102 protein-coding genes, 2 tRNA genes and 1 pseudogene (1 of these 105 running past the window's edge) are annotated in these 115,343 nt (G+C 36.8%); 63 read left to right on the top strand and 42 right to left on the bottom strand.

The window, feature by feature from the left end; all coding sequences use genetic code 11:
* Positions 1-1,332, bottom strand: partial view of a peptidylprolyl isomerase gene (locus ACFO3O_RS17845; RefSeq protein WP_379981338.1) — the 5' portion only. The gene continues 624 nt to the left of window position 1, outside the view; the window shows 1,332 of its 1,956 coding nt (coding positions 1-1,332); the start codon lies at positions 1,330-1,332; the stop codon falls past the left edge of the window.
* A 135-nt stretch (positions 1,333-1,467) separates the two neighbouring features.
* Between ACFO3O_RS17845 and ACFO3O_RS17840 the strand changes: the two genes are divergently transcribed.
* On the top strand, positions 1,468-3,714 hold the full coding sequence (locus ACFO3O_RS17840; protein WP_379981336.1) for a hybrid sensor histidine kinase/response regulator: 2,247 nt from the start codon (positions 1,468-1,470) through the stop codon (positions 3,712-3,714).
* Positions 3,715-3,743: 29 nt separating this feature from the next.
* Here ACFO3O_RS17840 and ACFO3O_RS17835 read toward each other — a convergent pair whose 3' ends face one another.
* The 3 genes from ACFO3O_RS17835 to ACFO3O_RS17825 form a co-directional block, all read right to left on the bottom strand.
* Positions 3,744-4,400, bottom strand: a complete 657-nt coding sequence (locus ACFO3O_RS17835) for a hypothetical protein (protein WP_379981334.1) — start codon at positions 4,398-4,400, stop codon at positions 3,744-3,746.
* Between the two features lie 407 nt (positions 4,401-4,807).
* A complete protein-coding gene (locus ACFO3O_RS17830) occupies positions 4,808-8,224 on the bottom strand; it encodes a methylmalonyl-CoA mutase family protein (RefSeq protein WP_379981332.1) in 3,417 nt (1,138 codons plus the stop codon).
* Between the two features lie 106 nt (positions 8,225-8,330).
* Complete coding sequence (locus tag ACFO3O_RS17825) at positions 8,331-9,284, bottom strand: MBL fold metallo-hydrolase (RefSeq protein ID WP_379981330.1); 954 nt, start codon at positions 9,282-9,284, stop codon at positions 8,331-8,333.
* A gap of 32 nt (positions 9,285-9,316) precedes the next feature.
* Here ACFO3O_RS17825 and ACFO3O_RS17820 point away from each other — a divergent pair, with 32 nt between their 5' ends.
* Both ACFO3O_RS17820 and ACFO3O_RS17815 read left to right on the top strand, forming a co-directional pair.
* Complete coding sequence (locus tag ACFO3O_RS17820; protein WP_379981328.1) at positions 9,317-10,021, top strand: DUF4197 domain-containing protein; 705 nt, start codon at positions 9,317-9,319, stop codon at positions 10,019-10,021.
* A gap of 358 nt (positions 10,022-10,379) precedes the next feature.
* Positions 10,380-10,547, top strand: a complete 168-nt coding sequence (locus tag ACFO3O_RS17815; protein WP_379981326.1) for a Lacal_2735 family protein — start codon at positions 10,380-10,382, stop codon at positions 10,545-10,547.
* Here the strand turns inward: ACFO3O_RS17815 and ACFO3O_RS17810 are convergent.
* Genes ACFO3O_RS17810 through prfA form a run of 3 tightly spaced genes read right to left on the bottom strand, consistent with a single transcriptional unit; the run spans position 10,536 to position 13,239 of the window.
* Positions 10,536-11,327, bottom strand: coding sequence for an ABC transporter substrate-binding protein (locus ACFO3O_RS17810; RefSeq protein WP_379981324.1), 792 nt, complete (start codon positions 11,325-11,327; stop codon positions 10,536-10,538). The two genes, ACFO3O_RS17815 and ACFO3O_RS17810, sit on opposite strands and share 12 nt — an antisense overlap.
* Positions 11,328-11,338: 11 nt before the next feature.
* The gene (pyrF, locus tag ACFO3O_RS17805; protein ID WP_379981322.1) at positions 11,339-12,160 is read right to left on the bottom strand and encodes an orotidine-5'-phosphate decarboxylase; all 822 of its coding nucleotides are present in this window, start codon (positions 12,158-12,160) and stop codon (positions 11,339-11,341) included.
* Positions 12,160-13,239 (bottom strand): peptide chain release factor 1, encoded by a 1,080-nt coding sequence (gene prfA / locus ACFO3O_RS17800; protein WP_379981320.1) that lies wholly within the window; start codon positions 13,237-13,239, stop codon positions 12,160-12,162. Before prfA ends, pyrF begins: the two co-directional genes overlap by 1 nt.
* A 1,038-nt stretch (positions 13,240-14,277) precedes the next feature.
* Between prfA and ACFO3O_RS17795 the strand changes: the two genes are divergently transcribed.
* Positions 14,278-14,784 (top strand): peptide-methionine (S)-S-oxide reductase, encoded by a 507-nt coding sequence (locus ACFO3O_RS17795; RefSeq protein ID WP_379981318.1) that lies wholly within the window; start codon positions 14,278-14,280, stop codon positions 14,782-14,784.
* A gap of 36 nt (positions 14,785-14,820) precedes the next feature.
* Here ACFO3O_RS17795 and ACFO3O_RS17790 read toward each other — a convergent pair whose 3' ends face one another.
* The 4 genes from ACFO3O_RS17790 to ACFO3O_RS17775 all read right to left on the bottom strand — a co-directional run bounded on the left by ACFO3O_RS17790 (position 14,821) and on the right by ACFO3O_RS17775 (position 18,867).
* Positions 14,821-15,645, bottom strand: coding sequence for a hypothetical protein (locus ACFO3O_RS17790; RefSeq protein ID WP_379981316.1), 825 nt, complete (start codon positions 15,643-15,645; stop codon positions 14,821-14,823).
* A gap of 162 nt (positions 15,646-15,807) precedes the next feature.
* Positions 15,808-16,929, bottom strand: coding sequence for an aspartyl protease family protein (locus ACFO3O_RS17785; RefSeq protein ID WP_379981314.1), 1,122 nt, complete (start codon positions 16,927-16,929; stop codon positions 15,808-15,810).
* 7 nt (positions 16,930-16,936) lie between these two features.
* Positions 16,937-17,668 carry a hypothetical protein gene (locus tag ACFO3O_RS17780; protein WP_379981312.1) on the bottom strand — a complete coding sequence of 244 codons (732 nt, stop codon included), beginning with the start codon at positions 17,666-17,668 and terminating at the stop codon, positions 16,937-16,939.
* Positions 17,669-17,685: 17 nt separating this feature from the next.
* Positions 17,686-18,867, bottom strand: a complete 1,182-nt coding sequence (locus ACFO3O_RS17775) for an AIR synthase related protein (protein WP_379981310.1) — start codon at positions 18,865-18,867, stop codon at positions 17,686-17,688.
* 310 nt (positions 18,868-19,177) lie between these two features.
* On the opposite strand from ACFO3O_RS17775, the gene ACFO3O_RS17770 reads away from it, so the two are divergent.
* The gene (locus ACFO3O_RS17770) at positions 19,178-22,525 is read left to right on the top strand and encodes an ankyrin repeat domain-containing protein (protein ID WP_379981308.1); all 3,348 of its coding nucleotides are present in this window, start codon (positions 19,178-19,180) and stop codon (positions 22,523-22,525) included.
* 245 nt (positions 22,526-22,770) lie between these two features.
* On the opposite strand, the gene ACFO3O_RS17765 is transcribed toward ACFO3O_RS17770, so the two are convergent.
* From ACFO3O_RS17765 to ACFO3O_RS17715, 11 genes are all read right to left on the bottom strand, one after another.
* Positions 22,771-24,297, bottom strand: coding sequence for a carboxypeptidase regulatory-like domain-containing protein (locus ACFO3O_RS17765; protein ID WP_379981306.1), 1,527 nt, complete (start codon positions 24,295-24,297; stop codon positions 22,771-22,773).
* Positions 24,287-25,714, bottom strand: coding sequence for a CsgG/HfaB family protein (locus tag ACFO3O_RS17760; RefSeq protein WP_379981304.1), 1,428 nt, complete (start codon positions 25,712-25,714; stop codon positions 24,287-24,289). Before ACFO3O_RS17760 ends, ACFO3O_RS17765 begins: the two co-directional genes overlap by 11 nt.
* A gap of 22 nt (positions 25,715-25,736) precedes the next feature.
* Complete coding sequence (locus ACFO3O_RS17755; protein ID WP_379981302.1) at positions 25,737-26,144, bottom strand: curli assembly protein CsgF; 408 nt, start codon at positions 26,142-26,144, stop codon at positions 25,737-25,739.
* Positions 26,145-26,148: 4 nt separating this feature from the next.
* Positions 26,149-26,943 (bottom strand): CsgE family curli-type amyloid fiber assembly protein, encoded by a 795-nt coding sequence (locus ACFO3O_RS17750; protein WP_379981300.1) that lies wholly within the window; start codon positions 26,941-26,943, stop codon positions 26,149-26,151.
* 31 nt (positions 26,944-26,974) lie between these two features.
* Positions 26,975-27,520 (bottom strand): hypothetical protein, encoded by a 546-nt coding sequence (locus ACFO3O_RS17745; RefSeq protein ID WP_379981298.1) that lies wholly within the window; start codon positions 27,518-27,520, stop codon positions 26,975-26,977.
* A 131-nt stretch (positions 27,521-27,651) separates the two neighbouring features.
* Complete coding sequence (locus ACFO3O_RS17740; RefSeq protein ID WP_379981296.1) at positions 27,652-29,097, bottom strand: curlin; 1,446 nt, start codon at positions 29,095-29,097, stop codon at positions 27,652-27,654.
* A gap of 112 nt (positions 29,098-29,209) precedes the next feature.
* Positions 29,210-30,652: a hypothetical protein gene (locus tag ACFO3O_RS17735; RefSeq protein ID WP_379981294.1), complete on the bottom strand. Its 1,443-nt coding sequence runs from the start codon at positions 30,650-30,652 to the stop codon at positions 29,210-29,212.
* A gap of 109 nt (positions 30,653-30,761) precedes the next feature.
* Complete coding sequence (locus ACFO3O_RS17730) at positions 30,762-32,201, bottom strand: hypothetical protein (protein WP_379981292.1); 1,440 nt, start codon at positions 32,199-32,201, stop codon at positions 30,762-30,764.
* A gap of 100 nt (positions 32,202-32,301) precedes the next feature.
* A complete protein-coding gene (locus ACFO3O_RS17725) occupies positions 32,302-33,753 on the bottom strand; it encodes a curlin (RefSeq protein WP_379981290.1) in 1,452 nt (483 codons plus the stop codon).
* Positions 33,754-34,039: 286 nt separating this feature from the next.
* Positions 34,040-35,485 (bottom strand): curlin, encoded by a 1,446-nt coding sequence (locus ACFO3O_RS17720; protein ID WP_379981288.1) that lies wholly within the window; start codon positions 35,483-35,485, stop codon positions 34,040-34,042.
* A gap of 465 nt (positions 35,486-35,950) precedes the next feature.
* On the bottom strand, positions 35,951-38,134 hold the full coding sequence (locus ACFO3O_RS17715; protein ID WP_379981286.1) for a glutamine synthetase III family protein: 2,184 nt from the start codon (positions 38,132-38,134) through the stop codon (positions 35,951-35,953).
* A 209-nt stretch (positions 38,135-38,343) separates the two neighbouring features.
* Between ACFO3O_RS17715 and ACFO3O_RS17710 the strand changes: the two genes are divergently transcribed.
* A complete protein-coding gene (locus ACFO3O_RS17710) occupies positions 38,344-39,354 on the top strand; it encodes a glutamine synthetase beta-grasp domain-containing protein (protein ID WP_379981284.1) in 1,011 nt (336 codons plus the stop codon).
* Positions 39,355-39,533: 179 nt separating this feature from the next.
* Here ACFO3O_RS17710 and ACFO3O_RS17705 read toward each other — a convergent pair whose 3' ends face one another.
* The gene (locus ACFO3O_RS17705; RefSeq protein WP_379981282.1) at positions 39,534-40,478 is read right to left on the bottom strand and encodes a calcium/sodium antiporter; all 945 of its coding nucleotides are present in this window, start codon (positions 40,476-40,478) and stop codon (positions 39,534-39,536) included.
* Between the two features lie 150 nt (positions 40,479-40,628).
* On the opposite strand from ACFO3O_RS17705, the gene ACFO3O_RS17700 reads away from it, so the two are divergent.
* The 5 genes from ACFO3O_RS17700 (at position 40,629) to ACFO3O_RS17680 (ending at position 47,739) form a co-directional block, all read left to right on the top strand.
* Positions 40,629-42,839 carry a RelA/SpoT family protein gene (locus ACFO3O_RS17700; protein WP_379981280.1) on the top strand — a complete coding sequence of 737 codons (2,211 nt, stop codon included), beginning with the start codon at positions 40,629-40,631 and terminating at the stop codon, positions 42,837-42,839.
* A gap of 29 nt (positions 42,840-42,868) precedes the next feature.
* Positions 42,869-43,321: a Fur family transcriptional regulator gene (locus tag ACFO3O_RS17695; RefSeq protein WP_299208691.1), complete on the top strand. Its 453-nt coding sequence runs from the start codon at positions 42,869-42,871 to the stop codon at positions 43,319-43,321.
* Positions 43,322-43,328: 7 nt separating this feature from the next.
* Positions 43,329-44,603: an adenylosuccinate synthase gene (locus tag ACFO3O_RS17690; protein ID WP_379981278.1), complete on the top strand. Its 1,275-nt coding sequence runs from the start codon at positions 43,329-43,331 to the stop codon at positions 44,601-44,603.
* A gap of 123 nt (positions 44,604-44,726) precedes the next feature.
* Positions 44,727-46,544: an OstA-like protein gene (locus ACFO3O_RS17685; protein WP_379981276.1), complete on the top strand. Its 1,818-nt coding sequence runs from the start codon at positions 44,727-44,729 to the stop codon at positions 46,542-46,544.
* A 13-nt stretch (positions 46,545-46,557) separates the two neighbouring features.
* Positions 46,558-47,739, top strand: coding sequence for an aspartate aminotransferase family protein (locus tag ACFO3O_RS17680; protein ID WP_379981274.1), 1,182 nt, complete (start codon positions 46,558-46,560; stop codon positions 47,737-47,739).
* Between the two features lie 224 nt (positions 47,740-47,963).
* On the opposite strand, the gene ACFO3O_RS17675 is transcribed toward ACFO3O_RS17680, so the two are convergent.
* The 4 genes from ACFO3O_RS17675 to ACFO3O_RS17660 all read right to left on the bottom strand — a co-directional run bounded on the left by ACFO3O_RS17675 (position 47,964) and on the right by ACFO3O_RS17660 (position 53,795).
* Positions 47,964-48,812 (bottom strand): hypothetical protein, encoded by an 849-nt coding sequence (locus ACFO3O_RS17675; protein WP_379981272.1) that lies wholly within the window; start codon positions 48,810-48,812, stop codon positions 47,964-47,966.
* Between the two features lie 231 nt (positions 48,813-49,043).
* On the bottom strand, positions 49,044-50,150 hold the full coding sequence (locus ACFO3O_RS17670; protein ID WP_379981270.1) for an OmpA family protein: 1,107 nt from the start codon (positions 50,148-50,150) through the stop codon (positions 49,044-49,046).
* A gap of 172 nt (positions 50,151-50,322) precedes the next feature.
* Positions 50,323-51,345: a threonine aldolase family protein gene (locus ACFO3O_RS17665; protein ID WP_379981268.1), complete on the bottom strand. Its 1,023-nt coding sequence runs from the start codon at positions 51,343-51,345 to the stop codon at positions 50,323-50,325.
* 50 nt (positions 51,346-51,395) lie between these two features.
* Positions 51,396-53,795 (bottom strand): zinc-dependent metalloprotease, encoded by a 2,400-nt coding sequence (locus ACFO3O_RS17660; protein ID WP_379981266.1) that lies wholly within the window; start codon positions 53,793-53,795, stop codon positions 51,396-51,398.
* Between the two features lie 248 nt (positions 53,796-54,043).
* Between ACFO3O_RS17660 and prfB the strand changes: the two genes are divergently transcribed.
* The 13 genes from prfB to ACFO3O_RS17595 all read left to right on the top strand — a co-directional run bounded on the left by prfB (position 54,044) and on the right by ACFO3O_RS17595 (position 66,354).
* Positions 54,044-55,148 (top strand): peptide chain release factor 2 gene (gene prfB / locus ACFO3O_RS17655; RefSeq protein ID WP_379981264.1). Its coding sequence is split into 2 segments (ribosomal slippage): positions 54,044-54,106 and positions 54,108-55,148, totalling 1,104 coding nucleotides; the frame shifts between segments, so codons are not numbered across the junction.
* Between the two features lie 81 nt (positions 55,149-55,229).
* On the top strand, positions 55,230-55,847 hold the full coding sequence (locus ACFO3O_RS17650) for an HAD family hydrolase (protein WP_379981262.1): 618 nt from the start codon (positions 55,230-55,232) through the stop codon (positions 55,845-55,847).
* 48 nt (positions 55,848-55,895) lie between these two features.
* Complete coding sequence (gene arsC / locus ACFO3O_RS17645; protein WP_379981260.1) at positions 55,896-56,237, top strand: arsenate reductase (glutaredoxin); 342 nt, start codon at positions 55,896-55,898, stop codon at positions 56,235-56,237.
* 49 nt (positions 56,238-56,286) lie between these two features.
* Positions 56,287-56,640, top strand: coding sequence for a hypothetical protein (locus ACFO3O_RS17640; RefSeq protein WP_379981259.1), 354 nt, complete (start codon positions 56,287-56,289; stop codon positions 56,638-56,640).
* A 96-nt stretch (positions 56,641-56,736) separates the two neighbouring features.
* The gene (locus tag ACFO3O_RS17635; protein WP_379981257.1) at positions 56,737-59,151 is read left to right on the top strand and encodes a TonB-dependent receptor; all 2,415 of its coding nucleotides are present in this window, start codon (positions 56,737-56,739) and stop codon (positions 59,149-59,151) included.
* 202 nt (positions 59,152-59,353) lie between these two features.
* Positions 59,354-60,067 (top strand): gliding motility-associated ABC transporter permease subunit GldF, encoded by a 714-nt coding sequence (gene gldF / locus ACFO3O_RS17630; RefSeq protein ID WP_379981255.1) that lies wholly within the window; start codon positions 59,354-59,356, stop codon positions 60,065-60,067.
* A gap of 9 nt (positions 60,068-60,076) precedes the next feature.
* Complete coding sequence (gldG, locus tag ACFO3O_RS17625) at positions 60,077-61,771, top strand: gliding motility-associated ABC transporter substrate-binding protein GldG (protein ID WP_379981253.1); 1,695 nt, start codon at positions 60,077-60,079, stop codon at positions 61,769-61,771.
* A 121-nt stretch (positions 61,772-61,892) separates the two neighbouring features.
* Positions 61,893-63,011, top strand: coding sequence for a DNA polymerase III subunit beta (gene dnaN, locus ACFO3O_RS17620; RefSeq protein WP_379981251.1), 1,119 nt, complete (start codon positions 61,893-61,895; stop codon positions 63,009-63,011).
* A 123-nt stretch (positions 63,012-63,134) separates the two neighbouring features.
* Complete coding sequence (locus tag ACFO3O_RS17615; protein WP_379981249.1) at positions 63,135-64,208, top strand: M28 family metallopeptidase; 1,074 nt, start codon at positions 63,135-63,137, stop codon at positions 64,206-64,208.
* Between the two features lie 109 nt (positions 64,209-64,317).
* A tRNA-His gene (locus ACFO3O_RS17610) sits at positions 64,318-64,393 on the top strand.
* Positions 64,394-65,190: 797 nt separating this feature from the next.
* Positions 65,191-65,574, top strand: a complete 384-nt coding sequence (locus ACFO3O_RS17605) for an alkyl hydroperoxide reductase (RefSeq protein WP_379981247.1) — start codon at positions 65,191-65,193, stop codon at positions 65,572-65,574.
* Between the two features lie 98 nt (positions 65,575-65,672).
* Positions 65,673-65,942, top strand: a complete 270-nt coding sequence (locus ACFO3O_RS17600) for a hypothetical protein (RefSeq protein ID WP_379981245.1) — start codon at positions 65,673-65,675, stop codon at positions 65,940-65,942.
* Between the two features lies 1 nt (position 65,943).
* Positions 65,944-66,354: a hypothetical protein gene (locus ACFO3O_RS17595; protein ID WP_379981243.1), complete on the top strand. Its 411-nt coding sequence runs from the start codon at positions 65,944-65,946 to the stop codon at positions 66,352-66,354.
* A 20-nt stretch (positions 66,355-66,374) separates the two neighbouring features.
* Here ACFO3O_RS17595 and ACFO3O_RS17590 read toward each other — a convergent pair whose 3' ends face one another.
* The gene (locus tag ACFO3O_RS17590) at positions 66,375-67,478 is read right to left on the bottom strand and encodes a ligand-gated ion channel (RefSeq protein ID WP_379981241.1); all 1,104 of its coding nucleotides are present in this window, start codon (positions 67,476-67,478) and stop codon (positions 66,375-66,377) included.
* A gap of 446 nt (positions 67,479-67,924) precedes the next feature.
* On the opposite strand from ACFO3O_RS17590, the gene ACFO3O_RS17585 reads away from it, so the two are divergent.
* Together ACFO3O_RS17585 and ACFO3O_RS17580 are read left to right on the top strand one after the other, a co-directional pair.
* Positions 67,925-68,392, top strand: a complete 468-nt coding sequence (locus ACFO3O_RS17585; RefSeq protein WP_379981239.1) for a hypothetical protein — start codon at positions 67,925-67,927, stop codon at positions 68,390-68,392.
* 94 nt (positions 68,393-68,486) lie between these two features.
* On the top strand, positions 68,487-69,146 hold the full coding sequence (locus ACFO3O_RS17580) for an FMN-binding protein (RefSeq protein WP_379981237.1): 660 nt from the start codon (positions 68,487-68,489) through the stop codon (positions 69,144-69,146).
* 107 nt (positions 69,147-69,253) lie between these two features.
* On the opposite strand, the gene ACFO3O_RS17575 is transcribed toward ACFO3O_RS17580, so the two are convergent.
* Positions 69,254-70,696 carry a CotH kinase family protein gene (locus ACFO3O_RS17575; RefSeq protein ID WP_379981235.1) on the bottom strand — a complete coding sequence of 481 codons (1,443 nt, stop codon included), beginning with the start codon at positions 70,694-70,696 and terminating at the stop codon, positions 69,254-69,256.
* A 231-nt stretch (positions 70,697-70,927) separates the two neighbouring features.
* On the opposite strand from ACFO3O_RS17575, the gene ACFO3O_RS17570 reads away from it, so the two are divergent.
* From ACFO3O_RS17570 to ACFO3O_RS17560, 3 genes are all read left to right on the top strand, one after another.
* Positions 70,928-72,025: an acyloxyacyl hydrolase gene (locus ACFO3O_RS17570; protein ID WP_379981233.1), complete on the top strand. Its 1,098-nt coding sequence runs from the start codon at positions 70,928-70,930 to the stop codon at positions 72,023-72,025.
* On the top strand, positions 72,022-72,825 hold the full coding sequence (locus ACFO3O_RS17565) for a head GIN domain-containing protein (protein ID WP_379981231.1): 804 nt from the start codon (positions 72,022-72,024) through the stop codon (positions 72,823-72,825). The genes ACFO3O_RS17570 and ACFO3O_RS17565 overlap by 4 nt, the downstream gene beginning before the upstream one ends.
* A 179-nt stretch (positions 72,826-73,004) precedes the next feature.
* A complete protein-coding gene (locus ACFO3O_RS17560) occupies positions 73,005-73,388 on the top strand; it encodes a LysM peptidoglycan-binding domain-containing protein (RefSeq protein WP_379981229.1) in 384 nt (127 codons plus the stop codon).
* A gap of 126 nt (positions 73,389-73,514) precedes the next feature.
* On the opposite strand, the gene ACFO3O_RS17555 is transcribed toward ACFO3O_RS17560, so the two are convergent.
* From ACFO3O_RS17555 to ACFO3O_RS17535, 5 genes are all read right to left on the bottom strand, one after another.
* The gene (locus ACFO3O_RS17555; RefSeq protein ID WP_379981227.1) at positions 73,515-75,623 is read right to left on the bottom strand and encodes a DUF349 domain-containing protein; all 2,109 of its coding nucleotides are present in this window, start codon (positions 75,621-75,623) and stop codon (positions 73,515-73,517) included.
* Positions 75,624-75,735: 112 nt separating this feature from the next.
* Complete coding sequence (locus ACFO3O_RS17550) at positions 75,736-76,485, bottom strand: shikimate dehydrogenase family protein (protein WP_379981225.1); 750 nt, start codon at positions 76,483-76,485, stop codon at positions 75,736-75,738.
* Positions 76,478-77,497 (bottom strand): DUF368 domain-containing protein, encoded by a 1,020-nt coding sequence (locus ACFO3O_RS17545; protein WP_379981223.1) that lies wholly within the window; start codon positions 77,495-77,497, stop codon positions 76,478-76,480. Before ACFO3O_RS17545 ends, ACFO3O_RS17550 begins: the two co-directional genes overlap by 8 nt.
* Positions 77,487-78,461 (bottom strand): DUF368 domain-containing protein, encoded by a 975-nt coding sequence (locus tag ACFO3O_RS17540; RefSeq protein WP_379981221.1) that lies wholly within the window; start codon positions 78,459-78,461, stop codon positions 77,487-77,489. The genes ACFO3O_RS17545 and ACFO3O_RS17540 overlap by 11 nt, the downstream gene beginning before the upstream one ends.
* Positions 78,462-78,758: 297 nt before the next feature.
* Positions 78,759-80,150: a tetratricopeptide repeat protein gene (locus ACFO3O_RS17535; protein WP_379981219.1), complete on the bottom strand. Its 1,392-nt coding sequence runs from the start codon at positions 80,148-80,150 to the stop codon at positions 78,759-78,761.
* A 279-nt stretch (positions 80,151-80,429) separates the two neighbouring features.
* Here ACFO3O_RS17535 and ACFO3O_RS17530 point away from each other — a divergent pair, with 279 nt between their 5' ends.
* Both ACFO3O_RS17530 and ACFO3O_RS17525 read left to right on the top strand, forming a co-directional pair.
* A complete protein-coding gene (locus tag ACFO3O_RS17530; protein WP_379981217.1) occupies positions 80,430-80,846 on the top strand; it encodes a DUF2141 domain-containing protein in 417 nt (138 codons plus the stop codon).
* 167 nt (positions 80,847-81,013) lie between these two features.
* Entirely contained in the window at positions 81,014-81,955 is a 942-nt protein-coding gene (locus ACFO3O_RS17525; protein WP_379981215.1) for a LysR family transcriptional regulator, read from the top strand.
* 49 nt (positions 81,956-82,004) lie between these two features.
* Here the strand turns inward: ACFO3O_RS17525 and ACFO3O_RS17520 are convergent, their stop codons facing one another.
* Positions 82,005-82,202 carry a hypothetical protein gene (locus ACFO3O_RS17520; RefSeq protein ID WP_348166456.1) on the bottom strand — a complete coding sequence of 66 codons (198 nt, stop codon included), beginning with the start codon at positions 82,200-82,202 and terminating at the stop codon, positions 82,005-82,007.
* A 172-nt stretch (positions 82,203-82,374) separates the two neighbouring features.
* Positions 82,375-83,175: a TIGR00266 family protein gene (locus ACFO3O_RS17515; protein WP_379981213.1), complete on the bottom strand. Its 801-nt coding sequence runs from the start codon at positions 83,173-83,175 to the stop codon at positions 82,375-82,377.
* Positions 83,176-83,570: 395 nt separating this feature from the next.
* On the opposite strand from ACFO3O_RS17515, the gene ACFO3O_RS17510 reads away from it, so the two are divergent.
* Entirely contained in the window at positions 83,571-84,134 is a 564-nt protein-coding gene (locus ACFO3O_RS17510) for a YqgE/AlgH family protein (protein ID WP_379981490.1), read from the top strand.
* Here the strand turns inward: ACFO3O_RS17510 and ACFO3O_RS17505 are convergent.
* Both ACFO3O_RS17505 and ACFO3O_RS17500 read right to left on the bottom strand, forming a co-directional pair.
* The gene (locus ACFO3O_RS17505) at positions 84,131-84,976 is read right to left on the bottom strand and encodes an aminotransferase class IV (protein WP_379981211.1); all 846 of its coding nucleotides are present in this window, start codon (positions 84,974-84,976) and stop codon (positions 84,131-84,133) included. The genes ACFO3O_RS17510 and ACFO3O_RS17505 overlap by 4 nt on opposite strands.
* Positions 84,977-85,031: 55 nt before the next feature.
* Positions 85,032-85,424, bottom strand: coding sequence for an START-like domain-containing protein (locus ACFO3O_RS17500; RefSeq protein WP_379981209.1), 393 nt, complete (start codon positions 85,422-85,424; stop codon positions 85,032-85,034).
* 162 nt (positions 85,425-85,586) lie between these two features.
* On the opposite strand from ACFO3O_RS17500, the gene ACFO3O_RS17495 reads away from it, so the two are divergent.
* Positions 85,587-85,660 (top strand) — tRNA-Met (locus tag ACFO3O_RS17495).
* A 164-nt stretch (positions 85,661-85,824) separates the two neighbouring features.
* On the opposite strand, the gene ACFO3O_RS17490 is transcribed toward ACFO3O_RS17495, so the two are convergent.
* The 3 genes from ACFO3O_RS17490 to ACFO3O_RS17480 all read right to left on the bottom strand — a co-directional run bounded on the left by ACFO3O_RS17490 (position 85,825) and on the right by ACFO3O_RS17480 (position 88,258).
* Positions 85,825-87,195: a tyrosine-type recombinase/integrase gene (locus ACFO3O_RS17490; protein WP_379981207.1), complete on the bottom strand. Its 1,371-nt coding sequence runs from the start codon at positions 87,193-87,195 to the stop codon at positions 85,825-85,827.
* Between the two features lie 5 nt (positions 87,196-87,200).
* Positions 87,201-87,560, bottom strand: a complete 360-nt coding sequence (locus ACFO3O_RS17485; RefSeq protein WP_379981205.1) for a hypothetical protein — start codon at positions 87,558-87,560, stop codon at positions 87,201-87,203.
* A gap of 236 nt (positions 87,561-87,796) precedes the next feature.
* Positions 87,797-88,258, bottom strand: a complete 462-nt coding sequence (locus ACFO3O_RS17480) for a hypothetical protein (protein WP_379981203.1) — start codon at positions 88,256-88,258, stop codon at positions 87,797-87,799.
* A gap of 326 nt (positions 88,259-88,584) precedes the next feature.
* Here ACFO3O_RS17480 and ACFO3O_RS17475 point away from each other — a divergent pair, with 326 nt between their 5' ends.
* The 3 genes from ACFO3O_RS17475 (at position 88,585) to ACFO3O_RS17465 (ending at position 91,197) form a co-directional block, all read left to right on the top strand.
* Entirely contained in the window at positions 88,585-88,839 is a 255-nt protein-coding gene (locus tag ACFO3O_RS17475; protein WP_299210790.1) for a hypothetical protein, read from the top strand.
* Positions 88,840-89,306: 467 nt separating this feature from the next.
* Positions 89,307-89,762, top strand: a complete 456-nt coding sequence (locus ACFO3O_RS17470) for a hypothetical protein (RefSeq protein WP_379981201.1) — start codon at positions 89,307-89,309, stop codon at positions 89,760-89,762.
* Between the two features lie 292 nt (positions 89,763-90,054).
* Positions 90,055-91,197 (top strand): glycosyltransferase, encoded by a 1,143-nt coding sequence (locus ACFO3O_RS17465; protein ID WP_379981199.1) that lies wholly within the window; start codon positions 90,055-90,057, stop codon positions 91,195-91,197.
* Positions 91,198-91,319: 122 nt separating this feature from the next.
* Here ACFO3O_RS17465 and ACFO3O_RS17460 read toward each other — a convergent pair whose 3' ends face one another.
* Positions 91,320-91,571 carry a hypothetical protein gene (locus ACFO3O_RS17460; protein WP_379981197.1) on the bottom strand — a complete coding sequence of 84 codons (252 nt, stop codon included), beginning with the start codon at positions 91,569-91,571 and terminating at the stop codon, positions 91,320-91,322.
* Positions 91,572-92,316: 745 nt separating this feature from the next.
* Here ACFO3O_RS17460 and ACFO3O_RS17455 point away from each other — a divergent pair.
* The 27 genes and pseudogenes from ACFO3O_RS17455 to ACFO3O_RS17325 form a co-directional block, all read left to right on the top strand.
* Positions 92,317-95,415, top strand: coding sequence for an Eco57I restriction-modification methylase domain-containing protein (locus tag ACFO3O_RS17455; protein ID WP_379981195.1), 3,099 nt, complete (start codon positions 92,317-92,319; stop codon positions 95,413-95,415).
* Positions 95,412-95,837, top strand: a complete 426-nt coding sequence (locus ACFO3O_RS17450) for a hypothetical protein (RefSeq protein WP_379981193.1) — start codon at positions 95,412-95,414, stop codon at positions 95,835-95,837. Before ACFO3O_RS17455 ends, ACFO3O_RS17450 begins: the two co-directional genes overlap by 4 nt.
* Before the next feature lies 1 nt (position 95,838).
* Positions 95,839-100,095, top strand: coding sequence for a strawberry notch C-terminal domain-containing protein (locus ACFO3O_RS17445; RefSeq protein ID WP_379981488.1), 4,257 nt, complete (start codon positions 95,839-95,841; stop codon positions 100,093-100,095).
* On the top strand, positions 100,092-101,057 hold the full coding sequence (locus ACFO3O_RS17440; protein WP_379981191.1) for an AAA family ATPase: 966 nt from the start codon (positions 100,092-100,094) through the stop codon (positions 101,055-101,057). Before ACFO3O_RS17445 ends, ACFO3O_RS17440 begins: the two co-directional genes overlap by 4 nt.
* On the top strand, positions 101,041-102,057 hold the full coding sequence (locus tag ACFO3O_RS17435) for a hypothetical protein (RefSeq protein WP_379981189.1): 1,017 nt from the start codon (positions 101,041-101,043) through the stop codon (positions 102,055-102,057). The genes ACFO3O_RS17440 and ACFO3O_RS17435 overlap by 17 nt, the downstream gene beginning before the upstream one ends.
* Complete coding sequence (locus ACFO3O_RS17430; RefSeq protein WP_379981187.1) at positions 102,054-102,380, top strand: hypothetical protein; 327 nt, start codon at positions 102,054-102,056, stop codon at positions 102,378-102,380. The genes ACFO3O_RS17435 and ACFO3O_RS17430 overlap by 4 nt, the downstream gene beginning before the upstream one ends.
* Positions 102,373-102,732 carry a hypothetical protein gene (locus ACFO3O_RS17425; protein WP_379981185.1) on the top strand — a complete coding sequence of 120 codons (360 nt, stop codon included), beginning with the start codon at positions 102,373-102,375 and terminating at the stop codon, positions 102,730-102,732. The genes ACFO3O_RS17430 and ACFO3O_RS17425 overlap by 8 nt, the downstream gene beginning before the upstream one ends.
* Before the next feature lie 2 nt (positions 102,733-102,734).
* A complete protein-coding gene (locus ACFO3O_RS17420) occupies positions 102,735-103,490 on the top strand; it encodes a hypothetical protein (RefSeq protein WP_379981183.1) in 756 nt (251 codons plus the stop codon).
* Complete coding sequence (locus tag ACFO3O_RS17415; RefSeq protein ID WP_379981181.1) at positions 103,477-103,722, top strand: hypothetical protein; 246 nt, start codon at positions 103,477-103,479, stop codon at positions 103,720-103,722. Before ACFO3O_RS17420 ends, ACFO3O_RS17415 begins: the two co-directional genes overlap by 14 nt.
* A gap of 10 nt (positions 103,723-103,732) precedes the next feature.
* Complete coding sequence (locus tag ACFO3O_RS17410; protein WP_379981179.1) at positions 103,733-104,197, top strand: hypothetical protein; 465 nt, start codon at positions 103,733-103,735, stop codon at positions 104,195-104,197.
* A 130-nt stretch (positions 104,198-104,327) separates the two neighbouring features.
* Positions 104,328-104,804, top strand: coding sequence for a hypothetical protein (locus ACFO3O_RS17405; protein WP_379981177.1), 477 nt, complete (start codon positions 104,328-104,330; stop codon positions 104,802-104,804).
* Entirely contained in the window at positions 104,804-105,811 is a 1,008-nt protein-coding gene (locus tag ACFO3O_RS17400; RefSeq protein WP_379981175.1) for a hypothetical protein, read from the top strand. The genes ACFO3O_RS17405 and ACFO3O_RS17400 overlap by 1 nt, the downstream gene beginning before the upstream one ends.
* Before the next feature lie 187 nt (positions 105,812-105,998).
* Positions 105,999-106,868 carry a hypothetical protein gene (locus ACFO3O_RS17395; protein WP_379981173.1) on the top strand — a complete coding sequence of 290 codons (870 nt, stop codon included), beginning with the start codon at positions 105,999-106,001 and terminating at the stop codon, positions 106,866-106,868.
* Positions 106,869-107,088: 220 nt separating this feature from the next.
* Positions 107,089-107,253 (top strand): hypothetical protein, encoded by a 165-nt coding sequence (locus ACFO3O_RS17390; RefSeq protein WP_379981171.1) that lies wholly within the window; start codon positions 107,089-107,091, stop codon positions 107,251-107,253.
* Between the two features lie 66 nt (positions 107,254-107,319).
* Positions 107,320-108,240: a hypothetical protein gene (locus ACFO3O_RS17385; protein WP_379981169.1), complete on the top strand. Its 921-nt coding sequence runs from the start codon at positions 107,320-107,322 to the stop codon at positions 108,238-108,240.
* Between the two features lie 82 nt (positions 108,241-108,322).
* Complete coding sequence (locus ACFO3O_RS17380) at positions 108,323-108,928, top strand: hypothetical protein (protein WP_379981167.1); 606 nt, start codon at positions 108,323-108,325, stop codon at positions 108,926-108,928.
* 2 nt (positions 108,929-108,930) lie between these two features.
* Entirely contained in the window at positions 108,931-109,548 is a 618-nt protein-coding gene (locus ACFO3O_RS17375; protein WP_379981165.1) for a hypothetical protein, read from the top strand.
* A 21-nt stretch (positions 109,549-109,569) separates the two neighbouring features.
* Complete coding sequence (locus ACFO3O_RS17370) at positions 109,570-110,121, top strand: hypothetical protein (RefSeq protein WP_379981163.1); 552 nt, start codon at positions 109,570-109,572, stop codon at positions 110,119-110,121.
* The gene (locus tag ACFO3O_RS17365; protein ID WP_379981161.1) at positions 110,118-110,345 is read left to right on the top strand and encodes a hypothetical protein; all 228 of its coding nucleotides are present in this window, start codon (positions 110,118-110,120) and stop codon (positions 110,343-110,345) included. The genes ACFO3O_RS17370 and ACFO3O_RS17365 overlap by 4 nt, the downstream gene beginning before the upstream one ends.
* A gap of 3 nt (positions 110,346-110,348) precedes the next feature.
* Positions 110,349-110,765 carry a hypothetical protein gene (locus ACFO3O_RS17360; RefSeq protein ID WP_379981159.1) on the top strand — a complete coding sequence of 139 codons (417 nt, stop codon included), beginning with the start codon at positions 110,349-110,351 and terminating at the stop codon, positions 110,763-110,765.
* A 4-nt stretch (positions 110,766-110,769) separates the two neighbouring features.
* Complete coding sequence (locus ACFO3O_RS17355; RefSeq protein WP_379981157.1) at positions 110,770-111,546, top strand: hypothetical protein; 777 nt, start codon at positions 110,770-110,772, stop codon at positions 111,544-111,546.
* A 13-nt stretch (positions 111,547-111,559) separates the two neighbouring features.
* A complete protein-coding gene (locus ACFO3O_RS17350; protein WP_379981155.1) occupies positions 111,560-112,993 on the top strand; it encodes a YncE family protein in 1,434 nt (477 codons plus the stop codon).
* A 43-nt stretch (positions 112,994-113,036) separates the two neighbouring features.
* Positions 113,037-113,459, top strand: a complete 423-nt coding sequence (locus ACFO3O_RS17345) for a TIGR02594 family protein (protein ID WP_379981153.1) — start codon at positions 113,037-113,039, stop codon at positions 113,457-113,459.
* Positions 113,460-113,508: 49 nt separating this feature from the next.
* Positions 113,509-114,021 carry an N-acetylmuramoyl-L-alanine amidase gene (locus ACFO3O_RS17340; RefSeq protein WP_379981151.1) on the top strand — a complete coding sequence of 171 codons (513 nt, stop codon included), beginning with the start codon at positions 113,509-113,511 and terminating at the stop codon, positions 114,019-114,021.
* A 22-nt stretch (positions 114,022-114,043) separates the two neighbouring features.
* Positions 114,044-114,490, top strand: a complete 447-nt coding sequence (locus ACFO3O_RS17335) for a hypothetical protein (protein WP_379981149.1) — start codon at positions 114,044-114,046, stop codon at positions 114,488-114,490.
* Positions 114,487-114,981 (top strand): hypothetical protein, encoded by a 495-nt coding sequence (locus tag ACFO3O_RS17330; protein WP_379981147.1) that lies wholly within the window; start codon positions 114,487-114,489, stop codon positions 114,979-114,981. The genes ACFO3O_RS17335 and ACFO3O_RS17330 overlap by 4 nt, the downstream gene beginning before the upstream one ends.
* 10 nt (positions 114,982-114,991) lie before the next feature.
* A pseudogene (locus ACFO3O_RS17325) lies at positions 114,992-115,343 on the top strand (hypothetical protein); the annotation flags it as partial.

Below are 115,343 nucleotides of genomic sequence, written 5' to 3'. Positions count from 1 at the left end.
AAACGCTTGTGTTTGTACAAGATCTTGTTTAGTGCGATAATTACCTCCACGCTGAAATTGCTCAAGGTGCTTTCCAAAAGTATCATAGGTAAACGAGGTATCTCTGAGGGTAAATGCGACTGCTTTAGTGTCTGCTTCACTCGGAGTGTACTTCCATTTTCTGGTTACAAAATCAGTATCTGATAGAAGTGACACAAAATAATCGTGAAGTTCTTTGTTTTCTTTTACGTTATAGCGTGCGCGTAATTTTGAATCTAACGAATCTGAGATTTGCTTTGCTCTGATATCTCTTTTCAACTTTTCTTCTATCGCAAACCGCTCTTCTTCCAAAGTGCCAATAGGATATCGTTTTATCAATTTTGCAATATGCCAACCATACTCAGACTTAAAAGGGGCTGTGTAAGCGCCTTCTTCTTTGATATTGAATACTTGCTCTTCAAAAACCTTACTTGTCAATTGCCCTGATTCAAAACGAGCTAATACCCCACCTTTTACAGAAGATCGTTTATCATCACTATGTGTTTTAGCTAGTTTTTCAAAAGATTCTCCTTGTTCTAATAACGCATAAATTTCTTTAATGCGCTTTTCGGGTTGTAATGCGGTGTCTTTTTGCTTTAGCGAAAGCATAATATGCGCCACTTCAATCCCACCACGGGCTGGACGTCTGTCAGTCGGCTGCACGATGTGATAGCCAAATCGTGTCTTAAAAGGTTCAGATACTTTTCCTACTTCTGTATTGTAGGCAGCAGACTCAAAGGGATACACCATTTTAAATGCTTTGAACCAACCTAAATCGCCACCATTTGATTTTGCAGAAGGGTCTTCACTGTATTCCTTTGCAATTTTTGAAAAATCTTCTCCATTCAGTATTCTAGAACGAGCTTCTGTTATTTTAGTATATGCTTTTAGTGTGTCTTCTGGAGAGGCGCCTGGTGCTTTTTTAACAAGAATATGGCGCGCATTCACCTCTGTTGCAATACGATCATATGCTTCTTTTACTAAGGTTTCTGTTACCTCTACATCTGTTAGATAATTTTTAAGAAGCTGCTCTCTGTAGCCTTTAAGCTCTTTTTTATACGTAGGATTTTCATCTAATCCTTGAGCATAGGCATCTTGCACTTTAAGCTTGTATTCTTTAAATAATTCAAGATATGCCCTAGGATCTTTCTGAGTGTCATCTTGAACAAGACTAATGTTCTTGAGATACACCGCTTTGAATTCTTCTACAGTAATATCTTCTCCGTTTATTATTAAAAGTGTCGCGTCATTATCTTGCGCATAAAATGTAGATACACTTAAAAAAACTAAAAAAGTATGTAGGTGCTTTTTCATAACATATATAAGGTGTGCAAAAATAACAAATCTATAGCGCTAAACAAGCCACATCTTTATAATGAAAATAGTTTCTTCTTTTTAAAAAAGAACACACTGCTCTTTTTTCTGTATTTTAACAAAAATTATGCAGTAATGTCCTACGCTCAATTTATAAAAAAACTACGCCTTAGCTCCTTTAGATCCAAAGCTATTTTATCTTTTTTAGCGCTTCTAGCATCGCTTATTGTTTGGGTTGCTTCCTATTTTTACATTCATAGAAAAGATGCCATTTCAGAGAACTTATCTATTGAAATCCTAGATGTATCCAAACAATTTAATGCCAATATAGACAACTACAACACTTTCTTTTACACAGGATATAGAGATGCCGCTTTTTATAACAAATCAGAAGCCAGCTCTTTATATACGTATCTTGCTAATCTACGTTCCATTCCAGATCAATTAGAAATCATAGAGCAGGACGCCTTAGAAATTCAAATCCCAATTGATATACAAAAAGTCAAAAATCAGTATAAAAATCTTCGTAGAGATGTGATTACGCTTGTCGCGAAAATGGAACGCAGAGGCTATAAAGATTTTGGAATTGAAGGAGAAATGCAGGAAAAAGCACAGGTGTTGACAGAAAGTGACGACATCGACAAAGCAACTATTCTACAACTACGAACTCTTGAAAAAGACTATTTAATACGAGGAGAATCTAAATACATACAAGAATTTGAAACGATTGCAAATGAATTATTAGCCGATAGAACCCTAAGCGATAGTTCACGTATCTTAGTACGAGGTTATACTCAGGATCTGCAAAGTTTAGTGAACTTAAATAACGAGATAGGAAATTATTCAGAAACAGGATTACATAAGAATATCAAAGAATTACATCAAAGTATTCAAAAAGAACTTTCTGAGATAAGTCTCAGAACAAATAAAGCCATAGAATCTAAAAAAACAACACAAATAACAGCAACATCCATTATAAGTATTCTCATCGCTTTTATTCTTGTACTTCTTGTCTTATACTTATCCAAAAATCTTACTAAAGGAGTTCAAACTCTTAATGAGAATATGCTACAATTTATCGAAAGTGATTTTGAAGACACTCAAGAAATACAATCTGATCATAGCATTTTAGAAATAAAATCGCTTTTTTCAAGTTATCAGAAACTTAAAGAAACCCTTGTTCAAAATATAGATGAGTTAGAAATTACGGCAAAGAAAGCCACCGACAATGCGCATTATAAAACACAGTTTTTATCCAAAATGAGTCACGAGATGCGTACCCCGCTCAATGGTATTCAAGGCATGCTACATCTTTTAAAATCGGGAGATGAATCTCCCAAAAAACAAGAAGAATACATTTCTATCATAGACCGCTCGGTACACCAATTATCAGATTTGATCACGATGGTATTAGACCATTCAAAATTGGAAACAGGAAATTTAGAAATTCAAGAAAAATCTGTCAATCTAGAACGAGATATTTCACAATTGATGCGGATTTTTGAATACCAAGCTAAAGAGAAAAATCTAGACTTTGAATACCACAATCACAGTGACACTTCCTACACCGTCTTTGCAGATTCGCTTCGGTTACAACAGGTACTCATTCACTTGATGAAAAATGCCATTAAGTTCACCCAACAAGGTAAAATCACCATCATCATAGATGAATATGAGTCGTCGTTAGAATATCAACAACTTCGTTTTAGTGTGGGAGATACCGGTATTGGCATGGACGAAGACGACTTTGACAAGTTACTAGAGTCTTTTGAGCAAGGGGATAATTCTAAAACACGCAAATTTGACGGAGCAGGCTTAGGAATGTCCCTCTCTAATGACTTACTCAAATTAATGAATAGCAAACTAGAAGTTCGCAGCACACTAGGCAAAGGCACTGTTTTCTATTTTGATGTATCGCTTAAAAAAGGAGAGCATAAGAGTCGAGAAGACGTCTCTAAAAAAATTAAAGTAGCCTTACTAAATAACCCTAAAAAAACGCATGTACTCGTTGTAGAGGATAATAAAATCAATCAAAAGGTCATAGAACGTTTACTTTCCAAACTTCATATCACCTGTGATATTGCGACTAATGGAAAAGAAGGCGTCGCATTGTTTAAAAAAAACACCTACGATTTAATCCTCATGGATATCAATATGCCAATTATGGGAGGGATTGAAGCAGCAAAGAAAATTAAATCCTTAAAAAAATATGCAACCCAAACAACACCTATTATTGCTATTACCGCGGCAGAGACGGCTTATGATGAAAATCTAGCCTCAGAAAATAGCCTTGACGAACTCTTAGGAAAACCCATTGATTTCGAAACACTTAAAGAGATTATTAAAAGGTATTTGAATATTAGTGATTCAAAAGATTCTTAGTCATTATTAACAACTATTGTTGCTTATAGTTATTTTGTCAAAATATCGATTTTTCCATCTTTTCCTCTTTTTCCAAATACTGGGATTGATTTGGATTTTGGCAAATAATCAATTTGTTTAATATTTAATGTGTCTATTGTTTCAATTAATTTGCCATTTTCATAATCAACAATATCATAATTAATCATCAACAGAGGATTAGTTCCGAGTTCATCATTTGCTATTTTTTCACTTAAGAATTCTGTAAAATCATAATTTTTGATTCCTTCATTTACTGAATAATAATTAGAACTACTTACTTCTAAGTTATTATCTGAAATTATTTCCCATAATTTATCTCCCCAATTTCCAGAATCCCAGATAGAAGTGTTACTACTTAAAATAGATTCTAAATAAATTTTATTCTCAGGGTATTGTATGAGTAAATCAGTGAGGATATAAAAATCATAAGCAAATTGAGAATTTTGTAATTTTTCTTTAAAAAGCAAATTATACTTTAAAAAATCAACATTTTCTAGCTGTAATTGATATATAAAATTACCAAGATTAGAACCTGTTAAGCCATGTAAGTTGTTTGCTATAAATTCTAATTGATTTTTCTCTGACTTTTTATTAAAGTTTTCAAAAGTAGTTTTACAACCTGAGCAAAAAAGTAAAATATATAATATCAATATTTTTGATTTCATCCTTTTTTCATAACTAAAATATAAACTAAACAAGAAGCTTTACTATTCAAAACAGATCCTTCGGCAGGCTCAGGATACCCGACTCGCACATCATACAATAAACGTTACTACTAGAAATAGATCCCAAAACAAGTTTGGTAATACCCGACTCACACGCTTTTGCCAAAAGGCAAAATAAGAATTCTTCTCATAAGATCCTTCGGCAGGCTCAGGATACCCGACTCGCACGTCATACAATAAACGTTACTACTAGAAATAGATCCCAAAACAAGTTTGGTGATACCCAACTCACACGCTTTTGCCAAAAGGCAAAATAAGAATTCTTCTCATAAGATCCTTCGGCAGGCTCAGGATAAGCGACTCGCAATCTTTCGCTAGCGCTTCGCTTAGAGAAAGATGCTCCCTGCTTACATATTTCTCCTATACTGACCGCCTACTTCGAAGAGTGCGCTGGTGATTTGTCCTAACGAACATACTTTGGTGGCTTCCATGAGGTGCTCAAAGATATTTTCATTTTGAATCGCTGCTTCTTGAATTTTAGAAAGAGCTGCTTCAATTTTATCTGCTTTTTCTTTGTGTAAGTTTTCAAGCATACTGATTTGATACTGCTTTTCTTCTTCAGTAGCTCTGATGACTTCAGCAGGGCGAACTGTTGGGCTTCCTTTACTACTTAAAAAAGTATTTACACCTATAATTGGAAATTCTCCCGTATGCTTGAGCGTTTCGTAATACAAACTCTCTTCCTGAATCTTACTGCGTTGATACATCGTTTCCATCGCGCCCAGTACACCTCCACGCTCGGTGATACGGTCAAATTCTAACAGCACCGCTTCTTCTACAAGATCGGTTAACTCCTCAATAATAAATGATCCCTGAATCGGGTTTTCATTTTGCGTTAATCCCAATTCTTTATTAATAATCAACTGGATGGCCATTGCACGACGTACACTCTCTTCTGTAGGCGTGGTAATCGCTTCATCATACGCATTAGTATGTAGGGAATTACAATTGTCATAAATCGCATACAACGCTTGTAAGGTCGTACGAATATCATTAAAATCAATTTCTTGCGCATGTAAACTACGTCCAGATGTCTGGATATGGTATTTCAGCATTTGTGCTCGGGAATTGGCGTTGTATTTATTCTTCATTGCCTTTGCCCAAATCTTACGAGCCACACGGCCTATTACCGCATATTCTGGATCGATTCCGTTGGAGAAGAAAAACGAAAGATTAGGTCCAAATTTATTGATATCCATCCCACGGCTTAGGTAATACTCCACATAGGTAAAACCATTTGCCAATGTTAAAGCAAGCTGTGTAATTGGATTGGCGCCTGCTTCTGCAATGTGATATCCAGAAATAGACACGGAATAAAAATTACGCACTTTTTCTTCTATAAAATACTGCTGAACATCGCCCATGAGTCGTAACGCGAACTCAGTAGAAAAGATACAGGTGTTTTGTGCTTGATCTTCTTTAAGAATATCTGCTTGTACGGTTCCACGAACTTGTGCTAAGGTGTCTGTTTTGATACGAGCGTATACATCGGCAGGAAGCACTTGATCTCCTGTAACTCCTAAAAGCATCAGCCCCAAACCATCATTCCCCTCAGGAAGATCTCCTTGGTAGGCAGGACGCGTTTTTCCTTTGTAAATTGCAGCGATCTTTGCTTCTACTTCAGCCTCAAGACCCTGTTCTTTGATATATTTCTCACAATTCTGATCGATAGCAGCATTCATAAAGAATCCTAACAACATAGGAGCAGGTCCATTGATGGTCATACTTACCGATGTCATCGGATGGCTTAAATCAAATCCAGAATATAGCTTTTTAGCGTCGTCCAGACAGCAAATACTCACTCCTGCATTTCCAATTTTACCATAAATATCAGGTCGATGTCCTGGATCATTTCCATAAAGTGTCACACTATCAAAAGCGGTACTTAGGCGCTTTGCGGGCATTCCTAAACTTACATAATGAAAACGCTTGTTGGTACGCTCTGGTCCGCCTTCTCCTGCAAACATACGTGTAGGATCTTCTCCTGTGCGCTTAAAAGGATACAATCCAGAGGTATATGGGAATTCTCCAGGTACATTTTCTTGCAATACCCATCGTAAAATATCCCCCCAAGCCTCATACTTAGGCAAGGCTATTTTAGGAATCTGCGTATGAGATAATGATTCTGAGTGCGTATCTATTTTAATCTCTTTATCTCGTACTTTAAAGGTGTAGACTGGATTTTTATACCGATTGACTTTCTCATCCCATCCTGTAATCACTTCCCAATTGTATGGGTCTAAATCTAATTTTACACGGTCAAATTGCGCGATAAGAAGTTTCACTAGGTCAGCATCTTTATCAACTGCATCCAAACGAACGTCTAATCCCGCTTTGTCTAGTGCTGGTGCGCTGCCTACAATACTTTCTATGGTTTTATAGATTCCGTATAAGGTTTGTGCGGTTTCTTTTTGCGCTTTCGCGAAAGCGTCATACCCCCTATTACTTTCTGCAATCTCGCTCAGGTATCGTGTGCGCGCTGGTGGAATCACAAAAATCTTCTCACTCATCTCCTTACTAATCTCAAACGTCGAAGCTAGGTCGGCTTCATTCACCGCATTTACTTTCTCCATAATTTTCTTATAGAGGGTATTCATGCCTGGATCGTTAAATTGAGATGCGATAGTCCCGAAAACGGGTAAATCATCTTGAGGCGTATCCCAAAGATTGTGATTACGCATGTATTGTTTTTTGACATCACGTAGCGCATCTAGCGAACCGCGTTTGTCAAATTTGTTAATGGCTACTAGATCGGCAAAATCGAGCATATCGATCTTTTCTAGCTGCGTAGCTGCGCCAAATTCAGGGGTCATCACATACAAAGAAACATCAGAATGCTCTAAAATCTCAGTATCGGATTGTCCAATTCCTGAGGTTTCTAAAATGATTAAATCATAGGCCGCTGCTTTCAGCACTTGGATCGCTTCGGCTACATATTTTGAAAGGGCTAAATTACTCTGTCGCGTTGCTAAAGAACGCATATACACTCTTGGGGAATTAATAGCATTCATGCGAATACGATCGCCTAATAATGCGCCACCTGTTTTTCGTTTGGAAGGATCTACAGAAATAAGACCAATCGTTTTTTCTGGAAAATCTACCAAAAAACGACGTACAAGCTCATCAACCAACGATGATTTACCTGAACCGCCCGTTCCTGTAATTCCTAGAACTGGCGTTAATGAGGTTTTATTTTTCTCGTGTATAGCCTCTAAAGTTTTTGCAGCAACCTCTGGAAAGTTCTCTGCTGCTGAAATGACTCTGGCTATGGCTCTAGGATTTTTTTCTGTAAGATGATCTATTTCGCCATTGAGCGTATCCCCAATGGGAAAATCGGATTGTTGTACCAAGTCATTAATCATCCCTTGTAATCCCATCTCACGACCATCGTCTGGAGAATAAATACGGGTAATCCCATACTCCATAAGTTCTTTGATCTCTTCTGGAAGAATTACACCTCCACCACCTCCGAAGATCTTAATATGCTCTCCTCCTTTTTCTTTGAGAAGGTCATACATATATTTAAAATACTCGTTATGCCCTCCTTGATACGATGTTAAAGCAATCGCATTCGCATCTTCTTGGATGGCGGTATTGACCACTTCTTCTACACTACGATCATGCCCTAAGTGAATCACCTCTACGCCTGTACTTTGTATAATACGACGCATGATATTAATAGCGGCATCGTGCCCATCAAAAAGAGAGGCAGCAGTAACGATACGAACTTTGTTTTTTGGAGTATAGGGTGTTGCTTGTTTCATCTTCAAAAAAAAGGGGTTTTAGAGTAGCAAATTTACGTAATATTCAATAAAAATGCCCATTTAATTATAATATCTGAAAATAAGTCTAGACTACTACATTGCCTTTTTACAATCCATACATCTCCCCTTGCTTCGCAAAACGATAGCCTTCTTTCTCTAAGGCAATACGTTTAGGGTTTTGTTTGTCCAATGCAGGGTTGGAATGATTAAAATGGATGAAAATCACTTTGGATTTGATCGTACTTGATTCGTTTTTAAAGAGAGCCGTAGTCTCATCTATAAAAGGATGTGGTACTTCACTCATAGGCCTTGGAATCTCTCCTTCAGAGAAAAAGGTCGCATCCACAAAAGCATAATCTACTTTTTTAACTTCTTCCAGAATCGACTTTTCCCAAGTGGTCCATTTATCAATATCGGGAATAAACAAGGCTGTTTTTTCTGGGCCTTCGATTCGGTAGCCAACAGTTTCGGAAAACTCATCTCTATGTGGCACGAGGAATGGGGTTATTTTTAGCTTTCGCGAAAGCGTAACCACACGATCTGCCTGCATGGCTCGTAATTGTATGTTTTGTAGGTCCACTAACTGACTCCACGGACCATTGGTTTTGAGATAGGTTTCCATGGTTGGCATCGCATACACTGGAATATGCTTAGCCCCCATGGCTTCACGTCCAAAATGCAGTAAACCTGTATAATGCCCCATATGTGCATGTGTCAAAAACACCCCGTCTATTATCGTGCTAGATGGCATTTCCTGATCTAAAAAATAGAGTTGTTCTGGGAGATCGGGTGTGGCTTCAAACAGATATTTTTTTTGAGATTCTGTATCTATCAATCCTAAGCTAACAACAAACTCTCGCTGGCGTTTTCCTTCTCGCACCGCTTCAAATTCTTGTGGATTATTAATATGAGGCATACCACCGTCTTGGGCAATGCCAAGTACTTTTAGATAAATGCCATCAGGTATTTGTGATGTTTCGGTTTCTTGAGGGGGTGTAGGAGACTGCGAACATCCAAAAATGAAAACAAATACGGGTATTATCAAAAATCTTAAATTCATATCTTTACCAAAATAATATCAAAGATACCCAAATGAAAAAATTTATCATCCTTTGTATAGCGATCAGTCTTAGTTCTTGTGATGAATTACAACAAGTCGTTAATAATCTTCCGCAAGATGGGAATGTACTCTCAGATGCACAAATAGGAGCTGGCCTAAGAGATGCCTTACAATTAGGCATTGACAAACAAGTATCAAAACTGACGGCAAAAGATGGATTTTATAAAAACCAACTCACTAAAATTTTACTCCCTGAAGAACTGCGTAAAGTAGATAAAACATTGAGAGATGTCGGTCTTGGGAAATTAGCCGATGAAGGTCTCAAAGTATTAAATAGAGCTGCTGAAGATGCCGTAAAAGAAGCTACTCCTATATTTGTTGATGCGGTGAAAGGCATCACCTTTGCAGATGCAAAAAATATATTACTAGGGAGTGATGATGCAGCCACACAGTATTTAACAGCAAGAACAGAGCAGGAATTTTACAACAAATTTAATCCTGTAATTAAAAACTCTTTTGGTAAAGTTGGTGCTGATCAAATATGGGAAAACCTAATTAACCGATATAACAGCATCCCACTGACCAATAATGTAAATCCTGATCTTACAGATTACGTGACCCAAGAAGCCCTGAAAGGAGTTTACAAAATGATTGCAGTCGAAGAAAAAGAAATCCGTACAAAATATACCTCTAGAACAACCGATCTATTAAAGAAAGTTTTTGCTTTACAAGACTAAGTTTATAAAAACTATCCATAAAAAGCCTCCTGATTTTTAGATTTCAGGAGGCTTTTCTGTGCATTCATTTCTGTATAATACCATTTACCAATTGAATTTATTGTAATAAAACACCCTTTTTTCCTTTCTATTTCACAAGAAAAAAGAAACCGTAGCTTAGGCTATGCTTTAGTTTTCTTTCTCATATAAAGAAAAAAATCATCGTTTTCTTTTCCAGTAAATTCAATTAATAACTGGTATAAGAGCTTTAAAAATTATGATTCATATTATACAAGTATTAAATTTTTTCACATTAAACATCTAACTTTCAATTTTTTATGTAACTTTATTATAGCCCAAACCAACAACAACCCAACTAATGACCGCTCAATCAAAACATATAGAATTCAAGAAATACTTGGAACGAAAGCATAAACGGCTTATCGAAGAGGCCTACAATGTAAAATACACAGACGCTAGCTTGAGTGATGTGCTTACGTATGAAGCGCTACAACTCGATCAGAAATTAAAATTTTTACAGTTTTAATTGTTCTCGTAGTTTTCTGAAATAATCGAATGTTCCTAACAATCGGCTGCCGTACCATGAAAAATATTCACCATCCACCAACATTATTTTGGCACGGGTGTGTTGTTCAATTTCTTTTATATGCTTGTCAGCGAAAGGAAATGGCTCTGAGGACAAAAAAACATAATCTACATCTTGCAATTGATCCAGTCCTACTTCTGGATACCGACCATTCTCATTTTTAAATACATTTTCAAATCCGCACTCGCCTAATAAATAATCAATAAAGGTATCATTCCCAGCGACCATCCAAGGATCTTTCCAAATAAAATAAGCTACTTTTTTGCACGGAACCTTTCTGTCTATATTGTTTAAAAAATCTGTGTGCTTCTGTTGAATTTGACTGACTAATTGATTCGTTTTTTCTTGAATATGGAAAATTGAACCGTAGCTACGAATCAATAAAAGGGTGTCTTCTATAGTTTTGATGTCTGACACATGTACTGGAGCGATAGCTTCTAAAGCTCTAACCATCTGCTCTGTATTTTCTTCTTTATTACAGAGAATGATGTCAGGTTGTAATGCTTTAATACGATCAAGGTGAATGTTCTTGGTGCCGCCAACGACTGTCTTCGCTCTGATGAGTCCGTTGGGATGTACACAAAACTTGGTGAGACCCACGATCTGATCGCGCAATCCTAGATCAACCAATAATTCGGTTTGGCTTGGCACCAAAGAAATAATTCGTATCGGTGTTTTTGAAAGTTGAAGTACGCGTCCTAATTGATCTGTATACTCCATAAAGAACGTATTTAGGAGCGGTCTTCAAGAATGCGCTGCATCGCTTGTTGCATCGCTTTGGCAGCATCACGAGAGGCTTCGGCAAAATCTTCATCTTGGGATTTATAGATAATCCCGCGAGAAGAGTTGACTAAAAGACCGACATCTTTGGTCATTCCGTAGGTACAGACCTCTTCCAGACTTCCGCCTTGAGCGCCTACCCCAGGTACTAATAAAAAAGCATCGGGTATAATCGCACGAATATCGGTTAGGTACTCTGCTTTGGTCGCTCCTACGACATACATTAAACGATCGCTATTTGTGTATGTTTTGGATGTTTCCAGCACTTTCTTATAAAGCTCCGAGCCATCTATCAGTTGTGTTTGAAAATCAAAAGCGCCTTGGTTAGAGGTTAAAGCTAAGACTATCGTATGCTTATCTTCAAACGCCAAAAAAGGCTCTACCGAATCACGCCCCATATAGGGAGCAATCGTTACGGAATCAAAATTAAGCGACTCAAAAAATGCTTTTGCATAGCGCGTAGACGTATTGCCTATATCACCTCGTTTGGCATCGGCTATGGTAAATTGTTCTGGATAATGCTCATTGAGATAGTTGATCGTTTTTTCTAAAGACTTCCACCCTGTAATTCCGTAGGCTTCATAAAAAGCAATGTTAGGTTTATAGCCTACACATAGATCATGTGTAGCATCTATGATCGCTTTATTGAACGCAAAAATAGGATCTTCTTCTTTTAAAAGATGTGATGGTATCTTTTCTAGATCTGTATCCAATCCAACAACAAGAAAGGATTTCTTTGTACGAATTTGAGCAACAAGTTCTTGTGTAGTCATTATAATTCTCCTTCGTTGGCTTTCAGTTTTTCTGTATTAGACACCAGTTGTAACTCGTCTAATATTTTCTGAATATCACCATTGACAATATTCTGAAGATCGTATAAGGTCAAACCGATACGGTGATCTGTCACACGTCCTTGCGAATAATTATAGGTTCTAATTTTGGCACTACGGTCTCCACTACTCACTTGGGAGTTACGCTTAGCCGCATCTGCCTCTTGCTTTTTAGCTAACTCCATATCATATAGACGAGAACGAAGCACCTTAAAAGCTTTTTCTTTATTCTTATGCTGTGATTTTTGGTCTTGACATTGTGCCACTAATCCTGTAGGAATGTGTGTTAAACGCACTGCAGAATAGGTTGTATTCACCGACTGTCCTCCAGGTCCTGACGAGCAGAAAAAATCAACACGAACATCTTTAGGATCAATTTGCACATCAAATTCTTCGGCTTCTGGCAATACCATGACTGTCGCAGCACTAGTATGAACACGTCCTTGTGTTTCAGTTTGCGGTACACGCTGTACACGATGAACTCCTGCTTCAAATTTTAACGTACCGTAGACATCCTCTCCAGTAATTTCAAATTGGATTTCTTTGAATCCTCCTGAGGTTCCTTCAGAAAAGTCAACAATACTATGGCTCCACCCCTGCTTACTATCGACATACTTAGTATACATACGATATAAATCGCCTGCAAAAATACTTGCTTCATCGCCTCCAGTTCCAGCACGAATTTCTACCACAACATTTTTAGCATCCTCAGGGTCTTTCGGAATCAGCATCATTCTGATCTTCTCCTCCAGTTCTGGAATGGCTGTTTTGGCTTCGTCCATTTGCATTTTGGCCATTTCAACCATTTCTGGATCACTCCCATCGGCTAGAATTTCTTCTGCTTCGGCTAGATTGTTGGTATATTCTATATATTTTTCGCGCTCATCCATAAGCGCTCTCAAATCTTTGTATTCTTTATTGAGTTCTATATATCGTTTTTGATCTGAAATAATATCTGGTTGAATGATCAAATCACTCACTTCATCAAAACGTTGTTTTACGATCTGTAATTTTTCTAACATAATTGCCTTCTACTTGGTGCGAATTTACAATTTTCAAATGATATTTTCTTTGCGCATCATTGCTTTTGTGAATGAAACTCTATTTTGAAAAATTGCGTAGCAATGCATTCAAAATAGTATGTTGAATTCATCCCGCTGAATAGCGGGATCTCTGACTTTTCAAAATTTTAAATTGAGTTCTAATCCTTAAAAATTCAGTTTGGAAATTTAAAAAAATAACCTAAAAAATACTTCATAAACTTACACATCGGATTATTAACTATGAAAAATTGCGTAGCAATGCATTCAAAATAGTATGTTGAATTCATCCCGCTGAATAGCGGGATCTCTGACTTTTCAAAATTTTAAATTGAGTTCTAGTCCATAGAAATTCACTTTGGAAATTAAAAAAATAACCTGAAGAATACTCCATGAACTATACATCGGATTATTAACTTTGAAAAATTGCGTAGCAATGCATTCAAAATAGTATGTTGAATTCATCCCGCTGTTTACTGAATCTTTCACTGAATTTATTTCAGAGTCGTTTCAGTATCTAGCAGGATCTGCGTATGAAATATTGTCTTTATAAGGGGGGTGAATGGGCTAAACTATTTCTTTCTTTTTACTTTTTACTAAAATCATGAGATTCCCGCCTTTGCGGGAATTAAAGAGACTAGGCTAGCGAAACCATGTGTCAGGATAGAAAATGAAACGTTAAACCGAATTTTTGTTTCCCCACCATTCAGTGGCGGGGAAAGACAGTTCTAATTTTATATTAAACATAATCACTATATACAATTAATTCTGGCCTTCGAAAAGTTGTCGTAAAATTTGAAGTGAAGATTCCGTAGAATTTCATACTGTCTGAGCGTAGCGAGTTTAGGAAATTCAGGAATTGAACAAAAAATTTAGACAAGGTTTCGCCTGCCTAGCCTTTTTTGTTTAGCTCATTGGATTATATTGTTTTTTTAAAGGATTTCGTGAATCTTCGATTTCTTTTTTTGGCAATGAAAAAAAGAAAAAAACATGTTAGCCTATCCATTTCAAATATCCAAAATGAAAAATAGTAAAAAATCACTAGAAAAAATAGCTTTTGGAGGCGGCTGTCATTGGTGTACGGAAGCGGTTTTTCAGACACTAAAGGGCGTACATAAAGTCGAACAGGGTTTTATTGCTTCGACGGCACCAAATGATACTTTTTCAGAAGGGGTGATTGTCCATTTTGATCCGCAAGTAATTGATATAGAACAGCTTTTGGAGGTGCATTTGCATACGCACGAATCTACAAGTAATCATAGCTTTCGAACCAAATATCGATCAGCGATGTATTGGTTTACGCCTGCGCAAGAGTCCGCTTTCGCGAAAGCGGTCCCCACCTTACAACCTCAGTTTTCAAAACCAATCATCACCAAAGCATTACCATTTATCACCTTTAAACTGAATGACACTTCTTTTTTAGAATATTACAAAAGAAATCCGGAAGCACCATTTTGCAAACGCTATATTGACCCCAAACTAAGGCTTTTGGAAGAGCGTTTTAAGGAAGTGATACATACATCCTAAAAAGAGATTTGCAAAATATTGTATCTACCTACGCTATTAATGTGCATTTTTATGATTTGTATACGTAAGTAATGATGCTTTTGTCTCTGATACAGACGCGCTATCGGTTTCTGATTTAGGAAGATCTGAGGGAGTTCCATATAATAACTCTAATTGCTCCTTCTCTTCTCTTACAAGTGTAAGATTGAGTCCATAATTCACAAAAAAAACAAATCCTAAAATATAACTGATACGATCTATGTAATAACAAAAATCAATCTCGTAGTAATAGGCAAATAAAGAAGAAACGTCTGATATGACAAAGCTAAACACCAATAATATAAAAATAAAGGAGCGTTTACTATCATATAAGTTATTGTAGGCTACCGCTACAATTGCCATGAGCATCATAAAGGCCCCATAGGTGTAAAATAGTATTATTTGAAATGTATTTTCAAAACTGTGGCCTATTTTATCGAGAATATTATACAAGGCATAGGTGTTTGCGGTGACCAATAGTACAGAAAGAAAAATGAGGCTACTACTTATTTCTATATTTCTTATTTTTTGGAAGCGTTCTAAAATAATTGTACCATAAACTAAAATTCCAAAAAGTAAGTAAACTATGTTTCCTACATACGATTCATAGCCTTGAATAGCGATATCTTTTCCTAGAAAAAATAATAACGTTGCAAGTATAAATACATTTCGTTTTTTATTTGATAACAGATAAAAAAGCAAAAAGCTAGCTGTAGAGAACAGTCTTATTTGCCTGCTATGGGTCAAATCTGTAAGGTATATGACAGCACTATTTACTAAAAGTAGTGCAATAGCAATAACTAAAAAACGATGTCGTTTCCATAAGAAGTTTAAATAATTCATGATTGGGGTGGGTAATTTTATGCTATAATTTATTGGTTTATGTGTATGTACGTAGGTTTTTACATGTTGGTTTTAAAATAATCCATTTAAATCTATATATCCTTTGCAGATATCTATTTTAAAATAGGAGGATGTTAAAAAGTACAAATAATATCCAGTAAATTAAAGTTTAAACACCTTTTTTCGTTGAATGGTCAATTTCTTTCCGTTGGCAAACTCCCACTCAAAATCCTTTTTCTCAACAGACAGTTGCTTTTGATATTTGTTAAGTTCACAGAAGTCTGTAAATGTCTTTCCATTGAAGATTTTAATTTCGTCACCCTGACGAATGCCTTGCTTCCATGCGTCACTTCCTTCTTTGATTTTGAAAACGACCATTTTCCCATCTTGAACAACGGCAGCACAATCATAACTCCATGGGTCACTTATAATACGCGCGTCAGAGACGTATAGTTCATCATTTTTTAAACTCATAAACAAGCGTCTGTTTCTCCAAAGAGTATTCCCTATTTTGGAAGATTGATTTCCATAATCTGCATCTGCAGTAATCACTACTGCTCCTGATGTGAGGTCAGGAAGTAATAGTTTGATATTATTGGTTTTGGTGAGTGTTCCTTTTACATCAAAAAAACCGCTGTAAAAAGTTGTTTTGGGGAGTTGTTCTATATTTGAAAGCGTATAGGTCTCTTTATTCAAATCGGATTCTCTAGCACCCGTATCTAAAAGGAATTTGATTTTCTTTCCATTCATTTCCATAAAAACGGAGGGGCGGTTTCTTGTAAAGTCAAAGTCTAATGCATGCATTTCTTTGACCTCTTCAGGGTAAAAATCAGTTGGAGACATGATGAGTATTTTTTTCTCAAAGTCAATTGTCCAATTAAAGTGTTGTGTGATATCAACGCCCAAGACGCCATCTATGGCATAGCAAGAGAAAATCTCACTGTCATCTATTTGTAAAATTCGATGTTTGGTGATTTTCCGACTTCCTAATTGAATAGTGCCACTTTTATAATAGCGCATTTTAGTTTTGGAGCCGTTAGATGATTTTACGTTTACCTTTTTTGATGTTCGTTTTAAGTCTTTTTCTACCCAAGAAAAGCCGACACTGGCTTGCGCGCCCGTGTCAAAGGCAAATTCTTTCTCTACCCCGTTAAACGTAATCGGAACGATAATAACCCCTAAATCATTTCGAAACGGAATGGTGTCCTGAAAAGCTGGGGGTTGTTGTGCGTAAAGCGATAGGGAAATAAAACAAAGGACTAGGAAGAAGATGGATTTTTTCATTGGCGTTTTAATCATCTTCTCCATATTCAGAAATTCTTTTGTAATGTTTCATTGCAATTTCACGAAGAGTCTCCTCATAGAATGCATATTCACTACTTTGATCAATTTCCCCTTGTACTAAAAAAGAAGATCTACAAGCTAATAGTTTTAAAACAGATGGATTGATGTTCATTTTAAAAATTTTTCTCATTTGCTGAGACTCTAAAGCACTTAAATTATAAGATTCGAGTATATCGTCTAATCCATCCAAAATAGATACAACCTTAGTGCTAATTGAACTTATAATTGTATAATTTTCATCAATCCAACTTTTAGCTAAATGTGGTTTCCCACTCAAAATAAACGACTCAATAGAGTGTGAAAATTCATCTATTCTAACTTTTGAAGTTTCAGGAGGTGTATGATCATTAAAATTAAATATACTTCTATTTACAATAGCATTCAAATAATCTAATTGCTTAAACATGATCGTTGTAACTCGGTTTGTTTTAAATTCAAGTCGTGTATCTGAAAGTTCTTTTCTTTGAAGGTTTAATTCATTTTGTTGAATTAAAATTGAAATAATAATTCCGAATAAGGCTAAGCCAGAAAATAAAGAATTTATAGCCCCAAACATATCACCAAAAGTTCCTCTATCAGCTGATAGGTCAAATGAAAAGTAAATAATTAAAGCTGAAATTACCCAAAGAGCAAGAATAAATAAAATGCCTAAAATTATATTTCGTTTAGATATTTTCATTTTCCAATTCTTACCTACTAATACCTAAACTCTCCCTTATCACTCTTGATCGTCAGTTTCTTCCCTTCAGGACTTGCTTCTACCCTACCCACTAGCTGAGCCGCAACATCAAACGACTTAGAGATGGCTATCAACTCGCTAGCAATAGCCTCATTACAATAAATCTCCATACGATGTCCCATATTAAAGACTTGATACATTTCTTTCCAATCCGTACCACTTTCTTTTTGAATGAGATCAAACAATGGTGGTACTTCAAAGAGATTGTCTTTGATAATATGTAGGTCTTCTACAAAGTGTAGAATCTTAGTTTGTGCGCCTCCACTACAGTGTACCATTCCGTGAATGTCTTCGGCTTTATATTTTGAAAGGATTTCTTTAATAATTGGTGCGTAGGTACGCGTGGGTGAAAGCACCAACTTCCCCGCATCGATTGGACTATTTGCTACGGTATCAGTAAGTTTTTTAGAACCGCTATACACCAAATCACTAGGTACCGCTGCATCAAAACTCTCTGGGAATTTTTGCGCTAGATAGTTATCAAACACATCATGACGCGCCGAAGTAAGACCGTTGCTGCCCATGCCACCATTATACTCTGTTTCGTAGGTCGCCTGTCCAAAAGACGCGAGGCCTACAATCACATCACCAGGTTTGATATTGGCATTATCAATCACATCACTTCGCTTCATACGTGCCGTTACCGTTGAATCCACAATAATCGTTCGTACCAAATCCCCCACATCAGCTGTCTCTCCTCCTGTGGAGTGAATTGTGACACCAAAGGATTTTAAATCTTCGAGCAATTCTTCAGTACCATTAATAATTGCCGAAATCACTTCGCCAGGAATCACATTTTTATTACGCCCGATGGTAGATGATAAAATGATATTATCAGTCGCACCTACACACAGCAGGTCATCTACATTCATAATCAACGCATCTTGTGCGATCCCTTTCCACACCGAAATATCACCCGTTTCCTTCCAGTACATATATGCCAATGCCGATTTGGTACCGGCACCATCCGCGTGCATAATCAAGCAATAGTCATCATCTCCCGTGAGATGATCGGGTACGATTTTGCAGAAAGCTTTCGGAAAAAGCCCTTTGTCTACATTTTTAATGGCGTTGTGTACGTCTTCTTTTCCTGCAGATACGCCACGTAGCGCATACCGTTTTGAAATATCTTGGCTCATAGGTTGTTTTCGAAGTCACAAAAATAGGGATAATTCATAGATTTTTGAAGGGTACGCTTTCGCGAAAGCGTGTAATGCCTTTTACACCTTCATATACTCTAAATAAATTGCTTCAAAAAGTGTTATTTTAAAGTAAAAACAAGGTAAACTCCTAAATAATGACTGAAAATTCTTACGCCTAATCTACTCCTTAAGGTGTTACAAATCTATTATGCGTCATTACATCTAAAAATCTGTATTAAAACCAGCATTTTACGTATTTTAGAATACCGTATAATTTCCCCCGTATACATAAAAAATAGCTATCGCATTGAAATCTAACAACGCACCTAAAGTAGTGATCATGCTACTTTTACTCATGATTACAGGGAATGCATACAGCCAAACGCAAGACGTTCTTGGTCATGGTTTTGACATCCGCTATATCGATCCGCTGGACTGGAGTAATTCTTCCAAAGGGAAAATGCTTTTACAAGGAAATCCCGAGCGGACTACCAATGTGCAAAGTTTTCCTGAAACATACCTTTTTGTAACCAATTCATATGAATACGAACAAAAGGTTTTAGAAACCGATACGGTTGACTATCCGTTTGTCGCATATAATAGCAACGCACATTATAAACTATACGATACGACCGAGAATCCTGAGGTTCTCATGGTGTACACCAAAAAGAAAGTAGGCACAGAGACAGCCATCCTTCGATTAAAAGAAAGTATGCTGGATAGTGCGCTTGTAGAAGACTTTAACCGACTAGGAAGAGACATTACACCCAATGGTTTTATTGCCCGATATGGTACACATATTGCCCAAGCAGTGGCGTATGGCGGCGTGTTTTTACTTCAGAATTCTATTGCAAAAAATGACTACATCTACTCGCCCTATGATGAGAAAACTTTTAAAGAAAAAGTGATTCAAGACATTACACAACAGCAACTCAATGCAGCAGATACCGATCCTTTTATCAATGCAAAAAAAGGAAGACCCTATACCGTGGGTGGCGATACGGATCAATTATGGTTGAATACTTGGGAAAAAACCGTTTCTAAACGTACCCAATCTCCTATTGAAATTCGCATGACACCTATTGTAGACATTTTACGTACTGTCCCATTGCCAGATATTAAGGATAAGTCAGAAAAAATAGCTTTGTTGGATAGTGTAACCATGCTAGCCATTCAAACAGCGCGTACTAATGTGAGTAGAAAAGAGAAAAGCACCTTCTTTAAAAAATACTCCCTCCGTTTCAAACAGGAGATTGTCAGCTTTGTAAAAAAGAGCATGGGGCCTGTAAAGACAGACGGGAATGATTATACTGGGGATATCTTTTTTGGAGGTTTTTCTAAAGATGAAGCCATGCTACATACCAAACCACTTATAGATAGAGGTGGTCTTCGCCTAGAAACGCTGATCACCGACGAGGTAGTCACTCTAGATAAAAATGTAATTGTCACTATCAAACCAGAAGATATTGAGTTTGGATACATGAGTGTGTGGGATGATACCAAAAAACTGTTTAAAAGTGCTGATCGAAAAAGATTGCGCGTAGCGGGTTCTGAAGAAGCAAAGACCTACTATAAAGATGCGCTCTTAAACAATGTTCAGAAAACCATTACCCTAACCTCGGTTGATGATCATATCTACGAAGTGGTATATACGATGGAGCTGGTGCGAGAAACCAATCTTCTTAAAAATACCAATACGCAATATAACTATGTGATCGATTCTGAGTTAGTTGCTGCTGTAGCTACAGGAAATGTAGAACGCCTAGAGGAATTATTCTTGAGAAATGCCAATCTAAGTGCGCAAGGACTTATAGAAGCTGTGATCACAAACAAACAGCCTGTAGGGATTCTTAATTATATTTTAGATAAAGGAGTAACCCCAAGAACAGAAGACTTAGATCTTTTGTTTGAGCGTGAGCATTTCAATCCTGAATACGCACTAATCCTTTTAGAACGAGGAGCGATTCCTAAAAATAATATGATTTATAAAGCCGTGGCGTATAAAAGTGCACCTGTGATTTATGCACTTTTTAGAGAAGGAGCACAACCACGTAATAACGACCTTTCATTTGCCTTGCAATTGCGCTACTACCCTACTGTAAAAGCACTGATGAGCGAAGAATATGAGGTGTTTGATGCGGGAGAAGATGAGTTATTACTCGCTATTGAGAATGAAGATCCTGAGCTTGCGCAAAAGTTTATTGCGATGGGCGCCACAGCCAATGCATCTATGTTAGACCAAGCAATTAAAACGGAGAATATTGATCTTAAAAATACCGTAATACCAGTTACAGAAGCTTCTAACGAATCGCTAGAGGTTGCCGCCGCTGCCAATGACGATAGCCTTTTTGAATATTTTATTGACAAAGAAGCAAAAATCAATACCAATGTGGCGGTAGAAATGGCAATTGACAATAAAAACACAAATATCCTAGATATGGGATTAAAAAATGGTGGAGAGGCTTCTGAAGCCTTGACGTATGCTATAAAAAAAGAAAATAAACCCGCTATCGAAATCGCTTTAAAAAATAAAGCGATCCCAGAACCTGTATTTGCCTATGCCATACAAAAAGATGATATGCAACTTTTTGAAGATACCTTACATCTCTACGGAGGCTCCTACGAAGAAGCACTAGCCGAGTCGGTTAAGGGAAATGAGATCGCGTTTGCACAATTGGTGTTGGCAGAAAATAAAGAGCTCTTAAATACGAGTGAAGTCATACCTATTGCCGTAGAGAATGAGAATCTAGAGATGGTAACACTTTTAGTGAATAACAGCGGAAACCCTACGGAAGGAATAGAAACGGCCGTTCGCAAAGAGAATATCCCTATCGTTCAATACTTGATATCTGAAGGGGCAGAAACCATGAGTCCTGAATTAATTACAAGTGCTGTAAAAGTTGAAAATCTAGCATTATCAAAAGTACTCATCGAAGAAGGTAATGCCAATGCTAATGATGCGATTCAAGCTGCCGCAGCATCTGCTAATGTGGATATCACATCTTATCTTTTGGGCAAAGGAGCCACCGCCGATGAAGCGCTTAAAGATGCCATGGAAACCACCAATGAAGAGATCATCTTAATGCTTATGGAAAAAAGTGCTTCTATTAGTGAAAAGGCGTTATCTATTGCTTGTAGAAAAGGAAATCTAAGGGTTGTGAAATACCTTTCAGAGAAAAAAGACTATGATATCCAAGAAGGGGTGCTAGACGCGATTTACTATAAGCAAAGCGAAATACTCAGTTATTTATTGAACGCAGGAGCACAATCTTCTCCTGAACTATTACGTGAAGCTATCTCTGTCAACTATACCTATGGGATCAAAGCCCTCATCAACAACGGCGTCGATGTCAATCATGTCTATGACACCAATGAAACGACATTACTACTATGTACAAAAGAAATGTCGACCAAAGATGTAGCTATCTTTCGTTTCTTACTAGAAAAAGGGGCAGACATTAATATGACCAATGGGTATGGGGAGACTGCAATGCACTTAGCCGCTCAACGAGGGGAGCCCTTTATTGAAATAACAAAATTATTACTAAGTAATAACGCAAATGTAAAACTCAAAACACTCAAAGGGAAAACACCGCTTGATTATGCTTCGGACAAAGAAGTAAAATCTCTAATCAAAAAAGGATTGAAAAGGTAAACTTCTATCTAGATTACAAAATAGTAAGATCTCATTACTCACACTAAACACATAAAAATAAAAGGTTGTTATTTCTTATGTTTTTTCGCTTAAAGCGAAAAAACATACAGACAATAAAGATTAATGATCACTTTTTTATTGAGTAATAACTTATTGAAGTATGAACCATAGAAGACTCCGCAAACAAAAGCCCCAAGCTTTATTAAAAACTTGGGGCTTTTGTTTGCTCTAATAATCGTAAAAAATCACTCCCAATCAGGCATATTAGCATTCGTAAATAACTCATCATCTTCAGGGTTGTTACCGCCTAATTCGAATAAGAATATGGATGGAATAGCACCTGCGTTATTATCGACTCTTGTAAAGATAATATTTCCCTCAGAGGGTGAAAATCTAGGGTCTAAATCATTTTTCCCAGTAATAACATCAGTATCAAGTTCGACACTGGTGGCTGTTGTAATATCATAAATAAACAATCTACTAGAAAAAAGTCTGTATTGATTATTTTCGGAATTAGATGTATCTCTTGAATATAAAATACGATCGCCATTAGCGCTTATTTGCACGCCACCAGCAGCACCTGCTAGACCTTCTAGAACAACTATTTCTTCTAATCCTGTAGATATACGTGCGGTAAATATCCTAACGTTGTATCCGTTTATGTTATTTGTTTTTAAGAGTAGTAAATCGGCATCAAATTCCTGAATATCTATTTCAGATATAAAAGAACCGTCAGTCGTTTGATAAATCATAGTAATATCTGACCCATCTGGGTTGATACTATATAATTTATCAAAGGAAGGGTATATAATACGACCTCCGTTAGGTGACCATGTGAAATCGAGTTCCTCTTGTCTAAATCCAGAAACAGGAATCGATGACGTTACTTGCTGAACATTTTCACCTGTGAGATCCATCGTGAAAATATGGGTGCTTCCGCCCACAGTCCTCAGAAAGGCAATACGCTGTGCTAAATTGTTCTTTCTAGGTCTAAAACTATTAGTCGCGTCATCTGTGAGTTGAAATAAATTTACATCTACTTGAGAATTTCCATCATCTTCTGCTCCATCTCCTGAGAATATAACACTGTTATCTCCTTCCTTTTTCACAAATAAGAATGGATTTGATGGAAACGCCAATGTTGAAAATTCACTAATCGTTGAAGAAACGGGTGAATTATCATCATCTGAAACAGTTACCTGCCAAAAATAAGTGGCTCCTAAATCAAGATCGTTCACTGTAAACGTTGTATCCTGCTCAATGGTATAGTTTTCTATTTCATTGGTGAAAGCATTTCGTAATTCTAAATCATACGTAAGCTCCTCTGCGTCAGATTCGGAAGCGCTCCATACAAACATCACTTCACTTTCCAAGTCGTCTGCACCGTCTAATGGCAATAATAAACTAGGAGCCGTAGGAGGGTCATTATCTGTATTGGAAAGGTCTAATTCGAAAGCGACGGTGGCAATCTCATCAGGAATAACTGCGGCACCTTCAAAAGCAGTATCGTACCCTTCTAACTCTGCCATTACAGAATAATCATCTACTGCTATATTTAATAATGAGAAAAAGCCATTATCATCTGTAAAAGCAGTACTTGATGACGGGTTAGTTGTGATTTTAACATTGCTTAATGGCATATTATCTTCACTAGAAAGTACCGTCCCTGTTAAACCTCCTGTTAATTCATCTTGTATGATATCTTCACTACAGCTGACAGTGAACATAAATACAAATAAAATAAACGCGTAACTCAAATTATTAATTCTCATCTTCGATATCTTCGTTATTTTCTTTTTTGGATTTGTTTTTCCAGTTGAAATTATAATTAACGCCTATTCCAAAGTTGAAGTAAAAGTCATCTCTTTTTCCATTAACTCTGAAATCTAATTCATCACTTAAAACAACATTGTGTTCTCCAAAAATCTTGACTCCAACTCTTGGATTTAATTTATATTGAATACCTGCACCGTATTGAAATTTAAAAAATGCCTGACCAAATCGAGTTTGTCTATCAGTAATCTCTCTAACATCTACGACAAGTCCAGGTCCTGCATAAATAAAAGGAGCTAGATCATCTTTAGGTAATAAATTAAAAATACCGTTAAGTCCTATACTTCCAAATATATTGGAGTACTGTTCGCCATTATTTAACTCAAAAGCTGCTACATCAACACCAAAATCAAAAAAGCTATTCAAATTTCGTTGATAAGAAGCGGCTCCATAAAAACCAAGACGCCTTGTAGCAAAATCACCATCTATGAGATTTGCACCTCCTGATACGCTTATAGTGTTTTTATATTCTCTATTAACAAATAATCGATTATACAAAGCTTTTGACTCCTCAAATTCTTTCTCTTTCACATAATTAGCCACCAATTCATCATTTACTTCCTTCCCTCCTTTAGAACTCCATAATTGATCTTTTACACCTTCCACGATTAAATCGTGTACTGCTTTTTCAATAGCATCCTTTACGGCTATTTGAACAGGTTCACTTTGTGTGATACCTGTTTCTGCTTCTAACAAACGTTGAAACTTCACAAACCTAAAAAAGTTACCGCTTAATGATTGAGATAAAATTGTTTTAGACACATAAATTGTTTTAAGAATCTCACCACTGGTTGTAGAAACCGCCCTTAAATATACTGTTATTCTATCCTGACGATATTGAGAAGAAGCTCCCAGTCCAAAGTACCTAGCTCCCATTCCACCTGTAACAATATTAGTATCATAAGAAATAATTCCTCCCTCTAATATGAGACCCGCATATAAAAGTGCTGGTAATGGAGGGGTATTAGGGTCTAAGTTCTTAATATATTCTTGTTTTGTGTTTCTTATAATATTACGCTCTGTGGTAAGATTACTAAGGTTTTCGCGTTCGATGGGTCTAAACCAACCCGAATCCTCTAATGCTTTGATTAAGATGGTAGTTCCTCCTTGTGTGACAGCAGTACTGAACGTACTTCCATTTTCAACAGGTTTAAATTGACCTGTTTGATCACTAAAATTATACACTGCAACCTCTAATTTTTGGGCAGCATCAGGAAGGTCTAATAATTGATCTGTAGATCTAGAAAACTCACCTACTCTTGATGGCTCTTGAAATAAAGGTTGATTAAAATAAGCCCCGCAGGAATTAAACACAACTAGTATAAGTACTAGTATAAACTTTTTAAAATGATGCATATTATAATACTAATTGCTCTTACTAATTGGGAACGATTACTTGTGTTTCCTCTCCGTTTGTTGTGTCTAAAATATTAATCACAAGCCCTTCTGAGCTTTCGAAGACTTCAACAGCCAAAGTACCAAATGTAAACGTACCTGGCTCTGTTAGATCTCCAATGGAATCTAATTGTTGTTGTGTTAGTGTTCGTGAGATTTGACTTAGGATTTGATTATTTAAATTATCTCCAAATCGCTCTAAATCCGTTTGTTGATCTGCTGCATTTTGTGGTGCTGTAAATCCATTTTGAGCTTGAGCAGAACTTAGTAATTGTTGATAGTTAAACGTATCGCCTCCAAAAAAAGGATTTATAGGTCTATATACAAATTGTTGTGCACTCATAGAAGTAACAACAAAAGAAATTAATAAGGTGATAATGGTCGTTTTCATATGATTAATATCTTATAAACTGTTCATTTTGCTTTTCTAATCTATTCAGGAAAGATAACACTCTTTGTAGAGAAATTCTAACCATATTGGTAAGAAATTCTTTTCTAGGTTGTGCAAAGAATTGCCAGACGAGGTTTCCGTCAACTTCTACACTAATTAATGTGTTTCTCCTTCTTCCTGGAACTTCTTTGATTAATATATTTACGGGAGATTGTATTTGGTTATTATAATATTCACTGTAAAACATTCTAAAAAAATCTCGCCCAGATTTTGTCAATGTTTTTTGCAGTACTAAACCATCTATTTTATACCCATCTTGGGCTACCGCTTGATCTCTTGATGTTGTTTTTGGAGTGTTTCTATTTAAATCTATGATCGTTTTACCTCCTTGTTCTAAAACGAGACGATCTTTTCCTATAGGTTTATCGTCACTATCATAGACCAATAAAACTAGTATAATTTTGTCCTCAACGTTATAGTTTACGGTTAATGTTGAGAGTATTTTTGTCTCATCACCTTTTAAAAAAAATAAATCTGATTGGTTTGATTTTGTGACGTTTCCGTCTTTATCAGTTCTGAAAACTGAATAATCATATTTTAGATTATAATCGGTAGCGGTTTTGTTTCGCGCCCCAGCGTGAAAAGTGTAGAATTCGCTATTACGTTCTATTAAAATTTTAGCTTGAATATCTTTATTAAAAAACTGAGCTGAACTTGTGAAAATAGTTGCGATGAAGAAAATAAGACAAAGAGCTATCTTCTTTGATATATGAGCGGATATTACACTAAGTAGTCTCATATAAAACATGTATAGCACAAAAAACTAACGTTTATTGGTAGCTTCTTATGATGATTGTTGGGGAGGCTGCTGTTTGCACAAATCGCATTGATTGTGTTAATGAGTTGGTTCCGAAGCGTTCAAAAGTAAGATTATTTCCGTTTTGTTGTAAATCTAACGAGACATTAGCTTCAGAATTGTTTACAAAATCTCGTACTAAATTAAAGTCACCGTTTTGTGTAATGGAAGTTACGACCGTATTTGCACGATAGTCTAATCCTGCAAAATTAAAATTACCTCTCTGTGTAAGTTGTATTTCACTAGAGTTTGTATTTGAATTAATTGCAACGACATTTAAGTCTCCTATTTGTGTTAAAAAAACACTATTCCCAGTAATTTGTTGATTTCTAGGGTTCACTGAAGTATCAAATCCCAGATTTAAAAGTATATCAGAACTTACTGTCTGACTATCAACTACAATTTCATTCCCGTTAACCTCTTGTTCTTCTGTGTCCTCCTCATACGTTTGAGCATAAAGAGTTGTATTACACAGCAATGTAACACAACAAACAATTAGTAAATACTTGAAATTTCTCATAACTCTAAGTTAAAATAAAAAATGCTTATTTACAATTAATTAACAGTATAATTTTAATTAATTGCAAGAAAATTAAGAGAAGCAATGTGTGTATTTAACACACATTGCTATAACTCTCTAAAACTCTCAAATTAATTGATAGGAGCTAGTGTAAATGACGCAACTGAAGTTGGTGCAGTTACACCTTGAGGAGTTACTTGGATAAATCCATTTTGAGTTCCTGTTCCCATAGGTCCTTCTTGAAGGATATCGGCTTGGTTTCCACCTATTCCAAATGCACCCTCGTTTTGACGAATGGTATAGCTTTGTCCATCACGTTGTGTAAGAAGTGCTATGTTAAACTCTCCATGCTGTAAGGTCTGTCCATAACTACCAGTGCCTTCTTGAAATACATTAAGATTATTATTCATTCCTCTTTGAGTAGAAATAATGCTATTATCATTACCTGTTTGTACTTGAAGAGCAAGGTGATCATTCCCTGTTTGTAATACTCCAGTAGCGTTTCCATCTCCCGTTTGTTCTTGTCTTCCTATATTGCCACTTCCATTTGAACTCCCAAAAGCATTTTGACTCAAGTACGCTGCATTGTTATCACCATCCTGTAGTTGAGCTCCATTATTAGAATCAGCCGTTGAAGCATACTGGCCTATAAAACCTTGGTTTCCATCACCGTTTTGTTGTTGAAAAGCTACTCCATTATCTGAATCACCAATATTATTTCCGCCGTTAGTTACACTTGGATCAAAAGCAAACGTATTGAACCAAACTTGTTCGGGTGCAGGTGCTTGAAATAATTGATTACTTGCACCTTGAGAAATAACCCCTATATTTCCTGTAGATCCTTCAGCACTTTGAATTTGTTCTGCTCTATTTGCAGTACCAATTTGTGATGTATACGCGAAATTACGGGCATCACTACCTGTTGCATTATCTTGGTCTACGCGAGATTCGTTATTACTTCCTATTTGGTTGACGACAGCAAATTGTCCTTGACTATCTTCTGGACCTGCATTTTGATCAATTTCTGAAATGTTACTCTCTCCAGTTTGAGAAGTAGCTGCATCACTATTATCCCACGTTTGTTTTGTATATGCCGAGTTGTCTTGACCATCTTGCGTTATGTTTGCATCATTATTTTCTGCCTGGTCTGCAACTCCCTGTTGGATTAAGGCACGGTTCCCTATGGTACCGCCACCTGCTTCGTTACGCTGCTCCGTCATTGCATTGTTAAAATCACCTTCTTGGTAGGTGGTAGATTCGTTACCAAATCCTAACTGATCTACCTCTGCAAGGTTTAATTGACCACTAAGTGCTTGGTTCCCGTTCACGTCACCAGTTTGCATAATTCTTGCCTGGTTTTCTTCTCCATTTTGGACTGTTAATGCAGATTGCTGTGTTCCTGCTTGACGCACTTGCACTGCATTTAACACACCGTTCTGAATACTTTCTCCAGTGTTTGCTGTTGCTGCAGATCCTGGAATCTGTGCCACTTGAACTGCTTTACGAGCCCCAGTATCTTGTGCCATGGCTACACTTGCAATTACCAATGCAACAACACTTAAAATTATTTTTTTCATGATTTTATTGAGTTTTAGTAAAAAATTGAGTGATAACGAGGGATTGTTATTTATAAAAACCTCATCACTAGAAACAAATCAAGTAATGAGGTTTTAAAGATTAACTACTTAATTAGTTTATAGGAGCTAAAGTGAATGATGACACTGTAGCTGGTGCAGTTACACCTTGAGGAGTCACTTGGATAAATCCATTTTGAGTCCCTGTTCCCATAGGTCCTTCTTGAAGGATATCAGCTTGGTTTCCGCCTACGCCACTAAATTGACCTTCATTTTGACGAATGGTATAACTCTGTCCATCACGTTGCGTAAGTAATGATACGTTAAACTCTCCGTGTTGTAGTGTTCTACCGTAACTTTGAGCACCTGTTTGGAATACATTAGAATTGTTTCCTAAACCAGCTTGAGAAACAACCGCTGTGTTATCTGATCCCCACTGATCTTGTAAAGACGCGTGACCAGAACCATCTTGATTTAATCCAGCAGCGTTGTTATCTCCTGTTTGCATTTGTCTTCCAACATTGTCTGTTCCACCAGCAGCAAAGAAACTTTGAGAAATAAATGCAGAGTTTTCATTTCCATCTTGGATTTGAGCTGCATTATTAGATCCAGCCTCTGAACTAGCTTGTGCAATCATGGCATCGTTATCATCACCAGACTGACTTTGAAAAGCAACACCAGATTCTGAATTTTCTACTACTAAAAAGTTACCTACAGAAGCATCAAATGCGTCTACTTCAAAAAATCTAGAAAGTGCATCAGAAGAAACTGTAACCGTACCATTAGTTCCTTGGTTAATTTGAGCTCTGTTCCCCATAGAGCCTTCAGCCTCTTGGATCTGTTCTGCTTGGTTATTGTCTCCTAATTGAGTGGTTAATGCCACATTACGAGCATCACTTCCTCCAAGATTATCTTGTTCTACACGAGAGGCGTTATTGCTCCCTGTTTGATTGACAATAGCAAATTGTCCTTGACTATCTTCTGGACCTGCATTTTGATCGATTTCTGAAACGTTACTTTCTCCTGTTTGAGAAGTAGCTGCATCACTATTATCCCATGTTTGCTGTGTTAATGCAGAGTTATCTTGACCGTCTTGGGTAATGTTTGCATCATTATTTTCAGCCTGGTTAGCAACTCCTTGTTGGATTAAAGCACGGTTCCCTGTAGAACCTGAACCAGCAGAATTTGTTTGCTCAGTCATCGCGTTGTTAAAGTCTCCTTCTTGATACGTTGTAGATTCGTTACCATATCCTGACTGCTCTACTTCTGCAAGGTTTAACTGACCACTAAGTGCTTGATTTCCGTTTACATCACCAGTCTGCATGATTCTTGCTTGGTTTAATTCTCCGTTTTGAAGTGTCAATGCAGAATTCTGAGTACCCGCTTGACGTACTTGTACCGCATTAGCTACACCGTTCTGAATACTTTCTCCAGTGTTTGCAGTTGCGGCAGATCCTGGAATCTGTGCAACTTGAACTGCTTTACGAGCCCCTGTGTCTTGTGCCATTGCTATACTTGCGATAGCTAGAGCAACAATACTTAAAATTACTTTTTTCATGATTTTGTTGAATTTTAGTTAAAATACTTAAGTTAATTACGGGGGATTTTTATGTTTGATAAACCTCATCACTTAAAAAAATCAAGCTATGAGGTTTTTATTGTAATGATTAGTTAATAGGAGCTAACGTAAATGATGCTACTGAAGCTGGCGCAGTTACACTCTGAGGAGTCACTTGGATAAATCCATTTTGAGTTCCTGTTCCCATAGGTCCTTCTTGAAGGATATCGGCTTGATTTCCACCAACTCCAAATACACCTTCATTTTGACGAATGGTATAACTCTGTCCATCACGTTGTGTAAGTAATGATACGTTAAACTCTCCGTGTTGTAGGGTTCTTCCGTAACTACCTGCTCCAGTTTGGAACACGTTAGAATTGTTTCCTAAACCAGCTTGAGAAACAACTGTTGTATTATCTGATCCCCACTGATCTTGTAAAGATGCATGACCAGAACCATCTTGATTTAATCCTGCAGCATTGTTATCTCCTGTTTGCATCTGTCTTCCAACATTGTCTGTCCCCCCAGAAGCTAAGAAACTTTGTGTAATAAATGCAGAGTTTCCATTACCATCTTGAATTTGAGCTGCGTTGTTAGATCCTGGCTCCGAACTAGCCTGTCCTATAAACGCATCGTTATCATCACCTGATTGATTTTGAAAAGCAACACCAGATTCTGAATCCTCTGTTGGAATAGAATTAACTACAGATGTATCAAAACCTGAAACTTCAGTAAATCTTGCAAATGCATCCGAAGAAACAGTTACTCCACCGCTAGCACCTTGATTAATTTGAGCTCTGTTACCTACAGAACCTTCAGCCTCTTGAATTTGTTCTGCTTTATTATTTTCGCCTAACTGAGTGGTGAATGCGCGGTTACGAGCATCACTTCCTGCTGCATTATCTTGATCTACACGAGATTCATTATTATTTCCTGTTTGAGATACGATAGCAAATTGCCCTTGACTGTCTTCTGGACCTGCATTTTGATCAATTTCTGAAATATTACTCTCTCCAGTTTGAGACGTAGCCGCATCACTATTATCCCACGTTTGTTTGGTATACGCCGAGTTATCTTGACCATCTTGCGTAATATTTGCATCATTATTTTCTGCTTGGTCTGCAACTCCCTGTTGGATTAATGCACGGTTCCCTATGGTACCACCACCTGCTTCGTTACGCTGCTCAGTCATCGCGTTGTTAAAATCTCCTTCTTGGTAAGTGGTAGATTCATTACCAAATCCTAATTGATCTACCTCTGCAAGATTTAATTGACCACTAAGTGCCTGATTGCCATTAACATCACCAGTTTGCATAATTCTAGCTTGGTTTTCCTCACCATTTTGGACTGTTAATGCAGATTGCTGTGTTCCTGCTTGACGCACTTGCACTGCATTTAACACACCGTTCTGAATACTTTCCCCTGTGTTTGCTGTTGCTGCAGATCCTGGAATCTGTGCCACTTGAACTGCTTTACGAGCCCCGGTGTCTTGTGCCATGGCTACACTTGCAATAGCTAGTGCAACGACACTTAAGATTACTTTTCTCATGATTTTGTTGAATTTTAGTTAAAATACTTAGTTAATTACGGGGGATTTTATTCCTTATAAATCTCACCACCAGATATATCTGATGGTGAGATTATTGTTATTAGTTAATAGGAGCTAACGTAAATGATGAAACCGAAGTAGGCGCATTTACAGTTTGGGCACTTATCTGGATGAAAGAGTTTTGAACTCCTGTTCCCATTGGCCCTTCTTGAAGAATGTCTGCTTGATTTCCTCCTGTACCTGGTCCAAACTGACCTTCATTTTGGCGAACCGTATAACTCTGCCCATCTCTTTGAGTAATTAAAGCTATATTATTTCTTCCATGTTGAATAGACTGAGCATAATTACCATTTCCTTCTTGAAGAATATTTAGGTTATTATTTCTCCCTCTTTGTGTAGAAAGTGCTGAATTATCATCTCCCCATTGTAATTGAAGTGCAAAATGATTATTTCCGTTTTGCATTAAACCTGTGGTATTTCCATTTCCGTACTGTTCCTGTCTCGCTGTGTTACCATTTCCGTTAGGACTTCCGAAAGCGTTTTGAAGCATGGCTGCTGTGTTATTGTCACCATCTTGTATTTGTGCTCCGTTATTAGAGTCATTTGTATTTGCATATTGCCCAATAAATCCTTGATTTCCATCTCCATTTTGTTGTTGGAAAGCAACACCATTATCAGAGCCTAAAATATTATTAGTACCTCCTGTTATTGAAGGATCTAATGCGACCACATCAAGATAAGCTTGACTTGATGCTGGTGCTTGAAATATCTGGTTACTTACACCTTGGCTTATAACTGCTATATTCCCCGTAGACCCTTCAGCACTTTGATTTTGCTCTGCTCTGTTATTAGTACCTGCTTGTGCAGTGTATGCCATATTACGAGCATCACTACCTGCTGCATTGTCTTGTGTGACGAGAGATTGGTTGTTTTCTCCATTCTGAGTCACTATCGCAAACTGTCCCTGACTGTCTTCTGGACCTGCATTTTGATTAATTTCAGAAATGTTTCCTACACCATTTTGAACCGTCCAAGCATCACTATTGTCATAGGTTTGAATCGTGTAAGCTGAGTTGTTTTGACCATCTTGCTCAATAGCAGCATCATTATTTTCTGCCTGATTTGCAGTTCCTTGCATAATCTGAGCTCTGTTTCCTAAAGACTGACTACCTGCAGTGTTGTTTTGACTCGTGTAGGCATTGTTAAAATCACCTTGCTGAACAGTCGTAGATTCGTTGTTGTATCCATCCTGATCTACTTCAGCTAAATTCAATTGACCACTCAAGGATTGATTTCCATTAACATTACCAGTCTGCATGATCCTAGCTAAGTTAGCTGTACCATCTTGGTTAGTTAATGCTGATTGCTCTGTTCCGGCTTGACGCACTTGAACCGCATTGCTTGATCCATTCTGAATGGATTCTCCAGTATTTGCCCCAACAGCAGAACCAGGAATCTGTGCTACTTGCACTGCTTTTTGAGCTCCTGTATCTTGCCCCATTGCTACAACACTCATACATAAGGCTGCAACGCTTAAAATTACTTTTTTCATAATAATAAAGATTTAATTAAAAAATATGTGAATGAAAAATAAATACTACATTAAGACACACACATTAACACCTACATAAGGAATCAGATGTATATACCAACTTGTATTATTTACTTAGTAAAATGTATTTCGGGGGAGATATTTTAAAATACATTATTTTCAAAACCATAACTTTTAATAACACCCCCAGGACAATTTACTGTCTTGGAGGAAATTATTTTGATTTATGATTTCATATTGTTAGTTATTTGATAGTAAATTTACTACCTAATAATGATGAACTTAATTAGTTAATTGGCGCTAATGTAAATGAAGCCACTTGAACTGGAGCCGTTACACCCGTTGCAGTGTAAGGAGTTAATCCTCTCTGTACTCCTGTTCCCATTGGTCCTTCTTGAAGAATATCAGCTTGATTTCCTCCTGCACCACCAAATTGGTTTTGGTTTTGGTATATACTATAGCTTTGACCATCTCTTTGTGTAAGTAAAGACACATTGAAATCTCCATGCTGTAAGGTTCTTCCGTAACTAGCGTCACCTTCTTGAGCAATATCAGAAACGTTACCAGTTCCTCTTTGAGCTGCTACTATGATGTTTCCATCACCAGTTTGTGATTGAATAGAAGTATGTATTCTATCATTTTGAACGATAGTTGCAGCATTATCATTACCTACCTGTGTCTGAGAAGATACGTTTCCAAATCCAGCATCTGGAGTTAAGTTTTGAATTGCCTGAGCAACGTTGCTATCTCCTGTTTGAGATTGTGCGGCATTGTTACCATCTCCAAATTGTACGATTACAGCATCATTTTCACCACCTGTTTGTGTTTGAAAAGCCACAGCATTTGTCGCTTCAAAACCAGCTCCGTCATCATCACCCGCAAGTGAAGGATCAAAAGCATTTACAGCATCAAAAATATCGTCTTGTCCTGCTGAGTATACAGTAATATCTCCTGAGAACCCTTGTAAAACGTCTGCCGTATTTCCACCAGCATTTCCAGTAGAAACCTGAATTTGCTCAACATCATTACCCATACCAGTTTGACGTGCAATAGCAGTATTACGATCTTGATCTCCGTTTGCTCCAGACTGATTGATACGAGACTCATTGTTTAAACCTAATTGATCAACAATAGCAAAATGACCTGCACTGTTTTCTGGGCCAGCGTTTTGCTTAATCTCAGAAGCATTTCCTATTCCACTTTGAATAGTCCACGCGTCACTGTTGTCATATGTTTGTTGTGTAAAAGCAGAGTTATCTGCACCATCTTGCTCAATCGCAGCATCATTGTTTTCTGCTTGTTGACCAGTTCCTTGTACAATAAGAGCTCTGTTTGCTAAAGACTGATCGCCTCCATCATTATTTTGCTTAGTATACGCATTGTTGAAATCTCCTTCTTGAACCGTAGTAGACTGGTTGTTATAACCATCCTGATCAACTTCAGCTAAATTTAATTGACCACTTAAAGCCTGGTTTCCATTAACATTACCCGTTTGCATAAGTCTAGCCATGTTGCCAACTCCATCTTGGTTTGTTAATACGGACTGCTCTGTTCCTGCCTGACGGACTTGAACAGCATTGCTTGATCCATTTTGAATAGACTCTCCAGTGTTAGCCGTTGTAGCAGATCCAGGGATTTGAGCTACTTGCACTGCCTTCTGAGCCCCCGTGTCTTGTGCATACATTGCTAGACTGAATGTTAGCGCTAAAGCGCTTACCAATAATTTTTTCATAATAAAAGTAGTAGTTAAAATTTTTATAAATTAAAAATTGTTAACAACTGACTTTAAAATAATACAACTTAGTTTATATAGAATTGACTACATACAAAAAGATGCTTTGCTACTAATTATAATATGGGATGTAAAATGTATTTATAGGGGGAGAATGTCTAAATACGAATACTAAATTATACAAATAAGACCACCAAACAAACAGTAATCACAACTTTTCGATCAAGTGTATATTGCAATTTTTCAATATTTGGCATGAGTCCCTGTAAAGACAATACTTTACATTCAAAAAAAAAAATAATGAAATGTAATACACACAAAAGCATGCGTAAGTAATATCCTACGTATATTTACGTGTTTATCGTAAATAAAATGTTTAAAACAAAATAGCTCTAAGATCTAATGAAGAGAAAACAAAACAAATTAAATCATAAATATTTATTTTTAAACTACTTAAAACTATTTTTAATTTATAAAAAGTAATTCTCTATACTTTGGCAAAGGCCATAACTCATCCTCTACAATTAACTCTAATTTATCACAGTGACGTCTTATTTTATCTAAATACGGCAGCACTTTACTACAATACGCTTTAGATTTTAAAACAAGTTTCATTTGATTTGCTTTTTTGCGAGCCTCTGTCATTTCTGTAATAAAAGCATTTAAAGCATCTATATGTCCTGAAATCTCTTTGATAATAAGGGTTTGCTCTTTTGCTAACACCTTATAATCATCTCCATAAATATCTTTTAATCCTTTTACATTGACGATAAGTACATTTTGATAGCGCAATGCCGTTGGGATGATATGATTGCGAGCAATATCACCTAACACCCTACTCTCGATTTGTATTCTTTTTATATACTCTTCGATTTCTATTTCATAACGGGCCTGTATCTCTACGGCATTCATAATATCTGATGACTCAAATAAAGCGATCGCTCGAGGCGAAATTTTCTCCGCTAGCGCATCTATCGTATTCCTATGATGACTTAAACCTCTTTTTTTAGCCTCTTTCTCCCAGGCTTCCCCATAACCATCACCTTCAAATCGGATATATCTACTCTCCTTAATATACTCCCTTAAGACATTAAAAATAGCATCATCTTTCTTCATAGAAGATTCATTAATAAGTATATCTACTTCTTGCTTAAATAATTTTAGCTGATTAGCAACAATGGCATTAAGCACCGTCATAGGGTGTGCACAATTTGCAGTAGCTCCTACCGCTCTGAACTCAAATTTATTACCTGTAAATGCAAAAGGAGATGTTCTATTTCTATCTGTATTATCTAATAAGATTTCTGGTATTTTTCCTACTACATTTAATTTTAAATCTGTCTTTTCTTGAGGAGATAATTTCCCATCTGTTACTTTTTCAAGTTCATCCAACACTTGGGTGAGTTGCGATCCTATAAAAACAGAAAGAATTCCAGGAGGCGCTTCATTAGCACCTAATCGATGATCATTTCCTGCACTAGCAATTGAAGCCCTTAATAAGGCCTCATACGAATGAACCGCCTTAATTGTATTTATAAAAAACGTAAGGAATTGTAAGTTTTTCATAGGAGTAGTCCCCGGACTCAATAAATTGATTCCTGTATCGGTTGCTAATGACCAATTATTATGTTTTCCGCTACCATTGACACCTGCAAATGGTTTTTCATGAAATAACACCTTAAAATAATGACGCTCCGCCACTTTCTCCATAACATCCATCAGTAGTGAATTATGATCTACCGCTAGGTTAACTTCTTCAAAAATTGGAGCGATCTCAAATTGATTGGGCGCCACTTCATTATGGCGTGTCTTAATCGGGATTCCGAGCAAAAGGCATTCCTGTTCAAGATGTTTTAGATACGTCAACACACGTGTAGGAATAGAACCAAAATAATGGTCATCAAGCTGTTGTCCTTTCGCGGAAGCGTGCCCTAAAAGCGTTCTACCCGTTAAGGCAATATCTGGACGAGCAGCAGCTAATGAACTATCTATTAAAAAAAACTCCTGCTCCCATCCTAATGTAGCATGAACTTTACTTACATTTTTATCAAAATAACGAGCTACATCTGTCGCAGCTGTATCAATCTCTTGCAACGCCTTTAATAAAGGCGTTTTATAATCTAGCGCCTCTCCTGTATAGGCAACAAAAACGGTTGGAATACAAAGCGTCGTATCGTATATAAATGCCGGAGATGTAGGATCCCATGCAGTATACCCCCTTGCTTCAAAGGTATTACGTATGCCTCCATTTGGAAAACTAGATGCATCTGGCTCTTGTTGTACCAATTGCGCACCATCAAACTTTTCGATCACATGCCCGTCTGTTGTGATTTCAAAAAAGGCATCATGTTTCTCTGCAGTGGCTCCCGTAAGTGGCTGAAACCAATGTGTATAATGAGTCGCTCCCTTATTTAAAGCCCATGTTTTCATACCTGTAGCCACAGCATCTGCTGTAATACGATCTATTTTTTTTCCCTTGTGTATTGCTTCAATCACATTTTCAAAGGCAGACACAGGCAGATGTTGTCGCATTACCTGTTCTCCAAAAACATTCATATTATAGGACAAAGACCGAAGCCCCTCCTCTTTTATAGTCTGAATTGGACGATTTTGTACATCTTGAAGTGCTTGAAATCTAAGAATAGGCATAGGATACGTTTAAAATAGTATGGATTATATAATACAAAGGCAAATATACGAGTATTTAAAAAAAATAACCCCTTTTTATTACATACCCTATAATTTTTAGGGGTTGTTAATAAATATACCTAATTTTTAATAATTACCCCCTAAAAAAAATAGACACGTTAGATATATAATTATATATTTGCACCGTAATTTAAAAAAAACACGCCGTTATGAGCAGGTCAAAACTAGAATACATTTGGTTAGACGGGTACGAGCCCACACAAAACATGAGAAGCAAGACTAAAGTTGTAGAAGACTTTAGTGGAAAATTAGAAGACTGCCCAGTATGGTCTTTTGATGGGTCTTCGACAAAACAAGCTTCAGGCGGAGCTTCTGATTGTCTTCTTAAGCCCGTTGCTATTTATCCAGATCCGCAGCGCGAAAATGGATACCTTGTTATGACTGAGGTATTGAGTGCTGATGGAACACCACATCCTTCAAACCACAGAGCAAATATTGATGATAATGATAATGATTTCTGGTTTGGATTTGAGCAAGAGTATTTTATCATGGATACTGCTACGCAATTACCTTTAGGTTTTCCTATAGGAGGATACCCTGGACCACAAGGAATGTATTACTGTTCTGTAGGCGGTAGAAATACACACGGACGTGACTTTGTAGAGGAGCATGCTGATTTATGTATCGCTGCAGGTCTTAACTTTGAAGGAATCAACCAAGAGGTAGCTTCTGGACAATGGGAATTCCAACTATTTGCTAAAGGAGCAAAAAAAGCAGGAGATGAAATATGGGTAGCACGCTATTTATTAGATCGTCTTACTGAGCAATATGGTTGGTATATTGAGTATCATCCAAAACCTGTAAAAGGAGATTGGAATGGTTCTGGTATGCACGCTAACTTTTCAAACACAACACTACGTACATGTGGTTCTGAAGAGACATACAATAAAATATGTGAAGCATTCCGTCCTGTAACTGCAGAGCATATCGCAGTATATGGAGCATATAATGATCAACGTTTAACAGGTCTTCACGAGACCGCTTCTATCCATGACTTTAGTTACGGAGTATCTGACCGTGGAGCATCTATACGTATTCCTATTATTACCGTAGAGCAAGGATGGAAAGGATGGCTAGAAGATCGTCGTCCTGCATCAAACGCAGATCCATACAAAGTAGCAGGGCGTATTGTAACAACTGTAAAAAGCGCAAAAATTTAATTAATTAGTGTATATTTAATTCAGAAGCCTTGTTAGTTGATTCTAGCAAGGCTTTTTTTGTATGCTTTCGCGAAAGCGTATAAAGAATAATTTTAATATTAATTACACTACTTTGTATCGTACCAATCTTTTCTCTCCTCTTCTGCTATTAATTCTCCTTCAATCATGTTTAAAATATCTTATAAAAAAGTCAACCCTACAAAGACGATATAAGCAACAAACAGAATGAGCCCTTTATATCTGGAAAGCTCCAAGCGTTTAGGGATAAATGCGAGTGGCAAAAGGATGGCTGCAAAGCCAATCATCCAGAAAATATTAGTAGACAAAATGGCATCATCTATAACTGCGATGGGTTTAATAATAGCCGTCAGTCCTAGAACAGATGCGATATTGAAAATATTAGAGCCTATAAGGTTTCCTAACGAAATGGCTTTCTCTTTCTTAAGTGCTGCAATCACAGAAGCTGCTAACTCTGGCACACTAGTTCCTATAGCGATCACTGTTACAGAAATCACATAATCACTTACGCCAACTGCTTTTGCGAGCTGTGTAGCTCCTTTAACCAACCATTCTGAACCAAAATACAAAGCAGTTCCTCCAATAGCCAACCAAATAAAGATTTTAAAATACGAGCTTTCTGCAAGTCCATCATCCACAACATCTTGATCCACTTTGTTTTTCTTACGGGCTCTTCGTATCAGTACAAAAAGATAAATTATTAAACAGGATAACAATCCTATCCCTTCCACTTGTGAGAGTTGTTTATCATTACTGAGCATGAAATATAGTGCAATCGAAAAAAGCAACATCACTGGCCAATTAAAACGATAAAAGTCCCGATCTACAGTGAGCGATGATATAATCGCCGTGATCCCTAATACGAGTCCTATGTTTGCGATATTAGATCCTATTACGTTTCCAAGAGCAATATCAGAAAGTCCATCGTAAGCCGCTTGTAAACTCACAAGTAATTCTGGTGCAGATGTTGCAAAAGAAACAACTGTCAGCCCAATGACCATCTTGGAAAGCTTAAGCTTAAAAGATAACCCTACAGAAGAACGCACTAAAAATTCTCCTCCGATTACCAATAATAATAAGCCAATAAGGACATAAAAGATGCTCATGTATTTTTGAATTTCTGACGAAGATAACAAATAGTCATCTTGAGTCACAAATCAAAAAAATGTTTTCTCCACTTTGTGGATGACATTGTTAATAAGGGTCCATTTTTTGCTTTGTCTATTACATATAAAACAGTACATTAGTTATACGATATGGAGCTAACTGAAGAATACATAGAAGCCGAGAACAAAGAACTGAAACGTCAGTATAAAAAATTACTGCGTATCAGTTATCAAATGCTTACTAGAGAGGATAAGAAAATGATCCGAAAAGCTTTTGATATCGCTGTAGATGCTCATAAAGATCAACGCCGGAAATCTGGTGAAGCCTATGTGTTTCACCCACTGGCGGTAGCCCAAATAGTTGCCAGTGAAATAGGGCTTGATGCTACCTCGATTGCATCTGCCCTTCTACATGATGTCGTTGAAGACACTGAATACACCCTTGCTGATATTGAACAACTTTTTGGAGAAACAGTCGCTCGGATTGTGGATGGATTGACCAAAATATCAAATTTAAAAAAGGATAGAGATGTCTCTCTTCAGGCAGAAAATTTTCGTAAAATGCTATTAACAATTAATGATGACCCGAGAGTAATCATTATTAAAATAGCAGATCGTTTGCACAATATGCAGACCATGGATGCCATGCGACCTGACAAACAGGCAAAAATCTCTAGTGAAACCCTCTACATCTACGCCCCTCTTGCACACAGGATGGGACTTTATAACATCAAAACAGAACTCGAGGACTTAAGTCTTAAATATACCGAGCCTGATGTGTATAACGATATTAGAGATAAAATAAAAGAAAGTAAAGAAGATCAAGACAAGTACATAAAGGATTTCAAAAAGGTTATTGAAGATTCTCTTAACAAAGAAGGACTTGAATATGAAATAAAAGGTCGCCCAAAATCCATCTATAGCATCCGACGAAAAATCATGAATCAAGGCATCAGTTTTGATGAAATTTATGACAAATTTGCGATTCGGATTATATACAAAAGTGACCTCGCTAATGAGAAATTTTTAGCTTGGAAAATATACTCTATTGTTACCGATCATTTTAGACCAAATCCTACGCGTTTGAGAGATTGGATTTCATCTCCTAAATCCACAGGTTATGAAGCGCTTCATATTACGGTAATGGGACTCAAAGGGAGATGGGTAGAAGTTCAGATACGCTCTGAACGTATGAACGAAATTGCCGAAAAAGGGTATGCAGCCCACTTTAAGTATAAACAAGGTGATGATGGAGACAAAGGACTAGACGATTGGATCAATAAACTACAAGAAGCGCTAGAAAACCCAGATACAAATGCTGTTGATTTTGTAGAGAACTTTAAGCTGAATCTATATAACAAAGAGATTTTTGTGTTCACTCCGCAAGGAGATCTCAAATCTTTACCTAAAGGGGCCACTCCCCTAGACTTTGCCTTTAGTGTGCATACCGAAGTAGGCTTACACACCAGAGGAGCGCGTGTGAATGGGAAGCTAGTCCCATTGAGCCATGAATTAAAAAGTGGCGATCAAGTAGATATTATTACTTCAGATCAGGCAAAACCTACAAATAACTGGTTAGACTATGCGACCACGGCTAGAGCCCGAGCAAAGATTAAATCTTCTTTAAAAGATGAGAAAAAAGAAGTCGCTTTAGAAGGAAAAACCATTCTTTCGCGAAAGCTAAAATCTCAAAAAATACAACTTAATGAAAAAACGATTAACGAACTGGTTTCTTATTTCAAATTAGGCACGAGTTTAGATCTTTTTTATCGTGTTGGCATAGGGACTATTGACAATAAGATGATTAAAGAGTTTGCGACTCAACGTAGCAACGCTTTTATGAGTTTTATTAAAAATAAGATTAGGAAACCCGCCTCACAAGAGAATATAGATCGGGACGAGATTACAAGTAAGTATGACGACCTTGTCTTTGGCGTCGATGAGCAACAGCTTGATTATAAGTTTTCCAATTGTTGTAATCCCATTCCTGGAGATCCTGTTTTTGGATTTACAACCATAAATGAAGGTATCAAGGTCCATAAAAACAATTGCCCTAACGCCATCTCCATGCGAAGCAAATATGCATATCGAGTGATCCCTGCAAAATGGATAGACTCAAGTGCAGAAGGACATAAAGTAAATATTAGGCTTACAGGAATTGATGTGCTCGGACTAGTCAATCAAGTTACTAAAGAAATTTCTGACCACATGCACGTGAATATTAAAAGCATCAGTTTTACTACAAACGGAGGTATTTTTAATGGTAATATTACATTGGTTGTACAAAACAATGAACATCTTAAAAAGTTAATAGATAATCTCAAAAAAATCAATGGAATTGACAAAGTCACTAGATTATAATTCCGTAACTTTACACCTTTAATAGCACTATGAGTGTAAATTCTACCATAAACAAAGACCAAGAGGTTGTAAAGAATGTTTTTACAACCTATTTAGAAGAAAAAGGACATCGCAAAACCCCTGAGCGCTACGCTATCTTACAGGAGATTTACAATAACGATGAGCACTTTGATATAGAGTCTCTTTATATCAACATGAAAAATAAAAATTATCGTGTAAGTCGTGCAACACTTTATAATACTATAGAACTTTTATTGGAATGTGGATTAGTGCGAAAGCATCAATTTGGGAATACACAAGCACAATACGAAAAATCATATTTTGACAAGCAACACGATCACGTAATCTTATCTACCGGTGAGGTTATTGAATTTTGTGATCCGCGTATTCAAGCAATTAAAAAAACTATTGAAGAAGTTTTTGACATTACCATAGACAAACACTCTCTTTATTTTTACGGAAAGAAAAACACCTCTAATTAATACACGAATGGCAGTAGACTTACTACTAGGGCTCCAGTGGGGCGACGAAGGAAAAGGAAAAATTGTAGACGTACTTACCAAAGATTATGATATCATTGCTAGATTTCAAGGCGGTCCTAATGCAGGACATACCCTAGAATTTGACGGTATAAAGCATGTTTTACATACGATCCCTTCTGGGATTTTTCATGACAATGCGATGAATATTATAGGAAATGGCGTTGTGATTGATCCTGTCATCTTTAGGAGAGAATTACAAAACCTAGATAAGTTTGAAGGACTGGATTATACCTCAAAAATATTGATTTCGCGTAAAGCGCACTTAATCCTCCCTACACACCGCCTTCTAGATGCAGCTTCAGAAGCTTCAAAAGGGAAAGCAAAAATAGGATCTACCTTAAAAGGAATTGGCCCTACGTATATGGATAAAACCGGACGTAATGGTATTCGCGTGGGAGACCTAGAATTAGCCGATTGGAAAGATCGCTATACCTCTTTACGTGACAAGCATATTTCTATGATTGATTTCTATGATGCAAAAATAGAATACGATCTAAAAGAACTAGAAGCTGATTTCTTTGATGCTATTAAAGTATTAAAGAAACTTAGGTTTATTGACTCAGAAGAGTACCTGCATCAAGCACAAAAATCTGGAAAAACCATTCTTGCAGAAGGAGCTCAAGGATCTTTATTAGATATTGATTTTGGAACCTATCCATTTGTCACATCATCAAACACGACTGCAGCTGGTGCGTGTACAGGATTAGGAATTGCACCCAATAAAATAGGAGAAGTTTTTGGCATATTTAAAGCCTATACCACGCGTGTAGGTTCTGGTCCTTTCCCTACAGAACTTTTTGATACAGATGGGGAGACCATGGGACGCGTAGGAAACGAATTTGGAGCTACAACCGGACGCCCACGTCGTTGTGGATGGCTTGACCTTGTTGCTCTTAGATATGCAGTACAAGTAAATGGAGTTACACAACTTATGATGATGAAAGGGGATGTGCTTTCTGGATTTGATACTCTAAAAGTATGTACTGCTTACAAATATAAAGGAGAAACCATCGAGCATTTCCCGTATAACATCGAACCAGAAAATGTAGAAGTTGTTTACAAAGAAATGAAAGGTTGGAAAGAAGACTTAACAGGCATGACCGAAGCGTCTCAACTGCCTAAAGCATTAAACGATTACATAGATTTTCTAGAAAAAGAACTAGAGACTCCTATCAAAATTGTTTCTGTAGGACCTGATCGTACACAAACGATCTTAAGATAAAATACATTCATACACAACAAAAACCCGCAATGATCTTACATTGCGGGTTTTTTAATAAATATATAACTTCCTTTTGAGACCACATTAACGCTTTCAGAAGGCAATTTGCTTATTTTTGCTACCATGCATATCAAAAAATACATACTTACGGTGATAGTTGTTGTTTTTGCTTTCGCGAAAGCGTACACACAAGAACGTAAAGAGATTGATATAACATCTGACGTTACTCAAATAAACGAAGAAGAATATCCGGGCGCGGTGGTGATGTATAAAAAGAACAAACAAGTCTATATCATTCATGAAGGAATTGAAATGTGGTGTGATGTTGCTTTTCATTACAAAGAAGAAAATTTTGTAAAAGCCTCTGGAAATGTAAAAATTAAACAAGGTGATTCTGTCTCCATGCGCAGTCGGTATGCGGAGTATAATGGAGATACCAAATTTGCATTTGCTGCAGGTAAGGTTTGGCTCAAAAAAGATACAACCGTAGTCACTACAGACACGATGTACTTTGATCGTATCAAACAACAATCGTATTATCGCACAGGTGGAGTGGTTACCTCTCCAAATAGTAAAATCACCAGCCGTATCGGCCGTTATTACCTAGAAGAAGATAAAATCTCATTTATAAGTGATGTAGTAGTTACCAATCCAGAATATGTCATTAACAGTGAACAACTCGATTTTTATAGCGAGACAGAACACGCGTATCTTTATGGTCCCACTACCATTACCAGTGAAACTTCAAAGGTGTATTGCGAACGAGGATTTTATGACACCAAAAATGACTACGGCTATTTTGTAAAAAACTCCCGCATCGATTATGATAATAGGCAGGTATATGGAGATAGCCTCTATTTTGATAGAACTATAAATTTTGCCAGTGCCACCAATAATATCAGGGTCAAAGACACCCTAAATAAAAGCCTAATCAAAGGTCATTATGCCGAGGTATATAGAGCTAAAGACTCTGTGTTTATCACAAAACGAGCGGTGGCTATTACAGAGCAAGAAGGCGATTCTATTTATATACATGGCGATAAGCTGATCATCACAGGAAAGCCTGAAAACAGAATTGTACGTGGGTTTTACAACGTACAGATGTTTAAAAGTGATATGAGTGGCAAATGCGACTCCATACATGTCAACCAAAAAACGGGACTTACCCAAATGATACGCAGACCAATCCTATGGAGTGATGATAATCAAATCACGGGAGATAGCATTCACCTAGTCAACAATGTAGTAACCGAAAAATTAGATTCTTTAAAAGTGTTTGACAACGCATTTATCATACAAAAAGATTCTATAGATGGGTACAATCAAGTTAAGGGCCAGAAGTTATACGGTTTTTTTAATAAGGAGAATCAGCTTGACTCTGTCAATATTTTGAATAATGCAGAGAGTATTGTCTACATGAGAGAAGAAAATGGTGAGTTACAGGGAATCGATAAAAGCAAATCTGCCTCTATCACTATTTTGTTTGTAGACAAAGCCATAGACGAAGTCATTAAATATAAAAATCCTGGAGGAAATATATGGCCAGAATCTCAATTTATACAGCAACAGCAAACCTTTGATAATTTTGAATGGCGAGGAGACGAGCGTCCTCTAAGCAAAGATGATATTTTTAGAGGAGAGCCTCCTTTTACATTAACTAAAATACAAGGAATTCCGTTACCCGTGATAGACGATGATTTCTTTGAAGAAACGGAAGATGGTGAACTTAAAACCCCGAGTGCCTCTACCCTTTCTGAAAAAGAATTATCAAATCGTGAGGGGGATAAACCTACACTTGGAACAGAGGAAGAAAATGAAATTTCAAGGCGTCAAAGGGAATATTTAATCAACAGGAATAAAGCTACCTCTTCTGAGAAAGAACAAAGTGTTCCTAAGGTATTGAATCCTAAAAAGAAAAAAAAGAAAGATAACGGATCGTAATGACTCCTCGATTATGAAATCTGATTTTCTAACATATCAAGCACAAACGACACCGCATCCTCTTAATTTTGAAGTAGCGCGTGCCGAAGGGAGTTATATTTATCATAAAAATGGAAAAAAACACCTAGACTTTATTGCCGGAGTTTCTGCTTGTAGTTTAGGACACCAACACCCTAGAGTCAAAGCAGCCATTCATAAACAAGTAGACACCTATCTACACGTGATGGTTTATGGAGAATACGCACAGGAAGCCCCTGTACAATTATGTAAATTACTCGCCTCTCTCTTACCTGATTCGTTACATAGTACCTATTTGGTAAATAGCGGAACAGAAGCTATAGATGGTGCTATCAAATTAGCACGACGCGTTACGGGACGTACAGAAATTATTGCAGCGCTAGATGCTTATCACGGCAATTCATACGGAGCCTTAAGTTTGATGAGTTTAGAGGAGCGTGTAGCGCCTTTTAGACCCGTTATTGGAGACATTGCCTTTATTAAATTTAATTGCGAAAAATACCTAGAACGTATTACTACCAAAACGGCTGCCGTTGTTCTAGAAACGATACAAGGGGGTGCTGGTTTTATAGAACCTCAACGAGGTTTTCTAAAGAAAGTAAAAGAACGTTGTCAGGAAGTTGGAGCGTTGCTTGTTTTGGATGAAATTCAGCCAGGTTTCGGACGTACTGGAAAACTTTTTGGTTTTGAGCATTATGATGTAATACCCGATATTTTAGTGATGGGTAAAGGCATGGGCGGTGGTATGCCCATTGGCGCTTTTACAGCTTCGTATGAGCATATGCAATTACTATCAGACAACCCTAAATTAGGACACATTACGACCTTTGGAGGACATCCTGTTATTGCAGCTGCAGCACTGGCAACCTTACAAGAAATTACAGAAACAACACTTATAGAAGATACACTCAAAAAAGAACAACTATTTAGAGAATTATTGATTCACCCATTGATTACTGAGATACGAGGTAAAGGGCTTATGTTAGCCGCATTGACACCGAGTGTAGATATTACGTCTCAGGTTATTTTAAAATGCCAAGAAGAAGGTCTTATCTTGTTTTGGTTACTCTTTGAAGCAAGGGCTATTCGAATCACCCCTCCCCTTACCATTTCTGAAGATGAAATCCGTGAAGGATGTGCTATTTTATTGAAAGTATTAGATCAAATTAGCATATAAATAGCAGTAGCTACTCCCATTATTTTTTATGATACTGTTTACGCTTTCGCGAAAGCGTACTAAGAAAATATAGTATTTAGACAACCTACAAATAAAAAAGGCGTCTCTCTTAAGAAACGCCTTTTTGATTCACTATTTGGTGGGTTTGTTTTTAGATAAAACGCGCATTTTCATTTCAATTATTTAACTCTACCACCCTATTTTATCTATTTAATATGAAAAAATTAGTTAGCCTCAATATATAGTTTAGACACATTCTCCGAATAATCAAATGAATCTGGATTTGTACTATCATCTGAAACGATATAATTTGACACAGTGCCATTTTCTGAGTCAGACTCATAATCTACCATTATATTAAATGCTTCATTTGCATGAAAAACCATTGTAGGATTTTTTGTTGAAATATAGTGCTTTGGAAACCAGTATTTTATATCAAAAAAACTTCTGCTGAAATAATTTACAGTATCAGGAATTATATTATCATCCCAACTAAGAACCTGATATTCATATGGTTCAGAACCAACGGCGCCATTAGAAATATGTAGTAATTTTCCATCATCATCATGAGTGAAATTTGTGTAAATCTGACCTGAAGCGTAACTTGGATCAGGAATAGTCAAAAGTGATTTAATTAAAAGACCTTCAAACTCAAATCTAACTTCGTATAAGGGCCCAATTAAAACATCTTCACTATCAAATCTTTGGACAATCAGTATCGCTTGATTTTCATTAAAAGTCTGCACCACCGCTTTCTTGTAGGTAGAAAATCCATTAGGATTTTCGATAGGGTATACAATCTCGGTTAATTCTCCAGAGTCATCATAAACAAATTCTAAAACTTGAGAAATCTCTCCAGACAAGCTTTCATAGTTTAAAGATATGGGGTTATTCGCACTATTGTAAGTATATGACAATATATCTTCTCCTACCACTTCATCATTATCATAGTGTGTAATCATTTTACTCAATAAAAAATTTGATTCTTCAGATGAAGTATTTTCCAGTATATCTTCATTTGTACTACAAGAAAAAACAAAGACAATTCCGATTAGTGTTATAATTTTTTTCATAATAATTGAATTTTTAGTTATACTACTATATCGCCAAAGGATTCGATAGGTTGCGTAAGATTATTATTAATTTTTAATAAAAAAAAAGATATCACAGTAAATACAAATGTTAATCAATAAGTTACATATTAAATGATTTTATTAATTAATAAAAGACAACAAAAAAGGCGTCTCTCTTAAGAAACGCCTTTTTGATTCACTATTTGGTGAACTTAGTTTATATAAACAATACTAGTTATTTATTAAACGGAATTCAGTTCTTCTGTTGGCAGCATGCTCACGCTCTGTACAAGAAACACCGTCAGCACATCTGTTTTTAAGTCTGCGCTCTCCAAATCCATTAGCCACAAGTAAGCTATTATTAATTCCTTTAGAAATTAAATAGTTCGCTACTGATTGTGCACGACGCTCAGAAAGATCTTGATTTGCAGCGTTATTTCCTCTAGAATCTGTATGTGAAGCAATTTCTAATTTCACGCCTGGGTTTTGAGCTAATAATGGTAATAAACGCGTATCGATAATATTTTTAGCCTCAGAAGTTAAGGTAGCACTGTTTAAGTTCCAGTTAATTGGAAGTGCTTGGTACTCTACAAGAGCACACTCTACTTCTCTCCAAGTAGTCAATCCTCCTTTTTGCTTAAGAACTTCTTTAGATACTGTTGTATATGTTGCAGGAACTACTTCTTCAGTTGTAGTTGCATCTTTAACAAGTACTGTCTTTGTAATATTTGCATACTCTGCTGGAATCTCTTCTTCTACAACACGAGCTGGTTGATCAACCACTCTTTTTGTGTAGGTAGCATCTTTAGAACTACCAGGTGTTGTTTGCACAGCAGCATCTGCTGCAAGTGTACGGATAGAAACAGTTTCATATTCTGCTGGATATCCTTTGTAACACCAGTAACGACAATCATCAGGATTACTAGAAGCACAATCAGGAGCTGGTGCACCTAATTCCCACTGCGCATAGGCTGATTTCGTTTCAATAGTTTCTGATCCATTAGCAAAAGAAGCAGGCACAATTCTTAAAGAAGAACCTGAAGTACTTTTTACATAAGAAACTGTTTCAGTTTTATACGTAGCTGGGATTACTTTAAGTCGCTTTGAAGCTTCTTTTACTAATACGCGCTCAGTTTGAGTTTCGTATTGAGCAGGAACTACTTTTAATACTTTATAAGCTGGTGTCTTTTGTACTTGTACCGTTTGAGTTTCATATATGTCTGGAGTCGTACAACGTACATAACACTTTCCTGGTTCTGGATTAGATGGTAAGTCTTGTGCTTGTGTAGCAACTGTCATAAGACCAAAAACAGAGCATAGTAATAAAATTTTCTTCATAATTGATAGTTTAAAGTTAATGTGTTGGTAATCATATTCAAATACAAAAGTATATGATTCATTTTAACACATTCAACTTCGAATTTAAGAAAGCTTTAACATGGACAAAAAGCACAAAAATATCGGCAAAAAACACAAATGATGTGTTTTTTGACCTATAAAATTACAATCTTTACTGTAATTTTTGTAAAATGGATAGCAAACGATCGTGTTGAATATCGGTATAATCTAAGTGGGTTACGATCCGTAATTTTCCTTGCCCCATATCACTTATTGCTATGTGCTCATTGGACAATACCTCCATAAATTTCTGTTTAGAAGGACCTTCTGCAAGGTTAAATATGACAATATTCGTATCAATAGGCTCGACAGAGGAGACAGCATTCATCAATGCTAACTGAGCGCCTACTTCTTTTGCTTTTTGGTGATCCACTTGCATTCTATCTATATGATGATCTAAGGCATAAATTCCCGCAGCTGCCATATATCCAACTTGGCGCATACCGCCTCCTAAGATTTTACGCACTCGGATGGCCTCATCCATAAACCGCTGCTTGCCTACCAATACAGATCCCATAGGGGCTCCCAGTCCTTTAGACAGGCACACAGAAATGGTGTCAAAAACACCTCCATAATCCTTCGGGTTTTCATTATTAGCCACCATCGCATTCCACAAACGAGCACCGTCTAAGTGAAGTCCTAATTGGTGTGTATCACAAACCGTTCTAATTTTTTTTATTTCTTCAAAATCATAACAAGCCCCACCTCCTTTATTGGTGGTATTTTCTAGACACACTAAAGTTGTAAGCGGACTATGATAAAAGTCTGGTGGATTGATCGCTTCCTCAACTTGTGAGGCGGTAATCATTCCTCTATGGCCAGATACTAGCTTACACGAAACACCACTATTAAAAGAAACACCTCCCCCTTCATAATTATAGACATGTGCATAGGCATCTGCAATGAGCTGCTCACCAGGCTGTGTATGAATTTTTATAGCGGCTTGATTAGTCATACTTCCAGTTGGGAAATACAATGCGCTATCCATTCCAAACATATCAGCAATACGTCGCTCTAATTCATTAACAGACGGGTCTTCTTTATATACATCATCTCCTACCTCAGCATGCATCATAAAATCTAACATTGCTGGCGTAGGCTTGGTAAGCGTATCTGATCGTAAATCTATTTTCATTGAAAAAAATTCTTTATTTATAAAAAGGATATCAAACAGTTTTCAAATTCCTACTCCTGATAACACCCGATAGGAGAACCATCTGGAATTTTAGGAGAAGGAATCACTTTAAAAGTTTCTGGCTTCGCAAACGTCTTTTCAATTTGGTCCTTCATATTCATATGATTAAGATTCCCTTGGTTTAATGATGGCATCACCACTGTTTGTAATACAAACTTCACTGTCGCTTTGGTTTGTGGGATCGCATTAGGATGCACGTATAGATTTAGCAAATGCTTAATGACATTATAATTAATAGTGGTTTGCACTTCATTGGCATACGCATCTTTTTCAGAAACTAATACCGTTTCTTTTACTAGCGTTTCTAACATTCCCTGTAACCCTAACTGTTTTGTATCTAGTGATTTTTGCTGTACCAATCGATTCGCACGTTCAGGGTGTAATAAAAGACCTAACGTCATATCACTTGCCGTTGCCGATGCACCTAGGGCATCAAAAGCAACGCCTGTCGTACTTTTAAAACTCTCTCGACTACGACGGTATCCATGCGCTCTTGGTGGAAATAAACCTAATTTGTCTTTTGGTATCATGAGCGTTTCTGCTTTCAGTGTTTTAAGAACACTAGCAAGTGCTTGCTTTTGCTTTTTAGCCTCCAGCACTTCCGTTACTTTTATGTGCGTATCTCCTTTTACAGCATAGTTGTAATCCAATCCGCCGATCATTTTTACAGCAGCTTCTGTTTGATAACGATGGTAAAAATAAAGTGGGACAAATACATCTTCCAGTACAGAATACGGCTCGTTGGTCCGGATATTATCCACAGAAAAATTAGCAATAGCTTGTTTACGCAATGCCAATACATTCTCTAGCTCTGTATCTGCGCCAGCTCCATTATCCCAAAGGTGTGCTTTGTAATGTGCACCTCCTTGCGCTCTAGCATCACTATCTGTAATATATCGCAATCCACTTTTTTCTGCGGTTTCAAGCACTCCATTCAGATACTCACGCTCTGTCATTCCCGCAGGGACAATTCCATAGCTATAGGCAACTGTCACTTTATCCCATACACCTATTCCCGTTGCATAGGCATCAGAAAAGTCAACCACACCATTCTTTAATCGTAAAGTAGGATGCGGGTAATCCATAACACTTGCTCTTTCATTAGGACTCGCCGCAAAATTATGAGCAAAACCTATGGTATGCCCTACTTCATGAGCACTCAACTGACGTATACGGGCAAGTGCCATCTCTAGCATGGGTGCATAGTTCGTATCACTTTCTGCAAAAGGCTTGTTACTCAATGCCTGAGCGATTAAAAAATCCTGACGGATTCGTAAACTTCCTAGACTTACATGTCCCTTAATAATTTCTCCTGTTCTTGGGTCGGTAACACTCGCACCATAACTCCACCCTCTAGTACTACGATGCACCCATTGGATCACATTATATCGTAAATCCATCGGATCAGCATCGGCGGGAAGCATTTTTACTTGGAAAGCATCTTTAAAACCGATCGCCTCGTACGCTTGATTCCACCAACTTGCCCCTTCCAGTAACGCAGAACGTACAGGTTCTGGAGTCCCTGGATCTAAATAGTAAATAATGGGCTCTACTGCCTCACTCACCGCAGCATTAGGATTCTTTTTTTCTAAACGATGTCTATTAGCATAGCGCTTTTGAATCGGCTCTTGGACAGGCGTTGCATAATCTAAAAAACTCGTTGATATATTTCCAGCCCTTGGATCAAATTCTCTAGGTGTGTACCCATCATCTGGTAATTCGACAAAAGAATAATGCTGTATTACAGATATAGACGAAGCATCGGGGGCTACGGTTCTTAAGTTTCTACCTGTTGGCTCTCCCTTAAAAGTAAGCAAAGCTTCAAACTCTGTGTTTTTTGGAAAACTCTTGGTGCGTTCCATCGCGAGGGCACTTCGAAGCTTATCTACTTTATAAGTACCTTCTTTTTGGGCTTTTAACCGGTTAGATACTCCATGCGTGTCTTCCATTAAAAACGAAGTAACATCAATAAGATAGGTAGTATCTTTGGTTTCTACAATAGGAAAACCATACAATACAGAAGTAGCAAAAGCCTCTTTGATTGACCTACGTTCCAAATCATTTGTAGTATTAGCTCTGTAGTTTTGATTGGGCTGTACAAGCAATAATTTGTTCCCTGCTTTCTTAAAATATACAATCGCAGATCCTCCTAATTGCCCTCTGTCCAATCCTATGTCATTAGATCCAAGCCCCGTACGTAACGAATGAACATATAAAAACTCCTCTTCAAGTTGATTAACCTCCAGGTACAATTTGTCTGCACTCTCATCATAATGGATTTTAAAATAGCCATCTTGTGTCTTAAGATTGGGCTTTCCTTCTAGGAATTGAGCGTTGGCAATAACAGCATAAAGAAATGCCACAAGGGTCAGTAGTATCGTTTTTCTCATCTCAGGTACTTTTTATAGACACCTAAGATAGGGGTTTGTACGCTTTCGCGAAAGCGGAATCAAAATTCTACCCGCATTAATTATAAACAATAAGAACGTAGGATTCTTAAAAGGTACTGAAGATGAATTTGTCACAGATATACCCCCTGCATTTGGAGTAAAAAAGATAAAAAAATAATAAGTATCTCACTTTAACCATTGGTGTTCTGTTGTAATCTTTTATTTTTGGAATCTACTTTCACATTATTATGATTACAGCAGAACAATTAAAATCACTCCAAGAGCGCATTGAAAGCTTAAGGAGATATCTTTGACATAGATCGAAAGCTTATAGAAATAGCCAACGAAGAAGAAAAAACATTTGACCCTGATTTTTGGAATAATCCAAGAGAAGCTGAAGCCTTTATGAAACAGCTTCGCTCTAAGAAAAAATGGGTGGAAGATTATAAAACAGTATCCTCAAAAACCGAAGATCTCGAAGTATTATACGAATTTGCCAAAGAAGGAGAAGCCCCTGAAAAAGAGGTGCAAAATCAGTATGATATCACCTTAGATTTATTAGAAAATATAGAATTCAGAAATATGCTTTCTGAAGAAGGAGACGAGATGAGTGCAGTATTGCAAATCACAGCAGGTGCTGGTGGTACCGAAGCTTGTGACTGGGCAGCCATGCTGATGCGTATGTATCTCATGTGGGCAGAAAAGAAGGGATATAAGGTCAAAGAACTCAATTTTCAAGAAGGAGATGTAGCGGGCATTAATACCGTTACCTTAGAAATAGATGGCGAGTTTGCTTTTGGATGGCTTAAAGGTGAAAATGGGGTACATCGATTGGTACGCATCTCCCCTTTTGATAGCAATGCAAAACGACATACCTCTTTTGCCTCTGTATATATATATCCGTTAGTTGATGATACGATAGAAATAGACATCAACCCCGCAGATTATGAGATTGTCACGGCAAGATCATCGGGTGCTGGAGGACAGAATGTAAATAAGGTAGAGACCAAAGTACAGCTTACCCATTTCCCGAGTGGGATTAAAATATCATGTTCTGACAGCAGGTCTCAACACGACAATAGAGCAACCGCCTTACAAATGCTTCGATCGCAATTATATGAAATCGAACTTCGTAAACGTATGGAGGCACGCCAAGATATTGAAGCCAGTAAAATGAAAATAGAATGGGGGTCACAAATACGATCGTATGTCCTTGACGATAGACGTGTAAAAGACCACCGTACAAATTATGAGTACCGTCAACCAGAAAAAGTGCTTGATGGAGAGATTGATGCATTTTTAAAGAGTTACCTTATGGCGATGGGCCAAGAGGAAGAAAGTGATCAATTATAAACTCTAAAAACACATGTTTCCCTACCCATCACCGATTGAGAGGACGCAAAACTGCTTTACGAGCAAGAGTGATATAAAACCATGAAAGAAGTAAAAACAATCATATTTGATTTAGGTGGGGTCTTAATAGACTGGAACCCTGAATATGTATATCTTAAAGAATTTAGAGGTGATCGCGCCAAAATGGATTGGTTTCTAGAGCATGTTTGCGCATGGTCTTGGAATGTAAATCAAGATGCTGGATATCCGATAGCAAAAGCTACACAGGAGCGTATTGCTTTATTTCCAGAATATGAAGAACTTATTAAAATGTATTACGGGCGTTGGGAAGAAATGCTAGGCTTTGCTCATGAAGGGACACTCGCTATTTTAAAAAAACTTACGGACAATCCTGATTATAGAGTTCTAGCATTGACCAATTGGAGTGGAGAAACGTGGCCTAAGGCTATTGCAAAATTTCACTGGCTACAATGGTTTGAAGGAATTCTGGTCTCTGGAGATGAGAACATGCGTAAACCTTTTGCAGACATCTATCAGCTCATGCTCAGTCGATATAACATTAACGCCGAAGAGGCTGTTTTTATAGATGATAGCCTTGCCAATGTACAAGGATCTGAAACGGTAGGAATCACAGGAATTCATTTTAAAGATGCGCCAACGCTTGACATCCAATTAAGAACCTTAGGAATCAAATTATAAATAAACAGACATTAATTATTAGAACGCTTTCGCGAAAGCAAACCCATTATGATCAAAATATATCACCACCCAAAATGTTCAAAAAGCCGAGAAGGATTAGCCATAGTTGAAGCTTCTGGAAAACCCTTTCAAATCATAAAATACATGGATGAGCAATTACCTGTTCCTACATTAGAGCGCGTTATTGATGCATTAGGGATTAAACCTATGGAACTTGTAAGAACTAATGAAACTATTTGGAAAGAAAGCTACAAAGGGAAAACACTCTCAGATAATGAGATCATAAAAGCCCTAGCGACACATCCAAAATTAATACAAAGGCCTATCGTGATTAACGGAAAAAAAGCAATTATAGGGCGTCCACCGTCAAATATTAAATCTATTTTGTAAATTCACACCATAAAATTAAATTCTATCTAAATAAATATTACAATTAATTATGAAAAAAATAATCGCAATTGTTGCTCTTTGTTTCCTAGGATTAGGAGTAGCGCAAGCTCAAGTATCACTCCAAAAGTCAACAACTAAAAGTGCTGTCCAGTCTGGAGTTGTAGAAATGCTTACTCAAAAATTAAATCTTTCTCCTCAACAAGTAGCGTCTATCACTAAAATTATGGGCGTATTTGCTGAGTCTAGAAAAACAATACAACAATCTACTGGAATGACGCCAGAGGTAAAAGCAGAAAAACTTAAAAAGATCAATGATAGAGAGGATATGAATATGAAAAATATTCTTGATGACACTCAATATGCTAAGTTTCAAGAACTAGCAAAAGATATCAGAAAAGGGTAATATTTTTTAACTCCTGTTTAACACACAGATTAACGCCAGTTTAACAACTGGCGTTTTTTTATGGAGTAATTTCGATGAAAATATTTAAAAGAAAGAATGAAACCAACCATCTTAAGCGTTTTCGTAATGCTTTTTACTTTATCGCTACTAGCGCAATCTCCTGGAGGAGAAATCACACTATCTGGAACTGTTTTGGACAAGCAAGCATCGTATCCCTTGGAATATGCAACCATTACCTTAACAGACACCAGCAACCCTCAATCCATCAACGGGGGAATCACGGATTTTGACGGGAAATTTGCTATCAAAACTGCACCAGGAGTGTACGACATCAAAATTGAATACATCTCCTTTAAACCTGTAATTTTAAAAGCTCAAAAATTAGATAAAGACACATCACTAGGCACTATCAGCTTAGAGATGGATGCTGCTACCCTAGAAGAAGTCACAGTAGTTGCTGAAAAAACAACAGTAGAGTTTAAACTTGACAAGCAAGTATATAATATTGGAAAAGATCTTACAGTACGAGGCGGTACCGTAAGTGATGTATTAGACAATGTTCCCTCTGTATCTGTAGATGTAGAAGGAAATGTTGCTTTACGAGGTAATGATGATGTGCGCATCTTAATCAACGGAAAGCCTTCAGGGCTTGTAGGATTAAATAGTACAGAAGCCCTGAGACAACTCCCAGCTGAATCTATAGAACGTGTGGAAGTGATCACCTCTCCATCAGCTCGATATGACGCCGAAGGAAGTGCGGGTATCCTTAACATCATTTTGAAAAGAAGCAAATTACAAGGACTCAATGGGGCATTAACTACCAATGTTGGAAATTTTGGAACAAGAGGTATTTCAGCGAATGTGAATTACAGAACGGGTGACTTCAATATTTTTGCCACGGGAGGATATAACATAAGAGGATCTGAAGGTAATAGTTCTACAACAAGGGTACAACCCAACGGTCTTTTTATTGAAGAACGTGAGTTTGAGAGAGAACGCGGAGGGCTTAATTCTAATTTTGGGGTAGAGTATTATTTTAATGATAATACCAGTATTACAGGATCTGTTGTCGTACGTGATAGTGACAATGAAAATGGATCTGTTAATAATATTACAGAAACAGAAAATGAAGATATTTTTCTAACCCAAAGACTAGCGCCAGAAACAGAGCAAGACTTCACCACACAATACAGCCTTAATTTTAATAGAAGATGGGAAAACGATGGAAACCTCTCTATTGAACTTCAATATGAAAACTCCGAAGAGGTAGAATTTGTAGACATTTCAAACATATCATTAAACTCAGATATTGGTGTCGAGCTAGAAACCAATGAAACTATTGAAGACCAAAAACGTTTTTTTGCACAAGTAGATTTTGTGCAGCCGCTAGGCGATGATGCTCGTTTTGAAGCTGGATATCGAGGTAACATATCAGAGCTTGATACAGACTTTACGGTTTTTGACAACCTTGATAGTGATCAGCTAGAATTAAATACTGACTTAAGTAATAGTCTTATCTTTAATGAAGATATACACGCTTTTTACACGCAATATGGTACTAAAGTGAATAAATTCAATTTCCTAGTAGGACTTCGCTTGGAGTATACCAATATTGAAATAGAACAACAAACCATTAGTGATTTTCGCAGTAGAGACTTTACCAATTTATTTCCTACACTAAATATAAATTATGAATTTAATGAAAAGGAAACGGTTAGTTTAGGATACAATAGACGGATTAGAAGACCCCGTGGTTTCTTCTTAAATCCATTCCCTTCTAGAACAAGTGCTACCACTTTTTTCCAAGGAAATCCAAACTTAAATCCAAGTTTATCGAATGGAATAGATATTAGCTATCTTAATAGAATAAGTAAGTCACTAACTCTTAACGGATCTATCTTTTTTAGACGTACTGAGGACACCTTTGAATTTGTTTTCTTAGAAACAGATCAAGTAGCTATCGTTAATGGGAATGAAGTAGCCGTCTTAAACAGAACGCCTATTAACCTTTCTAGAAATGACAGAATAGGGATTGAAGGAACTCTTACCTATTCTCCTACTAAAAAATGGCGTATTAATGCTAATGTAAACGTATTTAACTCTGAAACTGTCGGAGAATTTGAAGGAATAGATTACGGGGCTAGCAACTTTACGTGGACGGCAAGGCTTAACAACAAATATACGTTACCTTGGGGTATTGACTCACAAACTCGTATTAATTACAGAGGTCCTTCGGTAAATGCTCAGAGTGAAAATGAAGGAATCTTCAGTGCAGACCTTGCGTTTAGCAAAGATCTTTTTAATGAAAAAGCTTCGATTGCACTTAATATCTCCGATGTATTTAATTCTCGTATACGAAGATCTAACGTAAATTTCCCTTTTCCTGGAGAAAGCGCGTTCCAATTCAGAGAGCGTACCGTGAACCTATCGTTTACCTATCGTTTTAACCAAAAGAAAAAACGTGAACGTCAAGGCGAATTCAACGGAGGAGATGAAGAATTTGAGGGATAAAATACCAATTGACATATAAAAAGTAATATTCTTAAAAACTTAAAAAGAGGTATTCTTTATCTAAGAATACCTCTTTTTAAGTTTCATTGAAATATTTACAAACGATAGCTGTTATATCTAGTAGTTTTACAAATAAAACTTTTACAGTTTAAAAAACTACACTAGATTTACAGCACCAACAACCCCATATAAAATAAATCCTTTGCTAGCGATTTTAAAAAAAGAAATCAATTCGTTTTTTGCCTCTCCCATAGGGTATCTAGTCATTAGCTTGTTTTTGGTAGTCACAGGGTTATTCCTTTGGGTATTTGAAGGAGAGTTTAATATCCCTAACGCTGGTTTTGCAGATCTTGCACCTTTCTTTCAACTCGCCCCTTGGATATTCACTTTTCTAATTCCTGCCATTACTATGCGTAGTTTTAGTGAAGAGCAAAAAACAGGAACACTAGAACTTCTTTTAACAAAACCGATCTCTACCTTACAGCTCGTCTTAGGGAAATATTTTGGGGCCCTTGTATTAATTATCATTACACTCATTCCCACACTTATTTATGTAGTGGCTATCCATCAACTTGGAAATCCAGTGGGAAATCTTGATATAGGCGTCACCATAGGATCGTATATAGGCCTGCTATTTCTTGCCGCCAGTTTTATCGCGATGGGTGTATATGCTTCTACCCTATCCGATAACCAAATTGTGGCCTTTATTCTAGCGGTACTCTTTTGCTTTGTTTTTTATTTTGGCATTGATGGGATTGCAAGTTACACACACCCCATGATAGCAAATTTTGGAATGCAAACCCATTATGATAGCATTAGTAGAGGGGTGATAGACACTAGAGATTTAATTTATTTTATAAGCATAATTGCTTTTTTTATATACCTAACCAAAAGTACCTTAAACAAAAAGAGATAATCCACTTTTGTGAAAACGTTTAAAAAAATACCCGCGCTCATCATAGCAGTCATTGCTTTCATCCTCGTTAATTACGTAGGATCATTAGCGCATCAACGGTATGACCTCACGCAAGACAAAAGATACACCCTAAGCGATCCCGCCAAAGCCGTCATCGACCAAATTAAAAGTCCGCTAATTATTGATGTTTTTTTAGAAGGAGACTTTCCGCCTGAGTTTAGAAAGCTTCAAAATGAGACGCGGTATTTACTAGAAGAAATCTCCAATTACAACCCAAATGTTTCATTTGCCATCTCAAATCCTGTAGAAGATGACGCTGATGCCAATGAGATTGCACAACAATTTGCCAATTTTGGGATGACACCCCTTCCACTGACCGTCAAGCGTAATGGGGAAGAAAAAACCCAAATCTTGTTTCCCTGGGCAACCGCCAATCACAACGGGAAGGCGATTCCTATTTCCCTTATAAAAAACATTGCAGGTGCATCACCAGAACAGTTTGTGTATGCGTCTATACAAAACCTTGAATATGCCTTTGTTGATGGGTTTAATCGTCTGCTTAACGCCAAGAGCAAACGCATTGCGGTGCTTAAAGACAATGGCGAACTCCCCGATGCTAAGATTGCTGATATGTTTCGTAAGTTGGGCGAAACCTATAGCATTGCTCCTTTTCCGATGAGTGTTGTCGCGGAGAATCCTGAAAAAACATTACAAGCATTACAAAACACCTTTGATTTGGTGGTCATAGCAAAACCCACCAAAGCCTTTACCGATGCACAAAAATTCGTGTTAGACCAATACATCCTTAATGGTGGTGACACTTTATGGTTGATAGATGCGGTGGCTATGGAAAATGATAGTCTGCGTAATGAGAATGGAAAAGCTTTTGCCTTTCGGAGAGACTTAAATCTCAATGATCTTTTCTTTAAGTATGGCGTTCGGATCAATCCGGTGTTGGTCAAAGATTTGTATTCTGCCCCTTTAAGCCTAGCTTCTGGTGATGGTAGTGAGTCAAAATATCAAGAATTGCCTTGGTTTTATCAACCTGTGGCTCCGGGTTTTAATACGCACCCCATCAATACCAATATAGAACGCCCCGTTCGGTTTGAGTATGCCAATCAAATCGAAGTGCTTAACAATACGGCAGCGATAAAAAAGACAGTTTTACTCACCTCTAGCGTCCTTACAAAATTAGAAGGTGTTCCTAAAGAGATTTCTTTAGATGAAATCGGTATAGAACCTACTGAAGATGAATATCAAGCAGGACCACAACCGTTGGCTGTACTACTAGAAGGAAGCTTCGAGTCGGCTTTTAAAAACCGTGTACAGCCGTTTAAATTGGACAGTATACGCTTTCGCGAAAGCGCAACAAACCCCTCTAAAATGGTGATTATTGCCGACGGAGATATTATCGTAAATGATGTAGATGCCAAGGGAAATCCGTTGGAATTAGGCTTTGATTATTTTACAAGAAAGCAATATGGGAATAAAGAGTTTTTACTGAATACAGTCAATTACCTTCTTGATGACACGGGTCTTATTAACATACGAAGTAAAGATATAGCGCTTCCTTTTCTAGACACTCCCAAAGTTGCAAATAGCATTAACAAGTGGCAAGCCTTGACAATAGGGCTTCCGTTAGCTTTACTCTTGATTTTTGGAGCTTTGTTTTTCACACTTCGCAAACGCAAATATGCGAGATAGCTGTTGATAAGTTTCTTTCTTAGACCGTCTCATTTAAAATATATTTGTAGGTACGTATTTCTATATCAGAAATACAATTTCGAATCATTCAATCATTGCCATTGCAAACCCAATATATACTATGAAATTTATAGTCTCTAGTTCATACTTACTCAAACAATTACAGGTTTTAGGAGGTGTTATTAATAACAGTAACACATTGCCCATTTTAGATAATTTTCTTTTTGAATTAGATGGTAACGCCCTTACCGTATCTGCATCAGATTTAGAAACCACCATGATGGCGACATTAGAGGTCGAGTCTGAAGACAAAGGAATGATTGCATTGCCTGCGAGACTACTTCTAGATACCTTAAAAACGTTTCCTGAGCAGCCACTTACCTTTACACAAGAAGAAAACAATACTGTTGAAATAAGCTCTAGCCATGGTAAGTATGCCCTTGCCTATGCAGATGGTGCGGAATTTCCAAATGCAGTATCTCTAGAAGATCCTAGTGTCGTAAAAATACCAGGAAGCATTCTTGCAACTGCTATAAACAATACCATTTTTGCGAGTGGGAATGATGATCTTCGCCCAGTGATGAGCGGTGTATTTTTCCAGTTTGGTACAGACGGACTTACCTTTGTGGCAACAGATGCTCACAAACTTGTAAAATATAACCGAACCGATGTGACTGCTTCACAAACGGCTGAATTTATCATGCCTAAGAAACCGCTGAATTTATTAAAAAGTATTTTAGGATCTAATGATGATGATGTAACAGTTGCCTATAACGATTCTAACGCTCGATATACATTTGACAATGTAGAATTGATCTGCCGTCTTATAGATGGAAAATATCCAAACTATGAAGCGGTGATTCCAAAAGAAAATCCAAATAGACTTACCATAGACCGTAATCAGTTTTTAAACTCAGTACGTCGTGTGTCTATTTTCTCAAACAAAACAACACACCAAATCCGTTTAAAAATTGCAGGAGCCGAATTAAATATCTCTGCAGAGGATATCGATTATAGCAACAAAGCAGAAGAACGTCTTACCTGTGATTATCAAGGTGACGATATGCAAATTGGATTTAACTCCCGTTTCCTCACGGAAATGCTTAATAACATGAATGCCAATGATGTTTCTTTAGAAATGTCATTACCCAATAGAGCTGGTATTTTAACTCCCATCGACGGATTAGACGAAGGAGAAAGTGTCACCATGCTTGTAATGCCTGTCATGCTCAATAACTAGATTAAGTGTTAATTACGAAAGAGCAAATTCCTTATGTGAATTTGCTCTTTTTTTTGTGCTAAATTTTCCTGCTTATTTCCCATTATTTTAAGTACTTTAGCTTCTGTATTAATTTGATTTTAAATGAAAAAACTTTTTTTTATACTCGGCTGCGGCGTTATTCTTCTTTCGTGCAAAGAATCAAAAGAAGCAGTAGTAACTCCAGAAAAACCTGTATACATAGATGTGACCTCTTTAGAAGGTGATGGAAACAAGGTACTTCCTAAATATATGGAAACTATTACAGAAACAGAACTTAGAGAAATGCTCTTTGTATATGCTGGTGATGAAATGGAAGGGAGAAACACGGGAGATCCTGGACAAAAAAAAGCAGCTGAATATTTACGCACTTATTACAAAGAGAATAATATTTCCTCTGGAACTCCAGATGATAATTATTATCAGAAAGTTCCTAAAGAGTTTTTTAGAAAAAATAGTGGACTTAATGATTCTGAAAATGTACTCGCATTCATCAAAGGGTCAGAAAAACCAGAAGAAGTACTTGTCATTTCGGCTCATCTAGATCACGTAGGGATTGATTCTAAAGGAAATGTATATAACGGTGCCGATGATGATGGCTCTGGTACCATTGCCCTTTTAGAAATTGCCGAAGCCTTCAAGCAAGCTATTGAAGATGGCTATCCGCCAAAACGTTCGATTCTTTTTTTACATGTAACAGGAGAAGAAAAAGGGCTTTATGGTTCTAAATATTACACAGAAAACCCAGTATATCCATTAGAAAACACCATTGCCAATCTCAATATTGATATGATTGGGCGTAATGATTTTGAGCACCCTGATGATAATGACTATGTCTATCTTATTGGATCTGACAAGTTAAGTACCGATCTTCATAATATCTCTTCGGCGATCAATATGAAGTATTTTAATATGAATTTGGATTATCGCTACAATGCAGAAAATGAGCCGAATCGTTTTTACTACCGTTCTGACCATTATAACTTTGCAAAGCACAATGTGCCTATCATCTTTTATTTTAATGGAGTTCATGAAGATTACCACAAAATCTCTGACACCCCAGATAAAATTAATTATCCGTTGTATCAAAGACGTGTAAAATTGGTGTTTGCTACTGCTTGGGAGCTTGTAAATCGCGAGGAGCGCCCTGTGGTAGATAAGGCAGTACCAAAGCCTTAAAAGAATTATTTAAAAAATATAAAAAAGCTTCGAAAATTTTCGAAGCTTTTTTTATAAAATGATTGGTAATATCATCATATTGATTATCTTTGCAGTCGCTAATTAAAATGGTGGTTGTAGCTCAGTTGGTTAGAGCATTGGTTTGTGGTACCAAGGGTCGTGGGTTCGAGCCCCATCTTCCACCCAAATAGCAAAAGCTTCTCAGAAATGGGAAGCTTTCTTTGTTTCTTATAAGGGAATCTAGAAATTGGGCGAGAAGTTTATGCTGAGCGTAGTCGAAGTAAGCCCCATCTTCCACCCAAATAGCAAAAGCTTCTCAGAAATGGGAAGCTTTCTTTGTTTATACAAATCTCAAAATAGAAAAAGGGCGAGAAGTTGATGCTGAGCGTAGTCGAAGTAAGCCCCATCTTCCACCCAAATAGCAAAAGCTTCTCAGAAATGAGAAGCTTTCTTTGTTTTTGACATTTTTGAAGCTCACTTAAAATGCATCCATAGGAATATTCGTTGTCAAAGTTCTCGACTGCGCTCGAAGTGACATTAGTGTGATTAAGATGTTATCCCGAATCCCCAATAATCTTTTTTCATCTTCCGCTTTCGCGAAAGCATAACTATACGGGGTTTAAAAGGAATCTGGAATCAGGATAAAAAGTCGTGAGTCGTGAGTCGTGAGTCGTGAGTCGTGAATTATAATGCTTTCTCAACAATTCCTAGTATCTTTTTTTTCACTCTCGCGGACCTGCCTCGCCGACAGGTAAGAGCATAGTTATGTAAATTCTCAAACGAATCTGGATAAAGGAATAGTACTATATTTTTATGCGTATTGAATATTTGTACAGTTACAAAAACGGTGGTAACTTTAAATTTTCTGTACGCTATTGAATACTAAAAACAAACGTTTTATCACTAAGAATCATAGTTGACTTCTTTTTGAATCATTATCAAAGTAGTGTATAGAAAATTTAAAGTCATACAAAAATTCAAGATGAAATTAACCTTACGCTTAGCTGCCATCTACAACATCCTCTGGGGAAGTTGGGTGGTATTATTTCCTGATCATTTTTTTGAACTCGTTGGTATGGAGCCTCTCAATCATCCTATGGTATGGCAAGGCATGGGCATGGTGATTGGTGTATATGGCCTAGGGTATTGGTGGGCCTCTTATAATCCTATGAGACATTGGCCAATTGTTGCTGTGGGATTTTTAGGTAAGATTTTTGGCCCTATTGGATTTGTCTTCAATTATGCAAAAGGAGAAGTACCGTTTGAATTTATTTACACGCTATTCACCAATGATTTTCTTTGGTGGATTCCTTTTTTCCTGATTATGAGAAAAGTACACACAGAATATCATTGGAGACTATCATGATCCGTTTGTTAAGATTTGTTTTAATTGTATTTTACTTCCTTGCAGGGTGCTATCATTTCGTCAATCCAAATTTCTACCTAGGGCTCATCCCCGATTATTTGCCTTACCCATCTTTTATCAATTATGTGAGTGGAGGACTTGAGATCGTTTTGGCTATAGGTGTTGCCTATCCAAAAACAAGATTGCTTGCCGTAAAAGGGATTCTTCTTTTATTAATTGCATTTATACCGTCACATCTTTATTTTATTCAAGTAGGTTCTTGCGTAGACACTACTTTTTGTGTGTCTCCATGGGTAGCGTGGATTCGGTTACTAATCATTCATCCGTTGTTCATGCTTTGGGCTTGGAGCGTACGAAAAACCCCCTAAAATGACTTTAGAAATACTCCGTTTAATGATTGATGCTGGTTTTATGGTCCTTATTTGGGCGGTACAATTGGTCATATATCCAAGTTTTGGCTATTATTCAAAAGCAAATCTGCTGATTTGGCACAAAAGCTACACAAAGCGCGTCACTTTTATCGTCTTACCCTTAATGTTGAGTCAACTGATATTAGGAGTCATACAATTATGGACGTTACAAAATTGGTATACACTCCTGAGCATGGTGATTATAATTAGCCTATGGCTTTTAACGTTTCTTGTATTTGTCCCGCTTCATCAAAGCATTGACAACAATACACCCGTTGAAAATGTGTGCGAGAAATTAGTTGCAAAAAACTGGACACGAACGGTCCTATGGACGCTCTTATTTGTTGTGTCTGTAGTATATATCACATGATGTACTGAGATCAATTACAGTTACAGTACTTTATTTATAAACAGGATCATCATAATGAGGGTATAGGTGACAGGAAACCCATATCTACAATGTTTTAACAGTTTAATTTTATCTTTTACTTCATTGGTCGAATTGAGTCTGTGATGTAAAATCACAGCTATAATACCCAAAAATATAAAGATATATCCCACGATGATTACATATTCTATAAAGGTATTATACGGGAGTTTTGGAAGAATAGATGCTGAGTAAAAATTAAATGCTACCACGGTAAGCATTAGCGTAAAACCAACACCAATTTGCGCACTAAATTCCTTGATCCAGAAAATTGAAAATGATGATAAAATAATAATCATAAGCGGAAAAAGCACCTGCCATAGATAATATCCATAAATCCTCTCAGCTTCTACCATAAAAATCACTCTGGAATATGTTTTTTGTGCTTCCGACTCATTATTTGGAAACTCAAAACTGTTGGTTGTAATAGCGTCTTTTAAATTGGTAATCTTCCAATCTTCGGAGATTATTCCAGAAAGGTTTTCATTATCTAGTTTAGGAAATAGCTCACTATTTGTAAAAATGAGTTGAGATTGATCATAAGAAAACGCCTCTATTTCCACTTTAAAAGTTTGAGAATCGAACGGAAATTTTTGATAATCCATATCGGTACTGAAGGTGTCGAAGAAACGTTCTACATACTCAATTTTATGATCTCGATGTATTTCTATTCGTATGTTTGGGTCTTCTTTACTCCCCTGAACATTGATAAGCTCAAATGCAGGAATCCAAAAGTCATTTTTCATGAGTTCCTTCGCGCGTTCATTTTCATAAATCATGGATTCGGCCAAAGAATCTTCAGCGCTAAATACGACGCGTTCATCTATCCAAGAATAATACATATACCCATCAATTTGATACGTTTCATTCACCGAATCAATATTGTAGATTTTATTAATATAAAGTGTCGCCGAAACCTTAACGGGGTCAGCTCCTGAATGTTGCTGAATACCCTGTTGCCCGTATAAAAAGGATGGAGCAAGAAGAAGCACACACACTAAAACAAATAGCCGAATGTAATTTATTGCGCTATTGTATACTTTACACACTTTTATTTTTCTTAACATATGGGTATCGCTATTGTTTTGGGTATCGTTTAGGTTTGGCTTAAAACATCAAATAGACGCTTGTTTTATTGATCTTTACTGGTTGTTATGCACTTATTTATTTCCGAAAATACTGAAACTAAGTTGTCTTCTATTCATTTTAGCTGTCTTTTTAATTTTCACAGCTTCTTTTTTTTACATAACCGACGCTGGTGAGTGATTATACTGCGTTCTGCTAGCGAACAAATCAATTAACTATACCATTATGCCGTAATTTGCGGTTTTCTATACTGTTTTTATTTGCTAAATTACACACGTACTGAGCAACTAATTTTATACAACCACATTGTTGCCCATAGAAAATTGAAAAATTGAAAAAAATAATATTCATATTCTTTATAGGTTCGATAGTTGTTAATTGCTCACCTGCGCGAAAATTTAGCCCGATTCAAGAAGCTGTTTTTCACATGAAAAAACAATTAAGGCCTAGTCTGAACTTTCAATATGGGACTTTAATTGAATTACACGTTGAAATTATTGACGGAGATAGTTTATACCTTCATAGGTATCAAGGAGACTATTTACTTAAAATCCTAAAAATCAATGGTGAAAAGATTGATAAGCCAATTATCTTTGAATTTGAAGACCACACCTACGGTAGTTTTCCAACTGGAAACTTCGAATTATACAAAAGGTTGTTTGATAAAGAAATTGAGCGACTAGATTCAACTATGATCGAAGAAATGAAAAAGAAATATGTAGGCAAAACCTTTGAAATCGTTGCTTATGAATCAACTAAATCAACTGGAAAACCCCGTGATACTTACAAATACACAGGAATCTCACCGCAACTAAATTTTCATTTCATAAATTATTTAGTAATCATTAGAGATCTCAATAAAGATTCGTTAGTCCCCCCACTGTTACGCGATTGAATCACGTTCCGATAGCAAACGTATCTTTGAATTACATCTCAATAAAAAATAAACACCAACCACATTATAAGTGTATTAAACACAGATAAAAACAATGAACATAAAAACACTTATACTGTTAACTTTGATAATTTTAATCATTGGTTGTGATACGAGACCTAAGTTTTTCCAAGACGTTGAAAAAACTCGTGATGAATATGAATTGAAATGGGCTTCAATCGAATTAGGCAAGTTGGCTGATTCTACATTCACTGATTCGACAGATTTAAAATCAGTTTTAAACTTCAAAACAATAGATTTAAAAGGGGAAGTAACCTCTGTTGACATGGAGACTGCTGTCAGATTGTATACGTCTAATACTAAAAGTGAAAACCTTAAATTATATCCAATTTTTGAAATAAAAAATACATCAAAAGTAATAGTCCCCGTTTTTGGAATGGGGCTTTGGGATAAAATATGGGGTAAAGTATTGCTAGATAAGGATTCTATGAAAGTTCTTACTATAGAATTTGAACATAAATCTGAAACGCCTGGAATTGGTGGTAATATCAATGACACTATATTTAAGGCACAGTTCAATGGAAGCCTAATCAATCCTACAAATAAGAACTTTTCTCTTTATCAAGAGGATAAGAAATTGATTGAAGGTAATCAAAGAATTGATGGAATGTCAGGAGCAACAATAACAAGCAAAGGCGCTATTGAGATGCTAAATAATGATCTCATAAAATATAAAGAGTACTTACTCCAATAACCAAGGAATTCACACCCTTGACTCCCTGTAATGCGATTTCCTACCTACAGCAAGCAGGCTTGTCGCTCGTGCCTCACTCGCTCAAAATGACTGAGACAAAAGTCCACCTACTCCCCCAACTTCTCAATATACCCATCCAAAAACAACAAGCGTTTTGCGGTCCAATCGGTCATATAATCAAGGCCTTCGGGGTCGAAGCTAACATCATTCCATCGTTTTTGTTCGCGTTCGTAAAAAAGTCCTTCTTTGAGTTCGGTGTAGAGATCGGCTTGGCGTTTTTGTAAGGATTCGGTTTCAAACACCCCTTGTCGCAGTTCGCGCCATCGGTTTTGAAAACGCTCAATAAAATTATCGGGATTGACCGCAATTAGGCGTCTTAAAAGACCATTGGTCAAAAAATCATTGGTAGTAGAAATACGTCTTCCGCTAAAAATGGTGCCAAACGTCCCATCCAGATCCCACGGCACATAAAAATAAGGTTCCCCTTCATTGTAGCGAGCTGTGTAGATATTCTTCCCCAAGTTATCGGGAGCTCGTAAGGCGTTGATGAATAAAAAATAATCAATTAAGTTGTCCAGTTGGAAACGTGTGGAGATCGCTTTCGCGAAAGCGGTATCATCACTATGCAACACAAAATCTGTAAAGTCGTATAGATGATCCCAAGGTCTATTGGTCGGTACAGGGTATTTAATGTCATAGCCGCCCCAGGAAAGCAAGTAATTCTTTTTCTTGGGAAGCGAGTCAAAAGTGCAAGCACCGAGATACCGAGCTCCCTGAAAGAGCTCTCCGCGGGTAGTGTTCTCTTTTTCCTTTTTAAGTTTTAATAATTTACGATCGACTTGCTCACTTAAAAGATACACCCCTTTATACTGATCATTGATAAATACCTCGCAGTAGCGGGTCTCTACGCCTGCTTTGGCTTTGGGTTCTTTGTCTAGGTAATAGGGCGTATGAATCTCTTTCCAAAGCTGATACGAGAGATGGGAGCGCATTCTAAGCGGTTCGTTATGTAATGCATCCAAAATCCAATCATCATCGTTACGCATTTTGGCAAATTTCAGATCTTTATTGGTCAGTCCATCTGCAGCCGTATGCAGATTAATATCATAGGTTTTTTTAGGAAACACCAACGAGCTACTACCGCGTAGCTCAATGCCTGCGTAGGTTTTTATGAGCGTATCTTTATCGGTATAGATAAGATTTGCTATACGTTTAGGTTCGTTGACAATCGGTTGATCTATATAAAATTGGAGTATCGGTTTTTTGGTCAGGTATAAGATATAGGTCTTTCCGTTGGCATCCATTAGTTGGTGCGCTACCCCTACAGACGGGTCTTTTTTAGAAAGTTGTATTGTGTAACGTTTGTTATTGTGAAGGACTTCCTGATTTCCTTTTCCTTTGGGTAATTGACTACGTTGCATCACTGCAATTGCCAACGAATCATCTATCGCGATGCTTTGCGCCTGACTTCTAGAAATGGAAAACAAACAAAGTATACCTACGATTCCACCAAGAAAACGGTAGCTACAAGACATAAAACGTGTGGTCATACAAGACATGTAATGCAAAGAAATAAATTAAAGCCGCAAGATATACCTTTGTTTTTTAGCAACAAATCAAAAGTATACCAAAAGGATTTTAAAACAAGTACTTATAGAAGCTAATTACAGGGCTTATTTTACAATTTATTGGGTAGTTTAGATTAGAATCTACATCATAATTGAAGTCAAGCCCTTAAAAACCTTTCTATTTTTATATTTTCGCTTTCAGAAATACATTTCATGCACAAAAGAGTTGTCATCGTCTTATTTTTACTTTGCACTAGTATGGTTATGCATGCGCAAGAACCTGTCAAAAAACCGTTTGATGTTGATATCAATTACTTTTACGGGAATATCATTGAGCACAGTAAAGATATTGCGCATTTGATTACAGCACACCCTAGAGGTCTAATTTTAAGTTATAGTCGTAAAACCTACGGACTCAACGAGTGGGAACGCAGATATAATTATCCAGATTGGGGATTTTCATTTATGTATCAGGATTTTGGAAATGAGTTTGTGGGTGAGAACTATAGTCTATTTGGACATTATTCCTTTTATTTTCTAAATAGGAAGCTTCAGTTTAGAGTTGCACAAGGGATTGCATACAACAACCGTCCGTTTGATATCGAAAATAATAAGAAGAATAATGCATTTGGATCAAATCTACTAAGTGCCACCTACCTCCTACTGAATTACAAACAACAAGTAACACCTCAAATTCACTTACAAGGAGGATTAACACTTACCCATTATTCTAATGGAAATGTACGCGCACCTAATACGAGTCTCAATACCATAGCTGCTAACATAGGTGTTGTATACACTCCAAAAAATCAAGAAATTCCTGCGTATATTCCGCTAGAAAAGATATCGTACAAAGAACCTATTACGTTTAATTTTGCCTTGCTAGGAGGCGCCAATGAGAGTGACAGGTTAGGTTTGGGACAACATCCTTTCTTCATTGCTTCTGCCTTTGTTGATAAACGTATTTCTTATAAAAGTACTTTACAAGCTGGTGTTGAGGTGTTTTTCTCACGCTTTTTAAAAGAACAAATTGAATTTGAAGCCATTGCTTTTCCTCAATTTGGAACCCAAGGGGATGAAGATTGGAAGCGCGTAGGCGTTTTTATAGGTCACGAACTCCGTTTTGGACGGGTTGCCTTCCAGACACAGGTAGGATATTACGTATATTATCCTTACGATTTTGAAGGGAGAGTCTATCAGAGAGTGGGACTCAAGCGGTATTTTGGGGATCATTTTTTTGGGATTGTTTCTGTAAAAGCACATGGTGCCAAGGCAGAGGCAGTTGAATTTGGCATAGGATATCGATTATGAAACACATTAAACACATACAGATAGGGATGTTTTATACGCTTTCGCGAAAGCGTATACTAGCTGCATTCCTTTTTATAGCAATCCTCTTACCTAGCTGTAACTCTGAAGATGCTAACGATTGCCTTCAAACCGATGGAGATGCCATTACGCGAACTATAGAACTTCCTTTTTTTGATAAAGTTCGCACGGAAAATGATATCCGACTTGAAATTACACAAGGCGCTACACAAAGCATCACAGTAGAAACTAGAGAGAATCTTTTTAATGATCTCGTATTTAAAGTAGAAGACGACACTTTTGTGATGCAAAATAAGAATGGGTGCAACATATTCAGAGATTTTGGACAAACACTCGTACGAATCACCGTACCCAACCTTAGGTTTATAAAAAACAGCGCTACCAATGAGATACGGAGTAATGGAACGCTTACATTTCCTCAGGTCCGGTTAGAAAGTATCACAACACCAGGAGTTGATAACCCAAATAAAACAGGAGATTTCTTTTTAGATTTCCAATCTGAACGAATCGTGATCGTAGCCAACGGAATGAGTGATTTTTTCATCTCTGGAACTACAGATGAACTTAACGTCATCTTCTCTGATGAATTTCCTACTTTATATGGTGAGGATTTAATTGCTCAAGATGTCATTGTAAGACATGTAGGTGCTGCTCCCATGATTGTAAATCCTCAAGAAAGTATTACAGGTGAGATCAGAGCTACAGGAGATGTCATTGCAAAAAATCAACCCCCAATTGTGGATGTAGAAGAACTGTTTACAGGACAATTAATCTTTGAATAGTAGTTTTAGTTTGCAATTTTCTATGCAACTTATCTTCCATCTTTACCCCTAAGACTACCTTACGGCGTTTCAAAAACCCTTTTTATCGATAAAAAGTAGGAATCAACATACCTATGACTATCAATTTATAATGGGTATTTGTATATTTACGGGTATTAACATTTAAAATAAAAACAATCATGGTTAAAGCAAAATATCAGAAAGTTCTAGACTTAGGAGAAAAGCTAGGTGTAAAAGATGGTGACGTAAAAGAAGAAAATGGCGTTTTACATATCAAAGGGACGGCAACAAATCAATATCATAAGAATCAATTATGGGATGCTATCAAAGAAGCTGGAGGCGAAAGTCCAACAGATATCATGGCTGATATTAAAGTAGAAGACACCTCTGTCTATGCACACCATACTGTTGCCAAAGGAGAAACTTTAGGAAAGATTGCAAAGCATTATTATGGGAACGCAATGAAGTATACAAAAATCTTTGAGGCAAATAAACATATCCTTAAAAATCCGGATGTTATTCATCCAGATCAAGAATTAATAATTCCACATCTTGAAAAATAAAAAGTAAAAGTATACCACAAAAAAAATCCCCTAATTGGGGATTTTTTTTATTTTTAGCCTTGTCTAAAAAATTGACTTTATTATTTAATTTTCAGCGAATTAAATTATATTATCGCAACTAATTATTTAATCATTAAATTCAGAAAGCATTTGCTTTACTTTTCGAAGTTTTGAGACCCAAACAGCTAATGCTTCTTTATGTTTATTGATATTTTTATGCACTTCTTTCACCAAAGGATTATCATCTGCAACATGCTGAAAGAATCCTAAATTATTTTCTAATTGGTTAATTTCTGCTTTAATTTCTTGTACTTTTTTAGTGATAAAGAATCGTTCTTTTTCCAAAGCGCTAGCATCATTCTCCCCTACCATCGATTGCATACGATTCTCATAACGGATCATTTCAGACTCTTTTTTGTCAATATCTAATTGTCCAAAAAGTTTATCTAATTCTTTATTAAAAAGGTCATCAATTTTCCTTTTTGCATACGGCACTCTCCCTATGGATTTCCAAGTAGCAATATGCTCTTTTAATAAAGCTAAGTCCTCTTGATGATCGCCTTCTAACTTTAATCCTTTAAGGGTATCAAGTAGTGCTTGTTTTTTTACATAGGCTTCTTCCTCTCCTGCATTTGCCTGTTTTTTGGACTGGTGTAAACGATCGAAAAAGTGATTACAGGCACTTTTAAATTGTTTCCAAATCTTATCGCTGTCTTTTCTAGGTACATGACCAATCTTCTTCCAGTCGGCTTGTATCTTTTTCATAACCTCGATAGTGGCAGGAAAGTCATCACTATCTTTATGTTCCTCAGCGATCTCAATAAGGGCTAATTTCTTAGTGAGATTTTCAAATTGTTCCTTCTTCTGAGATTTGTAGAAGGCATTCTTTTTATGGTTAAACTCTTTCACCACTGTTTTAAAACTTGCCCATACTTCTTCATTAACATCAGTAGGGATACGTCCCGATTTAAAGAAGGCTTCTCTTAATGCTTCTACCTCTTTTACCTTAGACTGTACTTCTTGGTGAGAAACGATGTCCTTAGATTTTATGACGTTTAGCTTTTCAATGATGTCGCGTTTAACTTCAAGGTTTTTTACCCAAGTAGCTTCTATTTCCTTTTGCCTTTCGTCTCTAGCGTCATGTATTTTTTTGGTGGCAGCACTGAATTTATCCCATATCTCATCACTATACTCTTTAGCAACAGGGCCTATTTCTTCTTTCCACATGCGATGTAAAAGCTGCAATTCCTTAAAAGCCTTGTTGACTTTAGGCTCTAATGCTAGCTCCTCTGCACGCTCAATGAGCTGCAACTTTTTTGCTAGATTATCTTTAAAGTGCTTGTCTCTAAACTCGCGATTTAAATGTAATAACTCATAAAAGTTATCAATATGGTGGTAGTAATTGTTCCATACCAAATTATAGCGGTCTCTAGGAATATTCCCTGCATTGTTCCAACGCTCTTGAATATCCTTGAACTTGTTAAATGTAGACTGGATGCTTTCTGTACCGCCTAACTCATCTCTTAGCTGCTTTACCTCTTCAATCAGTTGTTCTCTGAAAGCGAGGTTGGCTTTCTGATCTTTTTGCTTGTTTTGGTAATATTTAGATCGCTTGTCGCGGTAGGCGTAATACGTCTCGTTAAATTCTTTTTTTAAGGGCGAGAAATACCTGAAATCTATCACATTTCCTCCTTCTTCCACAAAAGCTGCTTTTGCTGCTTCTTGTTCTTGATCAAACTTAGCATCAATTGCTATCTTAATCTCGTCTACATGTTCCTTAATCAATTGAACCTTTTCATTTGCTAATAATGTCTTCAATTCTTCTAGGAGTTCTTCTGTAGCCATAGAAGTATACTCTTTTTTGACTATTTCTTTAGGCTCTGATACAATCTCTTTAGCAGGAGTCGGTTCTTTAGCAGGTTCTTCTTTGGCAGCTGTAGCACCAATAACAGTATCCGTTACAGTTGCTCCATCTGTTGTTTCTTCTGCTACAACCTCAGTTTTTAGTATTTTAGCTACAGGTTCTTTAGTAGGTTCTTCTACCACGTCTGCTGTTTCCTGATCTATTTCAGCTTCTACAGCTTCCTCTGTAGGGAGTTCTGTAGCTTCAGCTTCGGCGGCTAGTGCCGCTATTTCATCCTGAAGTCCTTTTTTGGGTTGGGGAGTTGTTTCTTCTATCGCTTCAGCATCTTGATTCTTTCCTTCTGTTTCTTGAGATTGTTTTTCTTCTGACATTTGTTTCAATGTTAAGGTTCATTTAAAGAGCTAAAGATACTAATCCCACTCCTATAATTATAATATCCCGTAGGGATTATCCCGCTATATCCTTAAAAACAAGAAAATTTGGTTACGCTGTCCATATTTCCCAAGCTGCCTCTGCTTGTAATTCAAGCATTCGTAGCCCTGAGATAATTATGGCCCCTTGCTGTTCTCCTTTTTCTAAAAAAACCGTTTTCTTTGGATTATATATAAGATCATAAAGAATATGAGACGCTCGTAGTTCATGATAAGGAATTGCAGGAAATGCGCCAATATTTGGAAAAGTACCTAAGGGGGTGCAATTTACAATAAGCGTGTATGAATGCACTATAGAAGCTGTAAGGTCTTGATAAGAAAGTACTCCTTCTGATGGACTTCTAGACACATACATACAACTAAAACCTAATGTAGTTAATGCAAACACCACTGCTTTTGAAGCGCCTCCTGTTCCTAGTATCAAAGCCTTTTTGGGACTGGGAATCGTTGTTAGTGCATCCCCTAAACGTTCGGTAAGGGAATCTTTAAACCCTATAAAGTCTGTATTATACCCTATTAGATCTCCTGTTTGGGTTCGTTTTATGGTATTTACGGCTCCAATTGCGTGTGCATCTGGAGCTAAATCATCTAAATAAGGGATGACTGCTTCTTTGTAAGGAATTGTCACATTAAACCCTCTGATGTTTGGATTTAATAAATAGCTCACCACCTCTTCTATAGTTTGGCAATCAAAATTGACGTAACTCGCATTTGTGATGCGCTCTCTTTCAAATTTAGAGGCGAAATACTGTTTAGAAAAAGAATACGAAATATTTTTTCCTATAAGACCGTATCTATCCATGCGCTCTTGTTTTATCTCCATACTTTCCTAATGCAACCACAAGAAAAACGCCAATTATAATAAAGAAAAGTGCTAATATATTTTCTAACGTAATTTCAGCTGGGAAAAATCGATTGTAATTATCTAAAATAGGATTTCCGTTCATATCTAATAACACTTTGCCATCAACCATTTTATAGATTTCCCTTTTCCAGGGCCATACGACTCCTAAAGAACCTGCTATAAACCCTAGGATAACTGCATTTGTGTTGTTTTTAAAATTCTTAAGCAAATAGCCTAAAAAGTGAGAAAGCGTCACTAACCCTGTAAGAGAACCCGCAGCAAAAACAAGCAATACTTTTAATAAACGTACCTGTTCTGAGTCGTCTACAAAGCTGAAATCAAACGTTATTATATCTAAAAGTGTGGTGTATAATGCATTTACAGAGTCTACTAGAAGTAATACATAATTCCCTAGGAGTATTAAAATAAAAGAGCCTGATAAGCCTGGAAGTGTCATTCCTGAGACACCAATAATACCACAAAAGAATACAAAAATCAGATGATCATTCTCTTGTGCTGGCTCTAAAAGGCTAATACTAATCCCAGCTATAACGCCTAGAATCGTACATAAAACTATTTGCCTATTCCAATCTTTAAAGTCCTTTCCTATATAATAAATTGACCCTATGATCATTCCAAAAAAAGCACTCCAGACGAGCAAAGGTTGTTTTTGTAATGCAAAATCTAAAAGGAGTGAGACACTAAAATAACTAATGAGCATCCCAAGAATAAGAAGCCCTAGAAACTTACCATTTATGTACGCCCAGAAACTTTTAAACCGACCATTTAATAGCAGCTTTAACGCTTTACCATTAAACTTTTGAAGCGAACCTATAAACTCTTCATAAAACCCAGCAACAAAAGCAACAACACCTCCCGAAACGCCTGGAACTTTATTGGCCGCACCCATGGCTAATCCCTTAAGAACCAACCAAAATTTATCTGTAAATGTCCGTGTTTTAGTTTGCATTTGTTTGTTTACGTACGGCTAATCGTTCTAATAAGAATATAGCTAAAAACCCTATGATAGCAAATATGATAGCATAAAGTACTTGTGGATCTCCCTCAAAAGAGGAAGGTAATACACTTTTTTCTAACAAAGGTACCTCGTCGCCATGTCTATCTATTCGTGTTGAAAGTATGTTCTTCCAAGGCCATATTTTATTGAGAGACCCGATCATAAAACCAGTGAGTACTGCTAGGGTCAATTCTTTTTTATTGACAAACATCCATTTTAACGCTTTAGAAAATAACTTTAAACCGATCACACACCCTATGATAAAAAGAAACACTTTTATAAAACTCGTCTTCACAGCAGCCCAATCTCCAGATAAAAGCCCTTCCACAAAATCTGTTACAGCCGCTAGAACAATCCCGTAAGACCCTAATAACACCAATATAAAAGACCCAGAAATCCCTGGTAAAATCATAGCTATGATAGCAATACAGCCAGATAAAAAGAAAAAGTATAAGGCATTAGGCGCTTGTGCAGGGCTAGCAATAGTGATGTAATATGCAATTGAAATACCTATCAGCGCTGTTAAAATAACCAATGGATTCCATTTTTCTATTTGCTTACCTATGTAAATAATACTAGCGACAACGAGACCAAAGAAAAAAGACCATACCAGCACGGGATGATTTTCTAACAAATAGGATATCAAATTGGCTAGGGATAAAATACTGATAAAGACCCCTAAAAATAAACTGATCAGAAAACCTAGATTATAGTGCGAAAACATTTTTTTAAAGCCTTGTTTTCTCCAAAAACTAATCACGCCAAAATCTAATCTGTCTATCGTTTCTATAAGTTCTTGGTAAATGCCCGAAATAAAAGCAATAGTTCCTCCTGAAACACCAGGAACAACATCGGCAGCTCCCATTGCCATTCCTTTAAAGAGAATGAGAATATAAGAAAAAATAGATCTTGACATAGGCATATACTTAAGATATATGCTAAAATAGTAGGTTTGATTAAGAAGACCTACGGAAACACAAAAAATAAGCGATGATGTAACCCATATTATGCATTAGAAAATCTATTGCAACTTAAAGGTGCTTCAAAATATACTATTACACTAGTTACCCAGTCAAGCTGAGTACAGGTTTTGAATTCAACCATAGCTCTTCTTCCACTGGGTTCAGGATACACGTAGCGATGCTAAAGCTCAGAAAGCACTCTGTTTTATTACTTATTCAAACCTTATAACGAAGTTCTAATGCAAGTGGGTTTAGTTGTTATATTTGGCTAAAAGCTCTTTTACTTCCTTTTTCGAGTATGCATACGGAAATAATTCTTCCAAGATAATAGAGAAATCAGCATCTATCATCAGCGCTGTTTTTAAGAAAAAACGTCCTTGAATATCATCACGCTTGTTGTAATTCAGTCCCGACAAACGAAACATCACTTCGGCATTTTCTGGATAAAACTCCAACGCCTGCGTGAGTATGGTAATTGCAGCATCTATTTCTTCTAAATATAATAAAATATCAGCATGGGTAAGCCATGTTTCAAGCTCATAGTTACCAAGCTCTAAGGTTTTTCGATACCCGTTTTCTGCCTCTTCATAAAATTTTAAACGGTGATTAATTTTTGCATATCGTTTCCAATATAAGACATTTTCAGCATCAATATGAATGGCTTTGTTAATATAATAAAGTGCTTTTTGGAAGTCTAGTCGTTTACTGTAATAATCTGTAATTGCAATCCATCCATTATCTAACAATGGATCTTCATGAACACATCGTTTATAGTGTTTTAACGCTAGCTCATCGTTTCCTAACTTATCATAACATTTGCCCATACGCAATAAGGCAAAAGAGGTAGGATCATCTAGTTCTAGGGTGATTTGGTAATTTTCTAAGGCTTCGTTATACCTTCCTAATTTCTCAAGGACTTTCCCCTTCTCAAGGTAGGCTCCTATAAAACGATCATCACTGATGACTGCAAAATCAAAAGCAGAGAGTGCTTTTTCATACTGTTTTAAGTCAAAGTATTGTTTTCCTACTTGATGCCAAGCGACTTCACAATATGGATTTTTATTTAGAAACATATTAAGATAATCAATAGCCTCTTCTCGTTGTTCTAAAAAATCAAAACAATAAATGATATTGTAAAGTGCACTGTAATCTGTCTCGTCGATTTCCAAGCACTTCATGAAGTTATACTTCGCATTCTGAAAATCATCTATAAATAAATATTCCATTCCTATTAAGGAATAAACATCTGCAGGTTCTTCTGTAAGATCGATGGCGATTTCTAGTAAGTTGATCGCTTTTTTATGCTCATCTTGTTTACTGTAAATGTTTGCTTTTTGGATATAAACCTCTTCATTAGTAGGTTCTAATTCATACAACTCATTTAATATCGCGTTTGCTTCGTCAAATTTATTTTCGAAAATAAAAATCTCAGCTCTGTATAATTTAAGATTTACAGAGGTTGGATGCTGCTCTAATCCTAATTTTACAGCCTTCCTAGCCAAGGCTATTTTGCCTTCTTCTATATAGTAATTGGTAATGCTTTCAAACTCTTCAGAGTCAAAAAACATCACATTATTGGTCTTTAACATGGACTCAAAACGCGTGAGAGAAATATTTTCTTCTTCTTCAGGATTATAATTCATACACATCGGTTTATGTATTAGTATAAATTTAACAATGTTTCAGGACTTTGCCATTTTTAGGGCTAAGAGTTGTCAACATAGTAATGAACATTCAACAATCAAGCCGAAAACAAGAATATTGAATAGACGACAATGGTTTGCGATTTTTGGCAGTAGTATTCTCTCATCTACAGTTCAAACGCCAATTTTGACAGTTCGGAAGGTTTTATTCGCTTTCGCGAAAGCGTACCCCTACTTTTACCCTGTCAATCAAAATTAACACTATAAAAACAACACATTATGAAAACTTTTATCTACCTCATTGCCCTCTTTTTTTCAACAGGTATATTCGCACAAGACGCTAAAGGCGTTACAGTTACTGTTACTATTGATAATCTTTTAAACAACGATGGTAAGGTATCTGCTGCATTATATGATGAAGCTACCTTCATGAGAGCCGCACCACTGGATGCTGTCGAAACAGCCCCTGAAAACAAAACCGTTACCCTGACATTTAAAAACGTACAGCCTGGTACTTACGGGATCATCACTCTGCATGATTTTAATGAGAATGGACGTATGGATTTTGAACCTAGTGGGATGCCAAAAGAGCCATATGGTCTTTCTGGAGTAGGCGCTGGTTTTGGTCCTCCATCATGGGGAGATGCAAAATTTACCGTAGGCGAAGAAGACATTACATTAAAAATAGCCATGTAATCATATCTTAAATATGTAGTAAAAAAGTTCATCGTTTGTATGAACTTTTTTTGCGCTTATTCATGACATAGGCGTCTATCTTTTCTCATAAGAAAAACTAATTGTATTCTAATGTGTATAGTTTTTACTAATAGCTTTGTATTTTTGTAGTCCTAATATTCTATGATATGACTATTACGCAATTAAAATATGTCCTTGCGGTTGCAGAGCATAAAAACTTTACAAAAGCTGCCGAAAAGACATTTGTCACGCAGCCTACCTTAAGTATGCAAATACAAAAGATAGAAGAAGAGTTAGATATCTTGATTTTTGACCGTTCTAAAAAACCGATAGAACTTACGGAAATAGGCACAAAAATAGTGATTCAAGCAAAAAACATTGTCAATGAAGCCAATCGCATCTCTGATATTGTTGATCAAGAAAAAGGATTTATAGGCGGTGAATTTAAACTTGGGATTATTCCGACGATCATGCCTACATTGCTTCCTATGTTTTTGCGTAATTTCATCAATAAATACCCTAAGGTAAAACTTAAAATAGAAGAACTAAATACAGAAACCATCATAGAAAAACTAGAAGATGGACATCTGGATGCTGCCATTGCGGCTACCCCCTTACAAAATCAAAATATAAAAGAGAGACCTTTATACTACGAACCTTTTATTGCGTATGTACCCCAAAATCATCGCCTGTATAAGAACAAGATGCTTGAGGTATCTGATTTGGATCTCACTGATATGTTATTGCTTGAAGATGGACATTGTTTTAGAGATGGGGTTATCAATTTATGTAAAACAATCAACCTTCAAGATGAGGATCACTTTTCGTTGGAAAGTGGAAGCTTTGAAACGCTTGTAAAATTAGCCAATGAAGGTTTAGGCATGACTTTATTACCTTATTTACATACGATTGATTATAAAGGGCAAGATCTAGATTTTTTAAGAAAATTTGAAGAACCTTCTCCAGCTAGAGAGGTCAGTCTTATTTATCACAAAAGCGAATTAAAAATGCAAATCATAGAAGCGTTACGGAACACGATTGCTAGCGTTGTAAAGGGAGCGATTACGTTTCAAAATGTACAAATTATCAGTCCTATCAATAAAAAGTAAGAATCTGAAAATAGATGCACTAAAAAAGCCTTGTTTCCAAGGCTTTTTTTTATGGGTTTAAATAAATTAGACATTGATTAAGATTTGGATTTTCTTTTACAAGATTGTCAATCCAAATACGCAATTCCTCAATTTCATAAGGAAGTAATCGTTTCACTGCTTTTTGTAACTCTTTACAAAATAATACACTGTCAAAACTCACTTTATTGAGAATTGTTTTGGTGTATTCAAACATTGCTCTCGCCATATTCGAAATAAGATTTAGGTTAGATCAAAAAAAGTAGTTTTCTACGATAGGCAGTTATTTTTGTTATAGACTAAATATACGACCTTTTATTCTCTTTTTTAAAAAAACTAGTACACTTTAACATCTATTTTTGAAGGTGTTAAAGCGTAGCGTATTGATTTATAAATGATTACTAAAATTTATTATCTCCATCAAGTAAATCTCCTATACCACCAAGTATAGAGCCTTCCCCTCTAGATTTTCCTCCACCTTTTGGGGCTAGCGCTAGTACACGATTAGCAAGTCTGCTAAAAGGCAAAGACTGTATATAAACGGTGCCTGGTCCAGATAAGGTTGCGAAGAATAATCCTTCGCCTCCAAAAATGGTGTTTTTTATACCACCTACAAATTCAATATCATAATGTACGGTATGGTCAAAACCAATGATACATCCTGTATCTACTTTCAGTTTTTCTCCAGGAGCGAGTTCTTTCTTTAATGTGGTACCACCAGCATGTACAAAAGCAACACCGTCGCCTTCTAGTTTTTGCATGATAAATCCTTCTCCTCCAAAAAGGCCTCTTCCTAGTTTTCTAGAAAATTCAATACCCACAGAAACACCTTTTGCTGCGCATAAGAAAGCATCTTTTTGACATATAAACTTCCCTCCTATAGCCGCCAAGTCAATCGGAATTATTTTTCCTGGATATGGAGAAGCAAAACTTACTTTTTTCTTTCCTAAAACATCGTTATAAAATGCTGTCATAAAAAGGCTTTCTCCTGTGAGTAAACGTTTTCCTGCTCCAAAGATTTTACCCATTACGGTATTATCTTTATGAGATCCATCACCAAAAATGGTATCCATACGTATCCCGTCTTCCATCATCATAAAACTTCCTGCTTCTGCAATAACTCCCTCTTGGGGATCTAGTTCTATTTCTACATATTGCATTTCTTCTCCTATAATTTCGTAGTCTATTTCGTGTGCTTTCATTGTTTATAAATTACTATGTAAACCATAAGTAAAAAAAATGACCATTTTGTTACACGGTCATTCTAAATAATTAAATAGACGCTATCTATTTGCAAAATACTTCATAGCTAATCTACCTTGTTATATCTATTAAAATTTGTTTAACAAACCCCTGATACTGTGAAAGTTTTGAAAATAAATTAAAACTTAAATAGTGTTTGTTAAAAAATAGAGTTTTTATTTTCAAATAGCTAATAAACAATGTATTGAGAATCAAATAATCTGAACTTATTTTTTAAAATCTATATTACAAAGCTTCATAAGTCTTTGAAATCAAAAAAGATAGTATTAAACAAATAGATTTGTATTTTGATATGGTAAAAAAAATGACTAGGTTTAATTTAGGAATGAAATATATTATGAACTTATCTCCAACCAAAGGGCACTTATTGATCGCTGAGCCATCCATTATTGGTGATGTCTCTTTTAACAGATCTGTCGTTTTACTTGCTGATCATAATGATCAGGGTTCTGTTGGTTTTATTATGAATAAGCCTCTTGAGCAGAAACTCAAAGATTTTATTCCTATTCTCACAGGGAGTGATTTACCTATATTTAATGGAGGTCCTGTAGAACAGGATAATATTTACTTTATCCACACCGTCCCCAATCTTATAAAAGGAAGTACTGAGATTGCTTCTGGGATTTTCTGGGGTGGTGATTTTGATACCGTTATTCGTCTCATTGAAAATAATAAGATCCAATCTAAAGAAATTCAATTTTTCTTAGGGTATTCTGGATGGGAAGCAGAACAACTCAATCAAGAATTACTAGAAAAATCTTGGGTCGTTGTTGAGAATGTACATGAAAAAGACATTCTCACCAAAAGCTCTCAAAAACTATGGAGAGAAAAAATCATTGAATTAGGTGGTGATTACCTACTCTGGTCTAATGCTCCCGAAAATCCACATTACAATTAGCCTAACCTTGCTTTTACATTTAGCTTCTGTAATAAAGCACTTGTCACTGTATGGGTGTATGTTTTCTTTCTATACTTCGTAATAGGCTGAATCCCTATTATGGTATTGGTAATAAAAAGTTCATCTGCTTTTTGTAGCTCAAAGGGAGATATAGAAGCCTCTTCAAAAGTGTATTCTTTCATTAAAGGTAGTATTGCTAAGAGTTGTTTACGAATGATACCCCGCAAGCATCCATCTTCTAATGGAGGTGTTTTGATATGAGTTCCTTTCACTAAGAAGAGGTTTCCTTGTAAAGCCTCTACCACACTTTTTTTATTGTTGATAAGAAGACAATTGTCATATGCATTATCCTCTGCAAAAATACTTCCTGTAACGTGGAGTACTTTATTCGTTGTCTTTAACGTAGATAAAATATCTGCATTTACATAATGATCCTTATATAACTCAACTTCATATGGTTTATCTGACAATGTATAAAAAGGAGTAGCTATTTCTTTGGCATGGATATAATACCCTACACCTCTTTCATCTGGAAGATACGTCCCACCTCCTTTTCGGTATACTGTAATCCTTATACGAGCTGGCTTCTCCAGTAAATTATTAGCTTGTAATGTATCTACTAATTGTTTTTCTAAATGCTCTGGCGTAAAATCCATAGGTATTTCCATACGGAGGATACGCATAGATGCCATTAATCGAAAATAATGATCTTCCCAAAAAAGTAATTTTCCATGGACTGCTTTGATGGTTTCAAATACACCATCACCATATAATAACCCTCTATTCATTGGGTTAAGGGTTACATCATTTTTTTTTACTAAAGTACCGTTATCGTTGATCATAAAAAATCCCGTCGCTCTTTTGAGGACGGGACAAATATACTATTTAGCATAGAATTTAAACAGATCCTATGACTTGTTTTAATTGTGAAATTTGATTATCCCAAAACATTTTACCTTCATCGACTTCGTCTTCTTCTGCATAATCTGTAATTATAAGAGATACATCTTTTGTGATTTCATCTACTTGTATACGTAACTCAAAGTAATAGTCTTCGCCATCTTCTTCATCCTCAAGCCATCTGAAGCGGATACGCTCATTACTTTTCTTAGTGACTAGTTTGGCTTGTTCTTCACTGCCATCCCAGATAAAAGTGTATAATTCTCCGCGAGAATTGACATTATCTGCAAACCACTCGCTCATTCCAGAAGGTGTGGCCATATATTGGTATAATAGAGAGGGTGATGCATGCACCACAAATTCTATTTCAAATTTTATTTTATCGCTCATAGGTCTGTTGTTAGTAAAGCCCAATATATTGAAAGATATGGCGAGAACAAAAAAATAGTTTTGATTTTATTTTAAAATATCTGTTTGTTGTAAGATGAATTGTTTCTATATTTGCACCCGCTTACGGGATGAGATGTATTTTATTCCTCATAAGCATATTTTGGCGAGGTAGCTCAGTTGGTTAGAGCGTCGGATTCATAACCCGGAGGTCACGAGTTCAATTCTCGTTCTCGCTACTTAAAACAACCTCTTGATAATCAAGAGGTTGTTTTTATTTATAACCTTTTTGGAATTATTTCAAAAAGAAAATTTTCAATTAACGTAGGGTTTAACGTAGGGTTTTAACGTAGGGTTTTCAAACTTTTTTGATTGAATAACCCTAACATTTCATTAGAAAATATTAATTAAAAAGTTTAAATTTCCTTTGTGCATTCGCAATAACTCTTTTGTCAACATAGTTTTTGTCAATAACTTCATTAGATGAGTGAGAGGTTAAGTTTCCTGTTTCTGATCCCATCGCTAATTTCATATAACTAATATAGGTTTTTCGCAAGTGTTTAAATTGAATTCTTTTACCTGTTTCTAGTAATTTATAAAAATGAGAAAATCCTTTTGACATTTGTTCTATAAGAACATTGGGGCTTGTTTCCCTATTCATATTTAATAGATATTCTTCGGTGTTTTTTTTCTCTTCAAATCCTAAACGATTTAACAAGTCTAATAAATCAACTGTAATTGGAATAATTTTAGGAGGCACATCATCATTAAATCCTATCCCTTTACCTCGTTCTACTTTTAGATTAGGAACTTCTAAATAACCAGGTTCATTTTCTACATATTTTATCATATCCCATGTAAGGATGATAATTTCTTCTCTTCTTCCTCCTGTATGTAATCCTAATTCGATAGCAGATTTCAACCAAGGCTTATATCTATTCCTTTTTGTTTTTTTGTCTTTACCTTCGTAGGAAATTCCATTTTCAGGTGTAATAGCTTTTAATAGTGCCTTATATTCCCCAATAGTGATGGAATCATTTTGCTTATTTACGGTTCTATTTCTTGCTTTAGAAAATGGATTAGCCATATTAAGCTCAAACTCAGTAATTGCCCAAGCAAAGAAACTTCTAAGGACTCCTATTTTATTATTATAGGTTTTATTAGCATATTGCTTTTCACTCAAAAGGTAACTATGAAAATAGCCTACGTGGTCATCATTTATCTGAAGCATTCGTATGAGGGTTTTCTTTATCCCTTTTTTCTTTAATGCATCATTAAACTGTGTTAGCGATTTGAATACTTCTTTGATATGCTTTTGAGTACGTTCTTTTTTAAGATGATCCGCAACATCTATATTTTCTAAAAAAAGAATATACGCAGATTGAGCGGATGCTAAATATACATGATTGCGAGGTTGTTTTTTAGGAGTTAAAGATACATTCACATTTATTATTTTTTCTTTCACCTCTTTTTCAAAAGCAATAGCCTCTACTACGGCATCAGTATAGGTCTCTGCCTTTAGTGTTCTACTAATGGTTCCCCTAGAAGTTCCTGATATATGGACTCTTGATATAAAAACGTGCTTATCAAAAGATTTACATCTTGTATAACTATATCCAGATATTCCACAGGTAGCGTGTTGATGTTTTTTTTTACCATCTACCTCATGGGTTTGCTCTGTCCAAGTAAAGTACTTTTTGCATTTATTATTCATGCAATAAATCATTAGTCCTTTGTGCTTTTTACTTTTGATAGGTAACTTTTTATTTTTCATAATTCCTATCCTTTTAAAAGTTGTGCAGCGAGGCTTGACTTTTGTTCTACATCTTTTATTAGGATGGATTCATATCGCTTAGTAGGTACAAAATCATCATCTAATAGTAATAGATATCCTAAACGGTCATTATCCTGATAACAGGTATAAAGCTCTTCCCATTTCTCAGGATATTTTTTCTTTAATTCTTTGACAAGTGATTTGTCAATTTCCATATCGACCATAAATCGATGAACTACTTTTTTACCCGCAATAGTTTGGATTGGGATATGATGATCGCTTAACCATTTTGTGATGGTTCGCTGATCTGTAATTGGAAGAATATTTCTTAACTCTTTTAACTCATAGAATTTATTACTTTCCATACAAACTGAATTATAATACTGTGCAGGTTTTCAGTATATGGATGAATACTATGGGAATATAGATTCCCTCTCAATAGATAGACTATTTTAAATGATATCATATCACTTAAATAGTGTACCTACCAAAGCTAAGAAACCTTTGTGTACGATGATGCGCTAATTCTGCTACACTAAAGAGATACTACTAAGTCAGTGGGACTTCATGCAGTTACATAGTAAAGAGATACTATGTTTTTTTACTTAGATTTAACTTTCTTATTTTCAGATAAGTTACGATTCTGTTCCATTAAATTCATCATTTGCTCATAGAGCTTAATGGTGAGTCCAAGTGCATTGTAGTTGTTTTTGTTAATGATGCGTAAATGGTCATCTGACACAGTATAATTGGCTTGGTTTTTAGTAGCAGATTCTTGTAATACTTCAGGGAAGTAGTTAATCTCAAAATTATCGTAGAATATATAATTCATATCGATTTTAAAATGGTTTGCAAGATTCTGTAGTGCATCCATAGGAACTCGTTTACGCATCCCTGTTTTTAATTTAGAAAAAATAGTTCTGTCTGTTGGATAAATAAGATTAGATATTCCCTTATTTGTCTTGGGTTCTATTTTTAAAAGTCGATTTGTTTCCTTTATTTCTTCAATAACCTCTAAAAACTTGATGGTTTCTGGATAAATGGTTGGTTGTGGCGTTTGCATAAAAAAATTGGTTGTTTAGTTATACTGTTGGTTATGTGAATATAAGATATTAAAATTAGTATGGTAATAAGTCACTACGACTTCATCAAGAATTCACAACTACTTTACTAGGGCTTCATAGCGACTTTACAAAGGTAGTCAGTAAAGAGTCAATTCTAAGTCAATTGCGTGTAAAAGTAGTTTTTACAAATCTTATTTTGTTACTTTATCATCAAATAATATACTATTTAAGGTTAATTAATTGTTATATACAATGAATATGGCAAACTATTTGAGTCATTTTAGAAAAAACAAATTGCACCACGTTATGAAAAACCCTTTTGCATATGAATCAGAAAAGAATCTCAGAAATTGTAGAGACCATGTTTGGTCTCTACAGCAATCCAGTTGAAGTATTACAGAAGGCTACGGGATCGGCTCGATCAACGATCTCAAAGTTCTTTAATAACAAGAGAATTAAACCCTATACTAGAAATGCTCTATATAGATCGTGTGTAGCTTTAGTCGCTAAGAAACTTGAAGAACAAGAAGAGCTAGACAAGAAATTTGATACCCTTGTCAAACGATATAAAAATCGTTAAAACTATTATATTCTAGCATACGCACCACACCCGCTAGAATACCTCCTAACCTTATTTACATTCAACAACCACAACTAAATAGGAATAAGTAATTCACTTATACCAAGGGATTTTATGAAGTTACTTTTCTTAGGATGATAATGTTATTTTTTTTTAATAAAGTTAGGTGTTTATATAACCCACAGTACGATGTCTATACGCATTTTAGAATCTAAATTATTAAAGAAAAAAGTGCTAAACAGGAAACGTGGCAGACTAGTGCGCAGGTTTTAAGCTAGCGGTCACAATCCTGTTGCACTTTTTAAAGAAATATAGATTGCTTTTGTGAGTTAGCAGTTCCTTTCGGCGAAAATCATAAATATCTATATGAGTATCAAGTAAAGGCGACTATTCAGACCTTTTAAAACCTTTTTATCTCTGTGGATTAATTTAAGGGAAGGATTAAGTATTTCATTAAAAAAACAAGTATGACAGTCTTTAAAAAGAGTATTTCTAACAAGCTCAAAAATCTTCTTTTAGATTCTTTATCTGAAGAAGACCGTATCGCTCGACATTTTATTAATCATGCTACTTCATTAGCAAAACAATCGCATCACAATGGAGTCATTTCATTGCAAATTAGTTTGAGAGATGGGGAGTTATCAACCATTTTGTTGAGTGGAGATCAGCCTATCAAAACAATTTCTTTAGAGGAGATTCCATTATTCTTTGCTGATCGTTTTACCGCTAGCCTTATTGGAAGATCTGTTGTTGAGCAAAAACTCAAGAATTATTTTAAAACGTTTGAAAACCCTTTAACATCAAAACCAAAAGGAATCCGAATGTTTCTGGTAAAAAAAGAGAATATAAAAATATACACGATTGGTACGCAAAATGCTAGTGAAGTATTGCTTAGTGAATTTATCACATTTTTTAAATCTTAAAATCATGCCAATACGCAAAAGATGGGCAATTCCAATCGATTCACACTCTAAGATGATTGTTTGGTTTTTCGATAGCAATATCAAAACTTTCTACTCGTTAGATTGGGGAAGTTGCCATTCTCGTTCTAAAGACAGAGCGATAGGATTCCAAAGGTTTCAAAATAAGATTACCCACTATATCCCCCATGCTAAAAAGATTAAAATCTATGATTTAGCTAGTAATACTTTGATTGCACATTATGAGTCAGGTCAAATGCTCTTGACATTACACTAATAACCATCTATAGCTTGTATGCAAACTATTATTGAGTTCTATAAACATTTAAAAACGGTAACTCCTTTTGTAAAGCGATATCCAAATTATGATCCTCACGATGGGAAAGTTCACATATTATATGTAAGTCCTAGATTACGCTCTCAAGAATATTATAGTAGCATACTACCTGCTTTAGAACTCAATAAAACAATAACTCATAGTGCGATACTCAATAGCATTGAATTAGATCAAGTGAGTTCAGATTTCTTTGAGTATGTGAATATGTTAGATGTGCGGTTATTAAAATGGGCGCACTATATTGTATTTCCAACGATTCTAACAGATATTACATACACACTGCAAATTATACGTTTGTTATATCCTCATCTGCAAATTGTCATGCATTTAGATGGGAATTATCATAAGACTCCCACTTGGCATAGCAATTATAAGAAGATCAACAAGGCCATAAAAGATCAATTAATTGCTAATATAAATTTACTCGATATCTGTATTTGTCAAAATGAACTGTTGGTTGAACAATATCGTTCAGCCGTAAAGTTCTATTTTAACGATGTAAAATGTCATCTGAAAAGTATGCCCACTCTTATCTCCAGGATAAGTTTTGAAAATTTAAATCCCATTGATAAGAGTGAATCAAATTCTTTAACTATTGGTGTATTTAATCCTTCAAAGACCTTCGTGGCATTATTGCCAACACTCCTAAAAAAACTAAGTCAAAAGGGATATGAAATATCTTGTATTATTTTTGACTATAAAGGAGATCAAAGACCTTATAGTTCTGAGTCGAATATGGTTTTTTTCAAAAGAGGAAACTTTCTTGACTACTTTGAACAACTTTTAAAGTTACAACTTCGCATCGCTCTTTTTAATGTTTCTGAATACTCAAAGTATGATCCAACCCATTACTATTTGGAAGTATCTGCTTTGGGGATTCCCTCTATTGCTTGTAAGAATCATCCAGTAGCACCTATCATAGAAAAACAAGAAGCTGGGCTTTTGGTTTTGGAAGATTCTGATTGGGAATTACATATGATTACCCTATTAGAAAACGAAAGCTTTAGAAAACGACTGGTCTCACATACTATCAAAATGATTTGGAGAGATCATAGTTATACGCGAAAGAATCTAACAAAAATCACGTCCATATTTAACTAGACTTATAAAACACTTCTTAGATTTATTGTCTTTTTAAACAAATTTAGACTCAAATTTGGTATGCATAAAAGGTGATATTTGATGAAAAATTGAATATTGCTTCATTAGCTAAAATTTCTAGCTTATGTCAAAAGAAGGCTTTGCAATTCTCTTTTATATTTGACGATTCTTGGAGCGTTCTCAGCAGAATATATAATTACTTCTGCCTCCTCTTGATAGTCTAATTTCTTGCAAGCTACATATGTGTTATTTGTTGCAGAATCAAATTCACTTTGTTCAACCACAAATACATTTATTGCGTTTTGTTTCTCACATACAAAAAGTGGAACGATAAAATCTGTTACCACTTCTGGAAGTATTTTTCTTTTATTCACGATATTATTTTCAGGCGTCGAAAGTAATGAATTTTCACAAGCCAATTTCTACAGCTATTAATTTTAAAGATTATCTTTTTTTTGAACAAAACAGCTCTATTGATAGAAAAAGAGGATTTTGCTGAGCAAATTTTCACACCCCAATTTCTATAACTATATATCCTAAAGAGTATCTTTTTTTCTGAACAAAACAGCTCTATTGATAGAAAAAGAGGATTTTGATGAGCAAATTTTCACACCCCAATTTCTATAACTATATATCCTAAAGAGTATCTTTTTTTCTGAACAAAACAGCTCTATGGATAGAAAAAGAGGATTTTGCTGAGCAAATTTCCACACCCCAATTTCTATAACTATATATCCTAAAGAGTATCTTTTTTTCTGAGCAAAATAGCTCTATTGATAGAAAAAGAGGATTTTGCTGAGCAAATTTCCACACCCCAATTTCTATAACCATGTATCCTAAAGACTATCTTTTTTCTGAACAAAACACCTTCATTGATAAAAAGGAGTTTTTTAGGGGAGTACTTTTATTGACTTTTTTTTACTTGAAATAGAATACCTCCCTCTATTGAAAACATACTGTTTTTAGCCTATGCACCTTTTTTTGTCACCCCCTCTATTTTTCAAATCACTTGTATTCAATTATTTAGCAGACTAAAAAACACCTCTTTTGTCACTTTACCAAAGTCGCGCCAAGGAATCCTTGTATAGCGAGAGTACTTTGGCTCAAAAGAAAAACGGTTTGAAATTCAAGATTCAACACAATAAGGAAAAAAGCATAGGACTTCACTTTGAAAGTGAAATTCCTGAACATCTATTGGATTATCTAAAGGAATTGGGTTTTAGAGATTACAAGTACGCTCCTTTAAAACTATTTGCTAAAGACCGCCCCTCTTATCATCAATTCATAAAGGACTTTCAAAATGCGATACAGAATGATTTACCGTGGGATAGGATTGTGATTCATCCTTCTTACGAGCCGTCAAACGATCACATTACAGATGATAAGTTCAGCAAAGTGCAACTCCTATTCAAGGATGCTTCTAAAAAAAAAAAAGAATACGTGGTCTTTGAGCCATTAATACCACTAGCCACTAAGATTGCAGAACAGTTTAGTGAAATCCATTTTAAAGAGGAACTAAGAAAAATTAATATATACCCTAAAAATTATAAGGCAGATAGTAGAGATCTATTTTACAATGGTCGCATTATACTTAGTGCAGATTCTTATAAAACTGATCCGATAGCTATAGAAAAAACTGCTGTTGAAACGCTCAAAGAACCTATTGAAGAAAACGCAGTAATAATCACTCAAACAAAAGAAGAAGATCATCAACCTACCACAAAAATCCCTAATCAAGAAACCGAAAAACAATTCGTAAAAAAATCCAAAGAAAAAAAACAAACGCTTTGGGAGTATACTATCCCAATAGCTAAAAAATTAAAATACAGAGCTAAAATTTCTATAGCACAACTAGAAAATGGCAGTTATAGCTATGGGCTTAGTTATCAAAAAAACTTCGGAAACTTCTCTGGCAATTCAGGATCACCAAGCATCTATGATCCGCAATTTCCAACTCATAAAAAAGCATTAAAAGCTGGTTTTGTTTCCCTTATAAACAAAGTGGAAATGGTAATAGAAAATGGCGATGCTATTTTAAATAATGATCCGCTTCATAAAAAACGATTAGAAGCTGTAGGTATTAGTATTCAAGCTTTCGCGAAAGAAAAAAACATTGAACTTGCTCAAACCGATACACATCCTAAAGAAAAGAAAACACCTTTAAAAAAAGAGGTTTCTAATGAAAAACAAGGCATTACTGAAACTAAATCTACGAGAGTTGTCTCTCAATTATACAAAGAATACACTCGGAAAAAACAGGCAAATGGATATGGTGTTGTACAGCGTGTTATTCAAAAACTACACCTAGCGCTAGATGAGTTACAAGATGATAAGGAATTAGCACAGCGACTCATTGAAGCATTACTAGATGCGAGTGAATCTGACAATCTACAACAAGAGGTTGGACTTGCGGTAGATCAATTTAGAAAGCACTATAAAGAATCAATTTCTGATACGATCACATTTCAGGTTTTGGTTTTAATAGAATTTTTCAGACTTGCGACACTAAAAGAGGAAAATACCCCTGCAATCCGTACAAAAACAATTCAAGAAGAAACCCTAGAGAATATGATGGTTCCAGAGGGCATTGGCGAACATTTTACTTATGGAGCGATCAATTTTTCTATGCGTGATCTTATAAAAAGAGACTATCCTTATTTGAGATCTATTTCAGACAGCAATTTAGAAACGGCTGATGCTACTTCGCTATTTGAACTCATGCAATTTGCTCATCCCACGGATTATGGAATTGATGTAAGTCGTAGCACATTACTTCGCCATTTTGAAAAGCAAGGCGAGGTTATTTTTAAAGAATTAGAACTCCCTATCGCCCTTAACTATCCGTATGTCAATATTTATACCCATCATAGAGCGGTGCGCCCTCTTGGAGAGATTATATCTAGTACTTCGGACAAAAAACAGTGGTGGCACGCCGTAGAGGGATACCGCCCTGTAAAAGATGTAGAGTTTGCCCTGAGCTTGATAGATGAGCAAATAACCAATGAACAAGAAGCTCAAAAAACCCTTATCAATCCTAAGACGGGCAAACCCAAAGGGGCAACCAAAGAAGCTTATCAAAACATCAATTGGACGATCACGCTTTTAAAGCAATCAAGGAACCATGTTGTTCAGTACATAGAAAGCCGATCAAGTTCCAACCCTTCAGAGCAGAGAGAACCCAAAAAAGAGGACACCTCCTATTTAGATCAAGTGGTGGCTATCATGCATACGCATTATCACAAAGAGGAGCGCCTTTCTAAAAAGAAAGTAGAAGCTTTAATGGAAACCACAGCAGCGCCTACTCTTGGAATGTTATGGGAAGCGGTGGAACTCTCTTGGCTACTCTGGTACAGACAGCTGTATTTACAAATCACTCCCTTTGAAGCGAGTTTAAAAGCAATGATTCGATTTTGGACTACCGTGCAACCCACTTATGCCTATTCAGATAGTAGTAAGGAGAAATACAAGCAATATTCCACGCCTTGTCTTATTGGCGCCATGCTCGCCGAGTACACGGGTATGAGAAGTGCCAAAGCTATTTTTGAGCCAAGTGCTGGTAATGGACTATTACTTGTCGGGGCTAAACCTCACAAGACCATTACCAATGAGATCGATGCCACCCGTAGGGCTTCTTTACAATTCCAGCGGTTTTCAGAGGTACACGCCTTAAACGCCTCAAAGCCTTTTCCGAAGAAGTGGAAACATCATTTTGATGTGATGGTCACTAATCCCCCCTTTGCAAAATGGGAAGATGATCGTTTTGACAAAAACCGAATCGTCAATAAGTATTTCAATAAACACTATGAGCTAGCAAGCTTTATGCGCTTGGAGCATTTAATGGCAGGATTAGCCCTAGATACCCTTAAAGATACAGGCAAGTCAGGGATCATCATTATGGGACATTTTATCTATGGAGAAGATGGACACATACGAAGATACGCTCCCTTTTACAAATGGCTGTACCGTCATTATATCGTTGATGATATTATCAATCTTAATGGATTTACGCTTTACAATAAACAAGGCGCTGTAGCAAGTATGATGCTCATTTTAGTGGGCGGTCGCAAAAACACACCTACGGCTATTTTCCCTACAAAACAAACCCATCCCCAATTAGAAGCGGTTATAGATAGCTATGAAGCATTGTGGCTTCGGATCAAATCGCATTTACACCCTTTAAAAAATTTAGTAGAACAATTAAAAATTGCAAACAGATGATATTTTATAATCCACAACTCATTACCGATACCGATAGCGCGACGCTATTCTGTGTTCAAAACGCTATGGCCTTCGATCAGTACGATGATCACTATTCAGGTATTTACCTTCATCTTTTTGATTTGATTGAAAACGCCCTAGAAGAAAAGGAAAATGTCACAGGACTGATCGAAGATTATTTAGAGATTCCCTACTCAGGGGGTCAAAATGCCGAAGAGTTGACCGCTTTCATTTTTTATAGTGATTGTATGAATAATGCACTCGCTACTCTTAGAAGTCGTTGGGGTGCTTATGATCCTGAATTAGATGAAAACTCCCTCACTAGGGCTTCTCATGTCACTAGAAAAGAAGCAATACAGCGATACGGCTATACAAGTCTACGCAGTTATTTAGAGGCTTTAACCAGCATTGAACTTGACTGATATGCAAGAGATCGCTTTAAAACAGGTAGAGAATACTACCGTAGATGCAGATGCGCTTGTCAATTCACAAAGCGCTTTGATGGAGTATATTCCCAAATCAGATGCGCCGTATGTGATGGAAACCCTAGTGCCTCGGAATTTAGCTTTTGAAACCCAAGTTGCCCTCACTCGAATTGTTAAAGACTATGGAAATATAGATCATTTGGTACGTGACAGATTGCGTTATAACTCCTTAGAGGATCTTTGGAAAGCCTTTAGTGCCGAACAGGTGGATGCCCTTGGACTGTATATAAAACAGTTTGATATGGGCAAAAGTCTGATTATAGCCGATGCTACGGGTATTGGCAAAGGTCGTGAGGCAGGTGGCGTGATCCGCCATGCGGTTATGGAAGAATACTTGCCGATATTCTTTACTCAAAAAGTGAAGCTGTTTTCGGATATCTACAGAGATGTAAAGGCTATTGATTTAAAACAGATTGATCCTTTTATTTTGAATACCGATAGTCAGGCTAAGATTAAAGATGCAGATGGAAGTATTGTGTATAGCTCCCTTTCCTCATTAGAACAAAAAGAGCTACTCACTAGCTCAGAAACTGTACCTACTGATAGTGACAAAGCGATTGCGTATTACAAATCTATTGGCAGGGATTTACCCGATCCTGATACCTATCCCGAACTTACCATTACCCATGTGATCGATCATGTGCCGAATGAGTATGATATGATCTTTTCTACCTATTCCCAATTACAATCGGCAGCGCCTTACAAATACTTATGGTTAAAAGCGATTTGTGAGCAAATACAATTAGGTAATTCCCGATTTAAAGGAGTGGTTTTTGTGCTGGATGAATGTCATACTATTGGATCACATGAGACGATTATTGGACAGGCGATGTTATCGCTTTTATCCTTGTCGCATTCGTGTTGCTTCCTCAGCGCTACGTTTGCTAAATACCCTCAAGTAATGCCTATTTATGCAGGGTATACGGCTATTGCCGAAGCCAAATTGAGTAATGATGCTTTTGTGCGTTCTATGAAATCAGGCGGACTTGCCTTGCAAGAGATCATCTCGCCCAACCTAGCAGAAATGGGACAGCTTATTTCTCGTCAACGCTCTAGTGAGGGTATTGAAACTTTCTACGAGGTATTGGACCAAGAACCAGAGCGTAGCTTACATCGAAAGCAAGTAGATCGGATTATAAAAATCATGCGCCGTATTGCTGAATTTGAAAGCCAATATTTAGAGAGTCGCTTTGCAATGATTCATTCTAAAGCAAAAAGTGAGGGCGATAAAACGAAGCAACAACCAAGGAATTTAGGAGTCAAGCAAAGCCCTTATTTCTCCAGAGTTTTTGGGATTGTAGATCAGATGCTTTTTGCGCTCAAGGCAGAATCAGTGGCTAAAAAGACCCTTGAATTATTAGAACAGGATAAAAAAGTAGTGATCGCTTTTAAAAGCACGATGGGTGCTTTTTTAAATGATTTGCAATTAGGTTCGGGCGATACCATCCCCGTGGCAGATTTAGACTTTGTTCATGTTTTGCAAAAAGGACTCGATAGCATCTTTCAATATAGCTATACCACGATAGATAATGTAAAGTCACGAGAGCGTATCCCCTTAGAGGATTTATCTGTAGAGGCACAGACTGCCTATGAAGCCCTAAAAAGTGATATTCGTAAAGAGCGATCTGGTCTTATGATATCTCCCATTGATATTTTAATTGATGTCATTACCAAGGCTCAAAAATCAAAAAACCTTGGAGGTCACAAAACGTCTCATTTTAAAGTAGGCGAAGTCACAGGACGTAAACAGCGTCTCATTTTTGAAGGGGATCACGCTATTGTACAATCCTTTCGATCAGATTCTGAAAAAGCGTTTCGCTTGTTTAATTCAGGGGAGTATGATGTACTGTTGATTAACCAAAGTGGAAGCACGGGTGCTTCCGCCCACGCATCTAAGGATTTTAAGGATCAGCGTAAACGGGCGCTACTGATGCACCAATTTGAATTAGATATCAATACGGTGGTACAAATTTTAGGGCGCGTGAATCGCACAGGGCAAGTAGTATTACCTGAGTATTATTACATCACATCGGATATTCCAATGGAAGCTCGGCTTTTGACGATGCTCAAAGCGAAACTAAAAACCCTAGATGCCAATACCACAGGCTCACAGAAAACTCGTGATGATACTTTAAAGAGTCCTGATTTTTTAAATAAATACGGTGATACGGTAGCCCATGCATGGATTAAAGAACATCCGGAACTCATGCCTGATTTAGGATATCCGAATCATACGAAGGTAAAAGATGACAATGGATATTCTCGCTATGTTTTAAATCCTGAAAAGCATGGAGCGATTCGTCAATTAACAGGACGTGCGGGATTACTACTAGTCAAAGATCAGGAAAGCCTATATGATGAGCTACTCTCGCGGTATAAAGATCAAATCCAATTAGAAAAACAGCAAGGCACCTATGATTTAGAGGTGGAATTTTTACAACTCGATGCCGAGGTGCAAAAGCGTTTTTTGTTTCATAAAGGCGTGGGAGGTCTAAGCGCTTTTGGGCGTGATACGATAAGGGAACAAACCATTGTGAATAATCTAAATCGCCCTTTTACTGGGGGGCAAGTAGAGATGAGAATCTTAAAGGCATTGGAAGGGAAACCCCCTGAGACCGTTCAGGCGCAACTACTTGCTAAGATCTCTTTAGAATATCCAGAAATGGTTGCTAAAAGAGAGCTTGCCAAAAAAGAAAGTATTGAGAAATTGAGTGCTCAAATGCTGGAGTATCAATTAAGAAAAGAGCTTACTGAAGAGGATGAACAAGAAATAAAACTCCTTAAAGAAATCATAGATGAAAAACAGCAGAGTCTTGACAAATACTTACGCCAATTAGAGACCACCCGTAAACGAATCGAATCCCACATTGGCTTGTGGCAGATTGGGGATGCAGTCAAAGTCCCATCAAGCTATAGCGCTTCGATTGCACCTTCGTGGGGCGTGTTCTTGGGGGTTAGTATTGGCAAAAGCGCCAAAAATCCCTATACCCTTGGAAATATTCGATTAAACTTCGCAGTTACAGATAGCCGTAAAGCGCTGAGTGTTTCCTTAAATGAAGGAGGAGATAATGATCTTCTAAGTGCTATTTTTAAAGAAAGTAAATCTACAGCTATTACCGAAAGAGAGCAAGAAGAAGTACTTACCCTATGGAATAATCGCATCAAAGAGGCCTCTGCCAAGCGGGAACAGCGCCAAATCCTAACAGAAAATATTCTAGCCTCGGCTGGGTATATTGATGGAAAGAACAGACTGATTAAATACAATACCAAAAATGGAGCAATTCAAAGTGGTATTTTACTATCAAGAGATACAGATGCCTCTTTTTATTCTCAAAGTAGCTATCCCATTAGTGAGGCGCTTTCTAAGATTACAGATTTGGCTATTGGGGGTTATTTTAAAGCAAATAAGGACTCGGTGCGATTTGAAAAAATAAGCGCTTCCACCTTTAATGTGTTCCTTGAAAAGAAGGAACTCTATAAGGCGATTATTGATCCTGAACTACAAAAGCTTTTAATACCAAGAATGGGAGCTGATCCAAACGAGTTACCAGATTTCGTGCAAAACGGAAATGAAATGACAGGGGTTATTTCCCTGTCTCACCTCCCTTCTTTTTTAAACAAACTCAATGAGTATGGTATCTATTACTTTGATGGCACAAAACAGGTCAAAGAATTAAAAGAAGAAAACGAAAAAGATTGGCGGTCGCGGACCGAGCGATCTAAGGAGCGGTATGTGTATGAATTGGGAACAGCGTATGGCAAATCAAGTCATCCAAGTGCAGGCTTTGAAAACTTCTTTGAAGGAGATGGTCAGTACCCATTAGGGCGTGTGGTGTATAACAGACGGCTTTCTGATAAGGAGCGGTATAATTTCACGCTCATCCCTGTTTTTAAAAATGCTACGGAATCCTATACACTATGGAAAAATGCGAGTAGTGATACTAAGGTATACGCTGACTTTTTAGCCCTTGTAGAGACCCTTAGTGATACTCCATTATTTAAAGCCATTGAAACCCTGGGGTATTTCATCTTTAACCATCCCCATGAGAGTGGGAATACAGAATTTGTCTTTGGTAGATATAGCGCTTTGGAACTTGGCAAGGCATCCTATAGTCAAGAAATTAATGAAGTGACCCCTTTAACAGAATTTCTAGCAAAACTACAATTACATCAAGAATTAGAAAAAATAGTATGATCACAAATAAGCGATATCAACAGTTAAAAATCGATATTCCCGAGATGGATCAGGTTCCCAATTTCATGAAGATTTTGGATGATTTGATTTGGGGGAATAATGTCTTTTTAGTGGGATCGGCAGGAACAGGAAAAACTACGCTGGCAGAAAAAGTGAGTTATTCTCTTTTTGGTCGTCACGAAAGGGATAAACAAGAGCTTCCCTACATCACGATTAATTGCAGTCAATGGACTTCGCCTACCGAAATTAAAGGTGGACAAACCATGACGGGCTATAAAGAAGGAGGACTTATAGAGGCATGGCGTGATGGTAAAATTCTTATCCTAGATGAGATGCCCAAGCTTGATCCAAATACGGCAAGTTTACTTAATGATGCCCTAGCGAAGAGTGCGAGCGAAGAAGCGGTTATTTTCAATGGTTTAAATGAGCCGATTGTAAAACATCCCCATTTTGGATGTATTGCTACAGGAAATACCACAGGAAAAGGATTTAGTAAACACTATGTGGGAAATAGCAAGCAAGATGCCTCCCTTATTGACCGCTTTAGTGGATGTATCTACCATGTGGGTTTTAATGAGCGTTTAGAAAAAGCCCTTATTTATCCAACCCTTGTAGCACATTGTCAAGCCATTCGTACAGCTATTTTACGCTATGAGGCAAAAGAGGCTGGGGATGATACTACCGAAGACATTATGACCCTTCGTACGATGCTGAACTTACAACGTTCTTATGTTCTTGAAATGGTTCGCGAAATGGGTATCACGGATGACGATGATCATCGATTTACCAGATATGATCATGGTAAAACATTGCACGATGCTTTGGAGAGTTATTTCTGGGTAATGAATAGCGAAAAAGCGAAAAAGATCAAAGCAGAAATTGGTCATGATGGCTTTATAAATACCTATAAATCTGCCGAGGCTAAAACAGAATTTTCAAAAGAATATGCTCGCCGTGTCTAAAGCTCCTATTATACATACCCATTCTTATAAGAAGCAACGCTTTCAATACATTCCTTTTGGGAGTCCTACAGCGTATCATGATTTTGTAGAAAAACAATGCAAGTCCCTATTTATGGGCAATCAGCAAACACTAGAAGTGATTATTAAAAATGCGCAAACGCGTATTGTTAAGTCAAGTGATTGGTATGGAAATCCCCCGCCAACATCTATGAAGGATTTAGAAGCGCATCGCTATTTTGGGAAAATGGAACTTTTGGATGTCATCGCCCCTAAAATCCAAAAGGAACTTGATCGCTATACCGAGCTTGTGGAAGATGAATTACTAAAGCGCCCTCAATTAAGTGCCAATAGTAAAGGTTTAGGCGTATTTTCTTTTGATCGTGCGATGATGGGTTTGTATAAAATTCCCTTTACAAAAGGGAGTAGCGAGTTAGAGAGATTTCATCATCAACTTAAAATTGAACTAGGAAAAGACAAAGCCACTACGGTTAAAAACACCCACATTTATTTTGAGAATACTTTGGCATCCAAACCTACCCTGACCCTGACCCTATTAGCTGGGGCAAATGCCAATATACAAGGAGATAGTTTGTATTACGTGGGCATCGCAGTTGCTTTATTAACCGAGTATTTAGAAAGCTGTCATATAGGAGTTGCCATCGATGTACTATTAGGCACTTCTTTTGGGGTGCATGCCATTGTATCGGTCATTAGAGTCAAACGCTTTGAAGATCCATTAGATGTCAATCAACTTCTAGTGCTTGGGAGTGACCCTCGTTATTTCCGATACAATGGCTTTAAAGGACTCATTGCCTTAGCCGATTATTGCGGGCTGAATATCCCTAATGGATTAGGCAAAATAGATGATACAATACCCAAGGCATATATGGAAGTGACCCCCGATGCCCTGCTGTTTAATCAAAGCTATTCCATAGATCACGCAGTGAAAGAAGTGTCGCGCATCTTATTGGAATACACAAAAAAAACAAAAGTCTTATGAAGATATCTAAAGAGATCATACAAAAACTATGGGATCAGGCAATAACTATTGATAAAAGTTGTATGGAGTCGTGTTTTGAATTTCAGATAATGACTTCAAAGTTTCATAAAGACACCCTCATTCTTCGTTGGATAGAAGTTGATATTAGTGATGTAGAGCGCCCTATTCAGTGCTATCGGTATCGCTGTTTTAACATAGATGGAAGTTCTCAAAACTGCTCTATTCATTACGCAGATCAAGCAGAAGCCAACGCTTTTTTCAAGAGTTTAAGAGCCTATCCTACCCAAGAGTTTACTAATTATAAAAACAAGCGCTATGTATAGATTAAAAGATATAAAACCAAATGAGCTGAAGGATATTCCTATTACTCATCAACAAGAGATTATACATCAAACAGGAAGCCCATTAGTACTTACTGATGGATATGCACTCATAAAAAAACAAACCCAGCATTTCACCGTAGATGACATCCTAGCTAAACAAGCGGATAGCTTGCTATTTGAAATCTTAGAGAAGCATCGAAAAGAGAAAACGAAGGCATCCGAAATTAAGGAATCAAAAGGTAAAGAAATACCTCTTTTAAGCAAACAGGCCATTCGGATTCGTGAAAACGAGCGTCTACGAATTTTAAAATTACTAAAGCTACAACTTAGTCTAAACCCAAAAAGCGCATAATTATGACACAGATAGAACAGATAGAAGCCCTTGATTTGACTAAAATCCTTAATAAGGATATTAAAAGTGAAATTCAAAAACTCATTGAAGAGTATAATACGGCAGAAGATAAACATGATTTTATAGAAGCTACCAAAGAAAGTGCGACACTCATTTTAGAAATGGTCGCCGATGTATATCCAGAGGCTATTGCTGAAAAAGAAAAACCATGTATCGAAGTAGTGGTTTCTTCCAAAGAAGTAGCTGAGTCAAAAAAGCAAACAAAACCTACACCTAAACCTAAACCTACACCTACACCTACACCTAAATCTAAACCTAAACCTAAAATCGGAAAAAAGAATAAAAAGGTAGTGGTTAAAAAAACTGAAACTCAAAAAAAAACCAGTAAGAAAAAACCTATTAAGAAAAAACCTGCCATACCCACCCTAAGCAAGCTAGAGGCGTTGCAGAAAGAGGTAGAGGAATGTCGAAAAAGAGGGGCGACTCGAAAAGGTGCGAAAAAGAATACTCCAACGATTCCAAAAACGGTCTATGATAAGGTATATGGTCATATCAATGCGATTGCCAACTTACTTCCTGATCGCTTTAAGGAAGATCCTGAAAAAGTAGCGGCACTAAAACGGGTATCTCTACAAATTCATAAAAAGGTGGTAGGTGTTTTTGAAATGAATGAAACCTTAGCAGAGAAAGGAAAGCTCGCCTTGAAAGAGAAATTTAAGAGTATGAATCAAAAAATAAAAACCGATGACAACAAATAAAAAAATGCTCATTATCACTGGAGCTGGACTCGCCATTGGGCTTGCCGAAGCACTTTTGTATTACAATCTAGGAAGAAATTCAGATACCAAAGAGGGTTTTAAGTTTGGTATTCCTAAAGGTGAAGAACTTGGAAAGACATTGGGTATTGTTCTAGTCACTTCACTCGCTACGGCACTACTATCAAGTGGTGTTGAGAACCTACTGAACAATAACGAATTACAAATCGCATAATACATTTATTATGAAAAAGATCACACATGAATTATATATCGATAAACACGCATTAGAAATCCTCTTATTGCCTAGCGATATTCAAGATAAGATCGGTGTTTTTAAAAAAATGCTTGCTTTGGAAAAGAGTATAGAGGAGCAAGATGCCCAAGAATTGGAGAATCAATTACGAAAGTTAGATGCAGAAATCCTTACGGATATTAAACACCTAAAAGAGATTCACAAAGAACATAAAGGACATACAGCCACAGAAAAAGTAATAAGCCCGAAGCCTGATACGCAGAAAAAGAGTCAGTACGAAGATATCTTACAACGTCTTATTGATGAGAAAAAACACAAAAATGTACTTCGCTCCACCTTAAGAAAACGTGGGATTACTTTTCCACTTTCAAAGGTAACAACTCTTGGAAAGTACTGTATTACAAGAACTTCCTTTTTCAGCTATCGCTATACTATTTCAGTAGTGAGTACTTAGGTGTGTTTTTAATAACCATTTACTGACTACCCTAGTAAAGCATTATTAGGTAGCTAGCCGTGTGAGAATTAACCGAGTAGTAATTGTATAGAATTGAATATTGGATACAATAATGATGTAGTTTGAAACTATGAACAAGCAAAAAGATATATCGAAAGAGAATCTGACCATTTATGGTTTGCTTGATACACGGGTACAGGAATTAGTTTCCAAATTTGGGATTACCAGAGCCATTGTGATGTTAGATGGAATAACATCTGGCAAAACGGTTTTAGATGATTCAGAAAAAGAAACGCTGATTATTAATTTTCTAACTATTCGTGCTAAAAAGCACTTTGGTTTTTCGGGTGACGATTTTTTAGAATCTCAGGATCAAAACGCTAGAGACGCCCGTATGTGTTGTTACTATTTGCTGATTAAACACCTAGATATGAGCTATCAGACCATCGCTTATTATTACAGACAAAAAAGGAGAAACATACGCTATAATTATAAAAAACTTGAAGAAATAGTAGTGATTAAACCTTTTTACAAAGACTTCTTTAAGCGATTTGATGCGCTGGAAGCTTCATTTATAACCTATTTATTAGAATTAAAAACAAAGTAATGGATGACGAATTAGAAAAAGAGATCCAAAATGCGCTTGTCGATACAGGAGAGGATCGCATTTTAGAAGTGCCTATTTCAGAGGCACAAAGTCCCCTTAACAAGGCAGTCAAAACAGGCGATATTGCCGATATATCTGAAAAAGGCGCGACACAAACCGACAATTTTCGAAGAACTGCTGAAGATGCGTATGCTAGTGAACAATCACAGCAAATTATAGCGGATGCGCCAAAACAACATATTGGAGAAACACCTGAATATACTTCAGAGCAGAAACAAACTTCACAAGCAATCATATCTGATAAGCAAGCCACTCAAACAGCAGAAGCGCTCTTGGGTATGGCTGATAACTTTTTAGCCGTTGGTGGGGGCTTTTTTGTTAAGATTTCCAAGCACGAAGAGTTCTTTGAATTTGAAGAACTTGTTGAAGTGATTGATACCCAAAACGAAAAGAATATTAAACGTATTCGTTTGGATCAGGATGATAAAGCACTTCTAACCCCTTTGTTGGCGCAGGTAATAAAAAGCAAAACCAAGCAACTCACCCCTGAACAGCAACTCTTAGGGGCTATTATTTCAGTGATTGTAAAAAAAGCACAGACTGTGATGGAGGTGCGAAATGAAAATAAATCCCTCGAAGGACGCATCCTACAGATTGTACGTGAGGCAAAACTTCCACAGACTACAGATTCCTTAGAGGTAGAAAAACAACAGCACTCTAAAAAGCAGGATGAGAAGGAAGAAGCTTTTGTAAAAGAGCAAGCTATAACCCCTAGTTATCAGGCGGTAGATAAAGAAGAAGGGCTAGAAGAAGAATTTGCCGATATAAACTATCCCCGTGCTAATGCAATGGATGAAATGCAGTTAGTGTATGAAGAAGTGGCTCCTACAGAGGTGAATCAAAGACACATAGCTTCTTCTAAATCAAACATGAAAACAAAGCAAGTGATAAGTTCCCATAGCCAAGATCAAGATGGCGACTTGCAAGACTCCGATGATACTTCCTAGCTACGATCTAAATACTAAGATATCTGCTTCTCTTGAATCATTGACTTGAGATAACTAGATATAGAGCTTCTTTTTTTTAAAAAAGGAGGTATTCCCATCTACTTAAAAAAGTACGATGGCAAGGATCATAGTGGCTTTTTTTAATAAAGAAAAAATCCTAAAGAAATGAATTAAAACCCTATAGGCTATGAAACAAACCTCGATGCGCCAACCTATGATTATGCTAGTTTGTGGCGAAACAGGTGTTGGAAAGACCTATCGTAATAAGCTGGAGATTTATCAGTATATGCAACAGCATTTAGCCGTTGGTAAAAAAGGGCGTAAAGTATTAGCCTTTGATACCAATGATGATGATTATCCAGAGTTTACAACGGTTGATCCAAACCATATCAAATCACTTTCCAAGATTCATGCACGGCGCATACGCCCTTTTAATCCTGACGGCAGTCCGATGGATACTGCTCAAAAAAGAGAAGTCATTGAAAAGATTATGAAGCATTATAAAAATGGCATGGTGGTTTTGGATGACATTGATCATTATATGGCAGGGGCTAAAGGTCAGAATATGATTGGTGCTTTATGTACGGTCAGACACAAAGGGATTGATGTGTTACTTACTCATCAATCGGTCGCTAAAATTACTACCTCAGAATGGCAAAACTGTACGTGGCTTCGCCTGCATCATCAAGTGGATGATGTGACTCGATATCGGGATCGTATTCCCAAATACAATTTGGTACGTATTGCTCAACTAATTGTGGATGATCATTATCAGATGTCTTCAAGGGCTTTTTCTTTAGGGAAGTTATCTGAAAAGAGATATCAGGTATTAAAGAGTTTTTTCGTGTATGTCAATATGCGAGAACAACAGATTATAGGATGCAGTAAAAAGAGCTATATCAAAGCGGTAAAACGATTTATAGATCAAGAAGAAACCAAGAAAATACGAATGCTATTACAAGAGCGTGATTTTGGTGGTAATGCGATTTATAAAGATCGAAATGCAGTAATGATCCATCTTATTTCAGGCTATTTACGCCACTTTAAAGGCGAATAAAAAGCTTCTTTTTATAGACTTTGGTCGTTTTAGGGGTGTTGAAAGATTGTATAAATCACTTTAAATAAGATATTTATGATTTTTAAAATTCGCTCTTTTGTCACTTTACCAAAGTCGCGCCAAGGAATTAAGAACCTTTGATGGGAACTTGCACCCAAGTAAGAACATAAGATCACTTGACGTGAATAAAACAAGAATTAACTTTTAAAAAAACACATTGATGGCACAAGAATCAAACATTGATATCAAAGCAATTGCTTATATCGCAGGAGCTGGTATTGCTGGAGTATTATTAGGCACTTTTTTAATAGCTCCTATGATGGCAAAAACAAAGGCTAAAAAATTAGAAAAAGAAAAACAGCAAGCGGTTGTAGCTAAGAAGTAAAATGGCTTTTAAGCCCTTTTTAAAGGCTATTTCTAAAAAGATTTTAAACTAAAAAAAATAAACACTATGAGTCCATATAATGATGAATTAATGCGATACGAAGAAGAAGCGGAGGATCGCTATGATGATTTTTACGGGGGAGAATTTGATGAAGATGAGTTCGATACAGGATTAGAGGGATATGATGATGAGCAGGACCTTTATGATAGTTATGATGATGAATTTGATGACGAATTTGATGATCCTTATGAAGAGGACGGATATATTGAAGCTTTAGGAGGGTATGATGATTATACCAAACAAAGCATAGGACGTATCAATCCTAATGATCGTACGTTGACTATTTCTGTAAATAACACTTCAGCTGAGCCAGCACAAGCTATTCTTTTTGGTGCGAATGCGGAAGAGGCACAACCCAATGGAGTTACTGTGGTGGTTGAAGAGTCTTCCCATAAAGAAGTACGTGAGGAGAGTAAAGCACATCCTTTTAAAATTGCAGGGATGAAATACTCTGTCAGTAGTGCTTTGCAGTTTGATAACGTACTTCGTATTCAAAGGCGCACGGCATCGGGAACGCAGACCAATCGGGTGTATCAACCTCGTAATGCGACTTCTCCTCAAAATTTTAACAATACCCTTATTGATGATGACAATTTTGAAATGGATGTTACAGGACAAGATGCGCTTCGTTTTACGATTAATGCCAATAGTTCAGCGGTATTTACCTTTACGGTTAAAGCCCGTGCGAATCTAGGGAACTTACTTCGTGGTCAAAACGTGGCAGAACTCTCTCACGCACCAAGAACAACGGGACTTCCTCAATTAGATTTAGTCAGAAGAAAACGTCCTACGGCATTGGGGCTTCCCCCACGTAGACGTCCGAGTAGAACACGTCGTAGACCTCTACGTCCTAGTAGTCGAAAACGTGTTACTAGAAGACGCACAAAAAGACGTCCTAGCACGCAACTGATTCGCCGAAGACGTTAGAAAGGCTTGAAATCTATCTGTAACCTTAGTCAGTATAGCGGGTTTATAACGCTATACTGACTTATTAAACTCATGTTACTTTATGAAGACTACCCGATATACTGAATTGGGACAAAATCGGATTGATTACATTGTCTATCACAATATACTAGAAGCACAAAAGCTTTTATACGATGAAGGTTTTGAATCTGTAGAAGACCCTGAAGACCTTGTGGAGGCTATCAAAGAGCTTGTTCGCGAAAAAGGACGCAAGATTATTGAAGCGCTTTTAAAAATACATCCAGATAAAAAAGCAATTCTCTCTATTGTAAGCCCTCCAAAGGTGTGCGAGAACTGTAAGAATAAACTTGACGATACTAAAAAAAGTGGTTGTGGTTCTTGTAAAAAAGCGTCTGCTTTACCTCAAGATAACTTTATTTCAGAGAGTGGCGAGACAGATCGTAGAACTCGTTTGGAAGCGTTGATTAAAAAACACAGAGCCACTCCTAATGATAGCGAACTAGAAAAGGAAATTGAAGCGCTTTGGAACTCTTTGCGCTCAGATGCGCCAACACCCCCTTTGAAAGAAGAACTCACAACAGAAACTTCTTATACTCTACTCACTAAAAGGGAGCTAGGTATTTATGCTAGCATCTTTGGTGTAGGTATGTTTATGGGTTGGGTGTTATCATTTTCTAAAAACAGTTAACTATGACACAACAGCAATATAATGAAGCCATTAATTTAATAGGACATTTAATCCTTACCGCTAGTGGTTCTCTAACCGAATTAATAGCCCGTTATGGAGTGGGCTTTGAAAATCCCCCCACCAAAAGGCAACTCATTGATGCTACGGTGGAGCTTTTAAAAAACGACCCTTCTAATTTCACTGATGCCCTTTCCAAACTTGTAGATCGTCACATAGATGTAGCGGGGGATTCTATGTTATGGCTTCGCAGGGTTGGTTTTGATCTACCCGAGGCGGAAGATGCCTTTTTTGGTGGACTCATCAAAGGCGCGATAGGCGCGATTGGAGGGCTTTTAAAAAAGAAAAAAGGCAATAATAATAACAGTAATAATAATGCCTCCTCATCCCAAGCTTTACAGGCAAAACGAGATTTAGAACTGCAAATCCAGCGGATGCAGGAACAACAACGCCAAAGAGAGGAACAACTTCGCAGAGAGCGAGAAGAGCGTGAGCGAAGAGAGCGAGAAGAAAAAGCCAAGAAGCGTTCACAAACCATGCTCATGGTAGGTGGGGCGGTTGTCTTGGTAAGTCTTATTGGGGTTGCCCTGTTTATGTCTCGTCCACGTCCACCCCAAGTATAATGTTTCGATACCATAGAAATTATGATCCCTATATACAAAGAAGACTTTTTAGAACAAGAGGAGTTATACGATGATTTTAACCTGTATAGACTTCCTATGCGACCCATAAGGACTGATCGTGGGATTGCTCAGCGATATCGTCCTAAAAAAAGAAGTAGAACCTTGCCAAGAGTGATACGAGGTATAGGTCGCCCCTATTCATTGCCTAGAGGGCAAACACAAGGCAGAGCAAAACCGCAAATACTTTTACCTAGAGATAAAGTGATCCAACTCAGAAGGCCAAAACAAAGACCTGTAGAGAGATTCCCACTAGCAAAAATTGCAACTACGGATACAAATCCATTAGCAAATAAAAACAAGGTAGTTTCCTTGCAAAGAGTCCCTGTAAGACCCATTACCAAAGCAAAGATAAAAGCCCTTAAAGAGGAAGTCGCTCAAAAAGAAGATGAATCTCAAAAGCCTGAAAATAAGAAGAGTTCAAAGAAAAAAATACTCATCATCGCTCTGGTTATAACCACTACCGCTATGGTAGGCTATGTGGTATGGAAAGGGCGAAAAAAAGATAGACTATGAATACACAAGCAAATCCAATAGAAATTGAAACTGACGGACAAGGACAGTTAGAGGCGGGTTTTTTATTTGCGTCTTTTAAAAATACGGGGATCACAAATGCCACAGTCAATGGCGTGATATTGCCCCCTGGAGAAGCCAAGGGATATCCCTTTGTTGGCAAAGCCTATGATGCCATTGCTTATGATGCAGTAGACAGCACTTTACGAATCTTACACATTCTATAACAAATGATAGATGCATATATAGCTCAGGACTACCAAGAAGATGCTTTTTTTGGTAATAAGAAAAAACGAAAAGCACGTCGTCAAGCTCGAAAGGCACGTCGTGCCGTGCGAAATGCAAACCCTAAAGTGATCGCTAGAAAGGCTCGTCAAAAAGTATTTGCAAAAAAAATAGGGAATGTATATCGTGATATAGGAGGCGCTACAGCCATTGGACAAGCGGTAGATACCTTATTAAACCCTATTCAAACCGATAGCCTAGAGTCTTCGAGTGATTTTGAATTGGGACTCTCCTCTGGGCAAGAACAGGATGATACCTCGGATGAAAAAAGTGGTATTCCTGTGCTGTTTTTTGTCATCGGCGGTGTTTTGGTTGTTGGGATCATTGGGGTGGTTATTTATAAAAAAAGACAATCACACTAACAATATGATTATTCCAATTCCAACAAATAAGAAGCGATTTGTGATCCACTTACGGATTAGGGCGCACCGAACTATGGAGTTAGGAATTCAAGCCTATGATCCTAGATACCCTCATACGTATTACTTGCGTCGTAAAGCTCGGTTTTTAAATCCTTCACAACAGCGTGATTTTGAACTCAAATTTCCTGTGTCTTCAAAAAAAATGGAGCTGTTCCTTTTTGATAAAAACGCAGTACACGATGAGCATTTTTCGGTGATCTCTTTTAAAGTAGTAGAGATGGAACCTGCCCTAGTATGGGCATCAGAGGCACAGCATCGATTCTTGAAATTTGCCATTGAATTTGCTCAAAAGGCAGGACATACCCCAACGGGTTTTTATGATAGCCAAAACCAAGAGTTTTTATTTCATTACGTGGCCTCTATTACCGATCCCTTGGGAAAAGAACTCATTACCCCGGCGAGAACCCACCGATTAATGCCGAGAGTTCAAATCTCAAAGCGACTGTTTGTAGGTTATAGCATTCCTATTCGCGTAGCGATTTTAGCTCATGAAGGATGCCATTGGTTTTTAAATACACGAAGCCAAATCACCGCTGATGTATGTGGGATCAAGCAGTATTTAGATTATGGTTTTCCAAAGATCGAAGCCGTCTATGCGATGACAAAAATATTTGGAAGCTATCCACAGCTTATTGGACAAGCGCAGTTAGAACGCACCCGTGAGGTTCTTGACTTTATAGAAAGTTATACCCATGAGAAAGAATCGATTCGTTACACATAAAACAAAAACAGTCATGATACATCCTTTAGATTCGCACTATACCTATAGACATTTCTATAAGACCCTTACAAAAGAGTTTCAGTCTGTTCAGTTTGTTATTTGTAATTCGACCGATACTTCTCAAAGAGTGCGTTTATGGGGCGCAAATAGCGACTTGTCGCTCAGTACCACCGAGAAATTTGCCAATCGTTTTAACGATACTCAAACCATTGCTGTTGGAAGTTATCCGCAAGGGATGGTCTATAACCCTGCCAATGATTTGTTTTATGTGGTCAATCAACTCTCTGATGATGTCACTCTATTTAATAGTCAAGGAAGTATTATAGAGACAATAGCCCTTTCCGATATTCCTTTTTCAATATCCTATTCCCCCATAGCTATTACGGTAAACACCAAGGAAGATAGCCCTCGCTACGGAGAGGTCTACGTACTTAGTTCTATTAGAGATACAATAAGTGTGATTACGCTTGATTTTAGTATTAGTGAGGAATTATCGGTCATCAAACGTCCCACAAGTTTTGTGTATAATCCCATAGATGACGCGCTTTATGTAGTAGGGATTACCGAACCCAATATGTTTGTCATTGATATAGTCACTAGGGCAGTTGAACAACGAGGTATAGAAGGCATTCCGTCAACTATAGGGCTTGATAGTGACTCAGGGAATGTGTTTATACATATTCCAGAATTAGAAGAGATCTATGTCTATACCACAAGTCATACCCGTGTAGCGATGATGGATCAAATCACAAAGAATATAATCGCTTGGGCATACCATCCACTTTCTAAGCATATTTATGGAGTTGTAGAGAATAATGCTTCTTTAGTAATTATTGATGCATTGAGTCTGACACATATTCGCATCCCATTAGAAGGTGTTGGTGGAAGTATTGCCTATAGCGAATCTGAAGGGCTAATATATATTGGGGAGACGACCAATGGTCAGATTTTAAGACTCAATAGCGAAAATGAGTTCATTGATCCCTATCCTATAGCGGATTTTGAAACAGGCATTGCTATTCATCCCAAAAGTGGTCTAGTGGCACTTTCAAAAGCAACACTCAATAGTGTGACCCTTGGACGGGTTACTCATCAAGAGGTAAGCATAAAAGAAGATTATGATGAGTATCGTCAAGAGTTTCAATTTAATCCTGCGCAAGTAAAACATTTAAAAATCATTAGTAGTGGTCGCCTGATCAGTACACTAGAACTCGAAGATATTTCAGTGAGTGGGAAAAGTGATCGTCGCTCTCTAAGCATTGGAAATTATAACAGCCCTCAAAACTTTTTAAATGTAGCAGAAGTCCACGAAATAGAGGGAACCGTCATTGACGGACTTCACAGATGGTACTTTACCATTCCTGCACAAACCACGATCACATTACTTATCTACTACACCAAACTAGATTGGTTTGATGTTTTGGAAAATGAACTAGAAAAGCGCTAACACTAGCGCTAAAGAGTACAAACACTTTAACTCCCTTAAACAAATGAATACACTGATAACTATTGCGCTGAGTCAATATGGAACTACTGAAAAAGTAGGAAGGTTACATAATCCGATAATTGTTAATTATTTCAAAGAGATCGGATCAACGTGGGTCAAGGATGATGAGACTGCTTGGTGCAGTGCCTTTGTTAATTGGGTGGCATTAAAAGCCCGTAAAAAAGCAAGTGGAAAACTCAATGCACGCTCTTGGCTTAGTGTAGGCAACAAAGTAACAAAACCCTCTGTGGGAGATGTGGTGGTGTTTTGGCGTGAGGCTAAAAACTCATGGAAAGGTCACGTTGGCTTTTTTATTGGCTATTCTGAAGATAGAACAAAAATCTATTGCTTGGGTGGTAATCAAAACAATCAGGTAAATATCAAAGCCTATCCTTCCTACCGATTGCTCGGTTTCAGAAGATTATAAAATCCATAACGGACAGCATTTAAAATAGATAACAAGGAACTTAGAAATTATGGAAACACTCAATTATTTGATACTACATTCTACCGACAGCTCAGAGGCTAAGAACCTGAGTAGTCAAGATATTGTAACCCATCATACCCGCCCTATCTCAAGTGGTGGTTTAGGGTTTAATAGACCTGGATTTGATTACCTCGTTTTACAAGATGGAACGCTCGAAACCTTAGTCAATGAAAACAGTCCTACGGATGTGGATTTATGGGGAATCTCAGGCGGACAACATCCCATTTTAGGACGTGTAAAGCACATTGGTTATGTGGGTGGACGAACGCTCAAAGAAGCCTTTTGGAAGGATACACGAACGATAGAACAAACCAAAACCCTAGAAGCGATTGTCAGGTTTTATACCCTTCGTTTTCCCAAAATGATCGTCTTAGGATTTGATGATCCTACCCGCACAGAGGAATCTAAAAACCCTGCTTTTGATGTACAGGCGTGGTTGAAATCCCTTGGAGTACCAACGCGTAATCAATATCAAAAATTACCTCAAGTCAGAACTGTTTAATAGCACTCAATTCCTTTTAAAAATGTCTAAAGCTCTCACTGTAAACACCTACTCCTTTGTGATCCCTGAAAAGGATGATCCGTGCGATTTATGGATCAGCTATTTTGATGCCTTGAAAAAAGCGGTAGGAAGCGCTCATGCCAAAACCTTATGGCTCATTACTTGGAAAAGTAATGGTGATGTGAGTTGTACCACACGTCCTGCCTTTACCACTTGGATGGACAAACAAGGGCTAGATGTATCCAATATCGCAACACGCACGATCTCGGATCTCTCTGAAATTCAAGGCAACCTTTTTGGACTTGGAAAGAATCTAACTAAAGCTATAGCTATAGGCATTCCAATACTTTTAATTGCTCTTATTATAGGAATTCTTGTAATTGGAAAAAAAGCAGTGGATAGTACAGATGTAGAGGATTTAAAAATGCTGACCCCCATTGGAAGAGCAAGTAAATTACTACCCAAATGAGACTTGTAAAAACACATAAAATAACCGTAGCAAGCGCACTAGGAATTATAGTGATCACTATAGGATACGTGAGTCTAAGAGCTAAGAAAAGAGATACGCGATATGTCCAATTCTTAGAAGCGATCTCAAGGGTATTAGCCAATACAGAAGGCGGACTTGATGCAAGTCATGCTTTTGATTTACAATATAAAAATAGGGTTTTACAAAGCGTATCTCAAACAGTGATTACTCTGAAAACACAAACCGCTATAGGGTATGCATATCAAATCTATAGTGCTTTAACACCTTGGTATCTAAATGACGATGAAGAAAAAATCTATGGTGTTTTTAGAAGCCTTAAAGATAAAGTGCAAGTATCACAACTTGTTTTCGCATATCAAGAGGAATACGGGAGCAACTTAATTGATGTGTTAAAAGATCGTTTAAGTACTTCTGAAATTAAAATTATTATGGGGATTGTAGCAAAGTTGCCCCCCTATAGAACCTTATAAAAAATAACAGATGAAATTATCAAAAACGACATGGTGGATGATTGGTGGCAGTGTGCTAGCTGTTTCAGGTATTGGATTGTATCTGCTACTTTCTAAGAAAAAGAAAAAGAATTTCCAAAGTGAAATTGCAACAACGGCAGATGGGATGTTCTCAAAACAAAACACCCCACAATCCGTCACTCAAAAAGCAACGGTTAAAGAAGAGCCGAATTGGAACAAGCCTTTTAATTACGGGTATATCGATGATGTAAAAGCTTGGGTAGCCCCTAGAACTATTAAGGAATTACCAAGAGCCAAAGCAGTAGAATTAGCCAAAGTCTTGAAAGATGCAAAAGGTACTTTTAACGATGACGAAAAAGCCG

The sequence above is a fragment of the Dokdonia ponticola genome (assembly GCF_042653865.1).
Lineage (GTDB): Bacteria > Bacteroidota > Bacteroidia > Flavobacteriales > Flavobacteriaceae > Dokdonia > Dokdonia ponticola.
Note: the sequence above shows the minus strand (reverse complement) of the source record. Positions and strands in the feature narration are given on the sequence as shown.

Bases quoted from the DNA above. Each gene is read 5' to 3' on its own strand.
- ACFO3O_RS17450 (WP_379981193.1), top strand. From the start codon at position 95,412: ATGATATTTTATAATCCACAACTCATTACCGATACCGATAGCGCGACG.
- ACFO3O_RS17840 (WP_379981336.1), top strand. From the start codon at position 1,468: ATGTCCTACGCTCAATTTATAAAAAAACTACGCCTTAGCTCCTTTAGA.
- ACFO3O_RS17540 (WP_379981221.1), bottom strand. From the start codon at position 78,461: ATGTCAAGATCTATTTTTTCTTATATTCTCATTCTCTTTAAAGGAATG.
- ACFO3O_RS17475 (WP_299210790.1), top strand. From the start codon at position 88,585: ATGAATCAGAAAAGAATCTCAGAAATTGTAGAGACCATGTTTGGTCTC.
- prfA (WP_379981320.1), bottom strand. From the start codon at position 13,239: ATGTTAGAAAAATTACAGATCGTAAAACAACGTTTTGATGAAGTGAGT.
- ACFO3O_RS17635 (WP_379981257.1), top strand. From the start codon at position 56,737: ATGAAACCAACCATCTTAAGCGTTTTCGTAATGCTTTTTACTTTATCG.
- ACFO3O_RS17365 (WP_379981161.1), top strand. From the start codon at position 110,118: ATGAATACACAAGCAAATCCAATAGAAATTGAAACTGACGGACAAGGA.
- ACFO3O_RS17580 (WP_379981237.1), top strand. From the start codon at position 68,487: ATGAACATAAAAACACTTATACTGTTAACTTTGATAATTTTAATCATT.
- ACFO3O_RS17420 (WP_379981183.1), top strand. From the start codon at position 102,735: ATGACACAGATAGAACAGATAGAAGCCCTTGATTTGACTAAAATCCTT.
- dnaN (WP_379981251.1), top strand. From the start codon at position 61,893: ATGAAATTTATAGTCTCTAGTTCATACTTACTCAAACAATTACAGGTT.
- ACFO3O_RS17415 (WP_379981181.1), top strand. From the start codon at position 103,477: ATGACAACAAATAAAAAAATGCTCATTATCACTGGAGCTGGACTCGCC.
- ACFO3O_RS17505 (WP_379981211.1), bottom strand. From the start codon at position 84,976: ATGATCAACGATAACGGTACTTTAGTAAAAAAAAATGATGTAACCCTT.
- ACFO3O_RS17445 (WP_379981488.1), top strand. From the start codon at position 95,839: ATGCAAGAGATCGCTTTAAAACAGGTAGAGAATACTACCGTAGATGCA.
- ACFO3O_RS17660 (WP_379981266.1), bottom strand. From the start codon at position 53,795: ATGAGAAAAACGATACTACTGACCCTTGTGGCATTTCTTTATGCTGTT.
- ACFO3O_RS17830 (WP_379981332.1), bottom strand. From the start codon at position 8,224: ATGAAACAAGCAACACCCTATACTCCAAAAAACAAAGTTCGTATCGTT.
- ACFO3O_RS17535 (WP_379981219.1), bottom strand. From the start codon at position 80,150: ATGAATTATAATCCTGAAGAAGAAGAAAATATTTCTCTCACGCGTTTT.
- ACFO3O_RS17500 (WP_379981209.1), bottom strand. From the start codon at position 85,424: ATGAGCGATAAAATAAAATTTGAAATAGAATTTGTGGTGCATGCATCA.
- ACFO3O_RS17490 (WP_379981207.1), bottom strand. From the start codon at position 87,195: ATGAAAAATAAAAAGTTACCTATCAAAAGTAAAAAGCACAAAGGACTA.
- ACFO3O_RS17485 (WP_379981205.1), bottom strand. From the start codon at position 87,560: ATGGAAAGTAATAAATTCTATGAGTTAAAAGAGTTAAGAAATATTCTT.
- ACFO3O_RS17790 (WP_379981316.1), bottom strand. From the start codon at position 15,645: ATGAATTATTTAAACTTCTTATGGAAACGACATCGTTTTTTAGTTATT.
- ACFO3O_RS17650 (WP_379981262.1), top strand. From the start codon at position 55,230: ATGAAAGAAGTAAAAACAATCATATTTGATTTAGGTGGGGTCTTAATA.
- ACFO3O_RS17585 (WP_379981239.1), top strand. From the start codon at position 67,925: ATGAAAAAACAATTAAGGCCTAGTCTGAACTTTCAATATGGGACTTTA.
- ACFO3O_RS17740 (WP_379981296.1), bottom strand. From the start codon at position 29,097: ATGAAAAAAATAATTTTAAGTGTTGTTGCATTGGTAATTGCAAGTGTA.
- ACFO3O_RS17550 (WP_379981225.1), bottom strand. From the start codon at position 76,485: ATGGATAGATACGGTCTTATAGGAAAAAATATTTCGTATTCTTTTTCT.
- ACFO3O_RS17835 (WP_379981334.1), bottom strand. From the start codon at position 4,400: ATGAAATCAAAAATATTGATATTATATATTTTACTTTTTTGCTCAGGT.
- ACFO3O_RS17555 (WP_379981227.1), bottom strand. From the start codon at position 75,623: ATGTCAGAAGAAAAACAATCTCAAGAAACAGAAGGAAAGAATCAAGAT.
- ACFO3O_RS17465 (WP_379981199.1), top strand. From the start codon at position 90,055: ATGCAAACTATTATTGAGTTCTATAAACATTTAAAAACGGTAACTCCT.
- ACFO3O_RS17435 (WP_379981189.1), top strand. From the start codon at position 101,041: ATGCTCGCCGTGTCTAAAGCTCCTATTATACATACCCATTCTTATAAG.
- ACFO3O_RS17380 (WP_379981167.1), top strand. From the start codon at position 108,323: ATGAAGACTACCCGATATACTGAATTGGGACAAAATCGGATTGATTAC.
- arsC (WP_379981260.1), top strand. From the start codon at position 55,896: ATGATCAAAATATATCACCACCCAAAATGTTCAAAAAGCCGAGAAGGA.
- ACFO3O_RS17375 (WP_379981165.1), top strand. From the start codon at position 108,931: ATGACACAACAGCAATATAATGAAGCCATTAATTTAATAGGACATTTA.
- ACFO3O_RS17425 (WP_379981185.1), top strand. From the start codon at position 102,373: ATGTATAGATTAAAAGATATAAAACCAAATGAGCTGAAGGATATTCCT.
- ACFO3O_RS17560 (WP_379981229.1), top strand. From the start codon at position 73,005: ATGGTTAAAGCAAAATATCAGAAAGTTCTAGACTTAGGAGAAAAGCTA.
- ACFO3O_RS17335 (WP_379981149.1), top strand. From the start codon at position 114,044: ATGTCTAAAGCTCTCACTGTAAACACCTACTCCTTTGTGATCCCTGAA.
- ACFO3O_RS17430 (WP_379981187.1), top strand. From the start codon at position 102,054: ATGAAGATATCTAAAGAGATCATACAAAAACTATGGGATCAGGCAATA.
- ACFO3O_RS17675 (WP_379981272.1), bottom strand. From the start codon at position 48,812: ATGAAAAAAATTATAACACTAATCGGAATTGTCTTTGTTTTTTCTTGT.
- ACFO3O_RS17530 (WP_379981217.1), top strand. From the start codon at position 80,430: ATGAAAACTTTTATCTACCTCATTGCCCTCTTTTTTTCAACAGGTATA.
- ACFO3O_RS17785 (WP_379981314.1), bottom strand. From the start codon at position 16,929: ATGAAAAAATCCATCTTCTTCCTAGTCCTTTGTTTTATTTCCCTATCG.
- ACFO3O_RS17745 (WP_379981298.1), bottom strand. From the start codon at position 27,520: ATGAGAAATTTCAAGTATTTACTAATTGTTTGTTGTGTTACATTGCTG.
- ACFO3O_RS17355 (WP_379981157.1), top strand. From the start codon at position 110,770: ATGATTATTCCAATTCCAACAAATAAGAAGCGATTTGTGATCCACTTA.
- ACFO3O_RS17525 (WP_379981215.1), top strand. From the start codon at position 81,014: ATGACTATTACGCAATTAAAATATGTCCTTGCGGTTGCAGAGCATAAA.
- ACFO3O_RS17670 (WP_379981270.1), bottom strand. From the start codon at position 50,150: ATGAAGAAAATTTTATTACTATGCTCTGTTTTTGGTCTTATGACAGTT.
- ACFO3O_RS17665 (WP_379981268.1), bottom strand. From the start codon at position 51,345: ATGAAAATAGATTTACGATCAGATACGCTTACCAAGCCTACGCCAGCA.
- ACFO3O_RS17795 (WP_379981318.1), top strand. From the start codon at position 14,278: ATGAAAAATAGTAAAAAATCACTAGAAAAAATAGCTTTTGGAGGCGGC.
- ACFO3O_RS17440 (WP_379981191.1), top strand. From the start codon at position 100,092: ATGATCACAAATAAGCGATATCAACAGTTAAAAATCGATATTCCCGAG.
- ACFO3O_RS17370 (WP_379981163.1), top strand. From the start codon at position 109,570: ATGATCCCTATATACAAAGAAGACTTTTTAGAACAAGAGGAGTTATAC.
- ACFO3O_RS17815 (WP_379981326.1), top strand. From the start codon at position 10,380: ATGACCGCTCAATCAAAACATATAGAATTCAAGAAATACTTGGAACGA.
- ACFO3O_RS17605 (WP_379981247.1), top strand. From the start codon at position 65,191: ATGAAATTAACCTTACGCTTAGCTGCCATCTACAACATCCTCTGGGGA.
- ACFO3O_RS17640 (WP_379981259.1), top strand. From the start codon at position 56,287: ATGAAAAAAATAATCGCAATTGTTGCTCTTTGTTTCCTAGGATTAGGA.
- ACFO3O_RS17480 (WP_379981203.1), bottom strand. From the start codon at position 88,258: ATGCAAACGCCACAACCAACCATTTATCCAGAAACCATCAAGTTTTTA.
- ACFO3O_RS17725 (WP_379981290.1), bottom strand. From the start codon at position 33,753: ATGAAAAAAGTAATTTTAAGCGTTGCAGCCTTATGTATGAGTGTTGTA.
- ACFO3O_RS17700 (WP_379981280.1), top strand. From the start codon at position 40,629: ATGGAGCTAACTGAAGAATACATAGAAGCCGAGAACAAAGAACTGAAA.
- ACFO3O_RS17410 (WP_379981179.1), top strand. From the start codon at position 103,733: ATGAAAAAGATCACACATGAATTATATATCGATAAACACGCATTAGAA.
- ACFO3O_RS17760 (WP_379981304.1), bottom strand. From the start codon at position 25,714: ATGCATCATTTTAAAAAGTTTATACTAGTACTTATACTAGTTGTGTTT.
- ACFO3O_RS17730 (WP_379981292.1), bottom strand. From the start codon at position 32,201: ATGAGAAAAGTAATCTTAAGTGTCGTTGCACTAGCTATTGCAAGTGTA.
- ACFO3O_RS17695 (WP_299208691.1), top strand. From the start codon at position 42,869: ATGAGTGTAAATTCTACCATAAACAAAGACCAAGAGGTTGTAAAGAAT.
- ACFO3O_RS17825 (WP_379981330.1), bottom strand. From the start codon at position 9,284: ATGAATTTAAGATTTTTGATAATACCCGTATTTGTTTTCATTTTTGGA.
- ACFO3O_RS17615 (WP_379981249.1), top strand. From the start codon at position 63,135: ATGAAAAAACTTTTTTTTATACTCGGCTGCGGCGTTATTCTTCTTTCG.
- ACFO3O_RS17710 (WP_379981284.1), top strand. From the start codon at position 38,344: ATGAGCAGGTCAAAACTAGAATACATTTGGTTAGACGGGTACGAGCCC.
- ACFO3O_RS17570 (WP_379981233.1), top strand. From the start codon at position 70,928: ATGCACAAAAGAGTTGTCATCGTCTTATTTTTACTTTGCACTAGTATG.
- ACFO3O_RS17515 (WP_379981213.1), bottom strand. From the start codon at position 83,175: ATGAAAGCACACGAAATAGACTACGAAATTATAGGAGAAGAAATGCAA.
- ACFO3O_RS17575 (WP_379981235.1), bottom strand. From the start codon at position 70,696: ATGACCACACGTTTTATGTCTTGTAGCTACCGTTTTCTTGGTGGAATC.
- ACFO3O_RS17765 (WP_379981306.1), bottom strand. From the start codon at position 24,297: ATGAGAATTAATAATTTGAGTTACGCGTTTATTTTATTTGTATTTATG.
- ACFO3O_RS17735 (WP_379981294.1), bottom strand. From the start codon at position 30,652: ATGAAAAAAGTAATTTTAAGTATTGTTGCTCTAGCTATCGCAAGTATA.
- ACFO3O_RS17685 (WP_379981276.1), top strand. From the start codon at position 44,727: ATGCATATCAAAAAATACATACTTACGGTGATAGTTGTTGTTTTTGCT.
- ACFO3O_RS17820 (WP_379981328.1), top strand. From the start codon at position 9,317: ATGAAAAAATTTATCATCCTTTGTATAGCGATCAGTCTTAGTTCTTGT.
- ACFO3O_RS17390 (WP_379981171.1), top strand. From the start codon at position 107,089: ATGGCACAAGAATCAAACATTGATATCAAAGCAATTGCTTATATCGCA.
- ACFO3O_RS17705 (WP_379981282.1), bottom strand. From the start codon at position 40,478: ATGAGCATCTTTTATGTCCTTATTGGCTTATTATTATTGGTAATCGGA.
- ACFO3O_RS17405 (WP_379981177.1), top strand. From the start codon at position 104,328: ATGAACAAGCAAAAAGATATATCGAAAGAGAATCTGACCATTTATGGT.
- ACFO3O_RS17775 (WP_379981310.1), bottom strand. From the start codon at position 18,867: ATGAGCCAAGATATTTCAAAACGGTATGCGCTACGTGGCGTATCTGCA.
- ACFO3O_RS17400 (WP_379981175.1), top strand. From the start codon at position 104,804: ATGGATGACGAATTAGAAAAAGAGATCCAAAATGCGCTTGTCGATACA.
- ACFO3O_RS17360 (WP_379981159.1), top strand. From the start codon at position 110,349: ATGATAGATGCATATATAGCTCAGGACTACCAAGAAGATGCTTTTTTT.
- pyrF (WP_379981322.1), bottom strand. From the start codon at position 12,160: ATGACTACACAAGAACTTGTTGCTCAAATTCGTACAAAGAAATCCTTT.
- ACFO3O_RS17590 (WP_379981241.1), bottom strand. From the start codon at position 67,478: ATGTTAAGAAAAATAAAAGTGTGTAAAGTATACAATAGCGCAATAAAT.
- ACFO3O_RS17350 (WP_379981155.1), top strand. From the start codon at position 111,560: ATGATACATCCTTTAGATTCGCACTATACCTATAGACATTTCTATAAG.
- ACFO3O_RS17595 (WP_379981243.1), top strand. From the start codon at position 65,944: ATGACTTTAGAAATACTCCGTTTAATGATTGATGCTGGTTTTATGGTC.
- ACFO3O_RS17470 (WP_379981201.1), top strand. From the start codon at position 89,307: ATGACAGTCTTTAAAAAGAGTATTTCTAACAAGCTCAAAAATCTTCTT.
- ACFO3O_RS17720 (WP_379981288.1), bottom strand. From the start codon at position 35,485: ATGAAAAAATTATTGGTAAGCGCTTTAGCGCTAACATTCAGTCTAGCA.
- ACFO3O_RS17545 (WP_379981223.1), bottom strand. From the start codon at position 77,497: ATGCAAACTAAAACACGGACATTTACAGATAAATTTTGGTTGGTTCTT.
- ACFO3O_RS17520 (WP_348166456.1), bottom strand. From the start codon at position 82,202: ATGGCGAGAGCAATGTTTGAATACACCAAAACAATTCTCAATAAAGTG.
- ACFO3O_RS17780 (WP_379981312.1), bottom strand. From the start codon at position 17,668: ATGAAAATATCTAAACGAAATATAATTTTAGGCATTTTATTTATTCTT.
- ACFO3O_RS17750 (WP_379981300.1), bottom strand. From the start codon at position 26,943: ATGAGACTACTTAGTGTAATATCCGCTCATATATCAAAGAAGATAGCT.
- ACFO3O_RS17385 (WP_379981169.1), top strand. From the start codon at position 107,320: ATGAGTCCATATAATGATGAATTAATGCGATACGAAGAAGAAGCGGAG.
- ACFO3O_RS17810 (WP_379981324.1), bottom strand. From the start codon at position 11,327: ATGGAGTATACAGATCAATTAGGACGCGTACTTCAACTTTCAAAAACA.
- ACFO3O_RS17345 (WP_379981153.1), top strand. From the start codon at position 113,037: ATGAATACACTGATAACTATTGCGCTGAGTCAATATGGAACTACTGAA.
- ACFO3O_RS17340 (WP_379981151.1), top strand. From the start codon at position 113,509: ATGGAAACACTCAATTATTTGATACTACATTCTACCGACAGCTCAGAG.
- ACFO3O_RS17715 (WP_379981286.1), bottom strand. From the start codon at position 38,134: ATGCCTATTCTTAGATTTCAAGCACTTCAAGATGTACAAAATCGTCCA.
- ACFO3O_RS17330 (WP_379981147.1), top strand. From the start codon at position 114,487: ATGAGACTTGTAAAAACACATAAAATAACCGTAGCAAGCGCACTAGGA.
- ACFO3O_RS17680 (WP_379981274.1), top strand. From the start codon at position 46,558: ATGAAATCTGATTTTCTAACATATCAAGCACAAACGACACCGCATCCT.
- ACFO3O_RS17690 (WP_379981278.1), top strand. From the start codon at position 43,329: ATGGCAGTAGACTTACTACTAGGGCTCCAGTGGGGCGACGAAGGAAAA.
- ACFO3O_RS17395 (WP_379981173.1), top strand. From the start codon at position 105,999: ATGAAACAAACCTCGATGCGCCAACCTATGATTATGCTAGTTTGTGGC.
- ACFO3O_RS17755 (WP_379981302.1), bottom strand. From the start codon at position 26,144: ATGAAAACGACCATTATCACCTTATTAATTTCTTTTGTTGTTACTTCT.
- ACFO3O_RS17565 (WP_379981231.1), top strand. From the start codon at position 72,022: ATGAAACACATTAAACACATACAGATAGGGATGTTTTATACGCTTTCG.